The sequence below is a fragment of the Pseudomonas sp. ASL9 genome, from assembly GCF_056680335.1.
In genome coordinates, this window is the sequence record NZ_CM155277.1 from 230021 (window position 1) to 343611 (window position 113591).

At 58.3% G+C, this 113591-nt stretch carries 111 protein-coding genes and 3 pseudogenes (2 of these 114 running past the window's edge); 66 read left to right on the forward strand and 48 right to left on the reverse strand.

Annotation, left to right across the window (positions count from 1 at the left end; translation table 11 throughout):
- The 3 genes from AC1ME2_RS01025 to AC1ME2_RS01035 form a co-directional block, all read left to right on the forward strand.
- Positions 1-839, forward strand: the 3' portion of a protein-coding gene (locus AC1ME2_RS01025; RefSeq protein ID WP_480438775.1) for an AraC family transcriptional regulator. It extends 181 nt beyond the left edge of the window; only the last 839 of its 1020 coding nucleotides appear in the window; the start codon falls outside the window, past its left edge; it ends in the stop codon at positions 837-839.
- A 490-nt stretch (positions 840-1329) separates the two neighbouring features.
- A complete protein-coding gene (locus AC1ME2_RS01030) occupies positions 1330-2706 on the forward strand; it encodes a pyridoxal-phosphate dependent enzyme (RefSeq protein WP_480438777.1) in 1377 nt (458 codons plus the stop codon).
- The gene (locus AC1ME2_RS01035) at positions 2703-3881 is read left to right on the forward strand and encodes a cystathionine gamma-synthase (RefSeq protein WP_480438778.1); all 1179 of its coding nucleotides are present in this window, start codon (positions 2703-2705) and stop codon (positions 3879-3881) included. The genes AC1ME2_RS01030 and AC1ME2_RS01035 overlap by 4 nt, the downstream gene beginning before the upstream one ends.
- Positions 3882-4206: 325 nt before the next feature.
- On the opposite strand, the gene AC1ME2_RS01040 is transcribed toward AC1ME2_RS01035, so the two are convergent.
- A complete protein-coding gene (locus AC1ME2_RS01040) occupies positions 4207-5082 on the reverse strand; it encodes a DNA/RNA non-specific endonuclease (RefSeq protein ID WP_480438779.1) in 876 nt (291 codons plus the stop codon).
- Between the two features lie 286 nt (positions 5083-5368).
- Between AC1ME2_RS01040 and AC1ME2_RS01045 the strand changes: the two genes are divergently transcribed.
- The gene (locus AC1ME2_RS01045) at positions 5369-5731 is read left to right on the forward strand and encodes a DUF167 domain-containing protein (RefSeq protein ID WP_480438781.1); all 363 of its coding nucleotides are present in this window, start codon (positions 5369-5371) and stop codon (positions 5729-5731) included.
- 78 nt (positions 5732-5809) lie between these two features.
- Here AC1ME2_RS01045 and AC1ME2_RS01050 read toward each other — a convergent pair whose 3' ends face one another.
- Complete coding sequence (locus tag AC1ME2_RS01050; protein WP_480438782.1) at positions 5810-6244, reverse strand: GNAT family N-acetyltransferase; 435 nt, start codon at positions 6242-6244, stop codon at positions 5810-5812.
- A gap of 61 nt (positions 6245-6305) precedes the next feature.
- Here AC1ME2_RS01050 and AC1ME2_RS01055 point away from each other — a divergent pair.
- A pseudogene (locus tag AC1ME2_RS01055) lies at positions 6306-6492 on the forward strand (response regulator transcription factor); the annotation flags it as partial.
- A gap of 225 nt (positions 6493-6717) precedes the next feature.
- On the opposite strand, the gene AC1ME2_RS01060 reads toward AC1ME2_RS01055, so the two are convergent.
- From AC1ME2_RS01060 to AC1ME2_RS01075, 4 genes and pseudogenes are all read right to left on the reverse strand, one after another.
- Complete coding sequence (locus tag AC1ME2_RS01060) at positions 6718-7374, reverse strand: VOC family protein (RefSeq protein WP_480438783.1); 657 nt, start codon at positions 7372-7374, stop codon at positions 6718-6720.
- Between the two features lie 12 nt (positions 7375-7386).
- A pseudogene (locus AC1ME2_RS01065) lies at positions 7387-7503 on the reverse strand (transposase domain-containing protein); the annotation flags it as partial.
- Positions 7504-7518: 15 nt separating this feature from the next.
- Positions 7519-7650: a hypothetical protein gene (locus tag AC1ME2_RS01070; protein ID WP_480438785.1), complete on the reverse strand. Its 132-nt coding sequence runs from the start codon at positions 7648-7650 to the stop codon at positions 7519-7521.
- An 89-nt stretch (positions 7651-7739) separates the two neighbouring features.
- Complete coding sequence (locus AC1ME2_RS01075) at positions 7740-8060, reverse strand: hypothetical protein (RefSeq protein WP_480441939.1); 321 nt, start codon at positions 8058-8060, stop codon at positions 7740-7742.
- Positions 8061-8607: 547 nt separating this feature from the next.
- On the opposite strand from AC1ME2_RS01075, the gene AC1ME2_RS01080 reads away from it, so the two are divergent.
- Positions 8608-10038, forward strand: a complete 1431-nt coding sequence (locus AC1ME2_RS01080) for a GGDEF domain-containing protein (protein ID WP_480438786.1) — start codon at positions 8608-8610, stop codon at positions 10036-10038.
- Positions 10039-10148: 110 nt separating this feature from the next.
- On the opposite strand, the gene AC1ME2_RS01085 is transcribed toward AC1ME2_RS01080, so the two are convergent.
- The 3 genes from AC1ME2_RS01085 to AC1ME2_RS01095 all read right to left on the reverse strand — a co-directional run bounded on the left by AC1ME2_RS01085 (position 10149) and on the right by AC1ME2_RS01095 (position 13356).
- On the reverse strand, positions 10149-10727 hold the full coding sequence (locus tag AC1ME2_RS01085; RefSeq protein WP_480438787.1) for a nucleotidyltransferase family protein: 579 nt from the start codon (positions 10725-10727) through the stop codon (positions 10149-10151).
- 777 nt (positions 10728-11504) lie between these two features.
- Entirely contained in the window at positions 11505-12200 is a 696-nt protein-coding gene (locus tag AC1ME2_RS01090; protein WP_480438788.1) for a tRNA (adenine(22)-N(1))-methyltransferase, read from the reverse strand.
- Between the two features lie 271 nt (positions 12201-12471).
- Positions 12472-13356, reverse strand: a complete 885-nt coding sequence (locus AC1ME2_RS01095) for a LysR family transcriptional regulator (RefSeq protein ID WP_480438789.1) — start codon at positions 13354-13356, stop codon at positions 12472-12474.
- A gap of 114 nt (positions 13357-13470) precedes the next feature.
- Between AC1ME2_RS01095 and argC the strand changes: the two genes are divergently transcribed.
- Positions 13471-14394, forward strand: a complete 924-nt coding sequence (gene argC / locus AC1ME2_RS01100) for an N-acetyl-gamma-glutamyl-phosphate reductase (RefSeq protein ID WP_480441940.1) — start codon at positions 13471-13473, stop codon at positions 14392-14394.
- Positions 14395-14559: 165 nt separating this feature from the next.
- On the opposite strand, the pseudogene AC1ME2_RS01105 reads toward argC, so the two are convergent.
- Together AC1ME2_RS01105 and AC1ME2_RS01110 are read right to left on the reverse strand one after the other, a co-directional pair.
- Positions 14560-14847, reverse strand: a pseudogene (locus AC1ME2_RS01105) (diaminopimelate epimerase); the annotation flags it as partial.
- A gap of 27 nt (positions 14848-14874) precedes the next feature.
- Positions 14875-16326 (reverse strand): aminotransferase-like domain-containing protein, encoded by a 1452-nt coding sequence (locus tag AC1ME2_RS01110; protein ID WP_480438790.1) that lies wholly within the window; start codon positions 16324-16326, stop codon positions 14875-14877.
- A 420-nt stretch (positions 16327-16746) separates the two neighbouring features.
- Between AC1ME2_RS01110 and AC1ME2_RS01115 the strand changes: the two genes are divergently transcribed.
- The 7 genes from AC1ME2_RS01115 (at position 16747) to AC1ME2_RS01145 (ending at position 23842) form a co-directional block, all read left to right on the forward strand.
- Positions 16747-17793: an ornithine cyclodeaminase gene (locus AC1ME2_RS01115; RefSeq protein WP_480438791.1), complete on the forward strand. Its 1047-nt coding sequence runs from the start codon at positions 16747-16749 to the stop codon at positions 17791-17793.
- Positions 17794-17885: 92 nt separating this feature from the next.
- Complete coding sequence (locus tag AC1ME2_RS01120) at positions 17886-19016, forward strand: succinylglutamate desuccinylase/aspartoacylase family protein (protein WP_480438792.1); 1131 nt, start codon at positions 17886-17888, stop codon at positions 19014-19016.
- Between the two features lie 140 nt (positions 19017-19156).
- Positions 19157-19939, forward strand: a complete 783-nt coding sequence (locus AC1ME2_RS01125; protein WP_480438794.1) for a transporter substrate-binding domain-containing protein — start codon at positions 19157-19159, stop codon at positions 19937-19939.
- 57 nt (positions 19940-19996) lie between these two features.
- Positions 19997-20725, forward strand: a complete 729-nt coding sequence (locus AC1ME2_RS01130) for an ABC transporter permease (protein WP_480438795.1) — start codon at positions 19997-19999, stop codon at positions 20723-20725.
- A complete protein-coding gene (locus AC1ME2_RS01135; RefSeq protein WP_480438796.1) occupies positions 20722-21432 on the forward strand; it encodes an ABC transporter permease in 711 nt (236 codons plus the stop codon). The genes AC1ME2_RS01130 and AC1ME2_RS01135 overlap by 4 nt, the downstream gene beginning before the upstream one ends.
- Before the next feature lie 16 nt (positions 21433-21448).
- On the forward strand, positions 21449-22213 hold the full coding sequence (locus AC1ME2_RS01140; protein WP_480438798.1) for an ABC transporter ATP-binding protein: 765 nt from the start codon (positions 21449-21451) through the stop codon (positions 22211-22213).
- A gap of 732 nt (positions 22214-22945) precedes the next feature.
- Complete coding sequence (locus tag AC1ME2_RS01145; protein WP_480438799.1) at positions 22946-23842, forward strand: TauD/TfdA dioxygenase family protein; 897 nt, start codon at positions 22946-22948, stop codon at positions 23840-23842.
- 137 nt (positions 23843-23979) lie between these two features.
- Here AC1ME2_RS01145 and AC1ME2_RS01150 read toward each other — a convergent pair whose 3' ends face one another.
- The 8 genes from AC1ME2_RS01150 to AC1ME2_RS01185 form a co-directional block, all read right to left on the reverse strand.
- Complete coding sequence (locus AC1ME2_RS01150; RefSeq protein WP_480438800.1) at positions 23980-24531, reverse strand: dihydrofolate reductase family protein; 552 nt, start codon at positions 24529-24531, stop codon at positions 23980-23982.
- A 263-nt stretch (positions 24532-24794) separates the two neighbouring features.
- Entirely contained in the window at positions 24795-25760 is a 966-nt protein-coding gene (locus AC1ME2_RS01155) for a DMT family transporter (RefSeq protein WP_480441942.1), read from the reverse strand.
- A 79-nt stretch (positions 25761-25839) separates the two neighbouring features.
- Positions 25840-26568, reverse strand: coding sequence for a helix-turn-helix domain-containing protein (locus AC1ME2_RS01160; protein ID WP_480438801.1), 729 nt, complete (start codon positions 26566-26568; stop codon positions 25840-25842).
- 207 nt (positions 26569-26775) lie between these two features.
- Positions 26776-27201: an ester cyclase gene (locus AC1ME2_RS01165; protein WP_480438802.1), complete on the reverse strand. Its 426-nt coding sequence runs from the start codon at positions 27199-27201 to the stop codon at positions 26776-26778.
- A 112-nt stretch (positions 27202-27313) separates the two neighbouring features.
- A complete protein-coding gene (locus AC1ME2_RS01170) occupies positions 27314-27730 on the reverse strand; it encodes a nuclear transport factor 2 family protein (RefSeq protein WP_480438803.1) in 417 nt (138 codons plus the stop codon).
- 90 nt (positions 27731-27820) lie between these two features.
- Positions 27821-28441 (reverse strand): NADPH-dependent F420 reductase, encoded by a 621-nt coding sequence (locus tag AC1ME2_RS01175; protein WP_480438804.1) that lies wholly within the window; start codon positions 28439-28441, stop codon positions 27821-27823.
- Between the two features lie 184 nt (positions 28442-28625).
- Positions 28626-29591, reverse strand: a complete 966-nt coding sequence (locus AC1ME2_RS01180) for an SDR family oxidoreductase (RefSeq protein WP_480438805.1) — start codon at positions 29589-29591, stop codon at positions 28626-28628.
- A gap of 49 nt (positions 29592-29640) precedes the next feature.
- Entirely contained in the window at positions 29641-30276 is a 636-nt protein-coding gene (locus AC1ME2_RS01185; protein WP_480438807.1) for an NADPH-dependent F420 reductase, read from the reverse strand.
- 160 nt (positions 30277-30436) lie between these two features.
- Here AC1ME2_RS01185 and AC1ME2_RS01190 point away from each other — a divergent pair, with 160 nt between their 5' ends.
- From AC1ME2_RS01190 to AC1ME2_RS01205, 4 genes are all read left to right on the forward strand, one after another.
- Complete coding sequence (locus tag AC1ME2_RS01190) at positions 30437-30889, forward strand: winged helix-turn-helix transcriptional regulator (protein ID WP_480438808.1); 453 nt, start codon at positions 30437-30439, stop codon at positions 30887-30889.
- An 84-nt stretch (positions 30890-30973) separates the two neighbouring features.
- Entirely contained in the window at positions 30974-31570 is a 597-nt protein-coding gene (locus tag AC1ME2_RS01195; protein WP_480438809.1) for a YiiX/YebB-like N1pC/P60 family cysteine hydrolase, read from the forward strand.
- Positions 31571-31779: 209 nt separating this feature from the next.
- Positions 31780-32517, forward strand: coding sequence for a hypothetical protein (locus AC1ME2_RS01200; RefSeq protein WP_480438810.1), 738 nt, complete (start codon positions 31780-31782; stop codon positions 32515-32517).
- Positions 32518-32721: 204 nt separating this feature from the next.
- On the forward strand, positions 32722-33345 hold the full coding sequence (locus tag AC1ME2_RS01205; RefSeq protein WP_480438812.1) for a glutathione S-transferase family protein: 624 nt from the start codon (positions 32722-32724) through the stop codon (positions 33343-33345).
- A 197-nt stretch (positions 33346-33542) separates the two neighbouring features.
- Here AC1ME2_RS01205 and AC1ME2_RS01210 read toward each other — a convergent pair whose 3' ends face one another.
- From AC1ME2_RS01210 to AC1ME2_RS01220, 3 genes are all read right to left on the reverse strand, one after another.
- Entirely contained in the window at positions 33543-33872 is a 330-nt protein-coding gene (locus AC1ME2_RS01210; RefSeq protein WP_480438813.1) for a DHCW motif cupin fold protein, read from the reverse strand.
- A 109-nt stretch (positions 33873-33981) separates the two neighbouring features.
- Positions 33982-34356 carry a tautomerase family protein gene (locus AC1ME2_RS01215; RefSeq protein ID WP_480438814.1) on the reverse strand — a complete coding sequence of 125 codons (375 nt, stop codon included), beginning with the start codon at positions 34354-34356 and terminating at the stop codon, positions 33982-33984.
- Between the two features lie 6 nt (positions 34357-34362).
- On the reverse strand, positions 34363-34698 hold the full coding sequence (locus tag AC1ME2_RS01220) for a carboxymuconolactone decarboxylase family protein (protein WP_480438815.1): 336 nt from the start codon (positions 34696-34698) through the stop codon (positions 34363-34365).
- A 110-nt stretch (positions 34699-34808) separates the two neighbouring features.
- Between AC1ME2_RS01220 and AC1ME2_RS01225 the strand changes: the two genes are divergently transcribed.
- Entirely contained in the window at positions 34809-35696 is an 888-nt protein-coding gene (locus AC1ME2_RS01225; protein WP_480438816.1) for a LysR substrate-binding domain-containing protein, read from the forward strand.
- 132 nt (positions 35697-35828) lie between these two features.
- Here the strand turns inward: AC1ME2_RS01225 and AC1ME2_RS01230 are convergent, their stop codons facing one another.
- Positions 35829-36176, reverse strand: a complete 348-nt coding sequence (locus tag AC1ME2_RS01230) for a winged helix-turn-helix transcriptional regulator (RefSeq protein WP_480438817.1) — start codon at positions 36174-36176, stop codon at positions 35829-35831.
- 146 nt (positions 36177-36322) lie between these two features.
- Between AC1ME2_RS01230 and gstA the strand changes: the two genes are divergently transcribed.
- A complete protein-coding gene (gene gstA, locus AC1ME2_RS01235) occupies positions 36323-36952 on the forward strand; it encodes a glutathione transferase GstA (RefSeq protein ID WP_480438818.1) in 630 nt (209 codons plus the stop codon).
- A 234-nt stretch (positions 36953-37186) separates the two neighbouring features.
- Here gstA and AC1ME2_RS01240 read toward each other — a convergent pair whose 3' ends face one another.
- A complete protein-coding gene (locus AC1ME2_RS01240; protein ID WP_480438820.1) occupies positions 37187-37348 on the reverse strand; it encodes a CBS domain-containing protein in 162 nt (53 codons plus the stop codon).
- A 257-nt stretch (positions 37349-37605) separates the two neighbouring features.
- Between AC1ME2_RS01240 and AC1ME2_RS01245 the strand changes: the two genes are divergently transcribed.
- The 4 genes from AC1ME2_RS01245 to AC1ME2_RS01260 all read left to right on the forward strand — a co-directional run bounded on the left by AC1ME2_RS01245 (position 37606) and on the right by AC1ME2_RS01260 (position 42475).
- A complete protein-coding gene (locus AC1ME2_RS01245; RefSeq protein WP_480438821.1) occupies positions 37606-38424 on the forward strand; it encodes a polysaccharide deacetylase family protein in 819 nt (272 codons plus the stop codon).
- Positions 38421-39692, forward strand: coding sequence for a putative glycoside hydrolase (locus AC1ME2_RS01250; RefSeq protein ID WP_480438822.1), 1272 nt, complete (start codon positions 38421-38423; stop codon positions 39690-39692). The genes AC1ME2_RS01245 and AC1ME2_RS01250 overlap by 4 nt, the downstream gene beginning before the upstream one ends.
- Positions 39644-42031, forward strand: coding sequence for an exo-beta-N-acetylmuramidase NamZ domain-containing protein (locus tag AC1ME2_RS01255; protein ID WP_480438823.1), 2388 nt, complete (start codon positions 39644-39646; stop codon positions 42029-42031). The genes AC1ME2_RS01250 and AC1ME2_RS01255 overlap by 49 nt, the downstream gene beginning before the upstream one ends.
- Before the next feature lie 231 nt (positions 42032-42262).
- On the forward strand, positions 42263-42475 hold the full coding sequence (locus AC1ME2_RS01260; RefSeq protein ID WP_480438825.1) for a DUF1059 domain-containing protein: 213 nt from the start codon (positions 42263-42265) through the stop codon (positions 42473-42475).
- A gap of 62 nt (positions 42476-42537) precedes the next feature.
- Here AC1ME2_RS01260 and AC1ME2_RS01265 read toward each other — a convergent pair whose 3' ends face one another.
- From AC1ME2_RS01265 to glnT, 5 genes are all read right to left on the reverse strand, one after another.
- A complete protein-coding gene (locus AC1ME2_RS01265) occupies positions 42538-43872 on the reverse strand; it encodes an ammonium transporter (RefSeq protein ID WP_480438826.1) in 1335 nt (444 codons plus the stop codon).
- Between the two features lie 152 nt (positions 43873-44024).
- The gene (locus tag AC1ME2_RS01270) at positions 44025-45347 is read right to left on the reverse strand and encodes an FMN-binding glutamate synthase family protein (RefSeq protein ID WP_480438827.1); all 1323 of its coding nucleotides are present in this window, start codon (positions 45345-45347) and stop codon (positions 44025-44027) included.
- A 22-nt stretch (positions 45348-45369) separates the two neighbouring features.
- Positions 45370-46053 (reverse strand): protein glxC, encoded by a 684-nt coding sequence (locus AC1ME2_RS01275; protein WP_480438828.1) that lies wholly within the window; start codon positions 46051-46053, stop codon positions 45370-45372.
- A gap of 10 nt (positions 46054-46063) precedes the next feature.
- Entirely contained in the window at positions 46064-46969 is a 906-nt protein-coding gene (locus AC1ME2_RS01280; RefSeq protein ID WP_480438829.1) for a class II glutamine amidotransferase, read from the reverse strand.
- Between the two features lie 93 nt (positions 46970-47062).
- Positions 47063-48397 carry a type III glutamate--ammonia ligase gene (glnT, locus tag AC1ME2_RS01285; RefSeq protein WP_480438830.1) on the reverse strand — a complete coding sequence of 445 codons (1335 nt, stop codon included), beginning with the start codon at positions 48395-48397 and terminating at the stop codon, positions 47063-47065.
- A gap of 379 nt (positions 48398-48776) precedes the next feature.
- On the opposite strand from glnT, the gene AC1ME2_RS01290 reads away from it, so the two are divergent.
- The 18 genes from AC1ME2_RS01290 (at position 48777) to AC1ME2_RS01375 (ending at position 68549) form a co-directional block, all read left to right on the forward strand.
- Complete coding sequence (locus tag AC1ME2_RS01290) at positions 48777-49370, forward strand: helix-turn-helix domain-containing protein (RefSeq protein ID WP_480441944.1); 594 nt, start codon at positions 48777-48779, stop codon at positions 49368-49370.
- 106 nt (positions 49371-49476) lie between these two features.
- Complete coding sequence (locus tag AC1ME2_RS01295) at positions 49477-49800, forward strand: helix-turn-helix domain-containing protein (protein ID WP_480438831.1); 324 nt, start codon at positions 49477-49479, stop codon at positions 49798-49800.
- Positions 49800-51014: a type II toxin-antitoxin system HipA family toxin gene (locus AC1ME2_RS01300; protein WP_480438832.1), complete on the forward strand. Its 1215-nt coding sequence runs from the start codon at positions 49800-49802 to the stop codon at positions 51012-51014. The genes AC1ME2_RS01295 and AC1ME2_RS01300 overlap by 1 nt, the downstream gene beginning before the upstream one ends.
- Positions 51015-51298: 284 nt before the next feature.
- Positions 51299-52165: a formyltetrahydrofolate deformylase gene (gene purU, locus AC1ME2_RS01305; protein WP_480438833.1), complete on the forward strand. Its 867-nt coding sequence runs from the start codon at positions 51299-51301 to the stop codon at positions 52163-52165.
- Positions 52162-53082, forward strand: coding sequence for a bifunctional methylenetetrahydrofolate dehydrogenase/methenyltetrahydrofolate cyclohydrolase FolD (gene folD / locus AC1ME2_RS01310; RefSeq protein ID WP_480438834.1), 921 nt, complete (start codon positions 52162-52164; stop codon positions 53080-53082). Before purU ends, folD begins: the two co-directional genes overlap by 4 nt.
- A complete protein-coding gene (locus AC1ME2_RS01315; RefSeq protein WP_480438835.1) occupies positions 53082-54323 on the forward strand; it encodes an FAD-dependent oxidoreductase in 1242 nt (413 codons plus the stop codon). Before folD ends, AC1ME2_RS01315 begins: the two co-directional genes overlap by 1 nt.
- A 12-nt stretch (positions 54324-54335) precedes the next feature.
- A complete protein-coding gene (locus AC1ME2_RS01320) occupies positions 54336-54641 on the forward strand; it encodes a sarcosine oxidase subunit delta (protein WP_322179004.1) in 306 nt (101 codons plus the stop codon).
- Positions 54628-57567, forward strand: a complete 2940-nt coding sequence (locus AC1ME2_RS01325) for a 2Fe-2S iron-sulfur cluster-binding protein (protein WP_480438837.1) — start codon at positions 54628-54630, stop codon at positions 57565-57567. Before AC1ME2_RS01320 ends, AC1ME2_RS01325 begins: the two co-directional genes overlap by 14 nt.
- Before the next feature lie 2 nt (positions 57568-57569).
- Complete coding sequence (locus AC1ME2_RS01330) at positions 57570-58253, forward strand: sarcosine oxidase subunit gamma (protein ID WP_480438838.1); 684 nt, start codon at positions 57570-57572, stop codon at positions 58251-58253.
- A 265-nt stretch (positions 58254-58518) separates the two neighbouring features.
- Positions 58519-59301 carry an IclR family transcriptional regulator gene (locus AC1ME2_RS01335; protein ID WP_480438839.1) on the forward strand — a complete coding sequence of 261 codons (783 nt, stop codon included), beginning with the start codon at positions 58519-58521 and terminating at the stop codon, positions 59299-59301.
- Positions 59302-60199: 898 nt separating this feature from the next.
- A protein-coding gene (locus AC1ME2_RS01340) for an IS3 family transposase (RefSeq protein WP_480434858.1) occupies positions 60200-61752 on the forward strand; the annotation gives its coding sequence in 2 pieces (ribosomal slippage) (positions 60200-60653 and positions 60653-61752; 1554 coding nt in all).
- A gap of 409 nt (positions 61753-62161) precedes the next feature.
- Positions 62162-62752: an amino acid synthesis family protein gene (locus tag AC1ME2_RS01345; protein WP_480438841.1), complete on the forward strand. Its 591-nt coding sequence runs from the start codon at positions 62162-62164 to the stop codon at positions 62750-62752.
- Between the two features lie 25 nt (positions 62753-62777).
- Positions 62778-63611 (forward strand): alpha/beta fold hydrolase, encoded by an 834-nt coding sequence (locus tag AC1ME2_RS01350; RefSeq protein WP_480438843.1) that lies wholly within the window; start codon positions 62778-62780, stop codon positions 63609-63611.
- Complete coding sequence (locus AC1ME2_RS01355; protein ID WP_480438845.1) at positions 63608-65089, forward strand: aldehyde dehydrogenase; 1482 nt, start codon at positions 63608-63610, stop codon at positions 65087-65089. The genes AC1ME2_RS01350 and AC1ME2_RS01355 overlap by 4 nt, the downstream gene beginning before the upstream one ends.
- Before the next feature lie 11 nt (positions 65090-65100).
- On the forward strand, positions 65101-65586 hold the full coding sequence (locus AC1ME2_RS01360; RefSeq protein ID WP_480438847.1) for a flavin reductase family protein: 486 nt from the start codon (positions 65101-65103) through the stop codon (positions 65584-65586).
- A 66-nt stretch (positions 65587-65652) separates the two neighbouring features.
- Positions 65653-67104: an NAD-dependent succinate-semialdehyde dehydrogenase gene (locus tag AC1ME2_RS01365; protein WP_480438849.1), complete on the forward strand. Its 1452-nt coding sequence runs from the start codon at positions 65653-65655 to the stop codon at positions 67102-67104.
- Positions 67105-67230: 126 nt separating this feature from the next.
- The gene (locus AC1ME2_RS01370) at positions 67231-67983 is read left to right on the forward strand and encodes a GntR family transcriptional regulator (protein ID WP_480438851.1); all 753 of its coding nucleotides are present in this window, start codon (positions 67231-67233) and stop codon (positions 67981-67983) included.
- A gap of 2 nt (positions 67984-67985) precedes the next feature.
- The gene (locus AC1ME2_RS01375; RefSeq protein ID WP_480438852.1) at positions 67986-68549 is read left to right on the forward strand and encodes an NUDIX hydrolase; all 564 of its coding nucleotides are present in this window, start codon (positions 67986-67988) and stop codon (positions 68547-68549) included.
- Between the two features lie 16 nt (positions 68550-68565).
- Here the strand turns inward: AC1ME2_RS01375 and AC1ME2_RS01380 are convergent, their stop codons facing one another.
- Positions 68566-68859, reverse strand: coding sequence for a DUF1330 domain-containing protein (locus AC1ME2_RS01380; protein WP_480438853.1), 294 nt, complete (start codon positions 68857-68859; stop codon positions 68566-68568).
- Positions 68860-68946: 87 nt separating this feature from the next.
- On the opposite strand from AC1ME2_RS01380, the gene ribBA reads away from it, so the two are divergent.
- The 7 genes from ribBA (at position 68947) to AC1ME2_RS01415 (ending at position 76614) form a co-directional block, all read left to right on the forward strand.
- On the forward strand, positions 68947-70059 hold the full coding sequence (ribBA, locus tag AC1ME2_RS01385; protein WP_480438854.1) for a bifunctional 3,4-dihydroxy-2-butanone-4-phosphate synthase/GTP cyclohydrolase II: 1113 nt from the start codon (positions 68947-68949) through the stop codon (positions 70057-70059).
- A 256-nt stretch (positions 70060-70315) separates the two neighbouring features.
- Positions 70316-71341 (forward strand): ABC transporter substrate-binding protein, encoded by a 1026-nt coding sequence (locus AC1ME2_RS01390; protein WP_480438856.1) that lies wholly within the window; start codon positions 70316-70318, stop codon positions 71339-71341.
- The gene (locus AC1ME2_RS01395; protein ID WP_480441945.1) at positions 71338-72282 is read left to right on the forward strand and encodes an ABC transporter permease; all 945 of its coding nucleotides are present in this window, start codon (positions 71338-71340) and stop codon (positions 72280-72282) included. Before AC1ME2_RS01390 ends, AC1ME2_RS01395 begins: the two co-directional genes overlap by 4 nt.
- 6 nt (positions 72283-72288) lie before the next feature.
- Complete coding sequence (locus AC1ME2_RS01400; protein WP_480438857.1) at positions 72289-73098, forward strand: ABC transporter permease; 810 nt, start codon at positions 72289-72291, stop codon at positions 73096-73098.
- Positions 73099-73115: 17 nt separating this feature from the next.
- Positions 73116-74270, forward strand: coding sequence for an ABC transporter ATP-binding protein (locus AC1ME2_RS01405; RefSeq protein ID WP_480438859.1), 1155 nt, complete (start codon positions 73116-73118; stop codon positions 74268-74270).
- A gap of 754 nt (positions 74271-75024) precedes the next feature.
- On the forward strand, positions 75025-75510 hold the full coding sequence (locus tag AC1ME2_RS01410) for a flavin reductase family protein (protein WP_480438861.1): 486 nt from the start codon (positions 75025-75027) through the stop codon (positions 75508-75510).
- Between the two features lie 60 nt (positions 75511-75570).
- Positions 75571-76614: an LLM class flavin-dependent oxidoreductase gene (locus AC1ME2_RS01415; RefSeq protein WP_480438863.1), complete on the forward strand. Its 1044-nt coding sequence runs from the start codon at positions 75571-75573 to the stop codon at positions 76612-76614.
- 73 nt (positions 76615-76687) lie between these two features.
- On the opposite strand, the gene AC1ME2_RS01420 is transcribed toward AC1ME2_RS01415, so the two are convergent.
- The 12 genes from AC1ME2_RS01420 to pedF form a co-directional block, all read right to left on the reverse strand.
- A complete protein-coding gene (locus AC1ME2_RS01420; protein WP_480438865.1) occupies positions 76688-77641 on the reverse strand; it encodes a sensor domain-containing diguanylate cyclase in 954 nt (317 codons plus the stop codon).
- A 3-nt stretch (positions 77642-77644) separates the two neighbouring features.
- Positions 77645-78643 carry a response regulator gene (locus AC1ME2_RS01425; protein ID WP_480438866.1) on the reverse strand — a complete coding sequence of 333 codons (999 nt, stop codon included), beginning with the start codon at positions 78641-78643 and terminating at the stop codon, positions 77645-77647.
- A 197-nt stretch (positions 78644-78840) separates the two neighbouring features.
- Positions 78841-80571: a hybrid sensor histidine kinase/response regulator gene (locus tag AC1ME2_RS01430; RefSeq protein ID WP_480438867.1), complete on the reverse strand. Its 1731-nt coding sequence runs from the start codon at positions 80569-80571 to the stop codon at positions 78841-78843.
- Positions 80555-81718: an alcohol dehydrogenase-like regulatory protein ErcA gene (ercA, locus tag AC1ME2_RS01435; RefSeq protein ID WP_480438868.1), complete on the reverse strand. Its 1164-nt coding sequence runs from the start codon at positions 81716-81718 to the stop codon at positions 80555-80557. Before ercA ends, AC1ME2_RS01430 begins: the two co-directional genes overlap by 17 nt.
- Positions 81719-81870: 152 nt before the next feature.
- Positions 81871-82149 carry a pyrroloquinoline quinone biosynthesis peptide chaperone PqqD gene (gene pqqD, locus AC1ME2_RS01440; RefSeq protein ID WP_480438869.1) on the reverse strand — a complete coding sequence of 93 codons (279 nt, stop codon included), beginning with the start codon at positions 82147-82149 and terminating at the stop codon, positions 81871-81873.
- Positions 82150-82307: 158 nt separating this feature from the next.
- Entirely contained in the window at positions 82308-82379 is a 72-nt protein-coding gene (gene pqqA / locus AC1ME2_RS01445; protein WP_003253598.1) for a pyrroloquinoline quinone precursor peptide PqqA, read from the reverse strand.
- Between the two features lie 226 nt (positions 82380-82605).
- Positions 82606-84126 (reverse strand): acetaldehyde dehydrogenase ExaC, encoded by a 1521-nt coding sequence (gene exaC, locus AC1ME2_RS01450; RefSeq protein WP_480438870.1) that lies wholly within the window; start codon positions 84124-84126, stop codon positions 82606-82608.
- A 271-nt stretch (positions 84127-84397) separates the two neighbouring features.
- Positions 84398-86173, reverse strand: a complete 1776-nt coding sequence (locus AC1ME2_RS01455) for a PQQ-dependent methanol/ethanol family dehydrogenase (RefSeq protein WP_480438871.1) — start codon at positions 86171-86173, stop codon at positions 84398-84400.
- A 132-nt stretch (positions 86174-86305) separates the two neighbouring features.
- Positions 86306-87238, reverse strand: a complete 933-nt coding sequence (locus tag AC1ME2_RS01460; RefSeq protein WP_480438872.1) for a quinoprotein relay system zinc metallohydrolase 1 — start codon at positions 87236-87238, stop codon at positions 86306-86308.
- A 29-nt stretch (positions 87239-87267) separates the two neighbouring features.
- Positions 87268-88053 (reverse strand): quinoprotein dehydrogenase-associated SoxYZ-like carrier, encoded by a 786-nt coding sequence (locus tag AC1ME2_RS01465; protein WP_480438873.1) that lies wholly within the window; start codon positions 88051-88053, stop codon positions 87268-87270.
- A gap of 40 nt (positions 88054-88093) precedes the next feature.
- A complete protein-coding gene (locus tag AC1ME2_RS01470) occupies positions 88094-88969 on the reverse strand; it encodes a substrate-binding periplasmic protein (protein WP_480438874.1) in 876 nt (291 codons plus the stop codon).
- Positions 88970-88974: 5 nt separating this feature from the next.
- Positions 88975-89412: a cytochrome c-550 PedF gene (gene pedF, locus AC1ME2_RS01475; RefSeq protein ID WP_480438875.1), complete on the reverse strand. Its 438-nt coding sequence runs from the start codon at positions 89410-89412 to the stop codon at positions 88975-88977.
- 316 nt (positions 89413-89728) lie between these two features.
- Here pedF and AC1ME2_RS01480 point away from each other — a divergent pair, with 316 nt between their 5' ends.
- From AC1ME2_RS01480 to AC1ME2_RS01505, 6 genes are all read left to right on the forward strand, one after another.
- Positions 89729-90913, forward strand: a complete 1185-nt coding sequence (locus AC1ME2_RS01480) for an ABC transporter substrate-binding protein (RefSeq protein WP_480438877.1) — start codon at positions 89729-89731, stop codon at positions 90911-90913.
- 31 nt (positions 90914-90944) lie between these two features.
- The gene (locus tag AC1ME2_RS01485) at positions 90945-91904 is read left to right on the forward strand and encodes a YVTN family beta-propeller repeat protein (protein ID WP_480438879.1); all 960 of its coding nucleotides are present in this window, start codon (positions 90945-90947) and stop codon (positions 91902-91904) included.
- The gene (locus AC1ME2_RS01490) at positions 91901-92650 is read left to right on the forward strand and encodes an ABC transporter ATP-binding protein (RefSeq protein WP_480438880.1); all 750 of its coding nucleotides are present in this window, start codon (positions 91901-91903) and stop codon (positions 92648-92650) included. Before AC1ME2_RS01485 ends, AC1ME2_RS01490 begins: the two co-directional genes overlap by 4 nt.
- On the forward strand, positions 92647-93438 hold the full coding sequence (locus AC1ME2_RS01495) for an ABC transporter permease (protein ID WP_480438881.1): 792 nt from the start codon (positions 92647-92649) through the stop codon (positions 93436-93438). Before AC1ME2_RS01490 ends, AC1ME2_RS01495 begins: the two co-directional genes overlap by 4 nt.
- Before the next feature lie 123 nt (positions 93439-93561).
- Positions 93562-94125 carry a PQQ-dependent catabolism-associated CXXCW motif protein gene (locus AC1ME2_RS01500; protein WP_480438882.1) on the forward strand — a complete coding sequence of 188 codons (564 nt, stop codon included), beginning with the start codon at positions 93562-93564 and terminating at the stop codon, positions 94123-94125.
- Between the two features lie 54 nt (positions 94126-94179).
- Positions 94180-94845: a response regulator gene (locus AC1ME2_RS01505; RefSeq protein ID WP_480438884.1), complete on the forward strand. Its 666-nt coding sequence runs from the start codon at positions 94180-94182 to the stop codon at positions 94843-94845.
- Between the two features lie 17 nt (positions 94846-94862).
- Here the strand turns inward: AC1ME2_RS01505 and nahK are convergent, their stop codons facing one another.
- The 3 genes from nahK to AC1ME2_RS01520 all read right to left on the reverse strand — a co-directional run bounded on the left by nahK (position 94863) and on the right by AC1ME2_RS01520 (position 99983).
- Positions 94863-97493, reverse strand: coding sequence for a hybrid sensor histidine kinase/response regulator NahK/ErcS' (gene nahK / locus AC1ME2_RS01510; RefSeq protein ID WP_480438885.1), 2631 nt, complete (start codon positions 97491-97493; stop codon positions 94863-94865).
- Entirely contained in the window at positions 97423-98586 is a 1164-nt protein-coding gene (gene nosP, locus AC1ME2_RS01515) for a nitric oxide-sensing protein NosP (protein ID WP_480438886.1), read from the reverse strand. Before nosP ends, nahK begins: the two co-directional genes overlap by 71 nt.
- Positions 98587-98798: 212 nt before the next feature.
- On the reverse strand, positions 98799-99983 hold the full coding sequence (locus AC1ME2_RS01520) for a porin (RefSeq protein WP_480438888.1): 1185 nt from the start codon (positions 99981-99983) through the stop codon (positions 98799-98801).
- Between the two features lie 321 nt (positions 99984-100304).
- Here AC1ME2_RS01520 and AC1ME2_RS01525 point away from each other — a divergent pair, with 321 nt between their 5' ends.
- The gene (locus AC1ME2_RS01525; protein ID WP_480438889.1) at positions 100305-101564 is read left to right on the forward strand and encodes an MFS transporter; all 1260 of its coding nucleotides are present in this window, start codon (positions 100305-100307) and stop codon (positions 101562-101564) included.
- Positions 101565-101613: 49 nt separating this feature from the next.
- The gene (locus AC1ME2_RS01530; RefSeq protein WP_480438890.1) at positions 101614-102876 is read left to right on the forward strand and encodes an arsenic transporter; all 1263 of its coding nucleotides are present in this window, start codon (positions 101614-101616) and stop codon (positions 102874-102876) included.
- 113 nt (positions 102877-102989) lie between these two features.
- Here AC1ME2_RS01530 and AC1ME2_RS01535 read toward each other — a convergent pair whose 3' ends face one another.
- Positions 102990-103916 carry a LysR substrate-binding domain-containing protein gene (locus tag AC1ME2_RS01535; RefSeq protein WP_480438891.1) on the reverse strand — a complete coding sequence of 309 codons (927 nt, stop codon included), beginning with the start codon at positions 103914-103916 and terminating at the stop codon, positions 102990-102992.
- A 349-nt stretch (positions 103917-104265) separates the two neighbouring features.
- Here AC1ME2_RS01535 and AC1ME2_RS01540 point away from each other — a divergent pair, with 349 nt between their 5' ends.
- Genes AC1ME2_RS01540 through AC1ME2_RS01555 form a run of 4 tightly spaced genes read left to right on the forward strand, consistent with a single transcriptional unit; the run spans position 104266 to position 107843 of the window.
- The gene (locus AC1ME2_RS01540; RefSeq protein ID WP_480438892.1) at positions 104266-105477 is read left to right on the forward strand and encodes a hypothetical protein; all 1212 of its coding nucleotides are present in this window, start codon (positions 104266-104268) and stop codon (positions 105475-105477) included.
- Positions 105478-105487: 10 nt separating this feature from the next.
- The gene (locus tag AC1ME2_RS01545; protein ID WP_480438893.1) at positions 105488-106114 is read left to right on the forward strand and encodes a GNAT family N-acetyltransferase; all 627 of its coding nucleotides are present in this window, start codon (positions 105488-105490) and stop codon (positions 106112-106114) included.
- Positions 106111-107310 carry a M20 family metallopeptidase gene (locus AC1ME2_RS01550; protein ID WP_480438895.1) on the forward strand — a complete coding sequence of 400 codons (1200 nt, stop codon included), beginning with the start codon at positions 106111-106113 and terminating at the stop codon, positions 107308-107310. The genes AC1ME2_RS01545 and AC1ME2_RS01550 overlap by 4 nt, the downstream gene beginning before the upstream one ends.
- Complete coding sequence (locus tag AC1ME2_RS01555; RefSeq protein WP_480438896.1) at positions 107307-107843, forward strand: cysteine hydrolase family protein; 537 nt, start codon at positions 107307-107309, stop codon at positions 107841-107843. Before AC1ME2_RS01550 ends, AC1ME2_RS01555 begins: the two co-directional genes overlap by 4 nt.
- 193 nt (positions 107844-108036) lie before the next feature.
- On the opposite strand, the gene AC1ME2_RS01560 is transcribed toward AC1ME2_RS01555, so the two are convergent.
- Positions 108037-108588 (reverse strand): cytochrome b, encoded by a 552-nt coding sequence (locus tag AC1ME2_RS01560; RefSeq protein WP_480438897.1) that lies wholly within the window; start codon positions 108586-108588, stop codon positions 108037-108039.
- Positions 108589-108767: 179 nt separating this feature from the next.
- On the opposite strand from AC1ME2_RS01560, the gene AC1ME2_RS01565 reads away from it, so the two are divergent.
- From AC1ME2_RS01565 to AC1ME2_RS01580, 4 genes are read left to right on the forward strand one after another with little or no spacing between them, the layout of a single operon-like run.
- The gene (locus tag AC1ME2_RS01565; protein WP_480438898.1) at positions 108768-109445 is read left to right on the forward strand and encodes a thermostable hemolysin; all 678 of its coding nucleotides are present in this window, start codon (positions 108768-108770) and stop codon (positions 109443-109445) included.
- Positions 109435-110916 (forward strand): AMP-binding protein, encoded by a 1482-nt coding sequence (locus AC1ME2_RS01570; protein ID WP_480438900.1) that lies wholly within the window; start codon positions 109435-109437, stop codon positions 110914-110916. Before AC1ME2_RS01565 ends, AC1ME2_RS01570 begins: the two co-directional genes overlap by 11 nt.
- Positions 110913-111593: an iron-containing redox enzyme family protein gene (locus AC1ME2_RS01575; protein WP_480438901.1), complete on the forward strand. Its 681-nt coding sequence runs from the start codon at positions 110913-110915 to the stop codon at positions 111591-111593. Before AC1ME2_RS01570 ends, AC1ME2_RS01575 begins: the two co-directional genes overlap by 4 nt.
- A complete protein-coding gene (locus tag AC1ME2_RS01580) occupies positions 111580-112380 on the forward strand; it encodes an SDR family oxidoreductase (protein WP_480438902.1) in 801 nt (266 codons plus the stop codon). The genes AC1ME2_RS01575 and AC1ME2_RS01580 overlap by 14 nt, the downstream gene beginning before the upstream one ends.
- Before the next feature lie 88 nt (positions 112381-112468).
- Here AC1ME2_RS01580 and AC1ME2_RS01585 read toward each other — a convergent pair whose 3' ends face one another.
- Positions 112469-113104 (reverse strand): LysE family translocator, encoded by a 636-nt coding sequence (locus AC1ME2_RS01585; RefSeq protein ID WP_480438904.1) that lies wholly within the window; start codon positions 113102-113104, stop codon positions 112469-112471.
- Between the two features lie 476 nt (positions 113105-113580).
- Between AC1ME2_RS01585 and AC1ME2_RS01590 the strand changes: the two genes are divergently transcribed.
- Positions 113581-113591, forward strand: partial view of a response regulator gene (locus AC1ME2_RS01590; protein WP_480438905.1) — the start only. It continues 652 nt past the right edge of the window; only the first 11 of its 663 coding nucleotides appear in the window; its start codon is at positions 113581-113583; its stop codon lies off the right edge, out of view.

Here is a 113591-nt window from a genome sequence, read left to right on the forward strand (position 1 = left end):
GGCGCCTGGCCGACGACGAATTTCTTGGCATGGGCTCGCAACGCTGTCCGCAGGGTGTCTTCGCCATCATGGCCAAGCAGGTCGTTCATTCGCACAACCTGCATTCGGTGTATTACAAGCTCAGTCACTTCTACAACGTGGTCAATGACTCCCTGCATCTGTCGCTCGACATCGTCGGCGATGAGGCGATTTTTTCGATGATGCTCAAGGACCCGGCTCAAGACCCGGGTTACTTGTTGAGAGGTTTCCTGTTGCTGCTGTGGCATCGGTTTCCCAGTTGGTTGATTGGTAAGCGGATCCCTCTGAAATATGTCGCGTTTGACCATCCGGCGCCCAAACACCTGGCCGAATACCCCTTGATGTTTCCTTGTCCGGCAACGTTCGACCAGGCCGTGACCTGCCTGGTGTTCGATGCCGCGATACTCACGGCACCGTTGGTGCAAACGCCCGAGACCCTCGGCCATCACTTGAAGCGGGCACCGGTCGACTGGTTTACTCGCCCGGCTTACTTCCCGGTCTATACACGGCGGGTGTTGGATCATCTGGAGCGTTCTGAGGACCTGGCTGAGGCAACCACTCAGAGTGCCGCCCTTGAGCTGCACCTCACAGAGAGAACGCTCAGGCGAAAACTCGCAGCCGAAGGCAGCCAATTTCAACGGCTCAAGGACGGAGTGCGTCGCGACATGGCGATCCACTATCTGAGCCAGACATCAATGTCGATCAGCCTCATCTCCCAAGTGCTGGGCTTTTCTGAACCGTCCGCGTTCACCCGAGCGTTTCGGCAATGGACCGGAGAGTTGCCCAAAACTTACAGGGACGTGGCGCGCCAAAAGAAATAGCCCGCTGTGTCTTTTCGGGCGGTTCAGGGCTCAGCGTTCTGTTGATCTGAATCGATCGCGCGGATGACCAAGGTAAGCCTCCAGCCCAGCCTCCTTTACTCGGTGGCTGTTCTCAACGGGGAGGTTGTGATTCGCGTATCTATCAGCTGACAGACAGAGGCTCCCTCCTCTCCTTCCTTTAAGCCGATCTTTTCCTTCGTCATGATAATTGCCGCCCTCTTCATAGTGGTTGTCGCTCACCCGCCACTTGAGTATCGCTGACTGACGGCTTTCCTCCAGGCAATCAGTCACAGCCTCTGGACAATGAACGTTCGGGCGTCCGTTTTACCTGAAGTAATGCAGGCGGCGACGCAACCGATTGGCTGTGCACGGTTGCGGGGGGCGCAATCCCGGCCTATGTTTCAAGCGAGGCAATGCCTGCGACTGGCGCGCGATGACTCGCCGCAGATTGCTGTCCATCCAGTGCAAATTTCCGCAGCGAGATGACGACATGCCGAACGACTCCCGCCCCGCCGTGCTCGAACTGATCGGCAATACGCCCTTGGTGCGCGTCAGCCGCTTCGATACCGGCCCGTGCACGCTGTTCCTCAAGCTTGAATCGCAGAACCCCGGTGGTTCGATCAAGGATCGCATCGGCCTGGCGATGATCGATGCCGCCGAGCGCGATGGCCGCCTGCGACCCGGCGGCACCATCGTCGAGGCCACTGCCGGCAACACCGGCCTCGGCTTGGCCCTGGTCGGCCGTGCCAAGGGTTACCGGGTGGTGTTGGTGGTGCCGGACAAGATGTCCACTGAGAAGGTCCTGCACCTCAAGGCGATGGGCGCCGAGGTGCACATCACCCGCTCCGACGTCGGCAAGGGCCATCCCGACTACTACCAGGACGTTGCGGCGCGGCTGGCGCAGGAGATTCCTGACGCTTTTTTCGCCGACCAGTTCAACAACCCGGCCAACCCACTGGCCCATGAGTGCAGCACCGCGCCGGAGATCTGGGCGCAGACTCAGCATGATCTGGATGCCATCGTCGTCGGCGTCGGTTCGGCCGGTACGTTGACCGGGCTGACCCGCTTCTTTCGCCGCGTGCAGCCGAACCTGGCCATGGTGCTGGCCGATCCGGTCGGCTCGGTGGTCGCCGAATACAGCCGCAGCGGCACCCTCGGTACGCCCGGCTCCTGGGCGGTGGAGGGCATTGGCGAAGACTTCATTCCGTCTATTGCCGACCTCTCCAGCGTGCGCCAGGCCTATTCGATCAGCGACGAAGAAAGCTTCGATCACGCCCGCCAACTGCTGCGCGCCGAAGGCATTCTCGGCGGCTCTTCGACCGGTACATTGCTGGCGGCGGCACTGCGCTACTGCCGCGAGCAAACCGAGCCGAAACGGGTGGTCAGCTTCGTCTGCGACACCGGCACTCGCTACCTGTCGAAGGTCTACAACGACCAGTGGATGAACGATCAGGGCCTGCTGCAGTACAAGCGCTACGGCGATCTGCGCGACTTGATCGCGCGGCGCTTCGAGGATGGCCGGGTGATCAGCGTGGGCCCGGACGACACGCTGCTCACCGCCTTCCAGCGCATGCGCTTGGCTGATGTGTCGCAACTGCCGGTGCTGGTGGACGGACAGCGACTGGTCGGCGTGATCGACGAGTCCGATATTCTGCTTGGCGTGCACGAAGACGCTTCGCACTTCCGTATGACCGTGGCCAGCGCGATGACCGACAAGCTGGAAACCCTGCCTCCCGGCGCCAGTCTGGCTAGACTGCAAGCGGAACTCGACCGTGGGCTGGTGGCGATCATCGCCGACGCCTCGGGCTTCCATGGCCTGATTACCCGCGTCGACATGCTCAATCATTTGCGGAGATCCCTCCCATGAGTCAGTCCGATAAAACCGCCCCGCCACGCGCCTTCGCCACCCGGGTGATCCATGCAGGACAGGTGCCGGACCCTTCCACCGGGGCGCTGATGCCGCCGATTTACGCCAACTCTACCTATTTGCAGCAGAGCCCCGGCGTGCACAAGGGCCTCGAATACGGGCGCTCGCACAACCCCACGCGCTGGGCCCTGGAGCGTTGCGTGGCGGACCTTGAAGGTGGTACCCAGGCCTTCGCCTTCGCCTCCGGGCTGGCGGCGATCTCCACCGTGCTCGAATTGCTCGACACTGGCGCGCACATCGTCTCCGGCAATGACCTGTATGGCGGTACTTTCCGACTGTTCGAACGGGTGCGCCGGCGCAGCGCCGGGCATCGCTTCAGCTTCGTCGACCTGACTGACCTGGCGGCATTCGAAGCGGCGCTGCAGGAAGACACGCGAATGGTCTGGGTCGAGACGCCGAGCAATCCCTTGCTGCGCCTCACTGACCTCGCCGCCATCGCGCGCGTCTGTCGCGATCGAGGAATTATCTGTGTGGCCGACAACACCTTCGCCAGCCCGTGGATACAGCGCCCTCTGGAGCTGGGCTTCGATATCGTGCTGCACTCAACGACCAAGTACCTGAACGGCCATTCCGACGTGATCGGCGGTATCGCTGTGGTCGGGCAGAACGCGGAACTGGGCGAGCGCCTGGGCTTCCTGCAGAACGCCGTGGGTGCTATTTCCGGGCCGTTCGACGCGTTCCTCACCCTGCGCGGAGTGAAGACCCTGGCGCTGCGCATGGAACGCCACTGCAGCAACGCGTTGGAGCTGGCGCAATGGCTGGAGCATCAGCCACAGGTGGCGCGCGTCTATTATCCGGGCCTGCCATCGCACCCGCAGCACGAACTGGCGCAGCGGCAGATGCGCGGATTCGGCGGGATGATTTCCCTCGACCTGAACAGCGACCTGGCCGGCGCCAAGCGTTTCCTTGAGAGTGTGCGGATATTCGCCCTGGCCGAGAGCCTGGGTGGGGTGGAAAGCTTGATCGAGCACCCGGCGATCATGACCCACGCCAGCATCCCCGCAGAAACCCGCGCACAGCTCGGCATCGGCGATGCGCTGGTGCGTTTGTCAGTGGGTGTCGAGGATGTCGAAGACCTGCGCGCCGACCTGGCCCAGGCGCTGGCGCGGATTTGAATGGATATTCGGCCTCATAAAGCCTGTAACTTATTGAAAAATAAAGAATAAAATTTATTAAATTTTCAGAAAAACGCTGATTCCCTGTAGGAGCTGACTTGTCTGCGAATCGGCCCAGGGTCGCGTCCGACCGAAGCAGTCGCAAAATGGCTGAATTCGCCACCGCAGGAAGGTCGTACCGACCTTATCGCAGCCTTCGGCAGCTCCTACGCCCTTCCGGGCAGAATCGAGACCCCGTTTGCTGCACGACAGTACCGGATAGAGCCGTTGCAGCCGCAACGGCCACTCCTGCAAAAATTCCGTCAGGGACGCGGACGCTCGAAGATCAAGAGCGAACCACCGAACCAGAGACCGGTAGATTTTCCAGCAGGTTGAGTCCCGTGGTCTTCACGAACGTCTCATAGTCCATCGGCTTCTCAATGCGGGTTTCCGCGTTGGGTAGCACGTAGGCCCAGGCCCGCTTGGACGATGCGTCGTAGACCAGTTTGAACAGGCGGTTGGGCACCCAGACTTTGTTGTCGCCAACGGTTGTATGGTCAGCGTCAAAGAGCGGGCCGGTAAAGACAAAGACATTGCCATCGGCTCGCTTCGCGAACTTTCTGACGTCAGACTCGACCTTGCTCCAGATCTTGCGGTTATTGGTGGGGTCTTGCGGCACCATGTTCGAAAGCGCAAAGGACTGCGCCATCGCATTCGGACTCGGTGCATCTGCTGCAGGGGATTGATGGCCACGATCCACTGCCGGATGTTGGCCACGGTAGTCGCTTAACTCTGCCCGCCCGGTCTTGGGAATGCGTGGGTCCGGATAGAACTGATTGGTTCGTTCCTCACCCTTGGCATCCTGCAGCTGGGCGGAATTAAGACGCTCCACCACCACCAACGGCGTCTTGCTGGTTTGCGAGTACAGCACCGCAAAGTTGTCGGAACACAGGGCCAAGGGCTTCATCGTTGCAGGCACAATAGCCATGTTGACCGGCCTGGCTGCCGGGAACAGGTCCGCACACCCATCAAACGATGCCTGTTTCTCTTTGCTTGAATAGAGGTCAATCGCCGCGTTCTGGCTGATTGAGCCAGAACGGTGCCCTTGCGCTTCATGCTGGCTGGGTGGGTTGATGAAGTCCAGCAGGCTGCGAGCTTCTGCCGCCCCCGTCGAGAACAACACAAGGGCCGATAGCCCCACTGCAATTTTGCGTAGGTTCATGCTTAAAATCTTCGAATTGGATTAAGGGAATACTGACGACAAAGCCCCGAATAACGGGGCTTGAGGGAAGCGGTTCTGATTATGCTGCGGCGAGCCTGTTTTCAATATCCTTGATACATCATTGATGCGGGTTCGGTCAGCCCTGCCCTCTTCGCTTACACTGCACGCCAGAGCGGCAGCGCACAGTCGCCAAAGAATGTTATCCACCAAACCCGACCAGGGTGTTATGCACCCGTTGGTGTCTATTTATCGTCAGGCATTTTTATGCGGCCTACGCAGGATCCATGTGAAGAAAGCACGAGCAATTACCAACAGTAAATCCTCCGGCCGTGGCCTGGAAATGTCCTCGTTTTGTGGATGGGACGGAGAAACGCTAGTTCTGAACATCCTTGGAACGCCGGGCGCCAGAAAGGATGCCATCGGCAAGGCGAAAGGAAAGCAACTCAAAATTAGCGTCACCGCCGCGCCCGTAGCAGGTAAGGCTACTGACCACATGGTTAAGTTCCTCGCCGGTGAGTTTGACGTCTCAATTTCTGATATCACGGTTGTATTCGGTCGTTTTAACTTGAACAAACAGATGCGTATAAAGTCGCCCGGAAGCTTACCTGCCGTAGTGGCCAAGGCCCTGTCAGACGCAGAAAATACCTGACCATTCGCTATAGGCGCGACGCGCCCTAATGAATCGTTGCATCGGAACACTCTCACGGGTTAGGTGCTGGTCACTCGGTCATACGTTCTCATTATCCGATCGGGTAAACGAATACCGATCGATATCCGATCTAAGCTGCCAACCTTGGCTGTGCCAATAGTTAGCAGCTGTTGTGTTTGTCTTGAAAACGTCGAGATGACATTTAAGTATTCCGTGTTTTTCAAGAGTCGAAAGACAGCGCTCTACCAACGCATTGGCTATGCCTTGGCGCCGATACTGAGGAAGGACAACCAAATGCTGCAAATATCCTCTGCGGCCATCATGTCCGGACATGATGCAAGCGCAGAGGACGGTTCCGATTTCAGCAACGAAGCTCAACCCGGGATTTCGTTCTAAATAATTCGAGGTCGATTCACGAGAGTCAGCATCACGCAAGGAGACGCCTGGAGTGCACCTCATGAGGTCGATGACCGCATCGTAATCATCCATCGTCATGACACGGATATTGATCATTGGATTGAGCCTGGCTTTGTTAATTTCCTGGCGCAGCAGACTAGCAGAAACAGCTCAGGCGCCGCTCTCCGCACGCGAACTGGAAGTCAGCCAGCTAATGCTCAGCGGCGGCTCGAACAAGGAGATCGCGCACAAGCTGTGTAATTTCCGCCGATACCGTGAAGGTCCACCGCAAGCACATGTACAGCAAACTCGGCATCAAATCCCAGTCCGAGTTGCTCTCACTGTTTCTAAAGGTACAGAGCTGAAATCGCAGCTCCCGAGGACCCGTTTAGACTCGCGACATGGACTATATCGACGGCTTTAGCGAGTTGCGATCCTTCAATGCACTTCGGCTACGGCGATACAAACTGGGGCCCACCGCAAGCGCCCGTCCAACACACCCTCCTGAATCCAAACCTCAATGAAATACACGCCAGTGCCCCAGCGTTGCGATCAGAACGAGATGCTGACTGAATGGTTAGACCAATGCGTCACCAGTTCATAATTATCGGCAACCCAGGACGGAAATCGTGTGTCTGGCCGCTCGCGCCATGATCGATTTCCAATACGACCAGATGCTCATGACCATGAACAATTTCAAATCCTTTCAGCTGGTTTGCGCAGTTGGCAGGGGTAGAAAAAGCTTGGCTGGTGGGAGTGGTAACGCGCACAGATGTAATGTCGCGAAAGCCATTGGGATGTTCAAACGGCTGCGCTCGCTCAATCGGAGCCTCATCTGGTCTGTTGGCAAACGAAAGAAAAAACCACATTGGTTCGGATATAGGCGCATGTCCCACGTCGACTTTCAGGGCCGCTGGTAAGTAAACAGGTCGATACTCCCAGACCGGAAATATTGGCTTCTCGCCTACGGTGGATGGTCTGAAGCAAACTCCAAAGGGCGCAACGACGCCATCTGCGCACTTGAGGCGGTCAAAGAGTTGGGTTGGTGCGGTTAACTGACTTTGAGCGTCTAACTCATCGGTGAGATGTAAAAGCTCAATGAAAAAATTTCGGAAAAAAAACCTTCTATTGGCAGTGCCTTGGCCTGGATGTACGTTTGGCGTCCCTTCAGTAAGCCCGAGGGCTCTCAGAGCATCAGCGCCTCGATCGTCATCATTTACACAAATAAAAATGTGATCTATTTCCATCGTTAATTCCCTTTAATCCTGTGATTTGATTGCCCAATTATTCGACAACAGGTCAGCAACTTCACTCGCCCGCTGCGTAGGCAGACGTGTGAGTACGTCCTTCAGATAAGCATAGGGTTCATGCCCGTTGCGAGCCGTGCAGGGCTAAGCCAGACGAAGCGACCCTGGTTGAGCCGCCGCGTCGAACACCGCCACGACCCGCGCCAAAGCCGTTTCCGTACCAAAGCGTATGTCCAGGGGCTCAGTGGCGAGCCAGATCGAATCGATGCGGATCATCGCAACAGGTTCCGAAGAAAGGTTGGCGAGCAAAATACACACGTCCGTTGCAGGGTCGAAAGCAATGGGATGGACTCCTCCTCACCTCGTCATTTACGCGCCAACTTGTACCTGACGCACTCTTCATAGAAGCTCCGCCGGACTGCTGGGGGGTTGATCCGCGATTTACTGTCGTAGGTTTGCTCGGTAATGCCCAAGGCCATCATTCGCATCCACGTCTTACTAAACGTGTAGGCCTGTATCTTCTGGCGAGCGGCATACCGTGAGACCCCCGACAGCTTGAGTTCCTGGGATTTTGCCGCAGTACCCGCCCCCCAACTGCACATAAACCGATCATTGGCCATCAACTCTTTGGCCTGGACAGAGACTGCAACGCTCGCCAAGGCAAACGAGATCAATACATTCCGCATTTTCATTCAACCTAACCACCTGAAAATAAAGTGATTTTGGCGATAAACTTCTGGCTTCGGGGCCAGCATAATGCCTTATCCGGCCTATCGGGTTTACTCAGTGACTCTCGGCAGCTATCGGTCAAGGCTGCAGGGCCGGCGTCAAATGGCTGCTTTCGGCCGCGATGCGTCTAGCGCAACAGGGTTCAAAATCATTCATACTGGTTAAAATTGGCTCAATCCGAATCAACCTACGATCCTAATGAATAAAGCCTGCTCCCTTGATCATTCATATGAATTGAATGGCTACCGATTACGAAGCGAAAGGGAACGTTTACGGCTTCGCAACGTATGCGGCCGGCAAATTCATCTGGCTAATATTCGTTATTAGTTGATTGTGTTAGCGTGAACTTTTTTACCTACTTCTGCAGCAGAAATGGCCGCCGAGTCTAAAATTGAAACGCCGTATATTGGTCCAGTAATGATGCGAGGGACCGTTGGCATGTTTGTGGCTTTGGAGCCCACACCAGACCGGTGTTGGCAAAATAGATTTGAATTGGAGGGAACCATGAGCAACATCACTGCCACCGGCGAGCCACCTGAAGCCGTCCGTCTCATAATCAAGGTTTATGCCTGCTTGCTGCTCGCAGGATTTGCGTTTGTTCCGGCCTACCTGATTGGCTACGTGTTCATCTTTCAGGACCCCACCCTTTTATTCGAGAACCACGCGTTCCATATAATTGCGATCACGGCAGCCACCTTAGAAGGCTTGTTTGTTACTTACGTAACGTGGTGCTGCTATCAGTCATCTGGAGAACCGCTGCTGCGATGGATGACGCTTGGCTTTCTCGGTTTTGTGCTGATCTACGCGTTGCATGGTGCGTTCACTGGGCTCGCACACCACAATATCTGGCTCTTCCTACTTTATGGACCGGCCTCTCGACTGGTCATGTCGGCTCTGCTGTTAGTCGGAATGCTGTCGTACCACCGCCCACCTGATGCCCCGGACCAACGAATCAAGCTCCGCCCGTGGCTGACATGGATAGGACTGTTCCTGCTGGTTGACCTGGCAGTGGCGTACGTCGCGAATTCACCGATCGCAGGCGATCTCCCGGTGCGCCTCTCGATGGAAGGTGGTGCCCTCGTTTTATCTACATTGACCGTGGCATTGCTCCTGCTGCGCCGTGTCCGTTCGCCGCTGATGGTGATTTTTATCATCTCGGTCACCGCGTTCGCGCTGTCATCTCTCGCATTCATCCTTGCACGCCCGTGGAATCATATGTGGTGGCTCGCTCATGTGATCTTCGCTGCTGGATTCTTCCTATTGAGCTATGGGGTAGTGCAAGCGTTCCTTTCCACGCGATCGTTCTCGAAGATTTACAGCCAAGAGGAGCTGATGGTGCGTCTTGCCGAGTCGATGGCGTACACCGAGAGCGCCCTGCAGGAACTCCAGCGCACCAATCAAGAACTCGGGCACCTTGCGGCAACCGATCCACTGACAGGCGCTGATAATCGACGTCGGTTCATGGAGCGGGTCGAAGCCGAAATTGGCCGGACCACGCGCGGCGGTGCGCAGTTCTCCGTGTTGGCACTCGATCTGGATAATTTCAAGTCCATTAACGATCGCTTCGGGCATCAGGTTGGCGATGACATTCTGAAGAGCTTCGTGCAGAAATGCCTCGATTCTATCCGGCCGTATGACGGCGTAGCCCGAGTGGGCGGGGAAGAATTCATGATACTGCTGCCTCAGACGTCACTCGAAGGCGCGCGCGTAATCGCTGAGCGCCTCCGAACCACCGTTGCAAATACTTCGTTTAATAGCGGCCTACAGCGGTTAACCGTGGTTACAGTGAGCATCGGCATATCGCAATCTGGCCACGACGGCGACACCATTGAGGCAATTCTGCACGTAGCCGATCAACGCCTGTATCACGCTAAACACCAAGGCCGTAACCGTGTGGTCACTGCCATCAAAACCAGCCTACAACCGCTGCTCTGACCATCATTTCGAAGTCGCTGAAAGTGCCGGTACCGATACCCCTGGATTGGTGCCGGTCCGCCCAGGCGCGGGCCGGATTGGTCTCCGTGACCTAGTCGTCGTCGAGGCTTTCAGGTAGCAAGATCGTTGTCGACTTCTATGATCCTGAGCCAAGGCCAGCGAGCTTGATAACTTTTCGCCTTCTGATCGAACAAGTCTGGCTGGTGATTTTTTGGATTGATACGAAGAACCCCTTGCTCGACGTCGGCCAGGCCGTATGGCGCATAGACCTCACCCGTTTCAGCATCCAGCCCAATACACGTACCCGCAATCAAGTAACGATCAATACCGTCTTTAACCGACTGAAGCTGAGGATAAGACCTGCCAAACCGCTGACTGTACCAAAGGTGGACGCGAGCCTGATTCTTGATGTCAACGTTAACGTCGAGGTCTTGGAAGAGACGCTGAGCTGAGTTGATAACCTCATTCTCGGCCTCCCAAGACAGATCATTATCGAAGTAAAAAACGTCGTAATCCTTAACCCCCCACGCTGACGGCAGGTGCGACTGATGGTTCCAGACGGCTTGGAACAGACAGCCCGCAGTGAGCATGCATTGACTCAAACCGAGTGAAGGCAAGCGTAAGGTAATTTGGGCGTTTATTGGATTGGCCATTGCTATCCTGACCAACCTGTCGACAGTCAATGTCATTTCCATCCCTTTGAAGTCGATCAAGTCATACCGAACGGCTGGTTTGATTCCCTGACATCGACCGGCATTGATAGCCGTCGCGGCTACCTCTACCCCGCCGTTCTGTAGGCTTCCACGGCTCTGTCGCAGGCTGAGATATCGCGGCAGCCTCGGGATAGTATTTTTCCATCTTGCGGCTCTTCCCCTTGAATAAAATCGGTCTAAAAAGCCCGGCCAGCGCTCCGGACTTTTTGCTATTCTGAAGGTGTAGGTGAAGACGCAGACTGATGCGCAAGAGGATGGCAAGGAAACGTGGGGCGCGTTCCGAAGGGTACACGGTTAGAAAGATCTCCGCGCTGAGATCCAGCCCTTATGCCGTGTGAAGCAGGAAGGCAAAAAATACAAAACTTTCTGTGAGAGTCCTGATAAACCTTGTAAGCCGGAGACCAGCACCGGCCACCTACTTGATTTTCAAAGCCCGCCATGTGCGGGCTTTTTCGTATTCGCAGACGCAAGACTAGCACCATACCCTCTTATTTCCGTGGCGCGTTGCGGATAGCGTGGGGGCACCGCCCACGGCGCGGATAACGTAATCGGTTACGGGTATCCGCTCGCATCAATGTCCGTTTTGGACCGATTGTTGCCCGGGACCACTGGCCGAAATCGGCCATGAGCTGTCATTCAGCTACGAATTTGAGGGCGATTCAAATTGGCCCTCGCTTCGTCTTAGGCTTTGTACGAAAAGTCGCCTTGCCCGAGCGCCGCTCGGCGACTTTTCGTACAAACCCTAGACCGGGCTCAAGCCAGCAGCTCGATGATCCACCGGGCCTGCCGGGCGACGTCCTGCACCTTCTCCACGGGCACGGCCTGCCGCGCCTGGGCGAAGTTGGTCAGGGTCTGCTGCTTCTGGCGCAGCATGCGCTGCCACTTGACCAAGAACGCCGGGCTGCGTGCCTGCATCTGCAGCGGGCCGAAGTACAGCTCCTCGGCGGTGTACATCACCGGCCCGGCCCGCTCGGCGACGATGATTTCGTAATCGAAGCGGTTTTCCCGCAGCACTTCCTCGCGGAGGATGCGGTAACCATTGTCCATCAGCCATTGGCGCAGTGGCTGCTCGCCGCCGTTGGGCTGCAGGATCAGGCGCTCCTGGCCGCCCAGGCGCGCCTTGCCACTGTCGAGGATGTCGCGGATCGTCTCGCCGCCCATACCGCAGATGCTGATCGCCGTGATCCCGTCTCCAGGCTCGATCGCCGCCAGGCCATTGGCCAGGCGTACGGTGATCCGCTGGTCCAGGCCGTTCTCGCGCACGGTGCGTTCGGCCGAGCGGAACGGCGTCAATGCCACCTCGCCGGCCACCGCCGCCGCGATGGCGCCACGACGCATCAACGCCACCGGCAGGTAGCCGTGATCCGAGCCGATATCGGCCAGGCGCGCACCTGCTGGCACATGCGCCGCCACGCGCTCCAGGCGCATGGATAATGTCTGTTCGTTCAACTACAGCCCCTTTTCACCACGAACGTCCAGCACCTTTGGCCGGATCGGGACGCGATTCTGTCGAGTAACGCCGTGCATTTCAAACTCCTGCGACCAGGGCCACGGCTCGCCCCGTCCTACCGCTCGCGTATCGGCCCAAAGCGAACCCTGGTCATGAGCCGCTTTTGGCCGAGGCTGTGTGAAAACAGGGCAGCAACGCTAGGCGGTGCTGTCCAGATAGGTTTTCCTGATGGGGCGGATCTAGCGCGCCTCTGGCCCCGACAAGAGACCCTTAGTCCGCACTCAACCCCCACAACACATCCAGCACATGTTGTGTAGGCCGTTCGACGTCCCCACCACGATAGGCAATACCCAGCTGACGCCACAATAAAGGCTGCAACGGCCGCATGGCGATCCTGGTATCGGGCAAAGGTGTGGACGCTTCATGCGGTAACAGCGTCGCGCCATAACCGGCCGCCACCAGGCTTTTGATCGCGTCGTTGTAATTGAGCTGAATACGCGGCGTGGGATGCTGCCCGTCGCTGGCGAACCACTCCGAGGTCAAGCGCGAAAGCCGAGTAGTGCTATCGTTCAGAATCAATGGCTGAGCCGCCAGCCAGCCGGGGGTAACGAGGTCCGGGCAATCCCAGCGGGCTGGCAGGAAGGCCATGACAGGGTCCCGCCGCCACGGTTCGATCCGCAAACCCTTTACGGAGATCTGCGGCAGCGCGACAAGACCGATGTCCAACGCGCCGTCGGCAAGCTTCTTCAACGTATCCTGTGACGTGAGTACCACGACCTGCACATCGATAGAGGGATGGTGTTGGCTCAACGTCTCCAAGGCCTGCGGCATCAACTGCGCGATGGCCCCCGTGGAAGCCCCCAATCGCACGCGCCCGGCCAGGCCCTGGACTTGACGCTGCACGTCCTCCAGCGCCTGCTCCGCATCCGCCAACAGGCGCCGCGCACGCTCCACCAGTGTTTCACCAATCGCCGAAGGCTGAACTCGCCCACGCGTGCGCGACAACAGCGAGCCCCCAACGCGCGACTCCAGATCGGCGATATGCAAGCTGACCGTGGGCGGCGCCAGATTCAGCACACGGGCCGCCTCGGCAAACGAACCCAGGTCCGCAATGGCTACCAACGTGCGCAGACGGTCCAGGCTGATTTCGCGCATGAATCGCTCCCAATTCAGAAAAACTGAATTAAATCGTTTGGATATTCAACTTTCCTTATCTTACTCCCGCGCTGAAGATTGGAGCTGCTGATTTTTGCTTCCGAGAGCATTCCCATGACGACTCCCCTTATATTCATCGACGGCGACCAAGGCACCACCGGTTTGCAAATCCACCAACGCCTGCGCGACCGGCCCGATCTGCGGCTTATCACGCTCGCCCCTGAACACCGCAAGGATCCTAAACATCGCGCCGAAGCCATCAACGCCTGCGACATCGCCCTCCTCTGCTTGCCTGACGACGCCGCACGCGATGCGGTGGCGAGCATCGAAAATCCTGCTGTTCGGGTGATCGATGCAAGTTCGGCGCACCGTACCCATAAAGACTGGACCTACGGTTTCGCGCAAATGAGTCCGCAGCAGGCACAACGCATCGCCACAGCGCAGCGGGTCAGCAATCCCGGTTGTTATCCCACGGGGGCGATAGGCCTGCTGCGTCCATTGCTGGAGGCAGGGTTGCTGCCCAGGGATTATCCGACCAGCATTCATGCCGTGTCGGGCTACTCCGGAAGAGGACGCGTCGCAGTCGAAGAGCACGAGGGGGAAGACGCATCACGTGCGCCTGCATTTCAGATTTATGGGCTGGGGCTGACACACAAACATGTTCCGGAGATCCAGCAGCAGAGTGGCCTGGCCGAGCGGCCCTTGTTTGTGCCTGCCTATGGGGCTTTTCGGCAGGGAATCGTGCTGAGCATACCCGTGCAACTTCGCTTGCTGGCCCCGGGCATTGATGCGGCGAGGTTGCATACTTGTCTGGAGCGGCACTACGCCGATACCGATCATGTACAGGTCATGTCGATGCAGAAGGCGCAAGGGCTGGCTTACCTTGATCCGCAGATGCTTAACGGGACTGATGACATGCAATTGATGGTGTTTGAGCATGATGGGCAGGTTTTGTTGGCTGCGGTGCTTGACAATTTAGGCAAGGGGGCGGCTGGAGCGGCTGTGCAGAATCTGGATTTGATGCTTGCAGGCGCATAACTCTTCGGCAGCGGCTACAGGGTGTTCGGTGAATGGCGGCTTAGGGTCGAGCGGCCTCCCTGACCCGCTGCTTCTGGACGATTTCGGCCTGTTGCGACCACCTGAAATCGACCCATAGCGACCGTAGCGAACCAGATGCCGGGTACAAACGAGCAAAGCAAACAGTCATGGCGTAAAAGTAAGTTTGTCCAACATGCAGGCCGTCCCAAACAGTAATATCTGCACGAGATTTCCTTCGTTCTCTATCAGCCTTACGGGCGCGATTCCTCCTGGCATCACTACTTCGACCATACCGCCGGACACCGAGCCCGCTAGCCAGGCTGCTGCTGCAACTGCACAAGCACTTGTCCCTGAGGAGGCTGTTGGGCCTTCACCACGCTCAAAAACTCTAGCAGTGATGGTGTTTCCGGAACTCACGGCTGCCCATTGCAGATTCACCCCTGATGCACACGGGGCTCGGGATTGCAGATCGACTTGGTATCAACCCTTACGTGTACGGTAAATAGCTGCGTCGGGCTGTTCGTTTGGTCGATGAGGTTGATGTCCCCGTAGCTTGTGCTCCTGACTTTCGGCGAGAAAGCGCCAGACTGCTGGGTCCTCGCCAAAGGCCGCGTTGAAGCGAAGCCAGGGGGTGACCTCCAGGTCGGGGCGGAAGATGCAGCCGGGGGACAGCAGGATATTCTGCTTGAGTCCAGCGCGTGTCAGAGCCACCGGATCGAAACCTTCCTGGCCACTACCGATCCACAGATACGGCGCTGGTGCAATGGGGGCCCAACATTGCCAGCCGAGCTGTTGCAGTTGCTGGCGAGCAAACACCTGAGCCTGCAACAGACGATCGCGCAGCCTCTGGCAACGTTTGCGCTGGGTACCGTCATTGAGCATCTGCAACGCAAGCTGTTCGCAAAGCTGTGAGCTGTAGAGGCCGGTGGTCATCTTGTAGTGCAGCAAAGCTTCGGCCACTGCCGGTTCGGCAGTGACGAAACCAACCCGCAGCGAGGGGGCCATGCTTTTAGAAATGCTGCCGATGTAAATCACCCGCTGCAGGTTGTCGAGGGCGGCCAGTGGTGGCTGGTTGTTCTGTACCAACTGACCATGGACGTCATCCTCAACGATCCAACAATCATGAGTATCGGCCAGTTGCAGCACGCGATGGGCCACCGCCGGGCTATAACTGGCGCCGGTTGGGTTCTGCAGCCAAGGGTTGGTGAAGAAGGCCTTGGGCCTATAACGGGCCAGCAGCTCGCCAAGTTTCTCCACATCCGGACCCTGAGGGGTCCAGGGTACTCCGACTATCTTGACTTTATGGTCACGCAGATTAGACAGCAGGTTGATATAGCCTGGGTCGTCCACCAGCACATAATCACCCGGTTGTAGTAGGGCGTTGATCACCATGTTGAGCGCCTGGCTGGCTCCATGTGTAAGCATGATGTGTTCGCTTTGCGCGGGCACCCCCCGCTCGCCCAGGTGACGCTGCAGCCATTGCCGTAGGGCCAGGTTGCCACGAGACTCCCCATACTCGGCAATTAGTCCAGAGCCACGAGCAAGGCTGCGCATGGCCAGGCGAAGGCCCGCCTCATCCAGCCAGGTATCTGGCAGACCGCCGCTACCCGGTTGCAAGGCATCAGCATCCGGATGAAACGCATCATCCAGCAGCCAATAGACATCCCCCAGCGGGGCTGCGCTGCGTTGCTGCTCGATACTCGGCGAGGCCTGGGCGACAAAGAAGCCAGCCCCTTTGCGCACCTCGACATAACTCAAAGCGACTAGGCGATCATAAGCCTGTACCACGGTGAAGGTACTGACCTCGAATTCCTTGGCGGCGGCACGAATGGATGGCAAACGGGCGCCCTGGGCCAGCTTGGCCTGATCGATCAATTGCGAAAAGTGCTGCACCAGCCGACCGATACGGGATGTCTTTTGAGGCGAACTCATGAGGGGTGTGTAGCCTTTTCGACCAATACAGGTACGTTCATCTTAGGGGCTGCTGTGTATGGAATGAAAGCGAATACCGTGTAGTTTGGCTTCGAAGTAATCGCACTCTTAACCGGCGTCATGCAGATGCACAGAATAAAAAATACTTCTTGGCGTGATGATCTTGGGCAGCCATGTCGCCGTGCAGGCGCCCCACCCGACCGACCGACTCGCCAATCATGACCGCAATCCGGGCGGCAAGATGCTCGCAGCGATGTGTTCGATCAGATACCAATGTTCTACAACCCAAAGCGTCGTCATGGTTTCAACAAACAGCTCTGCTGCTGGCGGTTTAAACGCGTTACGCACTGAGCTTGGAAGAGTGGCTGGTAAACCGGGGCGATTCAAACGCTCTGAAAACCCCAATTAAAGGAGATGTGCATGACCCGCTATATCGACGTCAACGACCTGAGCCAGCTCGTTGCGCAAAAAGGCCTGGCCCAGTGCCTGACTGAAATGGCCGAATACATTCGTGAGGACTACCTGCGCTGGCAAGCTTTCGAAAAGTGCGCCCGTCTTGCCAACCACTCACCCGAAGGGGTGATCGAGTTGATGCCGATCTCGGACGACTTACTATATGCCTTCAAGCACGTCAGCGGTCACCCGAAGAACCCTGAGACCGGCAGGCTGACGGTGATGGCCTTTGGCGCGCTGACTGATGTCGACACCGGAAACCCGCTCCTGCTCAGCGAGATGACCCTGACCACAGCGATCCGCACCGCTGCTACTTCTGCCCTGGCCGCTCGCTACCTGGCGCGTGCCAACAGCCGCAGCATGGCGCTGATCGGCAATGGTTCACAGAGTGAGTTCCAGGCACTGGCCTTCCACACGTTGCTGGGCATCGAGGAGATCCGTCTGTACGACGTTGATCCGAAGGCTACCGCCAAGCTGGCGGCCAACCTGAGCGGCTTCCCGGCGATCAAGGTGATCCTTGCAAGTAGCGTAGCCGAGGCCGTGCGTGGTGCCGATATCGTCACCACCGTAACCGCCGACAAGACCTACGCCACCATACTCACCCCAGACATGATCGAGCCCGGCATGCACCTCAATGCCGTGGGCGGCGACTGTCCCGGCAAGACCGAGTTGCACCGCGATATCGTCGAACGCGCCCGGGTGATCGTCGAATACGAACCACAAAGTCGTATCGAAGGCGAGATCCAGCAGATGCCGCAGGACTCGCCAATCATCGAGTTCTGGCGCGTGGTGAACGGCGAAGTGGTCGGTCGCGACAGCGAACAAAGCGTCACCTTGTTCGACTCGGTAGGCTTCGCACTGGAGGACTACTCGGCACTGCGCTACGTCCTCGACACCGCCAAGGCTCTGGATATCGGCAGGGAGATCGAGCTGGTACCTGACTTGAAAGATCCCAAAGACCTGTTCGCCCGTCTACAGCCCAAAGCTTCTGTGCCGCAGAAGAAACGCGCCTAAGACGTCTATCTGTCGCGCCAAGGCGTGGCAGGTAAAAAAACCACTATCCCGGTGCCGCCGCACTCGTCTGAACCACCCATTTGGATATTCCCATGCAAGAGCATCGACATGCGCTTAAAGCGCAGACCCTTGGCGCACAACGTGAAGTCATCAGCCTGCATTTCGGGCCACAGGGGCAGGGCAAAAAGGTTTACCTGCAGGCCGGTCTGCATGCCGATGAGCATCCCGGCATGCTGGCTCTGCATCATCTCAAAAATGCCCTGCTGGCGCTGGAGGCCGCAGGCCGCCTGACTGGCGAGGTGGTACTGGTGCCGATCGCCAACCCCATCGGCCTCGGTAACTATGTATTCGGGCGTCAGCTGGGCCGCTTTGAGCTATCCAGCCGAGAGAACTTCAACCGCAACTACCTCGATCTCGCGGAACTGGTGTGCGAGCAGGTTGCCAGTGCGCTTGGCAGCGACCCCGCCGCCAACGTAGCGCTGATCCGTCGCTGCCTCCACGAACGCCTCGAAGCCCTGCAGCCGCGCACCGAGCTGGAATCCTTGCGGCTGACTCTGCTGCGCCTTGCCAGTACTGCCGACTACGTGCTCGATGTGCACTGCGACAGTGAGGCCATGGTGCACCTTTACGTACACAGCGAACAGCAGGAGCAGGCGCGAGTGCTGGCCGGCTTCACAGGTGCACATGCCATCCTACATGCCACCGAACAGGGTGGCCCCGACGCCAAAACGTATTGTTTCGACGAATCCCTCACTACCCTCTGGGACAGGCTGCAACAGCGCTTCCCAAATCTGCCGGTTCCGCTGGCAACCTTCTCGGCCACCTTGGAGCTGCGCGGCCGGTACGATGTCAGCCATGAGCTGGCGACGCGCGATGCCGAGGCGCTGTTGGCTTACCTGGGGCACCTGGGTTTAATCGCGGATGCAGAGGTCCAGGTGCCAACCCCCTTGTGTGAACCGACGCCTATGGCCGGGGTGGAGATACTCAATGCTCCACACTCCGGAGTGGTTGCATACCGCGCGCCAATTGGCAGCAGGGTCGACCCAGGCACCGCGCTTGCCGATGTTATCGATCCGATCAGCGGCCAGGTCAGCACGCTCTACAGCAGCATTACTGGCGTTTTCTATGCGCGGGTGGTTGAGCGTTTCACCGAAGCGAATACCGAGCTGACTTTTGTCGCGGGGCACGAGCCACTGCGCTCAGGCTCACTACTCTGCGCCTGACGTTTTTTCCGGCAGCGCCGAACAGTGCGATAGCAATAACAACAAGATGATCATCCCGTTTCGTTTCTTTGCGTCATGCAAGTTCCCGTAGCAGTACTCATGCGCCACAAGCGTTTATTTTGGATATTAGGAATAAAACAATGAAAAAAACATTTCTGACCCTTTCTGCGTTGGCTCTCTGCATGGCTGCCGGCTCCGCGCTGGCCAAGGAGTACAAGGAGTTGCGCTTTGGCGTCGATCCGTCCTACGCGCCATTTGAATCCAAGGCACCCGATGGCAGCCTGGTGGGCTTCGATATCGATTTGGGCAACGCGATCTGTGCCGAACTGAAGGTCAAGTGTATATGGGTCGAAAGCGACTTCGATGGCATGATTCCGGGCCTCAAGGCCAACAAGTTCGATGGCGTGATGTCGTCCATGACGGACACTCCAGCCCGTGAGAAGGTCATCGATTTTTCCAGTGAGCTGTTCTCGAGTCCAACTGCACTGGTCTTCAAGAAAGGCGCTGACATCGACACCGATCCGGCATTGCTCAAAGGCAAAAAAGTCGGCTACGAGCAAGGCACTATCCAGGAAGCCTACGCCAAAGCCGTACTGGACAAGGCCGGGGTAGAAACCCAAGCCTATGCGAACCAGGACCAGGTCTACGCCGACCTGGTCTCCGGCCGCCTCGATGCCTCGATCCAGGACATGCTGCAAGCCCAGCTGGGCTTCCTGAAGTCGCCACAAGGTGCTGATTTCAAGGTCAGCTGGCCGATCGACAGTGAGCTGATGCCAGCGAAAACGGCGGTGGGTATCACCAAAGGCAACCAGGAGCTCAAAGCCTTGTTGGACAAAGGCATCAAGGCGCTGCACGACAACGGCACCTATGCAGCCGTCAAGCAAAAGCACTTTGGCGATCTAAATCTCTACAGCGGCAAATAACGCCCCGGCGCCCATCCTCAAGATGGGCGCTTTTTTTGATTGCCAAGGGCCTTTCCAATGTTCGAAAACCTGTTACAGACTCTGGGGCTTTCTGTCTTCAGCCTTCAGGGCTTTGGCCCGCTGCTGATGCAAGGCAGCTGGATGACCGTCAAATTGTCGATACTGTCGCTGTTGTTGAGCGTTGTGCTCGGCCTGATCGGCGCCAGTGCCAAGCTGTCCAGCTCGTCTCTGTTGCGCATTCCAGCGCAGCTCTACACCACCCTGATTCGCGGGGTGCCGGATCTGGTGCTGATGCTGCTGATTTTCTACAGCCTGCAAACCTGGCTGACCAATCTCACCGTGGCGCTGGACTGGGACTATATCGAGATCGACCCGTTCAGCGCTGGCATCATTACCCTGGGGTTCATCTACGGCGCGTATTTCACCGAGACCTTTCGCGGCGCGATCCTCGCTGTGCCTCGCGGGCAAATGGAAGCCGCAACAGCCTACGGCTTGAGCCGCAGCCAGCGCTTTCGCTTCGTGGTGTTCCCGCAAATGATGCGCTTCGCCCTGCCAGGCATCGGCAATAACTGGATGGTGATCCTCAAGGCCACCGCACTGGTCTCGATCATCGGCCTGGCCGATCTGGTCAAGGCGGCCCAGGATGCCGGTAAAAGCACCTATCAACTGTTCTACTTTCTGGTACTCGCCGCCTTGATCTATCTGCTGATTACCAGCGCTTCGAACTACATCCTGCGCAGGCTGGAATGCCGTTATGCCGCAGGCTCCAGGGAGGCCGTACGATGATCGAACTTCTGCAGGAATACTGGAAACCTTTCCTTTACAACGACGGTTATCACATCACCGGGCTGGCCATGACCCTCTGGCTGCTCAGCGCCTCGATCTTCATCGGCTTTGTGATGTCGATCCCGCTGTCGATTGCCCGGGTGTCACCCAATGCATGGGTACGCTGGCCGGTTCAGTTCTACACCTATCTGTTTCGCGGTACGCCGTTGTATATCCAACTGCTGATTTGCTATACGGGCATCTATGGCATCGCCGCCGTTCGCGCTCAACCGGTGCTCGACGCGTTCTTTCGCGATGCGATGAACTGCACCATTCTCGCCTTTGCCCTGAACACCTGCGCCTACACCACGGAGATTTTCGCCGGGGCAATCCGCAGCATGTCCCACGGTGAAGTCGAGGCGGCCAAGGCCTATGGTCTGACCGGCTGGAAGCTCTATGCCTACGTGATCATGCCGTCAGCACTGCGCCGTTCGTTGCCGTACTACAGCAACGAAGTGATTCTGATGCTGCACTCGACCACTGTGGCCTTCACCGCCACCGTGCCGGACATACTCAAGGTCGCACGCGATGCCAACTCGGCAACCTTTATGACCTTCCAGTCGTTCGGCATTGCCGCGCTTATCTACCTGACCGTCACCTTTACACTGGTCGGTTTGTTCCGTCTGGCCGAACGCCGTTGGTTGTCTTTCCTTGGCCCGGCTCACTAATTCAGGATTTGCGCACATGTACAAATTGACCGTTGATAACCTGCATAAAAGCTATGGCAACCACGAAGTCCTCAAGGGCGTCTCGCTGAAAGCCAAAACCGGCGATGTGATCAGCCTGATTGGCGCCAGCGGTTCAGGCAAGAGCACCTTTCTGCGCTGCATCAATTTCCTCGAAACACCCAACAACGGCACCATGAGCCTGGACGACAAGCAGATTCGCATGATCAGTGATCGGCACGGCATGCGCGTGGCCGACGACGCTGAACTGCAACGAATCCGCACCCGCTTGGCGATGGTGTTCCAACACTTCAACCTGTGGAGCCACATGACGGTGCTGGAAAACATCACCATGGCCCCGCGCCGGGTGCTGGGTGTCAGCAAGAAAGATGCAGAGGATCGGGCTCGACGCTATCTGGACAAGGTCGGCCTGCCGGCCCGCGTCGCTGATCAATATCCGGCGTTCCTCTCTGGCGGTCAGCAACAGCGCGTGGCGATTGCTCGGGCCTTGTCCATGGAACCGGAAGTCATGCTGTTCGACGAACCGACCTCGGCACTCGACCCAGAACTAGTGGGCGAGGTGCTCAAGGTCATTCAGGGGCTGGCCGAAGAAGGCCGTACCATGATCATGGTCACCCACGAAATGAGCTTCGCTCGCAAAGTGTCAAACCAGGTGCTGTTCCTGCATCAGGGACTGGTCGAAGAACAAGGCGCACCCGAGGACGTACTGGGCAACCCCCAGAGCGGACGGCTGCAGCAGTTCCTCAGTGGCAACCTGAAGTAAATACCCTAGTCCGAGCAACACCTTTGAGCGACTGGTCAATTGCTCAAAGTGCTAGAGATCCAGGGTGCTGTTCGAGCGCAGGCACTTTTCGTACAGAACCTAATAAACGCCCAGCATGCCTTCGATGCTACGCACCATAGAAACAAGCCGCGGACCAATGTCGTTTTTCAGCTGCCCATTGTTCAGCATAAACGCCGACCCGCGTTTCAAGCAGATGATCCTTGATGCGCAATCAACCGATGTGATTTACACAAACAAGGTGACTGGCATTATTACGGGCAAGTCTGGTTCGATCCGAACTGGACTAGCGTGAAGGCGCCCCGTCCCTGAGATTTCGGTTGAACACGAAAAGAGAACCCGAGGCGACAGGCAGCTATGGGTCGTTTCCTGCCTGTCGACCAGGCCGGTTGGACGCAGTACCCCGATTGAAGAGCGTCGAGTGTCTGTCGCTAGCCCGCTTTCAGTTCGGGGATGCAGCCCGTCCAATTCAAACGGCGTGAACTTGGCCTGGCGCGCTGACTGCATAACTGTCGGGTTAAGTGAACGGTGCGATGTCGAAATACCATAAGGTTATAATGAAACGATATTAACCACACATTTTTTGTGCCTATAAGATTGATCCATGTGTACCTGTCGGCCAACCGGCGCTCCACATCAATGAAAACCTGGCGACTGTTTCGCCTGTTATTGAAGGAGGCGCTCCTCGGGCGCCGAACGTGTGGAGTGACCGTAATGCCAGCTGTATCCCTGAGTTCTACTACCAGCCGCAACCCGTCGCAAAATTTCGATGTCCGCCCCTTGGCCGCCGCACTGGGCGCTGAAGTCTTGGGTCTCGACCTTAGCCGCCCGCTGAACGATGCCGATGTCGCCCGTATCTATCGTGCCTACCTTGATCATGGCCTGCTGATCTTCCGCGACCAACGTATAACACCCGAGCAACATATCGACTTCAGTCGTCGCTTTGGCCCGCTGCAGGTTCATGTACTCAAGCAGTTCCTGCTGGCCGACCACCCGGAAGTCTTCATCATTTCCAATATCATCGAGAACGGCCAGCCGATCGGCCTGGGCGATGCCGGAAAGTTTTGGCATTCGGATCTGTCCTACGTGGAATTCCCCAGTCTGGGCGCCATGCTACTGGCGCAGGAACTGCCGGAAGAAGGTGGAGATACCCTGTTCGCCAGCCAGCAATTGGCCTACGAAACCCTCCCTACCGAGTTGCGCCAGATCATTGATGGCAAACGCGCGGCGCATTCCTACACGACCCGTTACGCCGATGAGGTGTTCAAGGGCGTCCGCCGGCCAACGCTGACTGAAGCGCAATTGGCCGAGGTCAAGCCAGTGGTGCACCCGGTAGTGCGCACCCACCCGGAAACCGGGCGCAAGGGGCTGTTCGTCAATGAGAACTTCACCACTCATATCCTCGACCTCCCTGAGAATGAGAGCAAACAGGTTCTCGCCGAGCTCTACGCTCACAGCATCAAGCCTGAATTCATCTACCGCCATCAGTGGCAACCCAATGACCTGCTGTTCTGGGATAACCGCGCACTGATCCACCTGGCTACCGGCTGCCCCAGCCACCTGCGTCGGCGTATGCACCGCACGACGATTCAAGGCGACGTGCCGCGCTGATCACTCTCCCATTAGCCCCTCATGGCAGGGGCTATCAACAACTGCGCGCAGGGCAAGCAGTATGGTTGGGGCAGGTGTGAATTGGTTCGTTTCTGCGCCATTCAAATGACACGTCCACCCGGCCGATGGGGGGCAAGCTACAGACAAGCGAGCACTTGATAACGACTCTGGACAAATCCGTTATCAGACATCGATGAGCCAATAAGGCGTAAACCCCGCTCGTCCCCTAGCTGGCTGAACAATGGAATCCCCTTGCCCAGCAACACAGGAATACGCGTGATAACGATCTCGTTGATCAGCCCGGCAGCGAGGAAAGCTTGAATGGTCTGACCTCCATCTATGTAGAGATGCTTCATGCCTCGAGCCGCCAATTGCGCCACGATAAATACCGGGTCGCCGGCCTGCACATCGACCTTGCCGTGTAATGTTTGAGGGAGCGTCACTCCTTGACGAGAGAGCACAATGACCGGCTTGTTCTCATAGGGCCATTCAGGAAAGGACAACACCTTATCCAGCGTTTTTCGCCCCATAACCAACGCATCGACCGTCGCCATAAAGTCATCATAACTTAGCCCCTTCAAAGCAGAGCACTCGTACTCAGGCCGGTGAAGCCACTCAATATCGCCATCGGTCCTGGCGATGAAACCGTCAATGCTTGCAGCGATAAAGACCGAGCATTTGATATCCATTGCCTGTAGACCTCCTGTTTTTTGGGCGCTTTATATAGCATGAACTGACACCTGATCAGTGCCAGTGAAACATTTTGATAACTAGCGACCGGTACGGGTACAGGAGTCGACTAAGGGTCTACTTTCAGCCTGTTCAAGACAGTTGAAGGGTGGCGATTTCCGGCTGTCGAATTGCTACCGCACATTTGGGTGCCAAATTCGTGACATAGAAGCATTGCGAGACATACTTTTCTAGAGGGCGTCTCGCCTGCTACGGCGTGAGATCAAGCTTCACCTGACTGGGGAGATGGCTTATGACCAGGAGTGGCGCGATGACAATTCAGACACCACACGACACCCGTGACCAATAGTGCTATAGCCGCCAGCTCAGATGCATCAGGCCACCGATGCTCCCAGAGAAATCCGAACAAAAGCGCCGCTAGCGTTTCTACCACCAGCACTTGCCCACTGAGTGCCAACGGTAGAAGCCGGCTTGCCTGATTCCAGCATGCCCCTCCAACAACCGACGATAGCAGTGCCACACCGCCACCCACGAGAAGAAAATCAAGCCATACGGAAGTGCTGTGCGTTTCCACCTCAAAACCAAATACCGGTATTGCCAAAAGCAGCGACTGCGCGCCAGTCATAATACCCGTCAGTAGAGACCAGTCATGCGAGGACACTCTGGCTATTACGCCTAACCTGCGCGAGTTGCTAACCGCGTACCAACTCCAGCTAATCAACGCGCCTAACGCACACGTGATTCCGACAACAGTGCTCGCCGATGAGTTGGGTTGCTCACCACCGTTCAGCGCATGCAAACTGATGAGTACGACGCCTGCGACAGCGCAGCACAGCGATGGGAAAAGCCGTCGCAGAGAAACCGCATCTGCGTCGTTACGACCAGCCAGCGTAACGAGCACCGGTATAAGCCCAACAATCAATGACGTCGTCGCTATCCCGATAAGTTGGACACTGCTGCCCACGAGGGAGTAGTAAACGAGATTACCAATCAGACTAAGCCAAAAAAGCGACTTCCAGTCGGCGATAGTGAGATTCGAGCATACACGCCGCCAAAGCGGCATCAGCAGGGCCAGTGAGAATAGCCCGAAGCAGAGGAACCGTAGGACCGCAAACTGCACGCCGCTCAATCCCGGGGTTAGCTGGGGGCCAAGGAAGATCACCCCCCAGCACAGGCCTGCACAGACGCCGTAACCAAGGCCTTTCAGTAATGATCGATCAGCAAACATTTCATTAACGCTCAAAACCTCAAAGCGTTCAGTTTGAAGAGCAGACCTAGGGGCGTATTGTCGATAACTGTGTGTTTTTTTACCGAGACTGTTGCTGGAGCTTACGATAGGCGCCCGGCGTTGTGCCGCAAAGGCGCTGCATGGCCCGGGTGAGCGCCGCCTGATCGGAGAAACCGGTGCGCAGCGCGATGTCAGCTATTGGTAATGCGCTGCTGCGTAGCCATCGTTGTGCTTCGTCAATTCGCAAGTCGGCCAACCACGCTTGAGGGGTCTTTCCGAAAAGCTGCCGAAAACGTTGATGGAGTTGGCTCATGCTCATATCGGCCGTTCGAGCCATCACCTCGTTGCTCCAGCTCACTCCAGGATGTGCTCGCAGGCGGGCTATCAGTTGCTTCATGCCGGGCGATGACTGAACAGTATCGGAGCTGAGCGATGAAAGAAGCAGAGGTGCCAGTTGCGATGCACCAACCGAGAGCTGGTCATTACCCACTAGCTCTGCGAACTCGATAAGTCGGCGAGTGGCTTGAGAGATCGGGACGTAAATGCGTTGAGCCAGGCGCTCAAAATGGAGGGTTTCAAGCGTGGCAGGCGCACAGTCCAGAACCAAAAAACGGCTGTTTGAATGAGTGAACTGCGAATGCACAGAGCCAGGAGTCACGAGGGCAGCAAGTGATTGATCTATGCAGCCGCCCTTGCCGTCCACGTCGATTTCCATACGGCCGCAGATCGGCAACACCAACTGAGCAAAATCGTGGCAGTGGCGTGGGTTTTCGGTCTTGTAACTACGAATTTCGAGATTCAGAAACAATTTAGCGCTCCAAGCTACCCATTTGGCACTTCTATAGAAATCGACCAATCATATGGCCATATGAAGCCGCCGATTGCCGTCCTTCACCCTAGTACCATCGTGTGCAGATGACCGCTGCTTGCGCTTCCTTGTCGAAGCCCTTCAACGTGTTGATGACGGTGGTGACATTGGTGAGGCAAAGCTTGATGCGGCTCCCAGCGCCGCTCCTCAGTTGCTGGCAAGGCCAAGTTGTTGCTGCAATACGGAAGCCGCATTGTAGCAATTAAAGGATATGACCTTTCCACGCTCCAGGTGAAAAACGTCGCAGCACGGAACATCTATTGCCTTGCCCGTTGGAGCGACAGTCCCTGAGGCAAGTGTGAGTTCACCTTTATGCGTCCCCCGAATTGCGAGCTCGACGACGACGTTCTCCGCGACATAGATGTTGAATAGCTCACGGTGAACATCAGGAAATGCACTTGCGAAGGCGTCGATAGCGTCGCCAATAGCCTGCCCGTGCAACTTCAATCCGGAAGGAATGTCGCACATATATCCTTCATCGGAGAAGAAGGAGACAACCTTCGCGATGTCTTTCCCGCTTCCCTCCCCGGCGGCGTACAGTTCTCTGACGATTTCTTTATTGTTAAGCATCATCAATCCTCTGCGTAGTGGGTTCCGACTATTTGGCGCTTCGGCAAGGCGTTGCCGATGTTCAACGTATTCGCTGACTTTGCGAATTGTTTCGTGTGGTATCGGTCTCGATGGGTCAGGGCCTGGGGCTCGCGTCCATCTCGGAGGCCCGCGCCAGTGCTTGCGTATCGATATACTCCCGGATGTTCGTCAGTTTTCCATTTCGCACGGTAATGGCGAAAATCCAATCGTCCTCCCACGTTTTATTCGTGGCTTTGATTCTCCCCCTGGCGAAGCCGAGGACCAGAACCCGGTCACCCTGCGCCACGTATTCGTGGAACTCCATGACGGATGTTTCCATCTTTTCGGAAGCCTTCTGAAGCAGATTTGCCAATCCCGCGTGCCCGCGATACGTGCCAGCCAGCGGCCAGTCCTCGCCCGGAATGATCCATTCAATATCTTCGGAAGTCAGCGCCATTAGACCTTGCCTATCGCTGCGGCCCATTGCTGCAAAGAAGTCCTTAACAACCTGAACATTCTTTTGTGTGTTCATCGAAATCTCTCCGTTTCTCTCACATCTGATCGCGTCCGCTCTAATCAGATACGTTATGGACCTGCCGGTGAGGGACGTGGTGTCGGTGATTCAGCCGATATCGACGTTCAAGGCGATGTCCCAAGTGCCCGCGCCGTTTTTGGCCAGGCCGATCATCATCAGGCCGAGCGCCTCGAGCGTCTGGGCCATGTGCAGGCCGCCGACATCTAACGGACGCAGCCCGAGACTTTCGATGTACGTCGAGACGCGCGCCTTGGCCTCCGGATCGTCGGCGGCGATGAACGCGTCGAGGCGCCCACCCTTAGCAAGGACGTGGCCGAAGAGGGTGTTGAACGCCTTCACGACATGCGCGCCGGCGGGGGCGATCTTGGCGATCTCCTGCGCACCAGAACTGCCGGCGGGAGAGACAAGGCCCGTGAGGTCCGGGGAGGCCGTGTTGGTGATGTCGATGATCACCTTGCCGTCGAGCGCGTCCCCGTACTCGGCCACCACCGATGCCGCACCGGTGTACGGCACGGCGAGGATGACGATGTCGCCGGCCGGAGTGGCCCCGTACGTCCCTGTGATCGCTCCGGCTGCGAGCTTGTCGGCCAGCGCCTGCGCCTTGGCGGGGTCGCGGCTGATCACCTCAACGGTGTGTCCAGCTTTGGCGGTACGACCAGCGATCGCCGCGGCCATGCCTCCTGAGCCAATGATGCTGATAGTGCTCATGTGTAATCTCCAAATGAGTTGGGGTATTGCCCGCAGTCTCTGAAAGGGCTTCCCCCGGTTAGTATCCCGTGTGTGCCGGGCCGCATCCGCCTCCCTTATGCCATGCTCGGGTCGAACGGATCACGGCATCGCGACGTTGCTGTTCGCCGGGCTCGTTGCGACCCGGCGAACAGCCTCAGCTCACTCAGGCGGCAGGGAAGTAGTGGCCATTGTCCATATCGGCAAACAGGCCGGGCTGCATTGGTGTCCAGCCGAGCGTCTGGCGCGTGATATCGTTCGACGCCGGGGTATCCAGCGTCACCAAGTTCGCGAGGAAGCCGAAGAAACCCGGCCCCATCATTACGTCCGCGGGAATGGGCACGGCGGGAAGGTTCAGACGGCTGCCAATGGCCTCCGCGATCTCGCGGTACGGGATAGACCCTTCGGCAACCGCATGCCAGGATCTGCCAGCGGGACCCTTCTCCAGCGCCAGGCGGAACAGGGTAGCGAGGTCGCGGGCATGCACTGCCGCCCACCGGTTGGAGCCGTCGCCGGGGAAGCCAACGACGCCCTTTTCCTTTGCTTGCCCGATTAGGACCTGAAGGAAACCGGCCTTGTCGGTTGAGCTGTGCATGATTTCAGAAATGCGCACGACCGAAGACCGCACGCCCCGCTCTGCGAGACCGATTACGGTAAGCTCCACGATGTTACGAACCCGCAGGGAGCCCTTATATTGATCGCCAGCCGGAGAAAGAGCCGGATCCTCCTCGGTCGCCGGTCGGCTCTGGAGCGGCCCAGGAACCGGCCAACCCTTGTTAGTCGGCGAACCGATGCTTCCCGACACGACCAGCGGCTTTCCCGTTCCAGCCAGTGCATCACCGTATGCGAGCATGATCTGGACCTCCGCTGCGGCAACAGCGTCGATCCCGCCGACCGGAAGCAGGTCTTGTCTGTGCGCGACGTGGATCACGCCGTCGGCGGCTGCAGCCGCCTCCTTGAGCCCGTCGAGATCATCGAGAACACCGCGACGCACCTTTGCGCCGAGCGCAGTAACCGCCTCCGCCGCACTGTCCGACCGGGCCAAAGCGGTGACCTTGTGGCCGGCGGCGATGAGGTCGGAGATGATGTACGGACCGGAATGGCCGGTCCCGCCAGTGACGAATACGTGCATGTTGGTGCTCCTTGTAAGTGATGTGATGCGAGAAGTTCTGCGAGTGCACTCAGCCGAGAAGGCTGACGCCGATTGAGAACTTGGTGTGCTTGACCGAGTGGGCGATGAGGCCCAGCGACAGCAGGCAGGCATGCTCCAGTGTTCGCGCCATGAGCAGCGGCCCGGTGTCCATCGGGCGCAGTCCGAGGCTCTCGATGAACGCCGAAACGCGTGCCTTCGCCTGCGCGTCGTCCCCGGCGATGAACACGTCCACTGGGTGACCCTCAACAGAACCGGCAGCCAGGACGTGGGAGAACTGGGTGTTGAACGCCTTGACGACTTCGGCGTCGGCAGGGACGGCGTTGGCGATCTCCTGTGCGCCGAAACTGTCCTCAGGGGTCACAAAGCTTGTGAAGTCGGGGGCGACGGGGTTAGAGATGTCGACAAGTACCTTGCCTGCCAGTTCCTCGCCGTACTGCTTCACCACGTCGAGAACGGCTGCGTAGGGAACCGCCAGGATGACGATGTCCCCGGTCGGGGCGGCGCCGAATATTCCTGTCGTCGCGCCGGCTCCGACCTGTTCGGCCAGCGCCCGCGCCTTGGCGGTGTCACGACTCATCACCTCGATGGTGTGTCCGGCCTTGGCGGCAAGGCCGCCGATCACTGCGGCCATGCCACCTGAGCCGATGATGCTGATAGTGCTCATGTGCAGTTTCCTTACAGATATGGGGTTGATCATTCAAGGACTGCCGACGCGATCCGGCGACCGCGCTCAACGTACGAGCCATGCTGGTCGCCTCACTTGCAAAACGCAAGTGAATAACAGGAATTTACTTGCACCATGCAAGCAATGTTAAGATCCAGCCATGAAAACACCATCTAAAGAAGACGTTCGGTCCCATTGCGCAGTGAACTATGGCGTGGAGATCTTCGGCGACCGCTGGTCGCTCTTGATCATTCGAGACATCGTGTTTGTTGGTAAGAAGACGTATGGCCAGTTTCTGAAATCGGAAGAGGGAATCGCGACCAATGTCCTTGCTTCCCGCCTTGCCTTTCTTGAGGAGCAAGGCATTCTCTCGAAGGCACCCAGCCCCGACGACAGGCGCAAGGATTTCTACACGCTGACAGAGAAGGGCCTGGACCTCATTCCCATCGTGCTCAACATCGTCCTATGGAGCGCGAAGCACGATTTGAAGTCATACGTGCGAGGCCTCAAGGAGTTCGTTGCTCGATTAAGTCAAAGCCCCATGCAGGTGAGCGAAGAGGTGAAGGCGCTGGTCCGCAATGGCGGATGTATGTTTCCTGAGAGCAAGGAATGAGCAAGACAGCAAGCGCGCCCTGTCACGTCGCACGAACTATATGCACACACCACCGGCTACAAGGTGCAGCGAATAGCGGGGCCGATGTCCGAAACGGCCCTGGAAGCCGCCATTAATGTTTCACCAACCCCAGCGGCTGCTCAGGGTCGAAAGCAACCCTTGGTGACCGGCCGCAATCGGCTGTGGATTCAACCGGTCCTTCGCCATCACCGCCGGATTGCGGAAAGCACGTTTCCTTTTGCACGAACAACACTGATGACGCGCTTCCTGGAACGTTCCGAGTACGGACGCTACGCAGTCGCGAGGCTCATCGCGTCGCTCAACGACCAGCATCGAAGCGTGCTAGTTACTGCAGCTGTTCGCCGGATGGGCACGTTCTACGACACCGGTTTCAACATGAGTTCGCGACGCCAGTTCTGTTCTCGCTTCGTTCGTGAAGTCATCCATGAAGCGACCGACATTCAGATCGGTGAAGTGGAGACGTTCGAGACGTTACTGCGACACAATCCCAATCCGAGGCTCGCATTCTGGCGTTTCTGGTACCTCGGCCGGATTCCGTGGCAACGGTTTACCGTTACTCCGGCGAGCTTGCTTCGAAGTCCGCATTTGCGCGTCATTTTCGATGCACAAGGGGATGCCTTGGGAACAGGGCAACCTCAGGCGAAGCGGTGGGCACAGTGACGTTCACACGGCGCAGGTTGGCATGGCCGGTATCGCAGTCAATGCGCGACGCCTGTTCGCACTCAAGGCGCAATTCGACCCGGGCAAACGATTCCGCAACAAGCTATGGGACAAGTACTGCATGGGTTAGCGCGAGGCCCGTAGCAACCAGAAATATTCGGTATTCCAGCAAAGCCATGAATGTTTTTACCCTAAAAAAAGGATTTAAAATGCAGTTGCAGAAACAGGAGTTCACCCAGGTGATTGGGGCCAGATTTACACGCACCACAACGTTGTCTTTGTTTCTTTCGGCTCTGTTTTTATCCTCCAATACGATGGCTTCGCCTGCGTCGCCTGCCGGAAACCAAGTGCACATTCAAGTGCGCCCACAAGGCGAATATGCGGCCATTGATACGAGGCTGGCCGCAGAAACGATTCGTAGGCTGCAAGGCACGGCAGGAAACGAGAACGACACGTTAATATCGGAAGTCGAGCACCATTCAGGAAACTACGCTCCGCCTGTGCTGTTCGCGCTCACCCTCCAGCTCTACAAGCAGGGCAAGTCGGACGAGGCAATCTATTGGTTCAATGCAGCACGCCTTCGGGCGAATTTTGACGCGGCCCGATGCACCGACGAAAGTACAAGATCAGCAGTCCCAGCGCTCGTCGCGCAGATTCCTATTCAGCTTCGTCGCTCACAATTTGATGATCCCGTGAAGCTCAAGGACATCATCCACCGAGTCGTGCAATGGGATGAACGCACACCTTACAACTACGACTATCGCTGGATAAACCTTCATGGAATGGCTGCTATCTCTAGCGGGCTAGGTAATGCGGATGCGAAAAGCAAGCCTATGAGCCTGCCGCGCGAAGAATGGGCCGCTCTTGCGACAAAGACGAGAGCGGAGTACCTCGGCAGTCTTGATACCGCGATCGAAGCTTATAAAAAGCAGAAAACATCGAATTGAGCGCCCGATGGAAAGTATTTGGCTTTCAGGTACGTTCTAACGTATCGGTTGAATCCACAGTTGATTTCGGTCAGTCGTGAGAGGCAGGAATCGGCCAAACGTAGCACTTGAACCAGGGAGCCTGATTCGTTTAATTTCCCCGCTGGAATGGCAAAAAAAGCAGAACTCATTCAGGTCAACAGCCCCGAACTATAAGGACATGGAATGCTGCGCATATTGGGTAAAGCATCGTCGATCAATGTACGGAAGGTACTCTGGGCATGCGCCGAGATCGAAATACCCTTCGAGCGGGAAGATTGGGGTTCTGGCTTCAAATCTACGCACACGCCTGAATTCATTTCGCTGAATCCCAACGCAATGGTGCCGGTGATTCAGGACGACGACTTCGTACTATGGGAGTCAAATTCGATCATTCGGTACCTTGCGTCCCGTTACAACGGAGTTCATCTCTATCCTGTTCAACCGAGAGCAAGGGCACGGGTGGACCAATGGATAGATTGGCAAGCGTCGGACCTCAACAAATCGTGGACTTATGCCTTCATGTCGTTGGTCAGGCAGTCACCTGAGCATCAAGACGGCAAATCGTTGGCCGCCGCTTGCAGTCAATGGTCGAGGCACATGGAGATCCTCAATCGACAGCTCGAATCAACAGGGGCTTACGTCAGCAGCGACGAGTTTTCTTTGGCTGACATACCCATTGGCCTTTCGGTAAATCGGTGGTTTGAAACACCTCTCGATCATCCGGACTTGCCTGCCGTGAGCGCCTATTACGAGCGGCTAAGTCATCGACCAGGCTACCTCCTGCACGGAAGAAACGGGACTCCGTGACAGTATGGTTTCGCGGAGCATGCAAGGCCATTTCGACTCATGACGGATGTCTGCTTCGGGTCGTGAGCTGCCAGTTGTGACAGGCAGCACTCGGCCAGAAGCGGTCATTCACACACGTATATTTCAGACCCCATGATTGCGGCTGCATTGGCCGCAAACGGATTGTATGGGCGCGTTATGCAGGTCCGCCCCCACGACTAATCCACAATGAACAACTTCGCCCCGGTGGTGGTGAATGACCGATGTCCCTCAGCATTATTACCCACCTGATAACTCATTCCCGACGTCAGTGTGAACTGACGACCATCTTCCAGTTCAGTATGCAAATGACCCTCCAGGCACAAAAGGATGTGCCCCCTCCAACACCAATGATCGGCCAAATATCCAGGGCTGTACTCGACCATCCGCACACGCGCTGAACCAAACTGGCAGGTACGCCAATAGGCTGTGCCTGTCTGACCGGCATGCGCCACCGGCTCTATCGTTGACCAATCGGTGGTACCAAATGGGATTGCAGTAAGATCCATGGTTGCCTCATCGAAATACAATAAATGCAGACCGTATCAATCTGGCGATGGTGCCGATAGACACAGACGGCCCGCATTTATGGGATACAGGCGCTGCACAACCCGAAGGCTAGTTGCCCCGCCCTCCTCCAAACGACCACTCATCGCCGGCCGTAGTGGTGATCACCACCATGACATCCTCCGCGTTCAGTCCCGTCGCCCGCCCCAATTTCTCGACCAGATCGCGGTAAAAACGCTGTTTGGTCTCAACGCTTCGAGGACGGCCTGCGGTAATCGCGATTAGCACAAAGTCATGGCTACGCGGCCCGCCCAGATAGTGGGGATCAAATATCAGCTCGCCGATCTCATGTTGGTGAATGGCCTGGAAGCGATCAGTCTTCGGCACTTCGAAGCTCTCGACGAAGGCGTCGTGCAAACCTTCAGACAATGCCTGTAAATACTCGGCCGACTTCCCGCGGTGCAATGAAATTCGTGCAAACGGCATCAACGATTACTCCTGACGTTTTGGAAGGCAAGCCTGTAGCTCACTGAGCAAATTCAGCGCCGATGCGGCTGTCGGCCAACCTGAATAAAACGCCAGATGGGTTATGACTTCGGCCAGTTCGTCGACACACAAGCCGTTATCCAGTGCACGTTTCAAATGAAATGGCAGTTGCTCCAGACGGTACATCGCCACCAGCGCGGCCACCGTCGCCAGACTGCGTTCACGGGGCTTCAATTGCGTACGCGTCCACATGTCGCCAAACAATACTTTGTCGGTCAGCTCGGCAAACTTCTGCGGGTAGTTGCTTTGGTGTTCTCGCCCCGTGACCATCGATGCATTCATGATGTTTTTCCCTCTGATGTCCCAATTTGATGGAGGAAAACTATCAAGTCGCAACAATTCCGAATATCAGATTTAATTGCATCAATCATCCCGAATTAGTGGACTATTGAATGCGCCGCCCAACCTTCGATCTTGACGTATTGCGCACCTTCGTCACCGGAGTGGAGTTCAACAGCTTTGCCAAAGCGGCGGATCGTCTCGGTCGGTCGACATCTGCCGTAAGCGCTCAATTGAAGAAACTCGAGGAGCAGATCGGTACGCCGGTACTGGCTAAATCCGGTCGCGGACTGGTCTTGACCCCAACAGGAGAAACACTGCTCAGCCATGCCCGCCGGTTGCTGGAGCTGAACGATGGCATTTTCCAGACCCTGCATGAAAGCCAGACCGCCGGGTCCATACGCCTCGGGCTTCAAGAGGACTTTGGGGAACATTTCCTGAGCGATATCCTGCGACGCTTCGTCCAGACTTACCCGAGGGTGAATCTCGAAGTCAGGATCGCCCGTAATGCCGAACTGCTTGCTCTGGTCGAAAGCGCAGATTTGGACCTGGCCCTGACCTGGGACACCGGGCACATGTCGCCCTATGCCACGCGCCTGGGCGCAACACAGATGCACTGGATCGGGGCCCGCGATACGCCACTGCTGACTGCCCTTGATGACTCACCGTTGCCATTGATCATGTTCGACGCGCCTTGCGTATTGCGCAGCGCTGCCACCCAGGCGCTGGATGCCGCGCAAATACCTTGGCGGATCGCCCTGACCAGTCCCAGCGTCGGTGGTATCTGGGCGGCCGTCGCAGCCGGATTGGGTCTGACGCTGCGAACCCGCATCGGGCTGCCAAGCCATCTCACCGTTGTTTCTGGCTTACCCCCCGTGCCAAGCCTTGGCTATGTGCTTCACAGCGGTGGCGACGACCCAACACCAGCCACCCAACAATTGGCCGCATTGATCAAAACGAGCCTGCAAGAACAGGCGTTTCGTTTCACGATTACGAAGTAATCGAAGGCACCCAAGGGTTCAATTCGAGCAATACGGATGGAGAATAACGAAGCACGGAGGTGGTGGGCCAATGACGGCTATGGGTCGTTAGCTGCCTGTCACGACTGGCCGGTTTCGCCCCATTGATTGGGCCTAACTCTCTTGGTCTGACGGTATAAGGGTTTTCCCGCTTTGCTTCAGCCACAAACCAAAGTCCTGCATTACGCTGACGATGGGCTTCAACCGATTGCCTTCCTCGGTTAGCTCGTATTCCACTTTGACAGGGACTGTCGGGAACACCGTGCGCTTCACCAAGCCGACTTCCTCAAGTGCCCGTAGGTCGAGGGTCAGCATCCGCTGCGAGATTCCCGGGACATCACGCCGCAGCTCATTGAAGCGCTTAGGTCCGTCAAGAAGATACGACACCAGCAGGAGGCGCCAGCGACCACCTAACAGGCGCATGGCTTCCTCCACTGAGCAGCCAGTCACATTCTTTTTCATAGTCTTCCTCGTGCTTCATTAAGGTATATTTTTTGTACCTAGATGATAAAAAAGTGCCTTCTTCCTTTTATATACTGGATCCCTAAAATAATCATCCGTCACTTTCTCGGTGGAAGTGACGTATTCGACCTATTAGGAGATCGCTCGTGAAGCTTTACTACATCGCTGGCAGTTGCTCCCTTTCCCCTCATATCGTGATCAATGAACTGGGACTTGATGTCACGCTGCTCAAGGTCGATCACCGCAAGCACACGGTGCATGGTGACGTTGACTATTACGAGGTAAATCCTCTCGGCTATGTGCCGATCCTTGAATTGAAGGACGGCACCAGATTTCGGGAGGGCCCGGTGATCGTGCAGTACCTGGCTGATCAGAAGCCAGAAGCCGGGCTGGCCCCACCCAATGGCACAATCGAACGCTATCGGCTGCAAGAATGGCTGAGTTTTTTGACGTCCGAGATCCACAAGGGCTTCATTCCACTTCTCTATGCCGGGCTGGCTGGTAAGTATGTGGATACAGTCAAACCCAAGCTGGAGGCGCGCTACGCGTGGATAGATAAACAACTCGAGGATCGTCAGTTTCTACTCGGCGAGAAGTTCACTGTCGCCGATGCCTATCTGTTCGCCCTGACTGGCTGGGGGCAGGCGGACTGGTTGACGTCATACTTCAAGGCCGATATTTATTTCGACGATCTAAAAAATCTCCAGGCCTGGTACGGCCGGATGCGTCAGCGCCCAGCGGTTCAAAAGGCGCTCCAGGAAGAAGGACTAGAATGATGTTGAGCTGCCAGAAGGCGCTGCTGAACACCTAGATGACAGATAGCCTGCGATATTAGCCACTGCGGTTTGTTTAATGGCAGTTCAGCAGGCGCATCCAAGTGTCCACTTTGAGCCGACTTCAACCGGTCGCGACTACCTATATTGGGTCCATTCTGTTGAAAAAGCAGTTCCCTCTCCGGCCTGCAGAAAATCTCTTCATTGGCCGGAGGGGGATCACACAGTAATGACCGGCTAAGACATGATGTCGGCCACGAACAGTTTCGACGGTTCAATCTCCCTGGCCACGACGAGATCGCTGACATGATGATTACGCAGGGGCCCGGTCGCACCGAAGGTGCTCGTGTCTGGCTGGCAGGTGATAAAAATGCGCGAGCAGATGCTTCCAACGTTCATGGCGCCTCTCCTCTCCTTTCGGTTGGCAACTCTTTCCACGCTGAGCGAAATTGATCTGTGTCATAAGGACGATGCCGTGCTCAACGCACGATGGATATGCCTCGCTTTCGCGAGACGGGGAACGCGGGTGAAGCTGACTCGCGGAGGATCACTGATATGTACGGAAAAAACAGGGTGTGTATCGACAACAGCGCCGCGCCCCGTCCGATCCTGGGGGGGCCGACCACAGGCGGCCGGACGGACGGCAGGTTGCTTATATGAGCGGCTCGATTCGGCTTCTGGTGTACGCCGTGCTGGTGTGCATCTGCGGGCTTGCCTGGGGAGCGGACGGAGCCGCGCAGAGCGCCGGACCGCGCGTCACGATTCTCGTTTACCACCGCTTTTCGGAGACGGCGGACGACTCGATGACCGTGCGCATGAGCACCTTCGAAACCCAGTTACGCTTCCTGCACGAGCGTGGCTACCACATTGTGTCGCTGCGTGAGGTTGTCGACTGGCTGCGGGATCCGAATGCGACGTTACCGGAGAAGCCAGTGGCGATCACCGTCGACGACGGGCATCGTTCGGTATTCGAAAAGCTGCTGCCCATCGTGCTGCGCGAGCGTTTTCCGGTCACGCTGTTCATCTATCCATCGGCGATCTCGAACGCGTCCTATGCGCTAACCTGGGACCAATTGCGTACCCTGAGACAGACCGGGCTCATTGACATCCAGTCGCATACGTACTGGCATCCCAACTTCAACGTCGAGCGCAGACGCCGTACGCCGCCGGATTTCCAGCAATTCGTCCGCACACAACTCCACAAATCGCGTCAACGCCTCGAGTCGCAAACCGGTGTGCATGTCGACATGCTCGCGTGGCCGTTCGGCATCTACGACGACGAATTGATCGCGCTCGCCTCCGACGAGGGCTACGTGGCAGCCTTCACACTGGACGCGCGCAAGGCGGACCGGCACGCTCGGTTACTCGCACTGCCGCGCTTTCTGATGATCGATGCCTACGGAGCAAGCGCGTTTGCGCGCCTGCTCGGCGAACCGAACACGCTGCCGATGCCCCCAGCGGGGAACACACGATGACCTTCACCCGCGCATTGAGGCGCTATGCGATCCCGGCGCTGCTCGCCGTCACTGCCCTGCTGACTGATCGAGGCGCCTTGGCCGTCACCGGCGTCGTGCTCGACTCAAGCACGCAGAATCCGGTCGCCGACGCAATCATCACGACATCGGCCGGCGTGATGCATACCGACGAAAACGGGCGGTTCGAGACGGCTCACGCGGCCGAGAGCGTCGCGGCCCGCGCACCGGGGTATCTGCGCACCGAGGCCAAAGTGTCCGGCGAAACGCCCGTGACACTCGCGTTGACCCCATTTCGCCCGAAAGCGCTCTATCTGTCAGTGTTCGGCGTGACCAGCAAGACGCTGCGCAACAAGGCCGTCAGCCTTGCCGAAAGTACCGTGATCAATGCATTCGTGATCGACGTCAAGGGCGACCGCGGCCTGACGCCGTATCGCAGTGCGGCGCGCGAGGCGATCGGCGCAGCGGCCCGCGTGACCACGCGCGCACCGCAGGAACAGGATTTTCCGGCGCTGCTTGCCAGCTTGCATGCGCAGCACCTGTACCTGATCGCGCGCATCGTCGTGTTCAAGGACGACCCACTCGCCGACGCGCATCCGGAGTGGAGCGTGCACACCGCAGAAGGCGAGCCGTGGCGGGATCGCGAGAACCTGCAATGGATGGATCCGTTTTCGCACGACGTATGGCAGCACAATCTCGATGTCGCCGAGGAGGCGGCGCAGATGGGCTTCGACGAGGTTCAGTTCGACTATGTGCGCTTTCCCGACAAGAGCGGGCTACGCTTTGCCCTGCCGAACACCCAGGGCAACCGGACTGCGGCAATCGTCGGCTTCCTGCAGGCCGCGCGCACACGGCTCGCGCCCTACAACGTATTCGTCTCCGCAGATATCTTCGGCTACGTCTGCTGGAATCTCGACGATACCGCGATCGGCCAGCAAATCGAATTGCTGGGCGCGTCGCTCGACTATATTTCGCCGATGCTGTACCCCTCCGGTTTCACCTGGGGGCTGCCGGGCTTAACCAACCCGATCACCGATCCCGGTCAGATCGTCAGGCGTTCCCTGGCGGAGGCGGTGCATCGCACCCATCTGCCGGGCGTGCGTTTTCGCCCGTGGCTGCAGGCTTTTCGCGACTATGCGTTCGATCATCACCCGTTTGACGCGGCGGCGATCAGTGCGCAGGTAAACGCCGCCGACGCAGCCAACACCGATGGATGGATGTTATGGAACCCGCGAAATTACTACGACGCCGCCGATTTTCCGCACCGTTGATCGGTGCGCTGAAGCGCTGGGCAATGCTGGTTGGAATGGCGACGGCGGCGCAGATCGCGGGCGCCGCAGATCTCGATGCGGCGGCGCGCCTGCAAGCCGCACAGATCGTCGAGAGGCAGATCGCCGCCGGACGTGTTCCGGGTGCCGTCGTCCTGATCGGGGATGCCACGCACGTGCTCTATCGCCAAGCCTTTGGACAACGCGCGATGACGCCCGACCCCGAGCCGATGACACTGAGCACCGAGTTCGATCTCGCGTCGCTGACCAAGGTCATCGCGACCACCACGGCAATTATGCAACTGGCCGAAGCGCGCCGCATCGACCTGGACGCACCCGTTGCGCAGTATTGGCCCGCCTTTGCGGCGCACGGCAAAGACGCGGTGACGGTGCGTGACCTGCTTGCGCACACCTCTGGGCTGATGCCAGACCTGCCTGCGCGGCCACTGCATCCGGACCGGGAAGGCGTATTGAGCGCGATCGCGGCGCAGCGTCTGCGCAGCGCACCAGGTGAACACGTCATCTACAGTGACCTGAATTTCGTGGTGCTCGGCGAGTTGGTCGAGCGCATCACGCACCTTCCGCTCGACGCGTACTGCCGGGTTCACATCTTCGGGCCGCTCGGCATGCGCGACACGGTCTTTCTACCGGACGCAGGGCGAGTGGCACGCAGTGCGCCGACAATCGCGAACAAGGCCGGCATACGCCGCGGCCACGTGCACGATCCGACGGCCGAATGGATGGGCGGCGTCTCCGGCAACGCGGGGCTATTTTCCACGGCAGACGACCTCGCCCGCTTCGCGCAGATGATGCTGAACGAGGGACGCGCGGGCACCCTGCAGATTCTGCGGCCAGCGAGCATCGCCGCGCTCGCGGCTGCCGCCTCGCCGCTCGCGGCCGTGCCGTGGCGCGGCCTCGGCTGGGAACTGGCCGCACCGTTCGCGTCGAATCATGACCGTCTGCCGCCGATTAGCGTCATCGGCCACACCGGGTACACCGGCACGGGCCTGTGGATCGATCTGGTGACGCGTCAATTCATCGTCATCCTGACCAACCGCGTGTACCCGGACGACAGCGGTGACGCCCGCCCGCTTCGTGCGCAGTTGCTCGCGTTGCTGGCAAGCCGGGCTGCGCCTGCGAGCGTCGCGCAAATCGGCCGGTTGCTGCCGTCGGCGTTGCCGGCGCTGCGTGCCGCCGATCGCCTGCCGACCTCGATGGGCCCGGTGCAGACCGGCATCGACGTGCTCGAGGCTCAGCAGTTTGCGCCGCTCGCTGGCATGCGCGTGGGCTTGATTACAAATCGCAGCGGCTTCGACGCCGAGGGCAGGCGCACCATCGACGTACTCGCGCACGCGCCGGGCGTCACGCTGGCAGCGCTGTTTTCGCCGGAACATGGGCTGAACATCGACGTGGATGAGCGGGTCGGCGATACACTCGACACGGCGACGGGCCTCACCGTACACAGTCTCTACGGCGCGGCGCGGCGCTTCCCGGCCGGTTCGCTCTATGGACTGGATGCGCTGATCTTCGACATTCAGGATGCCGGCGTGCGCTTCTTCACCTATGAGACAACGCTCGGCTACGCACTCGAGGCCGCAGCGGCGCGTGGCATTCCGCTGTTCGTGCTGGACCGGCCCGATCCGCTCGGTGCGCAGCGATTCGGCGGACCGGTGCTGGACAGCCGCCACGAATCGTTCACTGGCTATTTCCCTGCGCCGCTGCAGCCCGGCATGACGATCGGCGAGCTGGCGAGTCTTTTCAACCGCAACAAGCACATTGGTGCGGACCTGCGCGTTGTGCCGATGCAGGGGTACCGGCGCACGATGGCCTTCGCCGACACTGGTCTCGGTTGGGTGCCGCTGTCGCCGAACCTGCGCACGCTGCCCCAGCTCGACCTATACCCGGATGTCGGTTTGCTCGAAGGCGCGAATCTGAGTGTGGGCCGCGGCACACCGCACCCGTTCGAGTGGATCGGCGCGCCGTGGATCGACGCGACTCGGCTCGCAAACGCACTGAATGCGCTTGACGCTGGCGCGCATTTCGAGCCGGTCGACTTCGTTCCCACCGAGTCAACCTGGCACGGTCAGCTCTGTCATGGCGTGAGCATCGCTCGCGACGCGGCGTCCCGACATCCCGCAGCACACCTGGGATTGACGCTGCTCGCCACACTGCACGCGCTCTATCCCGACACGTTAAATCTTGCTGCGACCCGCGATTCGATCGGTTCGCAAACAGTGTGGCAAGCGATTCGCGACGGCGCGGCGCCTGATGCGGCGCAATCACTCGACGCCGCGCCGCTTGAGCACTTCGCGCGACTACGGCAGGAGAACTTGCGCTATTGACCTTGACACGACGCGCAAACCGTCGCGGCCTGTGGTGACCGTCGCAAATATCGGCGAGCCGTCGGTGAGCGCCTCCCGTCTCGTCAAGAAACCCAAACTTGGCACCCGCTCTATACTTTAAGGATCATTGCACTCGATGCCACGCGCAGTTGTACTGCATGCCGTGCGCGCAATGTGTCGAGCGGTCGTTCACGCAGGCTTGTTAGCTTGCCTTGTTATGAGGAGAACATCATGACCCGCAAATACATCGATTGCCGCGAATTCCCGAGCGACACCAGCTGCTCGGTCGCGCTGTCCGCCGACTCCGAAAAAGAATTGCTTGAGGCGGCAGCGCAGCATGCGGTCAGCGTTCACAAACACACCGATTCACCCGAGCTACGCGCACAACTGAAAGGGCTGTTTCACGACGGCACACCGCCCGTCGAATCACCACGTCACGCGTAGCCTTTGGCTACCTTGTCTAAAAAACGCCCCACTCCGTGAGGCGTTTCGGCAACCCCTTCAGATCAAAGGGCGTAAGCCCGCTCATCATGCTCAGCAAGGTCCAGGCCCATCGATTCATTCTCCTCAGTGGTCCGCAGGCCGATGGTCCATTCCAGTACTTTGAGGATGATCATGCTCACCACGAAGCAGTAGACGAAGGTGAAGCTGACGCCCTTCAATTGGGTCAGCACTTGAGCGCCGATGTCCAGGTTCTCGACATAGCCGCCCAGCGAAGGCGACGCGAAAACCCCGGTCAGGAGTGCGCCGACGATCCCGCCGATGCCGTGCAGACTGAATACATCCAGCGAGTCGTCGTAGCCCAGTTTCTGCTTGAGCTGGCTGACGGCGAAGAAACACACCGCGCCAGTGATCAAGCCTATTGCGATGGCGCCCGCCGGACCGACGTAGGCACAGGCCGGGGTGATGCCAACGAGACCGGCCAAGGCACCGGATGCTGCGCCCAGAGCACTGGGACGGCCATGAATCAGGGTTTCGGTGAGCATCCAGCCGACGACACCTGCGCACGCTGCGACTTGAGTGGTGAGCATGATGATGCCCGCGCCGGTATTCACCGCAGCGCCCGAGCCGATGTTGAAGCCGAACCAACCGACCCACAGTAAACCGGCCCCCATCAGGGTGAAGCCCAGGTTATGCGGGGGCATGGCGAGGTTCGGGTAGCCCTTGCGCTTGCCCAATACCAGGCACGCCGCCAGTGCCGCAACGCCCGCATTAATATGCACCGCAGTGCCACCCGCGAAATCCAGCACCCCCCAGTTGACCAACAGCCCCCCTGGCCCGCCCCAGATCATGTGTGCAATAGGCGCATAGACGAAGGTGAACCACAGCGCCATAAACGCCACTGCCGCGCTGAACTTCATGCGCTCGGCGAAACCACCGGCAATCAGTGCCGGTGTGATGATCGCGAACGACATCTGGAACACGCTGTAGACGCCCTCGGGAATATTGCCCACCAGGCTGTCATGGGTCATGTCGAGCATGAACAGCTTACTCAGCCCGCCGATGAAACTGTGCAGATTGACTTCGCCAGCGACCATGCCCGTGGCATCAACCACGATGCTGTAGCCGTACACCACCCACAGCACACCGATGACGCCAGCGACCGCGAACAGCTGGGTAAACACCGAAAGAAAGTTTTTGGCCCGGACCATGCCGCCATAAAACAGCGCCAGCCCCGGAATGCACATTAGCAACACGAACATGGCCGCGGTCATCATCCAGGCGGTGGTACCCGTGTCCAGAGTGACGACTTCAGCCGCCGAGGCCAGTGGCGCAAGGCTCAATGCAAGCAGCGCCAGGGTCGTCCTTGAAAGAGATCGTATAAACGAATCAGAAATCATAGTCAGCAAGCTCCATACACAGGAAGTCGACATAAGGGGGCTGGCAGAGGCAAGACGCTTGAGGCCATGTAGCCTCGCTGTGGATACGGATCTGAGTCCGTTAGCCGGTGAAACTAAAAAAGACGCCGCCCATCAAGGCGGCGTCGAGGGACTCAGTATTGTTGACCGGGTATCCACGAGGTCCCGGCCAACGGTACGCGGGCCATGGCGGCGGCCTCGACGGTCAAGGCCACCAAATCCTCGGGGTCGAGGTTGTGCAGGTGTGACTTGCCGCAGGCACGGGCCATGGTCTGGGCTTCGAGGACCAACACCCGTAGGTAGTTAGCCAAGTGACGCCCCCCTTCCACCGGATCAAGACGCTTGGACAGTTCCGGATCCTGAGTGGTGATGCCCGCAGGGTCACGACCGTTCTGCCAGTCATCGTAGAAACCCGCCGCCGAGCCAAGCTTGCGCAACTCTTCGTCGAGTCGCGGATGGTTGTCGCCCAGTGCTATCAACGCCGCCGTACCGATGGCCACTGCATCGGCGCCGAGGGCCATGGCTTTTGCTACGTCAGCACCGTTACGGATACCGCCGGAGACGATCAGCTGCACCTTGCGATGCATACCCATTTCCTGCAACGCCTGAACGGCTTGAGGGATCGCGGGCAGAATCGGGATGCCGACGTGTTCAATGAACACTTCCTGAGTCGCGGCGGTACCGCCTTGCATGCCGTCGAGCACGATCACGTCGGCACCGGCTTTAACGGCCAGTTTGACGTCGTAGTACGGACGGCTGGCGCCGATTTTGACGTAGATCGGTTTTTCCCAATCGGTTATTTCACGGAGTTCGGCGATCTTGATTGCCAGGTCGTCCGGACCGGTCCAGTCCGGGTGACGGCAGGCGCTGCGCTGGTCGACCCCGATGGGCAATGTGCGCATACCCGCGACACGTTCGGTGACTTTCATCCCCAGCAACATACCGCCGCCGCCTGGCTTGGCGCCCTGCCCCAGGACGATTTCGATGGCGTCGGCCTTGCGCAGGTCATCGGGGTTCATGCCATAGCGCGATGGCAAGTACTGATAGACCAGGTGTTCGGACTGACCGCGCTCTTCCGGGGTCATGCCGCCATCGCCAGTGGTGGTGCTGGTCCCGGCGATGGTCGCGCCACGGCCCAATGCTTCTTTGGCATTGGCCGACAGTGCACCGAAACTCATGCCCGCGATGGTAATCGGGATTTTCAAGTGCAGCGGTTTCTTGGCAAAGCGGTTGCCGAGGATCACGTCAGTGCCGCACTTCTCACGATAGCCTTCCAGCGGATAACGGGAAACACTGGCACCCAGCAGCAGCAAGTCATCGAAATGCGGCAGCTTGCGCTTGGTGCCGCCGCCACGAATATCGTAGATGCCGGTTTCGGCGGCGCGCTGGATTTCCTGAATGGTCAGACGGTCGAAAGTCGCGGATTCGCGCAAGACCGGAGTGGGTTTGTCGCTCATGGTGTACTCCTTGATACGCGAATTAATACGCGGATGCGTTATCGACTTTGAAGTTGTAAAGCTGACGGGCCGAGCCGTAGCGCTTGAACGAGGCTGCCTTGTGGTCGAAACCGGCACGATTGAGCAGTTCCTGCAGTTCGTCCAGGTGCTCAGCGCGCATCTCTTTCTCGATGCAGTCCGAGCCCAAGGATTCCACTTTTCCCTTCACGTAGATGTGGGTTTCGTACAGCGAATCCCCCAAGGCATCGCCAGCATCGCCGCACACCACCAGGCGCCCGGCCTGGCCCATGAAGCAGCTCATGTGGCCAATGCTGCCGCCGACCACAATGTCGATGCCTTTCATGGAGATGCCGCAACGGGCACCGGCGTCGCCTTCGATCACCAGCAAGCCGCCATGAGCGGTGGCGCCAGCAGCCTGGGAAGCGCTGCCCTTGACCCGTACCGAACCGGACATCATGTTTTCCGCCACGCCGGTGCCGACGTTGCCGTGCACGGTGATGTGAGCTTTCTTGTTCATGCCTGCGCAGTAGTAACCGGCGTGGCCCTGAATATCGATGAACAGCTCTTGATCCACGCCGACCGCAAGGTTGTGCTTGCCGTTGGAATGGGTCACGACCCACTCCGCGTCGGTCAATTGTTTGGCCTGATCATGCAGCCCCTGATTGAGCTCGCGTACTTCACTGACAGATAGATCGATAGCTTTCATACGGTGCTCCTCAGGCGCTTTGGCGTTCCCAGATGTACAGGGTTGAAGGTGCTGGTTCCCAGATCTTGGCATTCTCGATGCCCGGCAGGCTGGACAGCGCCTGGTATTCCGAGGCCATGGCGACGTAGTCATCGGTCTCAGCCAAAATCGCGGGCTTGCACGCGATCGGATCACGAATCACCGCGAAACCATTGCGGGTGCCGATGGCAAAGGTGAAGAAGCCATCAAGATTTTCCAGGGAGTTGTCCAAGGCTTGCTTGAGCGAGTCGCCCTGTTGAAGGCGCCAAGCCAGGTAACCGGCCGCGACTTCAGTGTCGTTTTCGGTCTGGAATACGATTCCTTCACGCTTGAGTTCTTGGCGCAGACGGAAGTGGTTGGACAATGAACCGTTGTGCACCAGGCACAGGTCGGCCCCGGTGGAAAACGGGTGGCTGCCTTCCATAGTCACAGCACTTTCAGTGGCCATGCGGGTGTGGCCAATGATGTGGCTGCCCTTCATGCCTTTAAGGTTGAAGCGCTCGGAGATCTCTTTCGGCAAGCCCATCCCCTTGAGGATCTCGATGCTCTGCCCGGCGCTCATGATGCGCACGTCCGGCGCCAGTTCAGCCAATGCGTTGCGGACCGATGCTTCGTCGGTCTTGATTTTCAGCACCACGGCGGTGGCGTTCTGAAACCACTCCAGAGAACACCCTAGGCGCCCTTCCAGTTCGCCCATCAACGTCTTCCAGTCCTGGTTCTCCGTGGTCGCCTGCAATGTCAGTTTGATCCAGCCATCCGCGACTTCATCGCCATAAATGGCAAAGCCGGCGCTGTCCGGGCCACGGTCGGTCATCGACAGCAGCATGGGTTCGAAGAGCTTGCCTAGCTGGGACTCCAGCGCCGGGTTCTTCAAGTACAGACCTACGATTCCGCACATACACGTTCTCCTGCTTGGCAGCCGGTTCCTGATTCAAAGGACCCGGGTTGATTCAAATCGGGTGGGTGGAAACATGTCTTTAAAGAAAGCCGTTTAGAAAAATTCGGTATAGCGCTTGATCTCCCAATCGGAGACGTGACGGCTGTACTCGACCCACTCCATGCGTTTGAGCTCGATGAACTCATTGACGATTTCCGAGCCCATCGTTTCGCGGAACAGCGGATCAGCCTCCAGCGCGTCACAGGCTTCCTTGAGGCTCTGCGGCAAGGTGGCGATGCCCCGACCGGCAATTTCTTCCAGGCTCAGCGTGTACAGGTTTTCATTGCACGGCTCGCCCGCGTCCAGCTTGCGGTCGATGCCGTCCAGACCGGCGGCGATGATCGCGGCGCTGACCAGATAGGGGTTGCAGCCCGCGTCCGGCAGGCGGAATTCGAGGCGGCCGTAAGGCACCCGAACCATGGCCGAGCGGTTGTTGGAGCCGTAGGCGACGAACGCCGGAGCCCAGGTCGAGCCTGACAGCGAGCGGCCGACCACCAGGCGTTTGTATGAATTGACCGTGGGTGCGGCGAAGGCACACAACGCCGGGCCGTGAGCCAGAAGGCCTGCCGCAAAGTGGTAGGCCATTTTCGACAGCCCCATGCCGCGCGAGTCGCTGGCGTCATGGAACAGGTTCTTGTTCACCGCGTCGGCGATGGACAGGTGGAAGTGCATGCCGTTACCCGCACGTTTCGGGTCGGGCTTGGGCATGAACGAGCAAATCATTCCCAGGTCGTTGGCGACTTCGCCGGCAGCCATGCGGAAGAAGGTAAAACGATCCGCCGAGGTCAGCGCGTCGCTGTAGGTGTAATTGATTTCAAACTGGCCGTTGGCGTCTTCGTGATCGATTTGATAGATGTCGAAATCGACTTTTTGCAGCGCTTCAGTCAGGTTTTCCAGAAACTGCCGCGAACGCGACAGGCCCTTGTAGTCGTAGCAGGGTTTGTCCAGATTATCGCTGGCATCAACGCTGCATAACGTGCCCTCGGCATCGCGACGGAACAGGCTGAACTCAGGTTCCAGGCCGGTATTGAGGGTCCAGCCGCGTGCATTCAGGCGTTCCACTTGGCGCATTAGCACGTAACGCGAATCGTACGGATGGGGCTCGTTATTGACGTGGCCGACGCAGACGATGCGCCCGTAACCTGGCTGCCACGGCACAGCAGTCAAGGTGCTCGGGTCGCCCTTGGCCATGAAGTCAGGGCCATGGGGTTCCATGCCCATGCCACAAATGGCGAAGCCTGCAAAGCCGGCGCCACTGTCGATGACGGTCTGCAGCCCGGAGACTGGTACCGATTTGGTCTTGGCCGCGCCGTGGATATCCACGAACTGAGCCAGCACATATTTGATTTTGTGCTCATCGATGATTCGTTGTGTTTCTGGTGGCAACATCACTTGGACTCCTCGAGCAAGGCAAAATAGCGGGATCTGCGTTCAGGGTCGGCACCCGTCGTAAACAATTGCCCAGTGCTAGAATCCGCCTGGGCGTGACTATAAGCCAACCTATTTATTCTCAGTAAGAAATTTACTTTCCTAATGAGAATGCAATAGCCTTGCCAGAATGGCTGCCAAAGAGCCGATCTATCGTGCCTCCAGTCCTGCAACACAGGCTTTTCAAGGGTTTGCCAGGGAAATGAGTGTCGTCTGGGTAAAACTTCAGACATGCTGCAGGCGCTCACGCTATAAATCGGGCGGACAGCAACAAAGGTGTATCGCACATTCATGGTGCGAAATTTATATTCATGAGCGGAAATGAAGCATGAGCAAAGTGATTTCCACCGAGGCCGAGCCACGCTTGAGGCTTGAGCAGTACCTGGGCATGCAAATCAAACGACAGCGTCAATTGCAGGAGCTGAAGATCGCTGATGTCGCGCAACTGGCAGGCATCAGCCAAGGGATGCTCAGCAAGATCGAAAATGCCCAGGTCTCCACCAGCCTCGATACCTTGAGCCGCTTGTGCGATGCACTCGGCATGCCGATGTCGAAACTGTTCAGTCAGTACGATCAACAAGGCAGTGGCGCCCTGCTGGTGCGCAAAGGCGAAGGGATGCAGGTGGTGCGCCGGGGCACCGAGAAAGGCCACACCTATCACCTGCTCAACCACACCCGTGGCCCGAAGAAGACCTTCGAGGCCTACATGGTCACCATGGACGATGCCAGCGAAGAGTTCCCGACCTTCTCCCATCCCGGTACTGAGTTTCTGCATCTATTGAAAGGCGAGATCGTCTACCGTCACGGCAACCAGCTCTATCACATGAAACCCGGCGACAGCCTGACCTTCGATGGTGAAGTGCCGCATGGCCCCGAGCAGTTGGTGAAAGTGCCGATTCATCTGCTGTCAATCATGAACTACGGCGACGACTGACAGCCTGATTTCCGGGTATCCAGCACGCTTACCAGCCCTCTTTCGCAATGCTTTAGGCATGCTATAGTGCCGCTTATCTATATTTAGCACTGTTAAAAGGCGGCTTATGAAAAGCTTTTTTCCACTGGAATGCACCGACAACCTTTACAGAATCGGGCTTCTGGTAAAAAGCAGGCGTCTACAGTCCAGACTTCGACAGAAAGACCTGGCCCTGGCCCTTTCAATTTCCGAGCAGACGGTACGTAAAATCGAGGGCGGAGACCCCGTCGTGGAAGTGCGCTCGTTCATGATGGTACTTTGGCATTTGGGACTCACGCAGGAAGTGTTTCGCAGCCTCGACGGCATCGAGTCCTCCTCTCAGCTGCAAGCCAATGACCCCCGTGCACCGCATCGGGTTCGCCTGGCCAAACCACAGAGTGAGGACTTCTGATGTCCAGGGCCTACGTCTACATGGAGCATCCTGAAACCAGCGAGGTGGTCTCTCTGGGTCGACTGGTGATCGTCAACGGGTTCGGTGAGTTCACTTACGATCCAGAGTACGTTGCCACCCGTGGCTGGGTGCCCGACCCGGTTCGCTATCCGCTGCGCAGCGAAACCTTCGGCCCAATAACCAAAAACAAGGGAATACCCGGCTTCATCAACGATTCAATGCCCGATGGCTGGGGTGAGCGGGTATTGAAAGACATCCATCGACACGCCCTGGGGCCGATCGATTACCTGCTGAAATCCCCGAACAATGATCGCGCGGGCAACCTTATGGCAGGCCTGACGCGCCATCCGCCAGCCGGTATCGGGCACGACCCGTTACCGTCGCTCAAGGGCCTGGCGCCCTTCATCCAGGCCACCGAAGCCATATTCGATAATCAACTGGATGAAGAAGCGATCCAGACCCTCAAGCTGCGCAGGCAACGGTCTTCTTTGGGTGGCGCCCGCCCCAAGCGCACCCTGCAAGACCATGGCGTACTGATTCTGGTCAAATCCCGTGACCGCTATGATCAGTGCGATATTCCGGCGCTGGAACATGCGTGCATGACGTTCGCAGCCGGAAAAGGTTTGAATGTCGCCCGTACCGCACTGTATGCCGAAGAGCCCTCGACCTTGCTGGTAGAGCGCTTCGACCGCCTGCAGCCCGCTGATATGCGCGGTCGGATACCGATGCTCAGCGCACTCACCTTGCTCGACGCCGAATGGCACACCAACGACCGCAGCGCCTGGGTCTATGCCGCTGTTGCCAATGAGATGAGTCGACGTGGCGTACCGGCGCAAGACCTCCAGGCGTTGTTTAAGCGAATGTGCTTCAACGCTCTGGTGGGCAACGGCGACGATCACCCCAAGAACCACGCCATCCTCTGGCTAAAGGGAGGCTGGCGACTGGCGCCCATGTACGACGTGGTGCCCTGCCTCGAAGGATCTTCTCCGCCCAACCTCGCGATGGCCGTGGGCCGCGAGGGTCGGGTGATCAGTCGCGCCAACCTGTTGAGCCATTGCGCACACTTTGCGCTGACGCCGGACCAGGCAGCTGTGACATTGGATGAAGTGATCGGCTGGGAACCCGACCTGCGGGCGCACTATGAACGCACCCTCAATGGGACCGAGTTGAAGCTTGCCCTCGCAGCAATCGGCTCGGCGCGCATGAAAGCGTAGACCGTTGCCTTACCTCCTCGCAGGTGAGCAACCAGACGTCGCCCCTGCGTATCCCTTGATGCGGCGTACCTGACACGCTGCATTCGCAAACAAGACTGTGCGTCCCCGCGAATCTCCACCCTCCCCCGCAAAAAAAAACAAAACAACGCTGGACGCCGATTTTTATTTCACCTATAAAAAGCGCCACAGGAATATTTTATTCACATGGGGAATTTTTCTTCATCCCTGAATTTAATCCCCACTGATGAACATTCAGCGTGCATGTCTCCCTGCGAGGACCCGTAATGAGCACCGACCCGGACCACTTCATTTTCAAGATCAGCTGTCCCGCAACGTCGGGCATCGTTGCCGCCGTGACGTCTTTCCTGGCCGACAACCGCTGCTACATCAGCGAGCTGGCCCAGTTCGACGATGAAGAAACCAGCCAGTTTTTCATGCGTGCGGTGTTTCGCTTCAACAGCGGCGTCAAGGGCGACATCGATGCGCTGCGTCTGGACTTCAATGAAGTGGCCAGGACGCTGGATATGGACTGGCAGCTGCACTCGGTCGCCAACCCGATGCGCGTACTGATCATGGTCAGCAAATTCGACCACTGCCTCACCGACCTGCTGTACCGCCACCACAAAGGCGAGATGGACATGCAGATCACCGCCATCGTCTCCAACCACCTGGAGCTACGGCCGATGGCCGAGCGCGAGGGCATCCGTTTTATCTACTTGCCCGTGACCAAGGACACCAAATCCCAGCAGGAAGCTGCGCTGCTGAAAATCGTTGAGGAGACGCAGACCGATCTGGTGGTGCTGGCTCGTTACATGCAAATCCTCTCCGATGACCTGTGCAAGCAATTGTCGGGCCGGGCGATCAACATCCATCACTCCTTCCTCCCGGGCTTCAAGGGCGCCAAGCCGTACCACCAGGCCCACCAGCGCGGGGTCAAACTGATCGGTGCCACGGCCCACTATGTCACCTCGGACCTGGACGAAGGCCCGATCATCGAGCAGGAGGTGCAGCGTGTCGATCATGCACACAAAGCCGATGATCTGGTGAGTATCGGACGCGATACGGAAACCGTCGCGCTGTCCAAGGCAGTCAAATATCACCTGCAACATCGGGTGTTCATCAATCGCGATAAAACGGTGATCTTCCGATGAACAGCCCCATTCAATTCGCCCGCGACATCGACGGCAAAGCCATTGCCGCCCAGGTGCTCAGCGAAGTCGCAGCCGACGTCCGTGAACTCGCACTGCAACAGGTCACGCCGACGCTGGTCGTCGTGTTGGTGGGTGAAGACCCGGCCAGTCAGGTCTACGTGCGCAACAAGATCCTGCGCGCCAAAGAGGCCGGTATTCGCTCGCTGGAGCAGCGCCTGCCCGCGACCACCAGCCAGGCGCAGTTGCTGGCACTCCTCGCCGAATTGAATGCCGACCCGGAGGTCAACGGCATTCTGGTACAGCTGCCGGTTCCTGCGCATATCGACGAAGCTGCGGTGATTCAAGCCATAGACCCGGCCAAGGATGTCGACGGTTTCCATCGGCACAACGTCGGCGGGCTGGTCCAGGGTCAGGACGTGCTGACGCCCTGCACCCCCAGCGGCTGCATGCGCCTGTTGCACGACACGTGCGGCGACTTGAGTGGCAAGCATGCGGTGGTTATCGGCCGCTCGAACATCGTCGGCAAACCCATGGCCACCCTGCTCCTGCAAGCCCATTGCTCGGTCACCGTCGTCCACTCGCGCAGTGTCGACGCCGCTGCGTTGTGCCGTCTGGCAGACATCGTTGTAGCGGCCGTCGGCCGCCCGCAGATGATCGACGCCAGTTGGCTCAAGCCCGGCGCAGTGGTGATCGATGTCGGGATCAATCGCATTGACACCGAACAGGGCAGCCGACTGGTGGGTGACGTGGATTACGCCAGCGCCCGCACGGTGGCCAGCGCCATTACCCCGGTTCCTGGTGGTGTCGGGCCGATGACCATCGCCTATCTGCTGAAAAACACCGTGATCGCCACACGCAGACAGTTGCTGCGCGCCGCAGAACTCGCCGCCACTCGCACTTCACCTAAGGAGGCGTGATGCCATTCAATCTCTTGAAATATGGCCTCTCTGCCGAGTACACGGCAGAAATGGACCTGCCGCCACCCAAGGAACTCAAGTCTTCCTATGATGTAGTGATCATCGGCGGTGGCGGTCATGGCGTGGCGATTGCCTACTACCTGGCCAAGTACCACGGCATCACTAACGTGGCGGTGTTGGAAAAGTCCTATTTGGGCGGCGGCAATACCGCACGTAACACGGCAGTGATCCGTTCCAACTACCTGACCAGTGAGGGTGTGAAGTTCTACAGCGAGTCGGTGAAGTTGTTCAAGGACCTGTCCAACGAGTTCGACTTCAACGTCATGTATTCCGAGCGTGGCCAACTGACCCTGGCCCACACCGACGCCACCGTGCGCGCCTTCCGCCAACGCGCTGAAGTGAACAAGCATTTCGGCGGCCGTACGGAAATGGTCGACCGCCAGCAGATTCGTGAACTGGTGCCGAGCCTCAATCTCGACCCCGGCCATTTGCCGGTACTGGCCGGGCTGTGGCACATCGACGGCGGCACCGCCAGACATGACGCCGTGGCCTGGGGGTACGCCAAGGGCGCAGCGAAACGTGGGGTGGAAATCCATCAGTTGACCGAAGTTCAGGACCTGATCATCGAAAACGGCCGGATCACCGCCGTAAAAACCAACCGAGGCACGATCCAGTGCGGTTGCGCAGTGCAGGCCGTGGCCGGGCATAGCTCGTTGATGGCCAAGAAAGCCAAGATCGAAATGCCCATCGTCTGCTATCCCCTGCAAGCGATGGTCACCCAACCGTTCAAACCGTTTCTCGATCCCTTGGTGAGTTCCTCGGCCCTGCACTGCTATGTGCAGCAGACCGGCCGTGGCGAAGTGGTATTCGGCGGCGGTTCCGACCCCTACCCGCTGTACAACACCCGCTCGACCCTGGACCTGAAGGAAAACCTGATTTCCGCTGCGGTCGAGATGTTCCCTTTCCTGGCCAATGCCAAGCTGATGCGCCAGTGGGCCGGGATCACTGACATGACCCCCGATTACAGCCCGATCATGGGCCTGTCACCTGTCGACAACTATTACCTCGACGCGGGCTGGGGCACTTGGGGATTCAAGGCCACGCCGATCTGCGGCAAGACCATGGCCGAACTGGTCGCCTCTGGCGGCAAAGTCCCGGACCTGATCAAACCCTTCGGTCTGGAGCGGTTTTCGACCTTCCAGCAAGTCAACGAGATGGGCGCTACGGCGGCCAGCCACTAAGGGGCAAACCGTATGAAAGTCATGAATTGCCCGCTGAACGGGCCGCGCAACATCACCGAATTCACCTACGGCGGCGAATTCAAGGACATGCCTGATCCGACCACCTGCAGCGATGCGCAATGGGCACATTACGTGTTCAACAGCGAAAACGCCGCTGGCGTGGTCCGTGAGTGGTGGATGCACAACGCATCCAGCTACTGGTTCCTGGCCGAACGTCATACCGTCACCGATGAAATCCTGCGTACCTTCGATGCCCGGGAAGTCTACAACCAGCGCGTCGAGTTCAGCCCTGCGGAGCACAGCAATGAGCCAGCCTGATACCCCATTTGAAAGCCGCTTGCCGTTGCCCATGGGCTTGCTGATTGATCGTCAACGTCCGCTGGCGTTCAACTTCGACGGCAAGGCCTATTCCGGTTTTGCCGGCGACAGCATCGCCAGCGCCCTGCTTGGCAATGGTCGTTATTTGCTCTCACGCTCGTTCAAATATCACCGCCCACGCGGGCCGTTGACCATGGCCGGGCAAGACGCCAACACCCTGGTGCAACTACCAGACGAGCCCAACGTGCTGGCCGATACCCATTGGCTGCAAGCCGGTATCGAGGTTAGCGGGCAAAACTACAGCGGTACGTTGGACAACGACCGCGATGCGCTGCTGGGCAAGTTCTCACGGTTCATGCCGGTGGGGTTTTATTACCGTTCGTTCTACAAGCCGAAGGGCATGTGGAAAATCTGGGAGCCACTGATTCGCAAGAAAGCCGGGCTGGGCATCCTTAACCTGGACTTCAAACCCGAGTACTACGACAAGGCTTATCTGTTCATCGATCTGGCCGTGGTCGGTGCCGGTCCCGCCGGTTTGCAGGCAGCACTGACCGCCGCCAATGCCGGGGCCAAGGTCTTGTTGATCGAACAACAGCGTCTGCTGGGCGGCGCGCTGACCTATGCGCGCTTCGACGTCCAGGGCGCGCAGGCCGATGAAGTGCGCCAAGCACTGGTGGATGCGGTCAGCCAGCATGCCAACATCCAGATTCTCACCGAAGCCACATGTAATGGCTGGTTCACTGACAACTACCTGCCGGTGATCAAGGGCAAGCGCATGTACAAAGTGCGCGCCAGCCAATGCATCATTGCCTCTGGCGCCTTTGACCAGCCGGTGATTTTCCGCAACAACGACCTGCCCGGTGTGATGCTGTGCAGCGCGGCCCAGCGCCTGATGAAGCTTTACGCGGTCAAGCCCGGCAAGCGTGCAGTGGTCCTGACCGGCAATGACGACGGTTATCGCACCGCCCTGGACCTGGTGGAACAAGGTGTCGACGTCGCCGCCGTGGTCGACATGCGCAACGGCGCCGACGATGCGCGCCTGGCTGCGGAGCTCAAACGCCTGGGCATCACCGTGCACCTGCAACACACGGTGTATGAAGCCTTGCACAGCAAGGGCATGCGCCACATCAACGGCGTCGACATTCGCCGCATCACAGCCCGTGGCGAAGTCGCCCAGGACAGCCTGCAAGTCGATTGCGACCTGCTGTGCATGACCGCCGGTTACATGCCGGTCTATCAACTGGCGTGTCAGGCAGGCGGTAAATTGGCGTACGCCGACCCTTCGGCCGAGTTCGCCATCACTGGCCTGCCGAAAAACCTGGCCATTGCAGGCTCGGTGAACGGCTGTCACCTGCTGGAAAACGTACTCAAGGACGGCGCGAAAGTCGGTGCACAAGCGGCCGCCGCACTGGGGCTGTCAACGGACTATCAGGAGCAGACCCTAAGCCCGGAACAACGGGTCAACTTCGACTGGCCGATCTTTCCCCACCCGAGTGGCAAGGAGTTCGTCGACTTCGATGAAGACCTGCAAATCCGCGACATCATCAACGCCACGCGTCACGGCTACCGCGACGTGCAGTTGGTCAAACGTTTCTCCACGGTGGGCATGGGGCCGTCCCAAGGCCGTCATTCCGCCTTGCCAACGGCACGACTGGTTGCCGCCAGTACCCAGCGCACTGTCAGCGAAACCGGGGTCACCACGGCGCGTCCGCCCTTCGAAGCGGAAAAACTGGCGCACATCGCCGGGCGCAACTTTGACCCGATTCGCCGCACAGCGATTCATAACCGCCACCTGCAAGCGGGCGCGAAAATGATGCCGGCAGGCAACTGGCAGCGTCCGGCCTATTACGGCTTCAAGGATGAAAAAGGTCAGCCAGCGACACGTGAACGTTGCATGCAGGAAGAAGCCCTGCACGTGCGCCAAAGCGTCGGACTGATCGACGTCTCTACCCTTGGCGGCCTGGATATTCGTGGCCCGGATGCCGCCGAACTGCTGGAACGGATGTACACCTTCGCCTTCGCCAAACAACCCATCGGCCGTACTCGTTACGCGTTGATGACCAATGAACACGGGGTAGTGATCGACGACGGCGTCTGCGCTCGGCTGGCCGATCAGCATTTTTATGTCACGGCCACCACCAGCGGTGTCGACCGGATCTATCAGTCGATGCTCAAGTGGAACGTGCAATGGCGTCTGAACGTCGATATCGCCAACGTCACTGCCGCCATCGCGGCGGTCAACCTGGCCGGGCCCGATTCGCGCAAAGTGCTGGAGAAGCTGTGCGTCGATATCGACCTGTCGCCTGACGCCTTCCCCTATTTGGGCGTACGTCAGGGCACCGTGGCCGGGATCGCGGCGCGGGTCATGCGTGTCGGTTTCGTCGGTGAGTTGGGTTATGAAATCCATGTGCAGGCACGTTATGCAGAATACCTGTGGGACACGCTGATGGAAGCGGGTCAGGCACACGGCATTCGCCCGTTCGGCGTCGAAGCCCAACGTTTGCTGCGTCTGGAAAAGGGCCACGTGATCATCAGTCAGGACACCGATGGCATGACCCATCCGGCAGAGATCGACATGGGCTGGGCGATCTCCCGGAAGAAACCGTTTTTCGTCGGGCGCCGCTCGGTGGACATCCTCGAAGCGCAACCGCTCAAACGCAAACTGGTCGGCTTCAGCCTGCCGAAAGGCAGCAGCCAGCCACTGGAAGGTCATCTGGTGCTCAAGGGACCGGACATCAGCGGCAACGTCACCTCCTGCGAGTACTCGCCGACGCTGGGCATGATCATCGGTCTGGCGTATGCCGCCGTCGATCAAAGCATTCCCGGCCAGCAGATTCCGATTCGGGTGGAAGGCGGTGAAATGGTCCAGGCCACGGTGGTCAAACTGCCGTTCTTCGATGTCGACAGCAAACGCCAGGAGTTGTAAGCATGGTCACTCTTAATGCCACGGACTTTCGCGAGCGCAGCCCGCTGTACCCTCTGCAGGCCAACGCCCGACTCGCACGCCTGGGTGACAGCCTGATCGTCAGCCACTATGCCGACCAGGACGAAACCGCACAGCTGGGCCGCTGTGCCCTGCTCGATCTGAGCAACCTGGCGCGGGTCGGTTTTCGTGGGGTCGACGCTGCTGCGCATCTGCATGCAGAACAATTCGATCTGCCGACCACACCCAATCGCTGTGTGTTGCAGGATGATGGCAGCAATGTCGCCCGCCTTTCGCAGACCGAGTATTTCCTGCTGGGCAGCTTTCAGGATGCCGGGGCTCGGCTGCAAAAGCTCGAAGGCCAGTGGCAGCTCTCCGAAAAAGGCTGCTATTTGCTGCCGCGCCAGGACAGCCACGCGTGGCTGGTGTTGACCGGCGAACACATCAGCTCAGTGATGGCCAAGGTCTGCGGCGTCGATCTGCGCCAACAGGCGTTCGCGCCGGGTGCAGTGGCGCAAACCTCGGTGGCGCGGATGAGCGCGATCGTCATCAATGGCTCGCAACCGGACTTGCCGCTGTTTCACATCCTGTGTGATAGAGCCTCGGCGTACTACTTGTGGGGCGCGTTACTGGATGCCATGCAGGAGTTTGGGGGCAAGCCAGTTGGGGTGGATGCGTTGTTGGCGTAGGCCATGAGCGCAAAATAATTCTCCTACAGAGGATCGCATCCTCTGTAGGAGATATCGCCCCGTCTGCGACGCCGCGCTGTCGCGCAGCAAACTGGGTCCCTGTAGGAGCTGCCGAAGGCTGCGATAGGCCGGGGTCGCGGGCGACCGGCACGACCTTCAGCGGTCTCAAGAAAGCGACCGGTTCCGTCGGACGCGACCCCGGGGTGATCGCAGCCTTCGGCAGCTCCTATGGATTTATAATCGCCGCTGACACCCAGGAGACGCTGTGAACAGCATCGAAGAACCCACGCAAGACAGCGATTATCGTGTTCCGGCGTTACAGCGCGGGCTGTGGATTTTGCAACTGTTCAGCAGCGCCGAACGGGTGCTGAGCATGAACGACATCGCCGAACGCCTGGCGGTCAGCGTGTCGTCGATCTACCGCATCGTGCAGACGCTCAATGGCATGGGTTACCTGAAGAAGGTCGCAAAGAACACCTATGAACTCGGCCCGCAGGTGATCGCCAACGGCTTCACCTACCTGGCCAGCCGTGACCTGGTGGACGTTGCGATCCCCTACCTCAACACCCTGCGCGATCGCAGCTCGCTGTCGTGTCACCTGGCTGTGCGCGAGCAGACCGACAGCGTCTATATCTACCGCGCATTCGCGTCCCAACGGTTGTCGGTCAACGTGCCCATCGGGACGCGGATTGCCTGTCACTGCACGGCAATGGGCCGGGTGCTGCTCAGCGACTTGAGCGAAGCCACGCTGATCAGCCTGTATCAGCACGTGCGACTGGACGATTACCCGGCACCCGCACCCAAAACCTTGCCCGAATTGCAACAAATCGCCGAGCAGGATCGGCAACTGGGCTGGGTGCTGCACCGCTCCGACTACTCCACGGCCATCGCCACCAGCATTCGTGATCACCGGGGCGCCGTGGTCGCGGCCATCAACCTCTCCGGGCCAGACGCGATCATGGACAACCCGGAAAATCGCGAACGTTTCAAGAACATGCTGCTCGATTGTGCCCGCCTGATCTCCACCGAGATGGGTTTCACCGCCTGACGTTCAGAGCAGGCTCTTTGCAACCTGCTCGATGTAGTCAAACACCTCAGGTTGAACCGAGTGCTGATACTGCTTGCGGCGGTTTTTGGAAACGACCCTGCCAGTTAAAAACTGTTACCTATGTGCTTGAACTGAATTGTTACCTATGTGGGTGAGTCATACCGGCAAGCGTTTTGGGGTACCTTTTTGTGGTCCGGCACTCCGGCGCTTGTAAAAGGTTCCTCGCTGTAAGAGCGAAACCGTAATTCCAGCACACCCAAATGCCGGATATACACATCAAGACCAGCGCCAACACATTGTTTTTAAAAGATTAAAAATCAGTTTGATAGGAGGCCCCGCCCGGTCTTCGACGCTGCGCTATCGCGCAGCAAACTGGGTTGCGATTTGTGGGTTGTAATCGGTGGTGGTGTGTCAGATAAGACGCCTTCGCGAATAAATTCGCTCCCACACGGATCTTGATTTGTTTCTAAAGTGTTGTGTGAATTGAGTATCAAATTACGGCAAGGCCCCTTTTCCAGGAGGCCGAGCGCAGGCGTTGCGCAGGGGGCCAGGGATGGCCCCTTGCGGCGACCCCCGGAGCAACGCCGGAGTGAGGGAAATCCGAGCCTAGGCGAGGATCCGTATGGAGGGGCAAGCCTTTTGGCGGGACCTTTTTGGTGTTTGAAAAAGGTTCCTCGCTGTAAGAGCGAAACCATAATTCCAGCAACCACACATGCCGGATATACACCCATATCCAAGCGCCAACACATTGTTTTTAAAAGATTAAAAGTCTGTTTGATAGGAGCGGACGCTTCACAGGGAAGACTTTCAAGCTCAGGACCTGCCCCCGGTGTCAGGATAGTTGTCGCCTTTGCGGATTGTCCTGAAAAGTCATATCGGGGGCGGAAAGAGATCGACCGTGGCGTATTATTCAAACGAACGCAGAGCCGCATTACTCAAGATGTTGCTACCTCCGCTTAACCTGTCGATGGCCGAGGTTTCCCGGCGCGAAGGTGTGAGCGAAATGTCTTTGTACAACTGGCGCAAGCAGGTCAGTTCAAAAGGAAGCGCAGTGCCCGAAAACAAGCAATTGGCCCAGAACTGGTCAGCCGAAAAGAAGTTTGCTGTTGTCCTTGAGGCCGCCGGTTTGTCCGAGATCGACCTGGGAGAGTATTGCCGACGCAAAGGCCTTTACCCAGAGCAAATCCTCGCCTGGCGACAAGCCTTCATCAGCGGTCAGAAGACGGACAAAATCCAGCAGGCAGGTGAGCGTGAAGAGGCTCGCAAAGACAAGAAACGGATCAAGGAGCTTGAGCGAGAGCTGCTGCGTAAAGACAGGGCATTGGCCGAAACAGCGGCGTTGTTAGTACTGCGAAAAAAGCTCAATGCCTACTGGGGGCTCGACAACGAGGACAACTAACATCCTTGCCAGACCGGCACTTGCTTGTGGCTTGGCTGGGTGATGCCGTTGCCGAGGGAGCCAGAAAAGTCAGGGCCTGCAACGAAATAGGTCTGTCGCTGCGCACGCTGCAACGATGGACGTTTGGGGAGCACGTTCAAGCCGATGCTCGAACAACCAGCTTACGGCCTGTACCGCGTAACGCCCTGAGCGACCTTGAGCGGCGAGCCATTTTGGCGCTGTGCAGCAGCCCTGAATACGCTCATCTGCCACCTAGCCAGATCGTTCCGCGCTTGGCTGATCAGGATCGTTATCTGGCGTCGGAGGCGACCTTTTACCGGGTGCTGCGCGCGGCCGGTCAACAGCAACACCGGGGGCGCAGCCAACGGCCCAAGCGACATGCCGCGCCCACGACCCATGCTGCCAAGGCCGCGAATCAGGTCTGGTCATGGGACATCACGTACTTGCCGTCGCCGATCCGAGGCAAGTATTACTACCTTTACCTGATCGAGGATATTTACAGCCGCAAGGCCGTGGGCTGGGAAGTTTACGAGGAAGAAAGTGGTGAGAAAGCGGCTGCTCTGCTGCAACGCAGCGTCATCGGCGAGCGGTGTTTGGACGAGCCGCTGGTGTTGCACTCGGACAACGGCGCCCCGATGAAGTCGGTGACGCTGTTGAGCAAGATGTATGACTTGGGCATCACGCCTTCGCGCGGTCGTCCACGGGTGAGCAACGACAACCCTTACTCGGAGTCGCTGTTTCGAACGTTGAAATACTGTCCGCAATGGCCGCAGAACGGCTTTGCCAGTTTGGACGCCGCACGGGTGTGGGTGAGAGACTTTATACGGTGGTACAACAACGAACACCGCCACAGCCGAATCCGCTTCGTCACGCCGGCGCAACGGCATCAAGGACAGGATCACCAGATCCTGGCCAGGCGACATGAGCTGTACGAGCGAGCCAAGAATAAAACACCGGAGCGCTGGTCGGGTCAGACACGCAACTGGGAGCCGATAGGTACTGTGATGTTGAACCCGGATCGAGAGGAAGCGTTAGAGAAACAAGCGGCATAGTTAGACGCTGGCGCGACAACTACCTTGAAAAACGCCGCCTGGGCCAGGTAGGCGTAACCCACGCACGTCATACTCATCGAAATGTCCTGTTTGAGCCTGGATTTTCTTAACAGAGCCCAGATTATTTTAAAAACCGGCCTGCCCGCCCAAAAAATCTTAACGACATACAAGAATTTCCACCAACCCTTTATCGTCCCGTCACCGATTTCAGTAATCACACTTTGCGTGACTCGCTGACCTCTGCATACCGAGCGCCTGCATTACCCATCCTTACCCGGCGCAACGCCTCGCGCCCTACCTTCCGTCGCCTGCCCTTTTCATGAACATGCAGCAGGGGCTTGCATAGCCAATATTATGGTATACCATCATACAGCAATGCATTCCTCCTCCCTCTTTTCTGGAGCCGCTCATGAGTTTTGAAATTCGCAAGATCGTCAGCTACATCGAAGAAACCTTCATCGAGGGCGGTAAAGCCACCGACACCCCAGTGACAATGGTGGGTCTGGCTGTTGTCATGAAGAACCCATGGTCGGGCCGTGGCTTTGTCGAGGATTTGAAACCGGAAATTCGCGCCAATTGTTCCGATCTCGGCGCACTGATGGTCGAGCGTCTGATTGCCACCATCGGCGGTGCAGACAAGATCGAAGCCTACGGCAAAGCGGCGGTGGTCGGCGCCGATGGCGAAATCGAGCACGCCTCTGCGGTGATCCACACCCTGCGTTTTGGCAACCATTACCGCGAAGCAGTCAACGCCAAGAGCTACTTGAGCTTCACCAACAAGCGCGGTGGCCCAGGTACTTCGATCCAGGTTCCGATGATGCATAAAGACGACGAAGGTCTGCGTTCGCACTACATCACCCTGGAAATGAAAATCGAAGACGCCCCACGTGCCGATGAGATCGTGGTTGTCCTCGGTTGCGCCAACGGGGGTCGTCTGCACCCACGCATCGGCAATCGTTACATCGATCTGGAAGAGCTGGCTGCAGAAAAAGCCCAGTAACCCATAAGATTTGCAGGAGCGATCCATGATTCGGATCACCGCTGAACATACCCCGGCCGGCACCAGTTATCTGGCGACCGGCCAAGGCCAACCCGTGGTACTGATCCATGGCGTGGGCCTGAATAAAGAGATGTGGGGCGGCCAGATCGTTGGTCTCGCTCCGCACTACCGCGTCATTGCCTATGACATGCTCGGGCACGGCGCCAGCCCGCGCCCGGAACCGGGCACCGGGTTGCTGGGCTATGCCGATCAGCTACTGGAATTGCTCGACCATTTGCAGCTGCCGCAGGCCACTGTGATCGGCTTCTCCATGGGTGGACTGGTGGCTCGCGCCTTCGCCTTGCACCACCCGGAGCACCTGCTGGGGCTGGTGGTGCTCAACAGCGTATTCAACCGCAGCGCCGAACAGCGTGCTGGGGTCAACGAGCGAACGAGTCAAGCCGCCGAGCATGGCCCGGATGCGAACGCCGAGGCTGCGCTGTCACGCTGGTTCAGCCGTGAATACCAGGCCGCCAATCCGGCACAGATCGCCGCGATCCGCCAGACGTTGGCCAATAATGACCCGCAGGGTTATCTGACTACGTATGAATTGTTCGCCACCCAGGACATGTACCGCGCCGAGGACCTGGGCAGCATTCAGGTGCCGACCCTGATCGCAACCGGCGCGCTGGACCCCGGTTCGACACCGGAAATGGCCCGACAACTGGCCGAACGGATCCCCGGCGCGCAAGTGGCGGTCCTCGACGAGCAACGGCATATGATGCTGGTAGAGTCGCCGCGACTGGTCAACCAGATGCTGCTGGACTTTCTCGCCACCGCACAAACCCGACAACACCCAACACAGGGGATCGTTGCATGACGCTCGCACGTTTCCAGATGTGCATCGACGGCCAATGGGTCGATGCGCTCTCCGGCAAGACCTTCGAAAGCTTCAACCCGGCGCTGGCCCATGCATGGGCCGAGCTTCCCGATGCTGACGAAGCGGATGTCGATCGCGCCGTCCAGGCCGCGCAAAAAGCGTTTGAGAGCCCGGCCTGGCGCGGCCTGACCGCCACCGCTCGCGGCAAACTGTTGCGCCGTCTTGGCGATCTGATCGCCGAAAACAAAGAGCAACTGGCGCAATTGGAAAGTCGCGACAACGGCAAGCTGATCCGCGAGACCCGGGGTCAGGTCAATTATTTGCCCGAGTTTTTCCACTACACCGCAGGCCTGGCTGACAAGCTCGAAGGCGGCACCCTGCCGTTGGACAAGCCCGACCTGTTTGCCTACACCGTGCACGAACCGATGGGCGTGGTGGCCGGGATCATCCCCTGGAACAGCCCGCTGTACCTGACCGCAATCAAGCTGGCGCCGGCGCTGGCGGCGGGCAACACCATCGTGCTCAAGCCCTCCGAGCACGCGTCCGCAACGGTTCTCGAACTGGCGCGCCTGGCCCTTGAAGCGGGTATTCCGCCCGGTGTGGTCAACGTCGTTACCGGCTATGGCCCCAGCACCGGAGCGGCCCTGACCCGCCACCCCCTGGTGCGCAAGATCGCCTTTACCGGCGGCGCCGCCACGGCCCGTCATGTGGTGCGCAGCAGTGCCGAGAACTTTGCCAGGTTGTCGCTGGAACTGGGCGGCAAATCACCGAACATAATCTTCGCCGACGCCGACCTGGACAGCGCGATCAACGGTGCCATCGCCGGTATCTATGCCGCTTCCGGGCAGAGCTGCGTGTCTGGTTCGCGCCTGTTGGTGCAGGACGAAATCTACGACGAATTCGTCGAGCGCCTGGTTGAACGGGCCAAGCGCATCCGTATCGGCAATCCGCAGGACGACGCCAGCGAGATGGGCCCGATGGCCACCGCTCAGCAATTGGCCGTCGTCGAAGGCCTGGTGGCCGACGCCATCGCCGAGGGCGCTCATCTGCGTCTAGGTGGCAAGCGTCCACAGATGGACAGCGACGGCTGGTATTACGAGCCGACCCTGTTCGAATGTGACCGCAATTCGATGAAGATCATGCAGGAAGAAGTCTTCGGCCCGGTTGCGTCAGTGATCCGTTTCAAGGACGAGGCCGAGGCGCTGGCCATTGCCAACGATTCGCAGTTTGGTCTCGCCGCAGGCATCTGGACCCGCGATCTGGGCCGCGCTCACCGCATGGCGCGGGATGTGCGCTCCGGGATCATCTGGGTCAACACCTACCGCGCTGTTTCGGCCATGGCGCCCATCGGCGGATTCAAGAACAGCGGTTACGGTCGCGAGAGCGGCATCGATTCGGTGCTGGCCTATACCGAACTGAAAACCGTGTGGATCAACCTATCGTCGGCACCGATGCCCGACCCCTTTGTCATGCGTTGAGGTGACCTGAAATGATCGAACCTGGCATTTACAAGGAGGTCATGGCCTCCTTCCCTTCCGGGGTCACCGTGGTCACCACGCTGGACCCAGAAGGCGGCATCGTCGGCATCACGGCCAGCGCCTTCAGTGCGCTGTCGATTGACCCGGCCCTGGTGCTGTTTTGCCCCAACTACGCCTCAGATACGTACCCGATCCTGCGCGACAGCAAACGCTTCGCCATTCATTTGCTGTCGGCCGACCAACAGGCGGTGGCCTATGCCTTCGCCGGTAAAGGCAAGGACAAAGCCAAAGGCATCGAGTGGCACCTGAGCGAACTCGGCAACCCGCTGTTGGCCAACGCCACTGCGATCATCGAGTGTGAACTGTGGCGCGAATACGATGGCGGCGACCACGCGATCATCGTCGGGGCCGTGAAGAACCTGATCCTGCCTGATCAGCCGGTGACACCGATGATCTATCACCGAGGCAAGCTGGGCCCCCTGCCCACCCTCGCCTGATCGAATGTTTCAGGGCCGCACGCTACCCTTTTCGGTCGCGGCCCCTTTTTATTTCCGGGAGCCGGCATGACCCCAGCAGCCTTGCAACTTTTTCGCCAGCAGGCCTTTATCAATGGCCAATGGTGTGACGCACAAGACGGTACTCGCCACGCCATCTACAACCCGGCCACGGGTGACGTCATCGGTCACGTACCGAACCTCGGCGCCGTGCAGGCGCGCGAGGCCATCGCCGCCGCCAATGCCGCGTGGCCAGCCTGGCGCGCACGCACGGCCAAGGACCGCAGCACGGTGCTCAAGCGCTGGCATGCGTTGATGCTGGAAAACGCCGACGCCCTGGCCGAGATTCTCACTCTGGAACAAGGCAAGCCACTGGCCGAAGCCAAGGGTGAGATCCTCTATGCCGCCAGTTTCATCGAATGGTTCGCTGAAGAAGCCAAACGCATCTATGGCGACACCATTCCCAGCCACAAGGGTGATGCGCGGATCGTCGTCAGTAAGGAGCCAATTGGCGTCGTCGCGGCGATCACTCCGTGGAACTTCCCGGCGGCGATGATCACCCGTAAAGCCGGTCCAGCACTGGCTGCCGGTTGCCCATGCATTGTCAAACCAGCCCCGGAAACACCGTTCTCGGCATTGGCCATGGCCGTGCTGGCGGAACAGGCCGGGATTCCCGCCGGGATTTTCAACGTCATTACGGGCGATGCTATTGCCATCGGCGCCGAGCTGACCAGCAGTCCCGAGGTACGCAAACTGTCCTTCACCGGCTCCACGGCCATTGGCAAGTTGCTGATGGCCCAGTGTGCCTCGACGCTGAAAAAAGTCTCGTTGGAACTGGGCGGTAATGCGCCCTTCATTGTGTTCGACGATGCCGACCTGGAACGCGCGGTCGAAGGCGCCTTGATCGCCAAATTTCGTAACGCCGGACAAACCTGCGTCTGCGTCAACCGCTTCCTGGTGCAGAACGGCATCCACGATGCGTTCGTCGCCCGTCTCGACGAGCGTGTCCGTGAGCTGAACGTCGGCAACGGTTTCGACGCCGGTGTCAGCCAGGGTCCGTTGATCAACGAGCGCGCAGTGGCCAAGGTCGAGGACCATGTGCAGGATGCCCTGGCTAAAGGCGCTCGCCTGGTCTGCGGCGGCGAACGGCACGCACTGGGCCACGGTTTCTTCCAGCCAACGGTGCTCGCGGAGGTAACGAACGAGATGAAAGTCGCCCGTGAGGAAACCTTCGGTCCACTGGCCGCCGTGTTCCGCTTCGACAGCGAAAGCGAGGCCTTGCGCATGGCCAACGATACTGAGTTTGGTCTCGCGGCCTATTGCTACACCCGCGACCTGGGCCGTGCATGGCGCATGAGCGAAGGCCTGGAGTACGGCATGGTCGGGATCAACGAGGGGCTGATTTCCACTGAAGTCGCGCCCTTTGGCGGGATCAAGTCCTCGGGCCTGGGCCGCGAAGGTTCGAAATACGGCATCGACGATTACCTGGAGCTCAAATACACCTTGATGGGGGGGCTTTGAGGGCTTGTCGCTTAAAGAACCCGACATGATAAACTCGGCCATTGTTTTGAATAATGACTGGAGCACTGCAGATCCTGCGATCAAGGTGCTCCTTTTGCATGGACAGCCCCACTCAGAGCGGCCCCAATGAAACGCCTGCCACTTGACGACAGCTTCAAAGTCAATCGCAACCCCATTACCCTGCGCGAAATCGTGCTGGATAAACTGCGAAGCGCCATCATGAACTTCCAGCTTTTGCCGGGAGACCGTCTGGTCGAGCGCGATCTTTGCGAGCGTCTGGGCGTCAGCCGTACGTCGGTTCGTGAAGCCCTGCGCCACCTGGAATCCGAAGGGTTGGTGGAATTCGCCGACGCCAAAGGTCCGAGTGTCGCCATCATCACCCTGGAAGACGCCTGCGATATCTACGAGCTGCGCTGCGTGCTCGAAGGCCTGATCGTCCAGTTGTTCACCCTCAGGGCCAAAGCCAAGGACATTCGTGCCCTGGAAAAAGCCCTCGAGGAGAACCGCAAGTCCCTCAAGGACGGCGAATTGCAGCAAGTCATCGACTCGGTGCAAGGCTTCTACGACGTCCTGCTCGAAGGCTCGGGCAACCACGTTGCGGCGACCCAATTGCGCCAGTTGCAGGCACGCATCAGCTACCTGCGGGCCACCTCCGTGTCCCAGGAAAACCGCCGCGGGGTCAGCAATCTGGAGATGGAACGCATCGTCGAGGCGATCAAGAGCGGCGATCCATTGGCGGCGCATCAGGCTTCGGTCGATCACGTGCGGGCCGCTGCCAAAGTGGCGTTGGACTACCTTAAGTTAAAGCAGAACGAAACCGGCAAAGTGCGTGAAATCGTCTCGCCCATCGCCCTCAAAGAACCGCGCATAGGTCGCTGAACATGCCCAGCCCGCGCTTTTGCCCGCAATGCGGTAGCAGTGATCTCGATCACCGGCAACCGCCTGGCGACACCCATGAGCGCTTGATGTGCAGCGGCTGCGGTTACATTCATTACATCAACCCGAAAATCATTGCCGGCTGCATCATCGAGCAAGACGGCAAGTACCTGCTGTGCCAGCGCGCCATCCCGCCGCGCCCCGGCACCTGGACCCTGCCCGCAGGCTTCATGGAGAGTGGCGAAACCACTGAGCAGGGAGCCCTGCGCGAGGTCTGGGAAGAAACGGGCGTGCACGCGGAAATCGTCTCGCCCTACTCGATCTTCAGCGTGCCGCAGATCAGCGAGGTCTACATCATTTTCCGCGCCATTGCCGTAGAGAGCACTGGGCAATATGGCCCGGAAACCCTCGACTGCCGCTTTTTCGCGCCCGAAGACATCCCTTGGGACAGCATCTACTACCCGGCTATCCGACAAATCCTCGAACGCTATATCGAAGAGCGCCAGGCCGGGGTCTATGGCATCTACATGGGCAACGACGACAGCGGCAAAATTCACTTCATCCGCTGAACCCTCCGGCTAACGCTCAAGGCTCATACCCCTCGACAATGATCACCTCAGCCTTGGCCGCACCCTGGCGGTACTCGCACGCCTGCTGATACTGCTCCGAGCGGTAGCACGCCAACGCCTGCTCATAGGATTCGAACTCGATCACCACGCTGCGTTGCGGCGTCGCCCGGCCCTCCATCGCTTCCGAACGCCCGCCACGGGCCAGCAGTTTGCCGCCAAACAGCGCGAACGCAGCTGGCGCGCGCTGGGTGTATTGCGCGTATTGATCCGTGTTGGTGACATCGACGTGAGCGATCCAGTAAGCCTTCATGGCGACCTCGTTATTTCGGTTTAATTTGTATTATGGTATACCAGAAAAACAAACCCACTACCATTCGCTATACAGAGAGCCCCACACATGGCCTTCAACAGCATCGAAGAGATCATCGAAGATTACCGCCAAGGCAAAATGGTGCTGTTGGTCGACGATGAGGATAGAGAAAACGAAGGTGACCTGCTGCTCGCCGCCGACCGCTGCACGGCTCAGGCAATCAGCTTCATGGCCCGGGAAGCACGCGGCCTGATCTGCCTTACGCTGACCGACGAACATTGCCAGCGCCTGGGTCTGGAGCAGATGGTGCCGAGCAATGGCAGTGTGTTCAGCACCGCGTTCACGGTATCCATCGAAGCCGCCAGCGGTGTCACCACCGGGATCTCCGCTGCTGACCGCGCACGCACCGTCGAGGCCGCTGTCGCCGCCAACGCCCGAGCAGAAGACCTGGTGCAGCCGGGGCATATCTTCCCGTTACGGGCCAAGGAAGGCGGTGTGCTGACCCGCGCCGGGCATACCGAGGCCGGCTGTGACCTTGCGCGCCTGGCAGGCTTTACCCCGGCATCCGTGATCGTCGAAGTGATGAACGATGACGGCACCATGGCCCGCCGTCCCGACCTTGAGGTGTTCGCCGCCAGACACGGCATCAAGATCGGCACCATCGCCGACTTGATCCATCACCGCCTCAGCACCGAACGCACGATCACCCGCATTGGCGAGCGCGAACTGCCGACCGTTCACGGTACTTTCCGGCTGATCACCTATGAGGACCGGATTGAAGGCGGCGTCCACATGGCCATGGTCATGGGCGATATTCGTCGCGAAAACCCGACCCTGGTCCGCGTGCATGTGATCGATCCACTGCGCGATCTGGTGGGTGCCGAATACACCGGACCGTCGAACTGGACGCTGTGGGCTGCGCTGCAAAAAGTGGCCGAAGAAGGCTGCGGCGTGGTGGTGGTGTTGGCCAACCACGAATCTTCGCAGGCGCTGCTTGAGCGGATTCCGCAACTGACCCAGCCACCCCGGCAATATACCCGCTCACAATCGCGGATCTATTCAGAAGTCGGAACCGGGGCACAGATTCTGCAAGACATCGGCGTCGGCAAACTGCGTCACCTCGGGCCGCCGCTGAAGTACGCAGGATTGACCGGGTACAACCTGGAAGTGGTGGAAAGCATTCCGTTTGTGGGGGTGTAACACGCCCCAAAAAAAGCACACACAGCAAAAAAACAGCACAGCTACAGACAATCGGTACGGTGCAGCCCTTGCAGAAAGTTTGGAATACCATAATATGATATTCCATCGACCGGATAGTTTTCCAGGTGCACCTGAAAGGGACAGCACACAACAACAGCCCCTGGCACGGTCAATGTTCAAGGCTCCGATGGACCTACTGCTCCCGATAGGCGGGCGTCAACAGCCCGCTCAAAACACAACAAATGAGGGCGTGAAAATGGTGTTGAATAAACGTGCAGCTGCGGTACTTGCGGCAAGCTTACTGGCAGTGACGTGCAACGCGGCCATCGCCGCCGACAGCATGAGTTTCGTCAGCTGGGGCGGCTCTACTCAGGACGCGCAAAAGCAGGCCTGGGCCGATCCCTTCAGCAAAACCAGCGGGATCAAGGTGGTTCAGGACGGCCCGACCGACTACGGCAAACTCAAGGCGATGGTCGAAAGTGGCAACGTGCAATGGGACGTGGTCGATGTAGAGGCTGATTTCGCCCTGCGCGCAGCGGCTGAAGGCCTGCTTGAACCGCTGGACTTCAAGGTTATCCAGCGCGACAAGATCGACCCGCGCTTCGTCTCCGATTATGGCGTTGGTTCGTTCTTCTTCTCCTTCGTCCTCGGTTACAACGAGGGCAAGCTGGGCGGCAAGGCGCCACAGGACTGGACAGCGTTATTTGACACCAAGACCTTCCCAGGCAAACGCGCCCTGTACAAATGGCCGAGCCCAGGCGTGCTTGAACTGGCGCTGCTGGCCGACGGCGTGCCTGCTGACAAGCTCTATCCGCTGGACCTGGATCGCGCGTTCAAGAAACTCGACACCATCAAGAAAGACATCGTCTGGTGGGGCGGCGGCGCGCAATCCCAACAACTGCTGGCCTCCGGCGAAGTCAGCCTCGGTCAGTTCTGGAACGGCCGGATCCATGCATTGCAAGAAGATGGCGCACCGATTGGTGTGAGCTGGAAACAGAACCTGGTCATGGCTGACTTCCTGGTCATTCCTAAAGGCTCGAAAAACAAGGATGCGGCCATGCGTTTCCTGGCCAGCGCCAGCTCCGCCAAAGGCCAGGCCGATTTCTCTAACCTGACCGCCTATGCTCCGGTCAACACCGACAGCGTGCAACGTCTGGACTCAGTACTGGCACCTAACCTGCCGACTGCCTACGCTAAGGATCAGATCACTCTCGACTTCGCGTACTGGGCCAAGAATGGTCAGGCCATCGCGACACGGTGGAACGAATGGCTGCTCAAATGAAAATGACGGCCATAGCGTCCCGTCAATCCACTCCGGTCGGGGGCGTCTCTGACGCCGCCGGCTCGGCTTCAGGCAAGGCTGCGGCAATGAAGGATTCAACTCCATTGGCACACCGTTGGCGCGGTGCCAGTAACCTGATTCCGGCGCTGCTGTTCCTCGGCCTGTTTTTCTTCGCACCGCTGATCAGCCTGTTGCTGCGCGGGGTACTTGAACCCACGCCAGGGCTGGGTAACTACGCTGAGTTGTTCGCCAATTCCGCTTACGCTCGCGTGATGTTCAACACCTTCTCCGTGGCGGGGCTGGTAACGGTATTCAGTCTGCTGCTGGGTTTTCCGCTGGCATGGGCAATCACCCTGGTCCCTCGTGGCTGGGGGCGCTGGGTACTCAATATCGTCTTGCTGTCGATGTGGACCAGCCTGTTGGCGCGAACCTATTCCTGGCTGGTACTGCTCCAGGCTTCAGGGGTCATCAACAAAGCCTTGATGGCCATGGGCATCATCGATCAACCCCTGGAAATGGTGCACAACCTGACCGGGGTGGTGATCGGCATGAGCTACATCATGATCCCGTTCATCGTCCTGCCGCTGCAGGCCACCATGCAAGCGATTGACCCGATGGTCCTGCAGGCCGGTTCCATTTGTGGCGCCAGTCCGTGGAGCAACTTTTTCCGGGTGTTCCTGCCGCTGTGTCGCCCGGGGCTGTTCTCTGGTGGGTTGATGGTATTCGTCATGTCTCTGGGTTACTACGTCACGCCAGCGCTGCTCGGCGGTGCGCAGAACATGATGCTGCCGGAATTCATCATCCTGCAGGTGCAGTCCTTCCTCAACTGGGGCCTGGCCAGTGCAGGCGCAGCGTTGCTGATCCTGATCACCCTGGTGTTGTTCTACTTCTACCTGAAGCTGCAACCGGAATCCCCGGTCGGCTCCAGCAACTCGAGGTAAGCCATCATGTTATTGACCGCCAATGCGATGAGCCGGCGCATGCGTTTAGGCCTTTACCTCACGACCGGGGCTATTGCGCTATTTCTGCTGCTGCCCATTGTGTTCATCGTGCTGCTGTCGTTCGGTTCGTCTCAGTGGCTGGTGTTCCCGCCGCCGGGCTGGACGCTGAAGTGGTACAGCCAGTTTTTCTCCAATCCTGACTGGATGGACGCAGCCTTCGTCAGCCTCAAGGTCGCCGTCCTGACCACGATTTTTGCCGTGGCGCTGGGCTTACCGACCGCCTTTGCCCTGGTGCGCGGACGCTTCCGGGGCCGGGAAATGCTCTATGGCCTGTTCACCCTGCCGATGATCGTACCGTTGGTGATCATCGCCGTGGCGGTGTACGCGCTGTTCCTCAAGCTGGGTTACACCGGGACGATGTTTGCGTTCGTGGTCAGCCACGTGATCGTCGCGTTGCCGTTCACCATCATCTCGATCATCAACTCGCTGAAATTGTTCGATCAGTCGATCGAGGACGCTGCCGTGATCTGCGGGGCTTCACGCCTGCAAGCGGTGTTCCGGGTGACGTTCCCGGCGATTCGCCCGGGCATGGTGGCTGGCGCCCTGTTCGCCTTCCTCGTGTCGTGGGACGAGGTGGTACTGAGCGTGATGATGGCCAGCCCGACCCTGCAAACCTTACCCGTAAAAATGTGGACCACCTTGCGTCAGGACCTGACACCTGTGATCGCCGTCGCCTCGACGCTGCTGATCGCGCTGTCGGTGCTGGTCATGGTGATCGCCGCCGCTGTGCGCCGGCGCAACGAAGTCAGCGCCTGAGCGCCTAGGAGTACGACATGAGTGCTGTGATCAAAGACCCTGCGCAACAGGACAACAAGACCCTGGTCAGCTTGCGCAACCTGAACAAGCATTACGGCGACTTCGCCGCCGTGGACAACATCTCGCTGGATATCCAGAACGGAGAGTTCTTGACCTTCCTTGGCTCAAGCGGCTCCGGCAAAAGCACCACCCTGTCGATGCTGGCGGGGTTCGAGACGCCCAGCTCCGGGGAGATCCTGGTCAATGGCCAGTCGCTGGTCAACGTACCGCCGCACAAGCGCGATATTGGCATGGTGTTCCAGCGCTACTCGTTGTTTCCGCACCTGTCGGTACGTGACAACATCGGTTTCCCGCTGGTCATCCGCAAACTCGCCAGCGCCGAGCGCGAACGCCGGGTCGACGCCATGCTCAAGCTGGTTCAACTCGAGCAGTTTGCCCATCGCCGCCCTTCGCAACTGTCAGGCGGCCAGCAGCAACGCGTGGCGATTGCCCGAGCGCTGGTCTACGAGCCGCGCATCCTGCTGATGGACGAACCCCTCGGTGCGCTGGATAAAAAGCTGCGGGAGGATTTGCAGGATGAACTGCGTCAGCTGCATCGTCGGTTGGGCATCACCATCGTTTACGTGACCCACGACCAAGAGGAAGCCATGCGCTTGTCTCAGCGCATCGCAATCTTCAGCCATGGCAAGATCGTCGGCCTGGGCAGCGGTTATGACCTGTATCAGAACCCACCGAATGCGTTCGTTGCATCGTTCCTTGGTAACTCGAACTTCCTCAAGCTCAAGGCCCAGGGCAATGCTGTGGGGGTCTTTGAAGGCCAACCCCTGTCGATCCGCCTGACCTCCGGGCTCCAGACCGGTCAGGACGTGCTGCTGATGGTACGCCCGGAAAAGGCCCTGGCCCTGAGCGTCGAACAGGCCAGTCGCGAGCCCCTCGCGGCAGGCTGGAACGAAGTGGCGGCCAAGGTGGGTGAAGTGCTGTTCCTCGGCGAGAGCCAGACCTGCAGCGTCGTTACCGCAGGCGGCACAGCGATGACCGTCAAGGCGTTGTCTGCCGCTGGGATGCCACTCAAAGAGGGTGACCCAGTGCGTGTGCGCTGGGCTGCAGCCGATGCCTGTATCTATACCCAATGGACCGAAAGCGACCTGAACAAGGCGGCTGGCGCACACTAACCCCCTCCCCGTCTAGCCGACGCCTCTACCCAGGCGTCGGCTTTTTTTTGCCTAATACATTGCTTCGCGAATGAATTTCCACAGGGATCCAGGTCGGTCATAAATCCTGTGTAGGAGCTGCCGAAGGCTGCGATAGGTCGGAATCGCGCTCGACCAGAACGACCTTATCAAGATCAACAGCCGCGACCGTTCCCCAGTCGACCGCAGCCTTCTTCAGCACCTATCAAAAAGACTTTTAATCTTTCAAAAACAATGTGTTGGCGCTGGTCTTGATGTGCATATCCGGCATTTTTGTGTGCTGGAATCACGGTTTCGCTCTTACAGCGAGGAACCTTTTTCAAACGCCAAAAAGGTACCCCAAAACGCTTGCCCCGCCATACGGGTCTTCGCTTAGGCTCAGACTACCCTCGCTCCGGCGTTGCTCCGGGGGCCGCCGCAAGGGGCCGTCCCTGGCCCCGTGCGGCTTACTCGGCATCCTTGCCTCGTTACCCCCTGCGCAACGCCTGCGCTCGGCCTCCTAGAAACGGGGCCTTGCCGTAATTCGATACTCAATTCACTCCAAATCCCAAAGGCAGATAAAAATCCTGTGGGAGCAGGCTTGCCTGCGAACAGGTCGATACGCTCATTACAGCCAACACAGACGTTCATCACCTCACCCAAAAATCACTTGCAAACACAGTATTACGGTATACCATCAGACATACAAAACATCCAATAAAGCGCTGTGCGCCGCTGTCTTACCGAGGAAAATCCAATGATCGATGCGAATGTCTACAAATTAGTCATGGGTTCCTTCCCCTCCGGCGTGACGGTGATTACCACGCTGGATGACAACGGCGACATCGTCGGCTTGACGGCCAGCGCTTTCAGTTCGCTGTCGATGGAACCGGCCTTGGTGCTGTTCTGCCCCAACTACAGTTCCGACTCTTACCCGGTACTGATCAAGAACAAGCGCTTCGCCATCCATTTTCTTTCCGGCGAGCAGCAGACTGAAGCCTATGCCTTCGCCCGCAAAGGCAAGGACAAGGCGCAAGGCATCGAATGGACGCTCAGCGAGCTGGGTAATCCGCTGCTGAACAACGCCACAGCCATCATTGAGTGTGAGCTGTGGCGTGAGTACGAAGGCGGCGATCACGCCATCATGGTCGGTGCCGTGCAGAACTTGATCGTGCCGGCGCAGCAGACGCGCCCGCTGGTGTACTGCCGCGGCAAGATGGGCGCACTGCCAGCCTTTGCTTGACCCGAAACCGTCGCATGCCTGCACCTGACAGGCCCACTAAAAAGACTTGAGGAATGCGTCATGAAATTTTCTTTGTTCGTGCATATGGAGCGCTGGGATGAGGAAGTCAGCCATCGCCAATTGTTCGAAGACCTGACCGAATTGACCCTGATGGCTGAGGCCGGTGGCTTCCGTACGGTCTGGATCGGCGAACACCACGCCATGGAATACACCATCTCTCCGAGCCCTATGCCGCTGCTGGCCTACCTCGCGGCCCGCACCACCACAATCCACCTGGGCGCCGGCACGATCATCGCGCCGTTCTGGCATCCTTTGCGCGTCGCTGGCGAATGTGCCCTGCTTGACGTGATCAGCAATGGACGAATGGAAGTCGGGCTGGCGCGTGGTGCTTACCAGATCGAATTCGACCGCATGGCCGATGGCATGCTCGCCGCTACGGGGGGTAATCACCTGCGTGAGATGGTCCCGGCGGTGCGCAAGCTGTGGCAGGGCGACTATGCCCACGACGGTGATATCTGGAAATTCCCCACCTCCACCAGCGTGCCAAAGCCGATCCAGAAACCGAATCCACCCATGTGGATTGCCGCACGCGATCCGGACTCGCATAACTTCGCGGTGAAGAACGGCTGCAACGTCATGGTCACGCCGCTGATGAAAGGCGACGAAGAAGTGCTCGACTTGAAAAACAAGTTTGACGCCGCCCTGGCCAACAACCCGGACGTGCCGCGCCCACAACTGATGGTGCTGCGCCACACCTATATCCACAGTGCGGACGACCCTGAAGGCTGGAAAGTCGGGGCCAAGGCTATCTCGCGGTTCTACCGTACCTTCGACGCCTGGTTCGGCAACAAGCAAGTGCCCGTCAATGGTTTCCTGGCGCCGAGCCCGGAAGAGAAATTCGCAGGTCGCCCGGAGTTCGAGCTGGAAAATATCCACAAGAACACCATGATCGGCACTCCGGAAGAGGTCATCACACGGATCAAGTATTACCAGGAGCTAGGGGTCGATGAGTTCAGCTTCTGGTGTGACAACAGCCTGCCCCATGCCGAGAAGAAAAAGTCGCTGGAACTGTTCATCAAGCAGGTAATGCCTGCATTCGAATAAGCTGGCAGCTCTGTGCACCGTCGGACCTGCAGGGGGTCCGACTGTGCGCTATCAGCAACTCACTCCTCCCCCCTTACTCATGCACCGACACCTGATTGCGACCACCGGCCTTGGAAACATACAGCGCCTGGTCAGCCCATTCGATAAGGTGCTTGTAGTCGGACGTCGGCTGACTCATGTCTGCGACACCCAGGCTGATGGTGCAGCGGATTGATTGGCCGTCGTGTATGACCTCCAGTGCTTCGACTGCCTTGCGCAAGCGTTCGGCAAAGATCGCGCCGCCTTCCTTGTTGGTATCGGGCAACAATACCGCAAACTCTTCTCCGCCATAACGACCTGCAACGTCGACATCGCGGATATGCTCGCGCACGGTTTCGGCAACGAGCTGAATCACCTTGTCACCCACCTGATGACCATAGGTGTCATTGACGCGCTTGAAGTGATCGATATCGAACATGACCAGCGTGGTGGCCGTGTCGTAACGAAGGTAACGTGCATATTCAAGTTTGAGCGCCTCCTCCCAATGACCACGGTTGTACAAACCGGTCAGGCGGTCGGTGCTGGACAACGTCTGGAGCTGCCTATTGGCCGCCTGCAACTGGTGTGCGTGGGTCGCCACGTCGGTGACGTCGTAGATCACCAGGCAAATGTGACCAATCTCGTTGTTGATCGAGCGCAGCGGAAACAGGGTGGTGTTCTGGTACATGAAGTCTTCCCGGCCAGTGATCGGCTGGTAGTTCTTGAAATGCACCAGATAAGGCCGCTGCTCCCAGATGGTGAACGCAGGCGTACCAAGGGTCACCACATTGTCGACCTTCTTGCGAAACCATGCCTCATTGATCTCGGGGAACAACGTAAAAAACGACTGGTCGCTCGCCTCGTTCGGCACCACGCCGGAACGGTTCTCCATAAAGGTATTCCAGACTTGCACCCGGTAATCCCGGTCGAACACCACAACACCTACGTCAATGCTCTGCACAACGGTCAGCAGCCAATGAAGCTCTTTAATATCGATATGGTTGCTCATGGTTCAGCTCATCACGTAGGCGAGTTTTTTTGTAAGCCGCTCTACCGAGTCTTCGGTGAACAACATCAACAGATCGAAATGAATATTGTGACCCTCCAGGCTGTAGCTGATTTCCACCGCCAACGTTTTCTTCCAACGTTGTTGATTGATGCGGATCAACTCTTCGATGCCTCCTTGTTCGCCGAGTACTTGTGGGTGTCCCTGCGAAAACACCACGTCAATCTGTTCGGCGATCCCGCTCAAACACGCACCAATCAGGATCGTCGACAAGTCCAGGAGCATTTCCATGTCCGAATATTCGGCCGAGTCCCGCTGCATCAATTTCGCCATGTCCGCGATTTCGGAACCGTGAAAAATCAGCAGTGCTTCACCAGAGATGCCACAGCCGATGTACCCCTGACAGACTGCTGTCAGTTGCTCGCCGCTCTGCGCATCCGCCAGTGCCATGTGCAACTCGCCCACTTCCAGCATGTTCACATTCGGCACCGGCAACTGGACGAATACACCCAGCACGCGGGCCAGCAACGCCCCGGCACGGCCCATGGCGACGTTGATGGTTTCACGAAACGCATCCTGAAAACTGGTCGCCGAGTCAGAGATTTCGTGCGCGATGGCAACAGCCGTTTGAGGCACACCGAGCAGGCCAAGGCTTTCCAGGGTTTTTTTGAGTTCGTCCGGATCGGCAGGTTTTTTCAGGAACGCCAACGCACCCAATTCGAGCACGCGCCGTATCGCTTGCGTCTGCACGTCGCCGGATACAACGATAATTTTTGCCTGCAGATTTTCTTCACGCACCGCGGCCAGCACCTGATAGCCGTCCATTTCCGGCATCGTCAAGTCCAGCAACACCACCTGCCCCAGCCCTGCACGAATAGCCTCAAGAGCCTCCAGGCCATTGGTCGCCAGCGTGACTGACACACCCCAATCAGAGGGTAAAGCCCTCAATAACTGCTTGCGCGCCATATTGGAGTCGTCGCATATCAGCAGGGGAATCATGGACATAGAGTTCTTTCTCACTGCAAAAAAGTTTCAGGGCTGAGCCCCACGTACGGGTGCTATTTTTTACGCAAGAAAAAATGGCCAGACCTATGCACCCAATACTTGGGGGACAGTCCGTGACGCCCTATAGATATAACCCCACCTTATTAACCCGAGCGCCAGGCATATGCAATCTTTGTACTCAAGAACCACCAAGATGCTCAGCCAAGCAACTGACTCAACACCGCACGCAGCTTCCCGGGTTTTACCGGTTTGTTCAGCAACGGCGCGCCCAGTTTTTGCAGTGAGCGACGACATTGATCACTGCGGTCAGCGGTGATCATCACCGCCGGGATGGGGAGTGCGAAGTGTTCGCGAAGGTGTGTTACCACGTCGCAGCCAATAACACCGTGATCCAGGTGGAAGTCCACCAGAATCAATTCTGGCGCGTGCCCTTGCAGTACCGCCAGCGCACCGTCCTGATCGGTAGCCGTCAAGACCTCACAGCCCCACTGCTCCAGCAGTGCAGCCATGCTTTCGAGGATGCTGATCTCATTGTCCACCACCAGCAGACGGCAACCCGGCAGAGGGTTGCCCGCAACAGGACTCTGTTGCGCCACGACGTTGGCCGGCAGTGGAACCTCACGCGACAAAGGTACTTCAATGCTGAACATCGAGCCTCGCCCTGGTTGCGAACGCACCAGGACCCGGTAGCCGAGGATCTTAGCGATGCGTTCGACAATCGCCAGCCCCAGGCCCACACCTTTGCGGTCAGCCGCACGGCCGACATCCAGTTGATTGAACTCCAGAAAAATCGAATCGAGGCGGTCTTCGGCAATGCCACGCCCGGTATCCCAGACTTCGAGGCGCAAGTACTCACCCCGTCGCCGGGCGCCTAGCAGGATGTTGCCCTCTGCGGTATAGCGGCAAGCGTTGCTGAGGAAATTACGCATAATCCGCGTCAACAAGCGCAAATCAGTGCGCATCGCAAAATTACCCATCCGTACCCGCAGGTTCAGCCCTGCAGCTTCGGCCACCGATTGAAACTCCGAGGCCAGCGGTGCCAGCAACTCATCGAGTCGATACAGCTCAATGTCGGGTTTGATCGCGGCCTGATCCAGTTTGGAAATATCCAACAGATCCGTCAGCAGGTCTTCGGCGCCTTCCAGCGCCTGATGTGTCCGCTCCACCAATAGTTGCTCTGCCGCGGGTAACTGCCGCTCACGCAAGGTTGAGACCAGCAACCGCGCAGCATTGAGCGGCTGCAACAGATCGTGGCTGGCGGCCGCGAGGTATTTATCTTTACTGCGATTGGCGGCTTGAGCGGCGTCACGGGCATCACGCAATGCTCGCTCGATCTGCTCTCGCTGGGCGATCTGCTGCTGCAGATTGCGATTGGCTTCCAGCAACTCATCAGTGCGGGCGATGACCCGGTGCTCCAGCTCATCGTTGAGCTGCTGCAGGCGCTGCTGGGCCAACTTGCGCTCGGTGATGTCGGCGACGAAGCCTTCGACCAGGCCATCCTGATCAGGTTTGAGCAACAGGTTCATCAGCACATCGATATGGCTGCCGTCTTTGCGCCGCAACTGGGTTTCATAGCTCAGCAGGCTGCGCTCGCGCTGCAGCACTTCGCCGATGCTCTCCAACTCCGCTACACCGCCAGCAAACAGGTTGCTGGCAAGGGCAGACAGGGAAAACAGCACTTCTTGCGGATCGTCGTAGCCCAGCATTCGCGCAAATGCCGGGTTGGCTGCGCGCAGACCTTCTTTCAGGTTTGCCTGAAAAATTCCGTGAACCGCATGCTCGAACAGCCACTTGTAGCGGTTGCGCTCGTTTTCCAGTTCATCAAGGCGCGCAGCCAGCTCCGGATAGTGGCTCTTGCGCGTTGAATGATTACCCAGGCCCAGTAAACCCGCGAGGGCTCGTTGCTGGGCCTCAGAGGGCTTCGCCATACACCACCTCAACGTCACGCTGACTGGATGCACGCGGGTTGGTGAGAATGCACGGATCATCCATCGCATGCTGCGAAAGGAACGGAATGTCCGTCATGCTCACGCCATGCAGGCCGAGGGTTTCGTTAAAGCCTATGGAGCGTTTGAGGGCGATCAGATGCTCCACCAGACGTTGGCGGATCTGCCGGTGATTGAGACCACGGCAGTCGATGCCGAAGGTCTCAGCAATCACCTTGAAACGGTCCGGCGACGAATTGTAGTTAAACGCCACCACGTGCTCGACCAGCACGGCGTTGCACAGCCCATGGGGCAGGTCAAGAAAACCGCCCAGGCTGTGCGACATGGCATGCACTGCACCAAGGATTGCGTTGGAGAACGCCAGCCCGGCCTGCATGCTGCCGAGCATGATTTTTTCGCGCAACGCGATGTCGGCAGGATTGGCGATCATTTGCACCAGATTGCCATTGATCAGACGCATGGCCTCCAGCGCGTGGGGATCGGTCAGCGGCCCGTGGCCCGTGGAGACGAAGGCTTCAATCGCGTGCACCAGCGCATCGATGCCGGTACAGGCCGAGAGGAACGGGTCCATGCTCAGCGTGGTTTCCGGGTCGATGAGCGACACGTCCGGCACCACCGCCTTGCTGACGATGGAGAACTTCATCCGTTCCTGCTGGTTGGAGATGATCACAAACTGCGAGACGTCAGCGGATGTGCCTGCCGTGGTCGGGATCAGAATCAACGGCGGGCTAGGCACTCGAATCGTGTCCACGCCTTCGAACTCGAGAATGTTGCGCCCATGAGCGACAACGATGCCGATGGCTTTGCCGCAATCCATCGGGCTGCCGCCGCCCACGGCGACAATCACGTCGCAGTGATTTTCACGATAGATATCGGCACCGCGCATCACCTCCTCGACCCGTGGGTTGGGAGAAACGTCGCTGTACACACAGTATTCGATGTCCAGCGCCTGCAGGCTGGCCTCGATATCAGCGACCCACCCTGCGGCAATCACACCGGGGTCGGTCACCACCAGAACTTTACGAGCACCGAAGGTTTTGGCGTAGTTGCCCACATTGTGGCGACTGCCGGCGCCGAAAATAATCTCTGGAGAGACGAATTTACGCAGTTGGCTAATGCTAGGGCCCATACAAAGCCTGTTTTTGTTGTTATCGGAGATGAGCGCCAGCCTAAACCATCTCGGGACGAATGCAATCAGACCATTTGTTCTCTCGTGGAATATCAGTCGAGAAGCCTTTTCACCGGGAGGCCGATAAGAGCATGGTCTGCGAGCCAGTCGGACTAGTGGAACTCAATCCAGTGCTGGGCATGAGCGACCTCCAGAAAGACCAGAATGTCGTCGTCGACCCCAGGGGTGTTGGGAAACCCTTCGCACAGTTGCTCGATAATGACATTCGCGCTTCGCAACCCATCGACCTTGCGAAGAATGACCCCGGCACTGTCACTGAGCTTGATCATGCCATCAGGGTACAGCAGGACTCGACAGCCCTGGCGCGGCTCCCACTGCAGACGAAATCCGCATCTGAGCGCCGGGATGCGTTCGCGCTCGACCGCCCTCATTGCGCTGTCAACAGGACGACTGCGCAGATGGGCCACATGCGGCTCGATGGATGAATACCGCCATCGGCGGCAGACCAGAGAATCTGAGTGAGCATATAAGTGCTCCAACGATCAGGAAATGTCCCGGCCAACACAACGATTGGTCGGGACTTGAGTGATCAACGGTTGGCGAAATACATTGTTACTTCAAAGCCAATACGCAGATCAGTAAACGCGGGTTTGGTCCACATAGGTCAATCCTCTTCTTGGGCCGGTCAATTCCGGTGAGTCAATTAATACACGATGGGGTGAATGTTCGAATGCTACTTTGGAGGGGGTTTTCGGGGTGCGTTGGTAGGGGGTCACAGGGGTGGCGCAAACACCGTACTCATTATTCGCAGGCACGCCTGCGCCCACAGATCCGGGGAGGCTCTGTAGGCGCAGGCATGTAACTATGTGTCCCGCTTAAGCGTTAGATCAGAAAAAGCCCATTGGATTGATGTCGTAGCTGACCAGCAGGTTCTTCGTCTGCTGGTAGTGGTCGAGCATCATTTTGTGGTTTTCACGGCCGACACCGGATTTTTTGTAGCCACCGAAAGCGGCATGCGCCGGGTACAGGTGATAGCAGTTGGTCCACACGCGACCGGCTTTGATCGCCCGACCCACGCGGTATGCACGGTTGATGTCGCGGGTCCAGAGACCAGCGCCCAGGCCAAACTCGCTGTCGTTGGCAATCGCCAGGGCTTCAGCTTCGTCTTTGAAGGTGGTCACGCCCACGACTGGGCCGAAGATCTCCTCCTGGAACACGCGCATTTTGTTGTTGCCTTTGAGCAGCGTCGGCTGAATGTAGTAGCCGGTGGACAGATCGCCTTCCAGACGTTCCGCCGCGCCGCCAGTCAACAGCACCGCCCCCTCCTCCTGAGCAATCTTCAGGTACGAAAGAATCTTGTCGTATTGCTGCTCCGACGCCTGAGCGCCGACCATGGTCTCGGTGTCCAGAGGATCGCCGCGTTTGATCTTGACGATCTTTTTCATCACTACGGCCATGAACTCGTCGTAGATCGATTCCTGGATCAAAGCACGCGATGGGCAGGTGCAGACTTCGCCCTGGTTGAAAAACGCCAACACCAGACCTTCAGCGGCCTTTTCAATAAACTGTGGTTCGGCCTGCATGATGTCTTCGAAGAAGATATTCGGCGACTTGCCACCCAGTTCCACGGTGCTTGGAATGATGTTCTCGGCCGCACACTGCATGATGTGCGAGCCCACCGGAGTAGAGCCGGTGAAAGCGATCTTGGCGATACGCTTGCTGGTGGCCAGGGCTTCACCGGCTTCACGGCCAAAGCCCTGAACGATGTTCAAAACACCCGGCGGCAGCAGGTCGTTGATCAGTTCAGCGAAAATCATGATCGACAGCGGCGTTTGTTCAGCCGGTTTTAGCACTACGCAGTTACCTGCAGCCAGCGCAGGCGCCAGTTTCCAGGCAGCCATCAGCAGCGGGAAGTTCCACGGAATGATTTGCCCAACCACGCCCAGCGGTTCATGAAAATGGTAAGCTGCGGTCAGTTCATTGATCTCTGCGGCGCCGCCTTCCTGAGCACGAATGCAACCGGCGAAATAACGGAAGTGGTCGGCAGCCAGCGGAACGTCGGCGTTCAGGGTTTCGCGTACGGCCTTACCGTTGTCCCATGTTTCGGCAACGGCCAGCACTTCAAGATTCTGTTCAATACGGTCAGCAATTTTCAGCAAAACCAGCGAACGATCCTGTGCCGAGGTCTTGCCCCAGGCATCAGCAGCAGCATGAGCGGCGTCCAGCGCAAGTTCGATATCCGCTGCGGTGGAACGAGGGAATTCGGCGATCACTTCACCGTTGACAGGCGAAGTATTGGTGAAGTATTCGCCATTGACCGGTGCCACGAACTCACCGCCAATGTAGTTGCCATAGCGCGGCTTGAATGTAACAACAGCGCCTGGGGTTCCGGGTTGTGCGTAGATCATGATTGAGGCCTCTATACGGGTCGTTGCCTGTCGGTCGAACAAGCTATGAACCGATGGTAATAAGTCGCAGACGTCAAACGAATGCGCCGTTGGCAGGGGGAGTACGGTTCTTTAGTCGTAAATTCGGGCTGTTGGGAATCTGCGAAGGCAATTGATCAGGGGCACCGCGCCAAGCCCGTCGCAGGCAGGCCAGCGTTGACCCTGTGGCAGCAGGCGGCATGCCAGGCACACTAAACGTGCCTGACACCCCGCCTGCACCCACACATCAAGGTCAGTGTTTAGCCACTAACTCCTTCGGCAACTTGAAGGTCCAGAGCATGCCGCCCTGGTTGAAATCCTTGATTCGCTTGGCCACTTCGCCGCCCCACAACGGAACTGCACCGCCCCAACCGGACAACACGGAGATATACTGCTCGCCATCCATTTCCCATGTGATTGGAGAGCCCAATACGCCCGAGCCGGTCTGGAATTCCCAGACTTTTTCACCCGTCTTGGCATTGAACGCCTGAAGGAAGCCTTCAGGGTTGCCGGTGAACACCAGGTTACCCTTGGTGGCCATTACGCCACCCCACAGCGGCGCGTAGTTCTTATGGCGCCAGACCTCCTTACCGGTGACCGGATCGATCGCACGCAGTACGCCGATGTAGTCCTCGTTAAGCGGTTTGATGGTAAAGCCTGCACCGATGTACGCCGCGCCTTTCTTGTAGGTGATGTCTTCGTTCCAGATTTCCATGCCCCACTCGTTGGACGGCACATAGAACAGTTTGGTGTCCTGGCTGTAGGCCATAGGCATCCAGTTTTTAGCACCGAGGAAAGCTGGCGCTACGAATACTGAAGTACCTTTGGTTGCGCCACCTGGCGCGCCGGGACGGCTGGCTTCGTTGTAGATCGGACGGCCGTTTGCGTCCAGACCGGATGCCCAGGTGATTTTGTCGGCAAAAGGGAAACCACGGATGAACTTGCCGTTGGTGCGGTTAAGCACGTAGAAAAAGCCGTTACGGTCAGCGGTGGCCGCGGCTTGAACGGTTTTGCCATTCTCCTGATAGTTGAACGAGACCAGCTCGTTAACACCGTCATAGTCCCAACCATCATGGGGCGTGCTCTGGAAATGCCATTTGATGGTGCCATCGTCTGGATTGAGCGACAGACGCGAGGAAGAGAACAGGTTGTCGCCAGGGCGCAGGTGCGAGTTCCAAGGCGACGGGTTGCCGGTACCGAAGAACAACTGATTGGTTTCCGGGTCGTAGTAGCCGCCCAGCCAAGGCGCCGCGCCACCGGTTTTCCACAGATCGCCGGGCCAGGTCTTGCCTGCCTCGCCGCCGGAAATGCCGGTTTCAATGGCCTTGCCGTCTTTGTAGATATAACCCATATGACCTTCCACGGTAGGTCGGGTCCAGAGCAGGTCACCGTTCTTTGGATCGTAAGCCTCGATTTTGCCGACCACGCCGAACTCGCCGCCGGCGACCCCGGTAATCAATTTGCCATTGACCACCAGCGGTGCGGCACTGATCGAATAACCGGCCTTGTGATCGGCGACTTCCTTGCTCCAGACCACCTTGCCGGTGGTCTTGTTCAAGGCCACCAGCTTGGCGTCGAGTGTGCCGAAAAACACCAGGTCGCCATACAGCGCGACACCACGGTTGATCACGTCGCAGCAAGGACGAATATCATCGGGCAGGCGCGCATCGTATTGCCAGAGCTTCTTGCCGGTGCGCGCATCGACTGCGAACACTCGCGAGTAGGATCCGGTCATGTACATCACGCCGTCTTTGATCAGCGGCTGCGCTTCCTGGCCGCGTTGTTTTTCACCACCGAAGGAGAAGGCCCAAACCGGGCGCAAATCCTTGACGTTGTCGGTGTTGATAAGGTCCAGCGGGCTGTAGCGCTGGCCCTGAACGCCAAGACCGTTGGTAACGACCTGCTCCGGGTTCTTGGGATCGTTGAGAATGTCCTGATCGGTCACGCCTGCCAAGGCGGTACCTGACAACAGCATGGCGCTCAAGAGCAGGCTCAGAGCGAAGGGTTGGCGACGTGCGGGTTGGGTCATGACGGCTACCTTTGCGGTTTTTTTGTTTGTTCGGGAGAGTCTCCCGGTCTGTTGCAGATTCTTCGCGGCGGGCGCCTCGACAACAATTGCCCGCAATATGGAATTTTCTAATCCCTTAGTAGGTAGAGCGGTTTATTGACGAACGTCGAGCCGCTCCATGTTTTGTTTTTCATAGCGCGGATACAGGTGGCTGACGCTGCGAATCAATTCGTAGCGGCTCAGGTTGATACTGGCAAAGCGCTCAGGTATCGGACTGCGGATCAGCTCGGACATGTCGGCGCCGGTGGCTGCGCCTTCCGTCATCAGTGTGTCCAGCCAAACAAGGTAGTCACGCATCTGGGCGAAGGGTCGGTGGTCTTCGGTCAGTGGGCCATGACCGGGCACGATGACTGTCCACGGCAAGGCTTCCAATTGGTCGATATCCGCCAGCCATACGCCAAGGCCCGGCGTATTGGGCGTGGTCAGGGCCCGCTGATAAAAAATCAGATCCCCGGCGAACAGTACGCCGGTTTTCTCATCGAGAATCGCCAGGTCCGAACCGGTATGCCCGCTCAGCGCCAGCAGCCGCAAGGGATGCCCGCCAATCGTCAGGGTGCCGCTCTCCAGGGTCTGGGTCGGCAGCTGCAGTTCGGTGCCGCGCATCCAGTCACCGACCATGCGGTACATGTTTTCGGCCAAGCCATCGCCCTGCTGGCGCATCAACTCGATGGTCCCTGCCAGCGCGCCGATGGGCACATCGGCAAACGCCTGATTGCCCAGCATATGATCGGGGTGATGATGGGTCAGCAGCACCTGAATCACCGGTTTATCGGTGGTGGCGGCAATCGCCTTGCGCAGGGCTTCGCCGTAGCGTCGCGAGGGCCCCGTGTCGATCACCACCACCCCGCTGTCGGTGACGATGAAGCCCGTATTGACGATATTGCCGCCGTTGGCCTTACTGAAATTATCGGTGCTGCCTTCCAGCAACCAGGTGCCTTCGGCGATTTGCCGAGGTTGCAGCGCATACTCCAGATCGGCCAGCACCGGCTGGCTCAGGCACAGGCATAGCAGGATCAACAAACGCATGGCGCTCTCCGCGTGACAGCCTGCAGCCATTAGTTGACGACCGCATTGAATTCGTTGCCGCTGTTGTCGCGTAACAGCAGACGGGTTTGTCCAGCACCTTGCACATCGAACCCTAGCGTCGGGTTTTCACTGACCGCCGGAAACAACTCAAGCGTCGCCAGGTTTTTGCCAATGGCGTCACTTAATTCAGCGTGATTGAGATAAAACTCGGGAATGCCACTGACCATGCCGTTATCCATCGGATGGGCAATCTGCAGCCTCAAGCGACTGAAATCACTGCGGGGATAACGCCCCCCAATTACCTCGCCGATGTGCTCTTCCCAGCCGGCCTGGGTACGCACCACGCTGAGCGCCGTGCAACCACCCCCTGCGGCGGAGATCTCGGTGGAACCGATGTGCCATAAACCATCGCGGGTCAGCGCTGCCGCCCGCAAGGGCGTGGACTGCTCGATGCGGATACGAATCGCCAGCCATGGCAAGACCTGGTCCCCTGGCTGGAAGTCGACGATTTTCGGCAGCGGATTGAGTTCGGCCCAGGCCATGATGCGCACCACTTGGCCTTTGAAAGCCCTGGCATCGATTTCGATAGGCACCTGACGTGCATCCTCAGCAAACGGCGGCGCCCGCAGAATGACCTTATCGTCGAACACGTAGGGCGCGCCCTTGAGGAACTTTTGGTGATAAAAATCCCACATCACCGAGGTGACCGGATCAGTACCTGGCGACCTCTCCACCGACGTATTCGGATCGGTACCGGCCGCCAGCACCCACATCGGCAGGCAGGCCACCAGCAAACAGGTCACTCGCCAGTTCATCGCGCATCACTCCTGATGACTTATTTTTGTAGAGTCACGCTTATTGATACATCTCCGGAATGTCATAACGCAGACCGTAACTGGCGTAGATTTTTTGCACGCTGCCGTCATGAATCAGGGCTTCCAGCGCTTCCTCTATGGCATAAGCCATCTGGTGATTGCTCTCATGCACCGCCATGCCGATTTCCCAGCGTTGCCGGCCCATATTCGGGTAAGCGTTTTCCGCCAGGGCCAGGTTCTTGTCATTGGCCTGGTGCACTTGCCAGTCGATTTCCCCACGCATGCCCATCACCGCATCGACCTCGGCGCCCTTCATGGCGACAAAAGCCTGCTGTACGCTTGGATAGTGATGCGTCTTGGCGCTGAGCATGCCGTTGAACACGGACGTCAGGTAGAACGACGGGATGCTGTCCACTTCAACACCGATAGGGTGTTCCTGAAACACAGCAACACTGGGCACGGCGTCCATTCGCCGACGGTCGTAAGCGACCTGCCAACATTCAGACTGGTATGGTCCAAACATCACCACATGACCGTTTGCCAGCTCACCCTGATCGTCGCGCTTGAGCGAGTAGTCCCGGTCATAGGGCACTCGCATCATCACATCGGCCAGCTGTTGATGACGCAATTCGCTACCGCGCCAAATGGAGTCACGCAAATCGTCGTCAAGCTTTTCCCCCGGTGGCGCCCAGAGTAATTCCAGACGTACACCCATGGCCTTGGCCAATGCCGCGGCGAGGTCCACATCGACCCCGCGTGGCTTGTTATGGTCCTGGAAACTGTAAGGCGCGAAGTCTTCGTAGACCGCGACCTTGAGTACCCCGGATTCGATCATTGTGTCGTAGCTACGAACTTGCGCCTGTACCGTCTGGCAACACAGCAGCAAGCCACTCAACAACAGCGCGAAAAAACGCATAGCCGTCACTCCTCGACGTGCATACTGTCCAGATAGGTACGGATGGCCCAGAGCGCTTCCTGGCTCAAGTAATCGGCCATCTTCGGCATGTAGACCCGACCATCGCGCACTGCGCCGTTTCTTACCCTCTCAACGAACCATTCGTCGCCAGTTGCCCCAGGCTCCAGCATACGAAGATCAGGGGCGATACCGCCGGAGATAACTTCCAGACCGTGGCAGGCCGCGCAGTTCTGGTTATAGGCAGACGAGCCGATTTCCAGCGCCCGGTCATGATCCTTGGAAGTGCGATAGGGGTTTTCGGTGCGCCATTCAGGACCTAGCGGGGTCAAACCATCGGTAGCCACTGGTTGCGGCACGACGTCGCCATGCGCCGAAACAAGGCCGCTGCCGAGCAAGCCAGCCACCAAACCCACGATCAGTAAGGCGTTGCGTTTTGTTGTCATTGTTATGCCCTCGAGATTGCACGCAAAAAAGCTATGCCGACATCTTATGAACCAAACGCATGCAGCCGAATGCTGCTTTGGTGGCCGCCATCTCCTCCCTTGGTAGTAGGGCATGTGGCGAAGGCCTGAATCACAAGCTAAATACGCGCCCTTCCCGGCAAGCCCGGGAGATTTTCCGTATAAAAAGCGTTATGGCCACGCCAGGCCGAGGCAACCCCGCAAACCTACTACCTTGGTACTGGCAGACTGGTACTTTCTGCATATTTCCCTACCTGTGATCGGTTCCTATGCTGGCGCTACCTGTGTGGAGTGCCCTATGCGCCAGCTTGTCAGTTACGGATTGTTCTATCTGCTTGCCATTGCCACGGCGAGCCTGATCGCGACTCAAAGTCAGGCCGCCGATGAAGAGCTCAAGGTTCAAATCGGCTACTTGGCCTATATCCCAGACCCTGGCCCGGTGCTGTCGAACATCATTCCCGAACCCCGTGACGCTGGACTGCGCGGCGCTGAGTTGGCGATCATCGACAGCAATAGCACCGGGCGCTTTCTCAAGCACAGCTACACACTGCAAACCGCCAACGCCGACAGTCCGCAAGCATTGCTCGATGCCGCTCAGGCGCTTCACCAGCAAGGCTTGCGACTGTTTGTCGTAAACGCCCCCGTCGACACCCTGCGCCAACTCAGTGCCGCCCTGCCCGACAGCCTGCTGTTCAATGCCGGCAGCGCCGATGACAGCCTGCGCAGCACCGCGTGCCTGAGCAACGTGCTGCACAGCCTGCCAAGCCGGGCAATGCTGGCCGATGCCTTAGCCCAGTTTCTTACCGTGAGGCGCTGGAACCGCTGGCTGTTGATTGTCGGCCAGACCCCGGACGATCAAGCGTACGCGGCCGCCTTGCGTCGTGCCGCCAAACGTTTTGGCCATACGATCGTCGCCGAGAAAGCCTGGAGCTTTGACAACGACCAGCGCCGCAGCGCGCAGGCCGACATGCCGCTGTTCACCCAGACCGCCGAATACGATGTGGTTCTGGTCGCGGATGAGCGTGGCGACTTTGGTGAGTACGTGCCTTATCAAACCTGGTATCCACGCCCGGTGGCAGGCACCCAAGGGTTGACGCCCGTGGGCTGGCACAAGACCGTGGAAACCTACGGTGCCGCGCAGTTGCAAAAGCGTTTCGAAGCCCTGGCCGGTCGCTGGATGAATGATCGGGATTTCGCGGCATGGATGGCTGTTCGCAGTATCTCCAGCGCGGTGACCAAGCTGCGCCAGACCGACCCCATGATCATTCGCCAGGCGGAGCTGAGCGACCAGCTGCCACTGGACGGTTTCAAGGGCCGCAAGCTCAGCTATCGCGCCTGGAACGGCCAATTGCGTCAACCGATCCCTATTGTTCAGCCTCGGGCGCTGGTCAGCACTTCACCCCAGGACGGCTTTCTGCACCCTGTCACCGAACTCGACACCCTGGGCTATGACAAGCCCGAAGTAACCTGCCACTTCCAATGACACACCCCTAACTCTAAGAAAGGACCACGCCATGCGTCGTACCCTGATTGCTACTGCCCTGCTACTTGTCATGGGACAAAGCCTGGCGGCCACAGCCTATATCTCCAACGAAAAGGACAACACCCTTAGCCTGATCGATATGGAGACCCTGCAGGTCACCCAAACCCTGAAAGTTGGGCTGCGGCCCAGGGGGCTGCTGCTGTCTCATGACAATAAGCTGCTGTACATCTGCGCCAGCGACTCGGACCGCGTGCAAGTCATGGACATCGCCACGCACAAGATCATCAAAGAGTTGCCCTCCGGCAAAGACCCTGAGCAATTCGCCCTGCACCCCAATGATCGCTGGCTGTATGTCTCCAACGAAGACGATGCTTTGGTCACTGTCATCGACACCGAAACCTCCAAGGTCCTGGCGCAAGTCGATGTCGGCGTAGAACCCGAAGGCATGGCCGTCAGCCCTGACGGCAAGTGGGCAGTCAACACCAGTGAAACCACGAACATGCTGCATTGGATCGACACCAGCACCCAAACCCTGAAGGACAGCACGCTGGTGGATCAGCGCCCACGGTTCGTCGAGTTCAACAAGGACGGTTCCCGGCTATGGGCCTCGGCTGAAGTCGGCGGCACGGTCAGTGTGATTGATGTGTCCACCCGCAAGATCCTCAAGACGCTGACCTTCCAGATCAAAGGCGTGCACCCGGACAAAGTCCAACCGGTGGGCATCAAGCTCAGTGCCGATGGCCGCTATGCCTTCGTCGCGCTGGGCCCGGCTAACCATATAGCCGTGGTCGATGCCAAGACGCTTGAGGTCCTCGATTACTTGCTGGTGGGCCGCAGGGTCTGGCAGTTGGCCTTTACTCCTGACCAGAGTCAGTTACTCGCCACCAATGGCGTGAGCGGCGATGTATCCGTCATTGATGTGAACAGCCTCAAGGTGACCAAGTCGATCAAGGTCGGCCGTTATCCGTGGGGCGTGGTTGTCGCCCCATGAATGCCCTCGACGTAGACGATGTCAGTTTCGCCTATGGCGCCCGTGAGGCCCTGCGGCATGTGGGGTTCAGCCTCGCACCCGGGCGTTTCGCGGCGCTGCTTGGCCCCAACGGGGCTGGCAAGTCGACCTTGATCGCGCTACTGACCCGGCTCTATGACCTGCAACGCGGCGAAATCCGCGTTGGCGGCTGCTCGCTTCGTCAGACCCCGCGCCCGGCGTTGCGCCAGTTGGGTGTGGTGTTCCAGCAAAGCACGCTGGACCTGGACCTGAGTGTCGAACAGAACCTGCGCTACCACGCAGCGCTGCATGGGATGTCCAGGCGTCAGGCTAACGGTCGGGTCGAAGAGGAATTGGCCCGCCAACAGCTGACTGAACGGCGACGTGAGCGGGTTCGCGAACTCAACGGCGGTCATCGCCGCCGAATAGAAATTGCCCGCGCACTGCTGCATGAGCCGCGCCTGCTATTGCTTGATGAAGCCAGCGTCGGCCTCGATCCGGCCAGCCGCCTGGCACTCAGCCGCCATGTACGCAGCTTGTGCCGCGAGCACGGTATCAGCGTGCTCTGGACCACGCATTTGCTCGATGAAGTGCAGGAGGAAGATGACTTGCTGATTCTGCACCAAGGGCGGCTGGTAGCGTCGGGACATGCCGCAGCGATCAGCGCTGAGCATGGCGGCGACCTCGGCGACGCATTTCACCGACTGACGACGTTACAAGCCGCCCCCGATACAGGAGCGAATCGATGAACGCTTACTGGCACTGCTTCAGCGGCATCGTCTTGCGCGAATGGCTCAGGTTCATTCTGCAACGTACGCGTTTCCTCAGCGCGCTGGTGCGCCCCCTGCTCTGGCTGCTGGTGTTCGCTGCCGGGTTTCGCGCCGCGCTGGGCATCGCGATTATTGAGCCCTACGACACCTATATCCCATATGAGGTGTACATCATCCCGGGGCTGGCCTGCATGATCCTGCTGTTCAATGGCATGCAAGGCTCGCTGTCGATGGTCTATGACCGGGAAATGGGCAGCATGCGCGTACTGTTGACCAGTCCACTGCCGCGCGCCTTCCTGCTGGCCAGCAAGCTGCTTGCCACGTCGTTGATTTCCTTGCTCCAGGTCTATGCCTTTCTGGCCATCGCCTGGGTCTATGGCGTGCAACCGCCCGTTTGGGGCTTGCTGGCGGCCTTGCCGGCCATGTTGCTGGTGGCGTTGATGCTCAGTGCGCTTGGGCTGCTTCTGTCCAACGCCATCCGTCAATTGGAGAACTTCGCCGGGGTCATGAATTTCGTGATCTTCCCGCTGTTTTTCCTGTCCTCGGCGCTCTACCCACTGTGGAAAATGCGCGAAGCCAGCGAGTGGCTGTATTGGTTGTGCGCCCTTAACCCGTTCACCCATGCCGTAGAGCTGGTGCGCTTCGCCTTGTATGAGCGTTTCAATCCACTGGCGTTTGCGGTATGCCTGGGCTTGTGCCTGCTGTTTTCGGTGCTGGCGGTGCTGACCTTCAATCCTCAGCACGCCGCGTTACGCCGGGCGACCTGAGCACCCAACGCTCAAACATAGCTAAACCAGTACTTTAGTACTGGTTTAGCTGTCTATCGTCCAATTCACAAAGCACCGGTAGTGGCATGTAATGCAGCAATAAGAAGAAAGGAACCACTCGCCATGCTGCGTGCTCTGCGCCCCGTACTTCGCCCTTCCTTCGTTGCACTCACGCTGGCGTTAAGCCTTGGTCTAAGTGTCGCCCATGCTCAGACCCCACTGTTTTCGCCCGATGGTTACAGACTCACCTTATATCGCAGTCCGACCCCCGATCATGTAGACGGGGCTCGGATCATCGACACCGAGCACCTGCAGGCGCTACTGGCGCAAGCCTCCAGGCCGGTGCTGATCGACGTCTATCGCCGGCAATGGCTGGAGGGGCGGTTTATTGAAGACGAACCCCACGCCAATCTCCCCGGCAGCCATTGGCTGGCCAACAGTGGCGATGGGGAACTCAGCCCGCAGTGGCAGAACTATTTTTCCAGGAACTTGCAAAAAGCCACGGCTGGGCGTCAGGATCAACCCTTAGTGTTCTACTGCCGCGCCGATTGCTGGTTGAGCTGGAATGCTGTGAAACGCGCGGCGGCGTTGGGCTATAGCGATCTGTATTGGTACCGTGATGGACTTGATGCCTGGCAGGCAGCCAATCTGCCGGTACAACCCGCCCAACCTGAACCCTTTCCTTAAATAAGAAATACGCGTCGCGGCTACACCATAATCAAAATAATGAGGTGAACGGTCATGTACAAAATTCTAATTGCCGATGACCACCCGCTGTTTCGTGAAGCCATCGCCAATGTGATCAGCGACGGTTTTCCGGGCAGCGAAGTGATGGAAACTGCCGACCTGGAGAGCGCGCTGGCACTGACCCAGAGCCATGACGACCTCGACCTGATTCTGCTCGATCTGAATATGCCTGGCATGCATGGCCTCAATGGCCTGATCAATCTGCGCAACGAGGCGCCCACTATTCCGGTGGTGATTGTGTCCGCCGAACAAGACAAACAGATTGTGCTGCAAGCTATTACGTATGGTGCGGTGGGCTTTATCACCAAGTCTTCGCCACGGGCGCAGATGACTGAAGCTATCGAGCAAATCCTTAACGGCAACGTCTACCTGCCCCCGGACATCATTCGGGCACAGAAAAGCTGCACCCGACGCAGCATGAACAGCGCACCGGGCTTTCCGCCTGAGTTACTGCAAGCGCTGACCCGCAAGCAATTGCTGGTCCTGGAACGGATGACCAAGGGCGAGTCGAACAAGCAGATCGCCTACACCCTGGAAATCGCTGAAACCACCGTCAAGGCTCACGTCTCGGCAATCCTGCGCAAACTCAACGTGCATAACCGGGTCCAGGCGATTCTCAGCGCCGGGGATATCGATTTCACCTCCTACCTGCGGCGCTGATTTGATCAGCCTGTCGACTATTTGCCCAGCAGATGGCTGATCGCAGTTTTGAGTTTCATCGGCCGCACCGGTTTGTGCATCAGGGTGTGGCCCAGCTCACGCATTTGCAGCTTCAGTTCATTGCTGTAGTTGGCCGTGATCATCAGCGCTGGCAAAGGTGAGCCGCGTCGGGCGTTGATCGTTGCCACGGCATCGACACCGTTCTTGTCATTGTCCAGGTGATAATCGGCAATCAACAGGTCGGCGTCGGAATGATAGTTCTCCACCTGCCGCGCCAGGTCCTGCTCAGACAGCGCGGTGACAACCTGACAGCCCCAGCTTTCCAGCAGCGTGCGCATCCCCGCGCAAATCGCTGCGTCATTGTCCAGCACCCAGATCCGTGCCCCGCGCAACCTTTCGAGCATGGGCTCAGTCATGGGTAACTGGATCTGTGGCTTGGGCGCGCTGAGGGTCAGCGGCACTTCGACAGCGAACATCGAGCCCTTGCCGGGGGTCGAGCGGACGCTGATCTTATGCCCGAGTATTCCGGCGATTTTTTCGACAATGGCCAACCCGAGACCCAACCCGCGATCCTGATGGGGCCGTTGCACGTCGCCACGCTTGAACTCCTGAAAAATCTCCTCCAGTTTGTTCTCGGCAATCCCGATACCGGTATCCCAGACCTCGATGGACAGGCGCTGGCGATGCCGACGACAACCCAGTACCACGCGACCAGTGGTGGTGTATCGGATGGCATTGCTCAGCAGGTTGCGCAGAATCCGCGCCAGCAACTGAATATCGCTACGTACAAGCGCCGAGCACGGCACGAACTCCAGGCGCAGGCCCTCGCTGATGGCAACTTGCGCGAACTCGACCGCCAGGTTTTCCAGCAATTCGCTCAGGGCAAACGGCGCGATATCGGCCTTGATCACCCCGGCATCAAGCTTGGAGATGTCTACCAGTGTCCCGAGCAAATTTTCCACGTCTTCCAGCGAATTGCTGACATTACGCACCAGGATTGCGTTAGCCACCGGCTCACGTCGCTCCAGCAAGGCACTGGTAAACAGGCGTGCAGCGTTGAGCGGCTGAAGCAGGTCATGGCTGACGGCGGCCAGAAACTTGGTTTTCGACAGGTTGGCCTGCTCGGCTTCGAGCTTGGCTTCACGCAGACGCGACTCTACCCGACTGCGCTCGTCGATCTCGCGCAGCAGTTGGCTGTTCAGGGTGGTCAGCTCGGTCGTGCGTTCGCGGACTCGCTGTTCAAGGTTCTGATAAGCCTGGTGCAGCGCTTCGGCGGTACGGCGACGTTCGGTTATATCGCGGATCAAGACAAAAATGCCGACCACTTCACCACTGGCTAACCGATTGGGCACATAGGAGCGCAGCATGTAGCGCTCCTGATTGTTGATGTTGATTTCGGGGCATTCGAAGGTCACGCTTTCCCCCGCAAGGGCGCGTTCGACATAGGTTTCCAGACGTTGGTAGTGCTCTTCGCTGTGGACCTCGCGCAGGCTCTGTCCGAGCATCACGCCACGCGGCCAGCAGTACCACTCTTCATAGACCTTGTTGGTGAACTCATAGACCAGATCGGCGTTCAGGTAAGCAATGAGCGCAGGTACATGGTCGGTGATCAGGCGAATCCAGCGCTCGCTCTCGCTGAGGGCTTCAGCATGCTGGTAGCGTTCGGTAATGTCAGTGAAGGTGTTGACGAAACCGCCGGTGGGCAATGGATGCGTGCGAATTTCCAGCACCCGGCCATCGTATAGGCGCTGTTCCCGCTCATGGATTACTCGGCCGTTGGCGTCGCGGCTCGCCGGTGTCAACAGACCTAGCTCGCTGTCAGCGATCACCTCTGAAAAAGGCCGATGCGCGGCAACCGGGGCCAGCCCGCTCAGCTCCAGAAAACGACGATTCCACAGTTCCAGGATCCCCTCAGCGTTGACCATCGCCACACCCTGGGACAGGTTGTCGACCGCCCGCTGCAGCAGGTGCGACTTCTGCGCAACGGCTTGTTCGCGGCGCATGGTTTCGCTGAGTTTGACTTCGGTGATGTCGGTAAACAGGATCACCCGGCCACCCTCGCGGGTCGGCCGCTCGCTGACCTGCAACCAGCGGCCATCATTCAGACGATACAGCAGGTGTTCGTCGGCGCTGTGCCGTGGTTCTTCGATAAACAGCCCGGTACTGGCCATCAACCGCTTGACCTCGGCCAAGCGCATGCCACCGATGATCCGCACCCGGCTGTTGGCCCAAAACGCTTTGAAGCGGCTGTTGAACAGCACGATCCGCTGGTCCTCATCGAACAGCACGAACGCGTCGGAAATACTTTCGATGGCATCGACCAAATGTTGATGGGCCGTTTCCGCCCGTAGGCGTGCATCACTGAGAAGATTATTGCTGGCCTTGAGCTCAGCCATGGCGTGGTTCAACGCATCGGTGCGCTCCCTGACCTGCTCGGCCAGTACCACCGAGTGCTGAAAGGCCGCATAGGAATCATTGCCACGCGCGGTACCGGACTCGACCCGTTCGATCAGCGCCGTGTTGATCCGCCGCAGCTTTTGATTATCCCGCTGCAGTTGTGCGATTTGCTCAAGCAACTCAGTTGGAGATGGCTGCACGGTTCCGTCCAATGGCGACGCCGGTGAAGGTCTGGTTGATGTGCATGCCATTGAACTGTTCTCCGTAGGTGTTGAAACCTATCACCCGATGCTCGCGCAGGAAGGCGCCGATCTGCTGGACACTGCCATCGTCTTCCAGCTCCAGGCGCCGCAGGAAACAGTCGCAGCCAATGGTCAGTAACAACGAACCCAGGCGCTCCTGCAAGCCGTCGAACAGCGTCTGCAGGTTGGGCAGCAAAGGGCCTGGCGTCATGGCCGTGAGTACGATGCCGTTCTCCACCGCACAGTAAAAGCTCAAGCTCAAGTCATGATTGACCTGTTGAATAGCCCTCACGTAGTACTGATCGTTGATACGAACAGCTAACGGGTGAGCGGCAAAAATCTGGTGAGTGAGCTCCGCCACTGGCACCCCGATGATCTGCGCGTATTCCTCGGCCGCGGGCTCGGCATTGAGTTCGTACACCCGACGCATGCCGCTGTCGGCGCGAGTGACCACCAGCTTTTCCGCACGCGGCAAAATGTGGTGCGTCGTGAAAACTTCGAAGTCCAGCCAGGTATTGACCAACAGCACCACGGCCGCGCCGCTGTGGAATTCGCCGCCGAAGTACACATGGGTATGGGTCAGGTAGTTATCGTCTCCGGCTGAACCGCCAAAGTGAGGGATATCGCCCAAGGCTGCGCTCAGCGCGGCAAGGACCATTTCCTCGCGGCTGGACAGGCCGTCGAGCAGCGTCAGGGCGAAACTGTTGCCCTTGATCGGTGCCAAGGTGTTGCTGCGACAATCTCCAACCAGTCTCTCGACCATTTGCTGGGCGTCGATCAGGCTAAAACGTTCCATTTCGTCGATCAGCTCAGCGGCAATAGAGAAATGCCGATGATCAAAACCCACTGCGGTCACGCAGCCTCGGCCATAGCCCTCAGGGGTGATTTCCCCAGCACTGGTACAGCCCACCACGCGAATTCCGCCAAAGCTCTGCTGCAATGCGGTGCCCAAGGCCCGCAAATCGTATTCGGCTGAGCAGAAGAACAGCACAAAACCCAAGTGCGGGTGCAATAGCTGCCGCGCCAGTTCCTGTGCCACCTCTTGCGCCTCAGTTGCCATCGACATCGCGCTGACTACGCCGTCGGTTTGTGCTTGTTGCATAGTCGCCTCCCGCAAGTGCGCTGTCTGATTCTTCAGTCTACGAAGACTGGACCCGGGTCCGTATCCTACTTGGGTAGGGGGTAGCCACTCCGATAGGATGAAACCGCGACGTTCAGGCGTTCAAGGGGGATGATGAGGTGCCTGAGCCGGTGCTTTTGCAGGCCGGCCCGCGCTCTGCTCCCACATCTATGGGAGCAGGCACACCGTAACCATTACCAGGTCAGGACGGCACCCACGGCAAAGGTATCGGTGGTTTCGTTCAGGGCGGTGGTTTCATGCCCCCTGATTTCAAACTGGTTGTACTCGACGACCAGTTGGAGGCTGCTATTGACGTCGTGAAACAGCGCAATACCACGCGTGTCGTAGTTGGCGCCGGTGCCCACCACGCCATTGCCATCGTCATTGGTCTTGCCGTACGACAGCGCCAGGCGGTTTTTGCCCAGTTTGTAAGAGCCCTGCACCAAGTAGCCAACGCTGTCTACTTCACGCAAAGTCGCCTCGCCGGCGTTATTGGTGAAGAACGGATTGATACCCTTGGCCCTGAACCCCGAACCGGTGAGGGTCGCGCCACCCATCTTCGCCTGAACCCCATAACCCAACCCTTTTGACGTCACCGAAGCAACAGTCGAATCGGTGTTGTCAGAGGTTTGGTAACTGCCGTTGACCCAGCTATAAATTTTCGCCCCGGCCACATCGAACTGGTAAGTGACCTCGCTCTCGGTCCGCGGGTTATTCTGGTAAGCCTTGCCCAGCGCGCTGCTGTTATTGGTATCCACCGGGTCCATGATGCCCACGGCTACGCGCACCCCGTCCATGATCGGCGAGCGGTAGGTGATCTGCGAAGTGGGAAACGGATAGGGGTAGCCGGTGCCAATGTTGCCGAAAGACACCCCGCCACCGTCTACCAGGCCCAAGGTATCGCTGACCTGACCATAGCCGGAAAGCATTTCGTCGAGGAGGATGTTGGAACGCGCAAACAGACCAAAATCCTTACCAATCAGCACCTCACCCCACTCGGGTTTGGCGACGGTGCCGTAGAACTGGCGGACATCGATAGCCGTAGCCGTGCCATTGGTCTGGCTGTCGTTAATGGTGACCCAAAGTGACGCCCGTGCGCCCAACTTCAGATCGTCCACTTGCTTGCCCATGTTGAAACCAATGTAGTTGGGCAGGAAGCCCATCTTCACCCGGGCCTGACTACGATCGAATTGATCGCCAGCCCGGTCAACTTTGCTGTTCACGTAAAAGGTGTTGACATAACCGTCTGTGGAGAAAGTCGTCTGGTCCTTGTCGTAAAGCATGATCTCGGCGTGGGCCAACTGGCTCAAACTGAGGGTGGACAGGCCGGCAATAAGCACCGGAAGAAATACACGTTGAGAATTTTTATTGTTGTGCATGGTGCGCTCCGCAACAGGGACAAGATGTCGGAGGCGATTATCAAAAGGTCTGGCGTGTAGCCATACGCTGCCTTGGCCGCAATGTTTCAGTGCTTTAGACCCGCGTGTATAACCCATCAAGTGCGGTGTAAGACCCTATCCAAACGAGGAGCACACCTTAAGTACTGCATCTCGCGCCTAAAATACTGCACGCATCAACACGCCTGGCCGCTACGCCCCCGGTTATAGGTGGGGGCGATGAAACTTAATCGTGGTGCGACAGGTCATTGGCAGTGCCATCATTCACGCCATTGTGCATTTCCCTCCACAAAGAGAACGTCTTTGGTCACTCAAACAGATCGCCGAAACACGCTCTCTCTGGACGGGCTCAACTTCTTCCTCGCGGATGTACGCGACGGACTGGGGCCTTATCTGGCGATTTACCTGCTGGCCGTACACCATTGGGACCCCGCCAGCATCGGCGTAGTGATGACCCTCGCCGGAATTGCAGCGCTGGTGACTCAGACACCGGCCGGGGCGCTGATCGATAAAACCCATAGCAAGCGTGCGGTTATCGTCATTGCCGCCTTGCTGGTCACGGCCAGCTGTATGGTGCTGCCCTTCCTGACCTCGTTCAGCCTGGTGGCGCTGACCCAAACCGTCAGCGCAATAGCCGCATCCGTGTTCGCCCCTGCGATTGCCGCGATTTCGCTGGGCATTACCGGACCCAGGGCCTTCACTCGCCGGACGGGGCGCAACGAGACCTTCAATCATGCCGGTAACGCCTGTGCGGCACTGCTGGCGGGTGGCTTTTCTTATCTGTTTGGTCCCGTTGCCGTGTTCTACCTCATGGCGGCCATGGCACTTGGCAGTGTGATTGCTGTCAGTTTCGTCTCGACGCGGGCTATCGATCACGACGTTGCCAGGGGCTTTGACCCAGGTAACACTGCACAAGCGGACCACCCTTCGGGTCTGGCCGTATTGCTGACCAACAAGCCCCTGCTGCTGTTCGCCATTTGCTGTGCGCTGTTCCACTTGGCGAATGCCGCGATGTTGCCGCTGGTGAGCCAGAAACTGTCGCTGGTCAATTTGCAGATGGCCACCCCACTGACCTCCGCGTGCATTGTCGCCGCGCAATTGGTCATGGTCCCCGCCGCGATGCTGGTCGGCGCCAAGGCCGATCTATGGGGACGCAAGCCGCTGTTGCTTGCCGGTTTCCTGATCCTGCCGTTGCGCGGCGTGCTCTATACCCTGTCCGATGATCCTTATTGGCTGGTCGCGGTGCAGTTGCTCGACGGCGTTGGCGCAGGCATCTTTGGCGCGCTTTTTCCCGTGGTCGTGAAGGACCTCACGCATGGCACCGGGCGCTTCAATGTCAGCTTGGGCGCGCTCTCGACCGTGTTTGGTCTGGGCGCTGCACTGAGTACTAGCGTGGCTGGGTTCGTGGTGCAGCAAGCCGGTTACAGTGCCGCCTTCCTGACACTCGCCGCTATTGCCGCAGTGGCATTTCTTCTACTGTGGCTGGCCATGCCCGAGACACTGAACTGGACCTGGAACACTGCACGCAAACCTACCGATGAAATCACCCCGATCGTCCCGTGATGATCGCGTCGCCTTGTCTCGTCTTTAGCCTTATACCTGAGTAAAAATAATGCCTGTATTCGATCCAACCACGGTCATCTGGACAGTGGCCGCCCTGGCAACCTGCGGGATTATCCTGCGCCCTTGGCGAATACCTGAGTATGTCTGGGCGGTTTGTGCCGCCGTGCTACTGACCGGTCTCGGGTTTATCCCGTTTCACTCGGCCCTGGCAGCAGTCGCCAAGGGCAGCGATGTTTATCTGTTTCTGATTGGCATGATGGTGCTGGCGGAACTGGCGCGTCAGGAAGGCCTCTTCGACTGGCTGGCCATGTATGCCGCGCAACATGCCCAGGGTTCGGGACAACGACTGTTTGACCTGGTATTCCTGGTTGGCACGCTGGTGACGATATTTCTCTCCAACGACGCCACGGCCGTGGTGCTCACTCCCGCCGTTTACGCTGCCGCCAAAGCGGCCAAGGCAGAACCTCTGCCCTACTTGTTCGTGTGCGCGTTCATCGCTAACGCAGCGAGCTTTGTGTTACCCATCTCCAACCCCGCCAACCTGGTGGTTTTCGGCAGCCATATGCCGCCTTTGCTCAGTTGGCTATGGCAGTTCACCCTGCCCTCCCTCGCAGCGATCGGCCTGACCTATGCGGTGCTGCGTTTCACTCAGCGCGCTCATCTGCGCAAGCCGTTGGAAACCGTCATCACCCTTCAACCGCTGTCAAATGGCGCACGACTGACCGCATTTGGCATCGTGCTGACTGCCGTGCTGTTACTACTGGCGTCAGCGCTTGACCTGCAACTCGGCCTGCCAACCTTCTGTGCCGGCCTCGCGACGGCGACGCTTATTCATCTACGTCAGCGTCTGAACCCCATGCACGTGCTCAAGGGCGTGTCCTGGGGCGTACTGCCGCTGGTGGCGGGTCTGTTTGTATTGGTCGAGGGGCTGGCGCAAACCGGCGTGATTGATACCTTGGCGCACGCACTGGCGGCGCTTGCCGAACGCTCCAGCCTCCAGGCGACCTGGGGTGCCGGGATTATCGTGGCCATCGCCAGCAACCTGGTCAACAATCTCCCGGCAGGCCTGATTGCCGGGTCGGTGGGCCATATCGCCCCCCTGCCCACCCCAACCACTAGCGCGCTGTTGATTGGCGTCGACCTGGGGCCAAATCTGTCGATTACCGGCTCACTCGCGACGCTGCTTTGGCTTATCGCCGTGCGCCGCGAAGGCGAGCACGTGAGTGCTATCGACTTCCTGCGCCTGGGTATTCTGGTGATGCCACCGGCGTTGATCGGAGCGCTGGCGGCATTGTCACTCAACGGTAACTGAGGCCCGGCACGACCTATGGAGGTCTCTGTGCAACACTGGAAATCCCCGCCCACTCAGTCAGCAGCAAACATCATTAACCTTAAAGCCTGGCAGCCCGCGTAACCCCCTTGAACCTAAAGCGGGTCTGCCCCCACGTATTGCGTCCCGACCGCAGTCATGAGCCAGTCCACCAGGGACGAAACCGCCCTATCACTACGCGGGCCCTGGCAGATATAGAACGACCGAGGGCTCACCAGGCGCGGAGACAGTGGCTCCACCAGCGCCCCTTCCTCCAGCAGGTAGTTCACCAACGGCGAAGTACCCAATGCAATACCGTGCCCCATCGTCGCAGCGTGAATCATCTGGTCAAGATGGCTGAACCGAAGTCCGATATCAGGAACCGGCCCAGGCGCCCCCGCACCTGCCAGCCATTGAGGCCACTGCAACCACGGCCAGGCATTTTGAGTATCGCTCAGGTGCAGCAAAGTATGATGCCGGAGGTCTTCGATACGGTTAATAGTACGTCCGCTTCGGCGCAGCAAACTGGGGCTGCATACCGGAAAGACCTCTTCGGTAGAAAGGCAAATATCGATATCAGGGTTTATCTGATCAGCCGCGCAATACCGAATCGCGAGATCAACCACGCCTTGCTTGAGGTCCACTATCCGATTATCGGCCTCAATGTAGATGGCGATGTCCGGATGCTGCTCTCGAAAGCGTGCCAGGCGGGGCACCAGCCACAACGAAGCAAACGAGGTGGTGGTGGAAATCTTGATGCTTCGGTTCGAAGGCTCGTCGCGCAAACTTTCCACGGCTTGCGAAAGTCGCGCGAGCGTTTCGCTCGCGACCTGGAAGAGCATGCGCCCCTCCTCGGTCAATTCCAGTGAGCGGTGCCGACGCTCGAATAGCGCAACCCCGACAAACTCTTCCAGCTTCTTTACCTGACGGCTGATGGCTGACTGAGTCACGAAGACCTCATCGGCGGCCTTGGAAAAGCTGAGTTGCCGCGCAGCGGCTTCAAAACCAATCAACAAATCCAGTGGTGGAAGCGACCTGGCCATATCTCGTCATCCCTTAATTATGCTGACTGTGCATGCCTATAAAGCATGCAACAGATGCCCATCCCTCTACGTATTCCCAGGCGGCATGCGAAGCGTACCAAAAGATTGTTTGAGCGCCAAACATATAGCCAACACTATCGCCACACCCGCAACGTTATAGACACCGGAGTGAGAAAGTGGACTTCCAACACAACGTCAGATTTCCAATAAGTCAAGGCGAAGTAATTACACTCAGTCGCCCCTTGGGATGCACTATTAAAACAATAGCCGGACGTCTTCAGACTATTAAAATGCACGTTTCGGCAAACGTCATGTTAGTCCCCGGACACACTTTTTTCGGGAATAAGGCATGAAGATCCCCAGCCACCTATCAAGTCCTTCTGTTCAACTTGGCATGAGCATCGGCCTGCTCATGTATGGCAGTTACGGTGTGGCACACGCTGCACTTGGCAATCTTGTGCTGATTGCCCTCTGCGTATTCGTTGGTTTTTTCATTCCCTATTACTCCAAACTGAGTAACACGTTCGAAGAAATTATCAACCTGCGAACGGCCGTGGTCAGTCTGGGTCGTTTGGGGCGCTTTATTCCGCAGTTCGCCTTTAACGTGGGGATTTTTCTGGTATTGACCGCCGGCCAAGTCTTTCCGGCGACCAACCTGGACAATCTGGGTGGTGTAGTGGGAATCGCCCTCCTTACCACCTGTGCCTCGCAAGGCATGCAATACATTGCCCTGGCCTTTGCAAACCGGGAAATAGGTGACAGAAACCGTAATGTACTGATTGCCCTTTCAACCAACATTGTCGTGACTTCGTTCGCCACACTCGGGCTGCCGTGGGCCAAAACTGCTTTTCTGGGCTGTGGGCTGACCTTCGGCGCATTTATGTTTGCCATAGGCCTGCTGTCGGACTGGCGTGCGGTGGCCTTCAAGCGAGGCGGCGTCGGCGTGTTCTTCGGGACATTCAATCCCATTCACCGAACCCATCTAGCGCTCATTCGTGACGCGATCCAATCCAGGGGCCTGGAAAAGGTCTACCTGCACAGCACAACGATTCCAAAACTTCACGTCGAGGCCCTGCAGCGCGGCGAAATTCAAATTGCCCAGTATGAGCATGGCATGAGGGTGTACGAGAAAACCCGTCGCGCGGATGTACATCTCAATTACTTCCCCACCGGTTCGCGCTTCTACGAATATGAAACACGACTGGCGATGATGCGCGCGGCCATCGACGAGGCTGGCCTCAGCGCAAAGGTAGAGGTGCTGTCCCTGCCGGAAGCCTATGACAGTGGAGGGTTTTACTCGGTGCTCAAGCATGTCAAGGCGCTGGCGCAGGGCCGCCCGATCCATGGCATTCATGGCAGCGACTTGGGCGGGATGTGGGTCCGCGGCATTTACGATGAGTCGGGCTGGATCTACCCCTATCCCGTTGTACGACGCGACAAGGTGTCCGCCACGGCTATCCGTAACGGCGCCACCGGGCTGACCACGCAAACGGTGCAGATCATGATCGAAGTGCTTCGCGACACCCCCCGACCGATCGCCCCCACCACTCAAAGCCACTGAGACGCTCATCATGTCAGCATCGATTCATCGCCCCTGTTCCGACCCGACACCCGCCGTCCAGTTGCCATTGATCATCAAAATTGTCGAAAGCGAGGAGGAGCGGCTCAAGGCCATGCTAGTGCGGGCCATCGTGTACATGCACGAACAGCAATGCCCCTTTAACGAAGAGTTTGACCTCAACGACCATACGGCCACCCAGGTGGTGGGGCTGCTTGCCGACGAACCGGTACTGACCGCCAGAATCCGCTATTTCAACGGGTTTGCCAAAATCGAACGCCTCGCCATCCGTACCGAGTACCGCCGACGCGGGCACGCCCATCAATTGCTGTCGTTCTTGCTGGGTATCTGCCGTCAAAAGGGCTTCTCGCGCTTCTACCTGCACGCCCAACTGCACCTCGAGTCATTTTATTCCGCCTATGGATTCCGGCCCGCAGGCAGCCAGTTCTCGTTTTCAGATCACGGCTATGTGGAGATGGTATTGGAAGAAGAGGCCCACTTTCCTCAACCCTCTGTGCACATCGGCTATCAACCCATGGCACTCAACAGGCCCGAAAACAGTCTGCACGCCGCAGGCCCCCTGGAACAGCGCGCCTGCGCGACGCTCCAACAATTGATCCCACAAGGGGCGGTGGCATGAAGCATTGGTTATCTGCATGCCTATTCCTGCTAATCGCTCAGAGCGCCCATGCGGCCGAAGAAATAGCGCCGGCTTACCTGCAATTGCTGCAAACAATCGTCGATATCAACACCGACTCCCATAATGTGGACGGACTGGCGCAAGTCAGAAATACACTGATCCCCTATTTCGAAGCGCTCGGTTTGCAGATAACCCATCACCCCCTCGCTGATGGGCATGAAGTGCTGAGCTTCGAGACTGACAACGCCACGCCGACGGTTCTGCTCATCGGCCACCTGGATACCGTTTTCTCGCCAACCAGTCCCTTCCAGACGATCAGCCGAGAAGGCGACCGATTGATGGGCCCGGGCGTGATCGACATGAAAGGCGGAGTGGTCCTGATGCTCAATGCATTGGAGCAGCTCAAGAGTGCCGGGCAGTTGGCCAACGTCCGCGTCGTATTGAACGACGACGAAGAAATTGGCTCGACCCACTCCAAGCCGGTGTTACAACAGCTCGCACAGGGCATTCCCTATGGTCTGGTTTTTGAGCCTGGCCTTGAGGACGGTGCAGTTGTCAGCAGCCAGTCTGGCGTTCGCTGGATCAAGTTGACCACGTTTGGAAAGGCCGCGCATGCCGGGCTTGAACCAGAGAACGGGATTGATGCCTGCCTGGACCTTGCGACCAAAATCACCAAATTGGCGGCACTCGCCCAACCCGAGATGGGGCTGCTGATCAATCCGGGCGTGATTGAAGGCGGCAGCAAGCCGAACGTCGTCTGCGATAAAGCGAGCGTTACAGTAGATGTTCGTTTCCAGGATTTTTCGGACTGGGAGCGGGTGGCCGATGCCATAGAAAAAATTCGCAGCCACAGCGATGTCTACAACCAGAAGCTGCAACAAGGCACACGCACCGAACTGGTTCAGCTTGCCGAAATGCCCCTGTTACCTGACAGCAATACTCACACCTTGGTCGTCCAGGCCGAGAACGCCGCCCAATCGCTAGGACAATCGTTCAAAGCGCGAGGAGTCGGTTATGGCAGCGACGGCAACAATCTCGCCAGCCAGAACATATCAATACTGGTGGGTCTCGGCCCCTATGGAGGCGGCATGCATTCCGACAAGGAGTTCATGCAATTGTCGTCCTATGGTGACCGTCTCGCCTTGGTAACCGCACTGATTGAAAAACTAAACCCACCCGAAAGGAAGCTTCCATGAAAGCACTTATCGTGATTGACATCCAACGCGAGTACATCTCTGCAGGCCGCAGTTTTCATATTGGTTCAATCGGCCCCTCTCTCCAGAATGCCTACCTGATGCTGCAACATGCCCGCAACGAAAGCTGGCCGATTGTCCATGTTCAGCATCTGCAGGACGGTGTGCTGTTCAATGCCGCGTCGGATACCTCAGACTTCATCGATGGTTTCGTCCCCGAAGCGGGTGAAGTGCATGCGGTCAAAGGCAACTACTCCTCATTTTCGTCGCCCGCCTTTGTTGAGTTCGTGAAGCAACATGCCGACCACGAGTTTGTGGTGATTGGCTATGGCACCACGATGTGCTGCCTGTCGACTATCGTGGACGGTTATCACCGTGGCTATCGCTTCGCGCTGATCGAAGACGCCTCGGCTGCACTGGCGGCGGATGGGCATTCCGAGGCATCAATGCATCAACATGCAACGGCAATACTCAAAACATTCGCCCGCGTAACAAGCACAGAACACGAAACAGAACGCTCTGCCGCCTTTAGCTGAGGGTGGGCGCGGGTAAATCCTCGCTCAAACGACTGCTTTGGCTTATCGCCGGCGCCGCGAAGGCGAGCACGTGAGTGCTATCGACTTCCTGCGCTTGGGTATTCTAGTGATGCCGCCAGCGTTGATCGGCGCGCTGGCGGCGTTGTCACTCGACGGTAACTGGGGCCCGTAAGCTCTATCCCGGACGCGGCAATTATTCAGGCCGCTGTCCTGGCAAAATCCGCCTCAGGGTGTTGTCGCCTACCCAGTAATGGTGAAAAAGCCCTGCCGCCGCATGCAACCCGATCAGCCAGTAGCCGGCGCTGCCGATCAACTCATGCCAATCCTTCAATTCCCTCGCCAATGCTGGATCGACGCTGACCGGCGCAGGCAGCACCCAACCGAAATACGGAATCGGCTTGTCCCCCGCACCCAGCATCAACCAGGCGAGTATCGGCGTCGCGATCATCAGCCCGTAAAGTGCCAGGTGAATCAGGTGTGACATGCCAATCTGCCAGCCGGGAGGACGCGGCAGAATAGGCGGACTGGGTGCCAACCGGCCCAACAATCGTACCCAGACCAGCGCGAAGATAGTTAGCCCGAACAGCGAATGCAGCCCGACAAACATCGGCCTCAACGCATCCCCTCGCGGTAAGAACCCCCTGATTTCAATACAACCGTAGACCCCGACAAACAGCGCCAGCATTAGCCAGTGCAGGGTGATCGACAGTTTTCCATACCGTTGCGGCACTAGGCTGCGGTTCATAATCGGACCTCGTAAGTGTCGTGGTGTGCTGCCCAAGTTACTCGGGCGGCAAATATTCTGCCTCATCAGCCTTAAGCCAATCTGAAGACCGACCCCTATTTCATTAGGCTGCCTTCAGACTCCGTTAAGAATTACCACTGATACTCCACCCCTGACTACCCACGGTTGGAGTCTTGCCAATGCCCGGTTTCGACTGGAACATCCGTTTACCCCTGAGCTTCGGTAACCCCGATGCGCCTGACATGAGCTTGGTCAGGGCAATGCCAGGTGAAACAAGGCGCTCTGAGTTCGAAGCTTACATTCAACAACGTTTCCGCCAGGTCCACGGGGCCGAAATTCGTAACTTTATGCCCGAGCTATTCGGGTTGAGCCATCCGGCGGGAGGCCTGAGTGCTGTCGCGGGGGTGCGCCTGGCAACGTCAGGGCCGTTGTTTCTCGAGCACTATCTGGATGATCCCATAGAACCCTTGATCTGTGCGGCTGCTGATCGCCCTGTTGACCGGGCAGGCATTGTCGAGGTCGGCAATCTTGCCGCGAGCGATGCTGGAAGTGCACGCCTGAGCATCATCACCATGACCTGGTTGTTGGCCATGGGTGGTCTGGAGTGGGTGGCGTTTACCGGTAACGTCGAACTGGTCAACAGCTTTCATCGCTTGGGATTACGCCCCGTGACCCTCTGCGCTGCTGACCCACAGCGACTGGGTGAAGAGCAACACGCCTGGGGCAGTTATTACCAAGGTAAGCCCTCCGTACACGTTGGCAATATCCGCGCAGGCTTCATTCAGTTGCGCAACATGGGGTTGTTCAACCGCCTCGGGTTGCCATCGACGACCGAGGTGGTCAGCCATGTCGCCTGAAGTAGATGGTTTCAAGCAGATTCTTCGCCAGCATGCCGAAGAAAAGGCCAACGTCCTGGCGTTGTGGGGGGACGAGCTGCAACTGGACTACGCCAGCCTGTACGCAGAGGTTGTCCGTCGGCAACAGCGGTTGCGCGAAGAACGCGTCAACGTGGTTGCCCTGGCCCTGGAAAATGGCCCGAACGCACTGCTATGGGACCTTGCAGCACTGTTCGAAGGGCTGACGTGTCTGATATTGCCGCCTTTTTTCAGTCCAGCCCAACGCAACCACTGCCTGGAGCAAAGCCAGGCCGAACTGGTCATTGCCGACACCGATCTCGCCCTTGAACTGACAACGGCTGGCTATACACAGACTGGAGCGTTCTGGCGCTCATCATTTTCCGGCTCAACACCCCTGCCCCAAGGCACCGCGAAGCTGACGTTCACTTCAGGCACCACCGGAACACCCAAAGGCGTGTGCCTGAGTGCCAGCAGCCTGCTTAGGGTGGCCAAGGAACTGGAGATGGCCAGTCGTCCTACCGAATCTCGCCATCACCTCGCCCTGCTTCCTCTGGCCATTCTCCTGGAAAATCTGGGCTGTTATGCGGCGCTCTATGCGGGCGCCACACTAAGCCTGCCCAGTCAGAAAAAACTGGGCATCCAGGGTGCCAGTGGCGTGGAGATTCCTCGCCTGCTCGGCGCCCTTGCCGAACGTCGCCCCGAGAGCCTGATCCTGGTGCCACAACTGCTTTTGCTGCTGGTCAACGCGACGGAGCTCGGCGCATTCGACGCCTCGACACTGCGCTTCGCCGCCGTGGGCGGTGCCAGGGTGTCCGTTGAGTTGCTGCTGCGTGCACAGCGGGTCGGCCTGCCGGTCTTCGAAGGCTACGGATTGTCAGAATGCGCGTCGGTGGTGTGCCTGAATCATCCCGGCGCCCATCGACTGGGCAGTGTCGGCAAGCCCTTGCCCCATGTGAAGGTCCGCCTGGCCGAGGACGGTGAAGTGCTGATTGGCGGTTCGCCAATGCTCGGCTATCTGGGTGAGCCACCCGAGGCCACGGGTTGGTGGCACAGCGGTGATCTGGGCGAGTTCGATGCGGAGGGTTATCTCTACCTCAACGGTCGCAAGAAACATCAATTCGTCACCAGTTTTGGTCGCAACGTCAACCCCGAATGGGTCGAGGCCGAGCTGACTCAACGCAGCCACATTGCTCAGGCGTTTGTGTATGGCGAAGCAATGCCGCGCAACCACGCGCTGCTGTGGCCGCACACGCCGGACTGCACCGACGAGGAAATCGCCGCCGCCGTCGCCCTGGCCAACGAAGCGCTGCCCGACTACGCCCAGGTCCATCACTGGACGCGCCTGGAGCAGCCCTTCACCCCGGCCAACGGGCTGCTCACTGCCAATGGTCGCCCACGGCGCGAAGCCATTCTCGAACGCTACCGGCATCAACTTATTTCATCGGTTTACCCTGAGGCATCAGCATCATGAGTTTCTTCGACACATTGCAAGAAGCCACCCAGCACGAACGCCAGGCATTGTTTAACGTGCCGATCATTCGCCAAGCCCTCGCCGGTCAGGTCAGCCTGGAGAGCTATCGTGCTTTTCTAACCCAAGCCTATTACCACGTTCGGCACACGGTTCCGTTGCTGATGGCGTGTGGCGCCCGCCTACCCATCCGCCTGGAATGGCTGCGTGGCGCCGTTTGCGAATATATCAAGGAAGAGTACGGCCACGAACAATGGATTCTGAACGATATTTCGGTCTGCGGTGGCGACGCCGAGGCTATCCGCGACGGCCGTCCCGCGCTGCCGATAGAGCTGATGGTCGGTTTCCTCTATGACCTGATCGCGCGGGACAACCCAGTCGGTCTGTTTGGGATGGTTAACGTGCTCGAAGGCACCAGCGTCGCGCTGGCCACCCATGCCGCCGACAGCATTCGAGAACACCTTGAACTCCCCGCCACCGCCTTCAGCTATTTGAGTTCTCACGGGGCGTTGGACGTGGCGCACATGCAGACGTATCGTCGGTTGATGGATCGCCTGGAAGACCCGGCCGACCAAGCCGCCGTCATTCATGCCTCGAAGGTCGTCTACACCCTGTACGCTGACATGTTCCGTGCCCTGCCAAGCGCAGCAGCCGAGGAGAACTCCAATGCAGCTCTCTAAGGCCAGGGTCGTCCTGACGGGTGCCAGCGGCGGAATCGGCCTGGCCATTGCCAACGCCCTGTGCGCCAGTGGCGCCCTCGTGCTGGCGGTCTCTCGTCACAAAGACCCACTCCAGCCGCTATTCGCGCTTTACCCACACAACCTTCTCTGGGTTTGCGCTGACCTGACAACTGTCGCTGACCGCAGGAAGGTACTCACCACCGCCGAGGAAATGGGCGGGGTTAACCTGCTGATCAATGCCGCCGGGGTCAACCAGTTCGCCATGCTCGAACAACTGGACGATGCCGAAATCAACGCGATGCTGGCGCTGAACATCAGCGTCCCTATCTGCCTGACGCGCACCCTTCTACCGCTGTTGAAAGACGCAGAAAGCGCCATGGTGGTCAATGTCGGGTCCACTTATGGCTCTATTGGTTACCCGGGTTACGCCAGCTATTGCGCCAGCAAATTTGCCTTGCGCGGCTTCTCCGAAGCCCTGCGTCGAGAACTGGCCGATACCCGCGTCGGTGTTCTGTACGTGGCACCCCGCGCCACACGTACGGCCATGAATAGCCCTGCGGCACAAGCCTTGAACGACGCCTTGAAATCAAACGTCGACGACCCGCACACCGTCGCGCAAGCGGTTATCCATGCGATTGCCGGTGATCATCGCGACCTCTACCTGGGTTGGCCTGAACGCTTCTTCGTCCGCTTGAACAGCTTGCTGCCCAACCTGGTAGACCGCAGTTTGCGCAAACAACTGCCCTTGATTCGACGACTCAGTCATCGCCAGGCACCAGAGGAATAAACATAATGAAGAATGAAGAATGAAGAATGAAGCATGAAGCATCTACTTGCCCCTGAAGAGGCTTGGGCAGTGCGATCTTAGGGGGAAACTACACGGGTTGCTTTCGCAGGAGGATATCGATAGCGAAAGCACCCAGAATTGTCCCTGAGATCAGGCGCTGAATGCGCATGGCGGACGGCCGCTCTGCGAGAAATGCGGCGACTGACGAGGCAGCGAGGACAATTATACAATTGATCGTTACGGCGATAACAATCTGAACAAGTCCAAGTTGTATGAACTGCTCCAGCGTTGTTCCTGCCGAGGGATCGATGAATTGCGGAATGAGTGCAGAATACATCAGCACGATTTTTGGGTTCAAAAGATTCGTCACCAAGCCCATTGTAAAAAGGCGCCGCGGAGAGTGTGGCGCAAGCTCCCGCGCCTCGAATGGCGAGAGTCCTCCAGGTCGCAGCATATTCCACGCCAAGTACGCCAGGTAGAGTGCGCCCCCGATTCTCACCATATTGTAAGTTACCGGCACTGCCTTGAATAAGGCCGAGAGTCCGAGCGCAGAAGCCACCAAATAACATACAAAGCCGAGCGCAACGCCTCCCAACGAAATCACGCCAGCCATGCGTCCCTGCGATATCGTTCGAGACGTCAAATACACCATATTAGGTCCAGGAGTCAGGACCATACCCAGAGCGATGACGGCCACGCCGAGAAGGTTTTCAGATGCGACCATTAGCGAGACCCTTGAGTGGAAGGAAGTGGGCATGGGGAGCGTTGACAATACATTCAAATCAGAGGTTATTCCAGGTCTGACACCGCCCTGTCTTTAACTGCTCAGTTACAAAGAGATGAATCCTTTTCCCGTCGGCGCGCTGCTCAATGGGGTAATCCGCGTCGCAGTAATTTTTTCAGGTGCAAGGTACAGACAGCAGACAGTAATAGTCGGCTATAGGCCTGAGTCAACTCAGCCTGAACAACCTTTTCCCGTTAGTTGTGATGAAGACACTAAGGGTTTCCGCTGGCCCCACCAGACTATGAACTAAGCCCCCGTCGACATCGACCCCAATGTATTGCAAAGCTCGCAACCCCATCGACCGGCATAGACAGTCTGTACTTCTGGGGTGATCATCTCTATCGTCAAAGCCGCCCGCAAAAAATCCAGACCCTGCTGTCGACGCAGGCAAGAAATTTAACTGACAGGAGTCATCTGTGCGTTTACT

Excerpts from the sequence above, each read along its gene's own strand:
- AC1ME2_RS01495 (WP_480438881.1), top strand. The coding sequence starts at position 92,647 with ATGAACGCTTACTGGCACTGCTTCAGCGGCATCGTCTTGCGCGAATGG.
- AC1ME2_RS01540 (WP_480438892.1), top strand. The coding sequence starts at position 104,266 with ATGAAGATCCCCAGCCACCTATCAAGTCCTTCTGTTCAACTTGGCATG.
- AC1ME2_RS01425 (WP_480438866.1), bottom strand. The coding sequence starts at position 78,643 with ATGTCCATGATTCCCCTGCTGATATGCGACGACTCCAATATGGCGCGC.
- AC1ME2_RS01145 (WP_480438799.1), top strand. The coding sequence starts at position 22,946 with ATGCCAGCTGTATCCCTGAGTTCTACTACCAGCCGCAACCCGTCGCAA.
- AC1ME2_RS01455 (WP_480438871.1), bottom strand. The coding sequence starts at position 86,173 with ATGACCCAACCCGCACGTCGCCAACCCTTCGCTCTGAGCCTGCTCTTG.
- AC1ME2_RS01555 (WP_480438896.1), top strand. The coding sequence starts at position 107,307 with ATGAAAGCACTTATCGTGATTGACATCCAACGCGAGTACATCTCTGCA.
- AC1ME2_RS01330 (WP_480438838.1), top strand. The coding sequence starts at position 57,570 with ATGGTCACTCTTAATGCCACGGACTTTCGCGAGCGCAGCCCGCTGTAC.
- AC1ME2_RS01255 (WP_480438823.1), top strand. The coding sequence starts at position 39,644 with ATGGAACCCGCGAAATTACTACGACGCCGCCGATTTTCCGCACCGTTG.
- AC1ME2_RS01185 (WP_480438807.1), bottom strand. The coding sequence starts at position 30,276 with ATGAGCACTATCAGCATCATCGGCTCAGGTGGCATGGCCGCAGTGATC.
- AC1ME2_RS01325 (WP_480438837.1), top strand. The coding sequence starts at position 54,628 with ATGAGCCAGCCTGATACCCCATTTGAAAGCCGCTTGCCGTTGCCCATG.
- AC1ME2_RS01195 (WP_480438809.1), top strand. The coding sequence starts at position 30,974 with ATGTCCGAAACGGCCCTGGAAGCCGCCATTAATGTTTCACCAACCCCA.
- AC1ME2_RS01260 (WP_480438825.1), top strand. The coding sequence starts at position 42,263 with ATGACCCGCAAATACATCGATTGCCGCGAATTCCCGAGCGACACCAGC.
- ercA (WP_480438868.1), bottom strand. The coding sequence starts at position 81,718 with ATGGGCCCTAGCATTAGCCAACTGCGTAAATTCGTCTCTCCAGAGATT.
- AC1ME2_RS01470 (WP_480438874.1), bottom strand. The coding sequence starts at position 88,969 with ATGCGTTTTTTCGCGCTGTTGTTGAGTGGCTTGCTGCTGTGTTGCCAG.
- AC1ME2_RS01545 (WP_480438893.1), top strand. The coding sequence starts at position 105,488 with ATGTCAGCATCGATTCATCGCCCCTGTTCCGACCCGACACCCGCCGTC.
- AC1ME2_RS01200 (WP_480438810.1), top strand. The coding sequence starts at position 31,780 with ATGCAGTTGCAGAAACAGGAGTTCACCCAGGTGATTGGGGCCAGATTT.
- AC1ME2_RS01430 (WP_480438867.1), bottom strand. The coding sequence starts at position 80,571 with ATGGCGAAGCCCTCTGAGGCCCAGCAACGAGCCCTCGCGGGTTTACTG.
- AC1ME2_RS01115 (WP_480438791.1), top strand. The coding sequence starts at position 16,747 with ATGACCCGCTATATCGACGTCAACGACCTGAGCCAGCTCGTTGCGCAA.
- AC1ME2_RS01465 (WP_480438873.1), bottom strand. The coding sequence starts at position 88,053 with ATGAACTGGCGAGTGACCTGTTTGCTGGTGGCCTGCCTGCCGATGTGG.
- nahK (WP_480438885.1), bottom strand. The coding sequence starts at position 97,493 with ATGGCATGCACATCAACCAGACCTTCACCGGCGTCGCCATTGGACGGA.
- AC1ME2_RS01420 (WP_480438865.1), bottom strand. The coding sequence starts at position 77,641 with ATGAGCAACCATATCGATATTAAAGAGCTTCATTGGCTGCTGACCGTT.
- AC1ME2_RS01035 (WP_480438778.1), top strand. The coding sequence starts at position 2,703 with ATGAGTCAGTCCGATAAAACCGCCCCGCCACGCGCCTTCGCCACCCGG.
- purU (WP_480438833.1), top strand. The coding sequence starts at position 51,299 with ATGAGCACCGACCCGGACCACTTCATTTTCAAGATCAGCTGTCCCGCA.
- AC1ME2_RS01520 (WP_480438888.1), bottom strand. The coding sequence starts at position 99,983 with ATGCACAACAATAAAAATTCTCAACGTGTATTTCTTCCGGTGCTTATT.
- AC1ME2_RS01550 (WP_480438895.1), top strand. The coding sequence starts at position 106,111 with ATGAAGCATTGGTTATCTGCATGCCTATTCCTGCTAATCGCTCAGAGC.
- AC1ME2_RS01275 (WP_480438828.1), bottom strand. The coding sequence starts at position 46,053 with ATGAAAGCTATCGATCTATCTGTCAGTGAAGTACGCGAGCTCAATCAG.
- exaC (WP_480438870.1), bottom strand. The coding sequence starts at position 84,126 with ATGATCTACGCACAACCCGGAACCCCAGGCGCTGTTGTTACATTCAAG.
- AC1ME2_RS01345 (WP_480438841.1), top strand. The coding sequence starts at position 62,162 with ATGAGTTTTGAAATTCGCAAGATCGTCAGCTACATCGAAGAAACCTTC.
- AC1ME2_RS01535 (WP_480438891.1), bottom strand. The coding sequence starts at position 103,916 with ATGGCCAGGTCGCTTCCACCACTGGATTTGTTGATTGGTTTTGAAGCC.
- AC1ME2_RS01215 (WP_480438814.1), bottom strand. The coding sequence starts at position 34,356 with ATGCCGTTTGCACGAATTTCATTGCACCGCGGGAAGTCGGCCGAGTAT.
- AC1ME2_RS01315 (WP_480438835.1), top strand. The coding sequence starts at position 53,082 with ATGCCATTCAATCTCTTGAAATATGGCCTCTCTGCCGAGTACACGGCA.
- AC1ME2_RS01485 (WP_480438879.1), top strand. The coding sequence starts at position 90,945 with ATGCGTCGTACCCTGATTGCTACTGCCCTGCTACTTGTCATGGGACAA.
- AC1ME2_RS01370 (WP_480438851.1), top strand. The coding sequence starts at position 67,231 with ATGAAACGCCTGCCACTTGACGACAGCTTCAAAGTCAATCGCAACCCC.
- AC1ME2_RS01265 (WP_480438826.1), bottom strand. The coding sequence starts at position 43,872 with ATGATTTCTGATTCGTTTATACGATCTCTTTCAAGGACGACCCTGGCG.
- AC1ME2_RS01190 (WP_480438808.1), top strand. The coding sequence starts at position 30,437 with ATGAAAACACCATCTAAAGAAGACGTTCGGTCCCATTGCGCAGTGAAC.
- AC1ME2_RS01585 (WP_480438904.1), bottom strand. The coding sequence starts at position 113,104 with ATGGTCGCATCTGAAAACCTTCTCGGCGTGGCCGTCATCGCTCTGGGT.
- argC (WP_480441940.1), top strand. The coding sequence starts at position 13,471 with ATGACGACTCCCCTTATATTCATCGACGGCGACCAAGGCACCACCGGT.
- AC1ME2_RS01580 (WP_480438902.1), top strand. The coding sequence starts at position 111,580 with ATGCAGCTCTCTAAGGCCAGGGTCGTCCTGACGGGTGCCAGCGGCGGA.
- AC1ME2_RS01170 (WP_480438803.1), bottom strand. The coding sequence starts at position 27,730 with ATGAACACACAAAAGAATGTTCAGGTTGTTAAGGACTTCTTTGCAGCA.
- AC1ME2_RS01050 (WP_480438782.1), bottom strand. The coding sequence starts at position 6,244 with ATGATCAATATCCGTGTCATGACGATGGATGATTACGATGCGGTCATC.
- pedF (WP_480438875.1), bottom strand. The coding sequence starts at position 89,412 with ATGACAACAAAACGCAACGCCTTACTGATCGTGGGTTTGGTGGCTGGC.
- AC1ME2_RS01530 (WP_480438890.1), top strand. The coding sequence starts at position 101,614 with ATGCCTGTATTCGATCCAACCACGGTCATCTGGACAGTGGCCGCCCTG.
- AC1ME2_RS01490 (WP_480438880.1), top strand. The coding sequence starts at position 91,901 with ATGAATGCCCTCGACGTAGACGATGTCAGTTTCGCCTATGGCGCCCGT.
- ribBA (WP_480438854.1), top strand. The coding sequence starts at position 68,947 with ATGGCCTTCAACAGCATCGAAGAGATCATCGAAGATTACCGCCAAGGC.
- AC1ME2_RS01220 (WP_480438815.1), bottom strand. The coding sequence starts at position 34,698 with ATGAATGCATCGATGGTCACGGGGCGAGAACACCAAAGCAACTACCCG.
- AC1ME2_RS01240 (WP_480438820.1), bottom strand. The coding sequence starts at position 37,348 with ATGAACGTTGGAAGCATCTGCTCGCGCATTTTTATCACCTGCCAGCCA.
- AC1ME2_RS01085 (WP_480438787.1), bottom strand. The coding sequence starts at position 10,727 with ATGACATTGACTGTCGACAGGTTGGTCAGGATAGCAATGGCCAATCCA.
- AC1ME2_RS01075 (WP_480441939.1), bottom strand. The coding sequence starts at position 8,060 with ATGCGGAATGTATTGATCTCGTTTGCCTTGGCGAGCGTTGCAGTCTCT.
- pqqD (WP_480438869.1), bottom strand. The coding sequence starts at position 82,149 with ATGAGGGCGGTCGAGCGCGAACGCATCCCGGCGCTCAGATGCGGATTT.
- AC1ME2_RS01250 (WP_480438822.1), top strand. The coding sequence starts at position 38,421 with ATGACCTTCACCCGCGCATTGAGGCGCTATGCGATCCCGGCGCTGCTC.
- AC1ME2_RS01410 (WP_480438861.1), top strand. The coding sequence starts at position 75,025 with ATGATCGATGCGAATGTCTACAAATTAGTCATGGGTTCCTTCCCCTCC.
- AC1ME2_RS01130 (WP_480438795.1), top strand. The coding sequence starts at position 19,997 with ATGTTCGAAAACCTGTTACAGACTCTGGGGCTTTCTGTCTTCAGCCTT.
- AC1ME2_RS01320 (WP_322179004.1), top strand. The coding sequence starts at position 54,336 with ATGAAAGTCATGAATTGCCCGCTGAACGGGCCGCGCAACATCACCGAA.
- AC1ME2_RS01180 (WP_480438805.1), bottom strand. The coding sequence starts at position 29,591 with ATGCACGTATTCGTCACTGGCGGGACCGGCCATTCCGGTCCGTACATC.
- AC1ME2_RS01155 (WP_480441942.1), bottom strand. The coding sequence starts at position 25,760 with ATGTTTGCTGATCGATCATTACTGAAAGGCCTTGGTTACGGCGTCTGT.
- AC1ME2_RS01405 (WP_480438859.1), top strand. The coding sequence starts at position 73,116 with ATGAGTGCTGTGATCAAAGACCCTGCGCAACAGGACAACAAGACCCTG.
- AC1ME2_RS01480 (WP_480438877.1), top strand. The coding sequence starts at position 89,729 with ATGCGCCAGCTTGTCAGTTACGGATTGTTCTATCTGCTTGCCATTGCC.
- AC1ME2_RS01380 (WP_480438853.1), bottom strand. The coding sequence starts at position 68,859 with ATGAAGGCTTACTGGATCGCTCACGTCGATGTCACCAACACGGATCAA.
- AC1ME2_RS01230 (WP_480438817.1), bottom strand. The coding sequence starts at position 36,176 with ATGAAAAAGAATGTGACTGGCTGCTCAGTGGAGGAAGCCATGCGCCTG.
- AC1ME2_RS01125 (WP_480438794.1), top strand. The coding sequence starts at position 19,157 with ATGAAAAAAACATTTCTGACCCTTTCTGCGTTGGCTCTCTGCATGGCT.
- AC1ME2_RS01350 (WP_480438843.1), top strand. The coding sequence starts at position 62,778 with ATGATTCGGATCACCGCTGAACATACCCCGGCCGGCACCAGTTATCTG.
- AC1ME2_RS01400 (WP_480438857.1), top strand. The coding sequence starts at position 72,289 with ATGTTATTGACCGCCAATGCGATGAGCCGGCGCATGCGTTTAGGCCTT.
- AC1ME2_RS01560 (WP_480438897.1), bottom strand. The coding sequence starts at position 108,588 with ATGAACCGCAGCCTAGTGCCGCAACGGTATGGAAAACTGTCGATCACC.
- AC1ME2_RS01070 (WP_480438785.1), bottom strand. The coding sequence starts at position 7,650 with ATGATCCGCATCGATTCGATCTGGCTCGCCACTGAGCCCCTGGACATA.
- AC1ME2_RS01110 (WP_480438790.1), bottom strand. The coding sequence starts at position 16,326 with ATGAGTTCGCCTCAAAAGACATCCCGTATCGGTCGGCTGGTGCAGCAC.
- AC1ME2_RS01295 (WP_480438831.1), top strand. The coding sequence starts at position 49,477 with ATGAAAAGCTTTTTTCCACTGGAATGCACCGACAACCTTTACAGAATC.
- AC1ME2_RS01270 (WP_480438827.1), bottom strand. The coding sequence starts at position 45,347 with ATGAGCGACAAACCCACTCCGGTCTTGCGCGAATCCGCGACTTTCGAC.
- AC1ME2_RS01245 (WP_480438821.1), top strand. The coding sequence starts at position 37,606 with ATGAGCGGCTCGATTCGGCTTCTGGTGTACGCCGTGCTGGTGTGCATC.
- AC1ME2_RS01505 (WP_480438884.1), top strand. The coding sequence starts at position 94,180 with ATGTACAAAATTCTAATTGCCGATGACCACCCGCTGTTTCGTGAAGCC.
- AC1ME2_RS01040 (WP_480438779.1), bottom strand. The coding sequence starts at position 5,082 with ATGAACCTACGCAAAATTGCAGTGGGGCTATCGGCCCTTGTGTTGTTC.
- glnT (WP_480438830.1), bottom strand. The coding sequence starts at position 48,397 with ATGTTGCCACCAGAAACACAACGAATCATCGATGAGCACAAAATCAAA.
- AC1ME2_RS01395 (WP_480441945.1), top strand. The coding sequence starts at position 71,338 with ATGAAAATGACGGCCATAGCGTCCCGTCAATCCACTCCGGTCGGGGGC.
- AC1ME2_RS01415 (WP_480438863.1), top strand. The coding sequence starts at position 75,571 with ATGAAATTTTCTTTGTTCGTGCATATGGAGCGCTGGGATGAGGAAGTC.
- AC1ME2_RS01210 (WP_480438813.1), bottom strand. The coding sequence starts at position 33,872 with ATGGATCTTACTGCAATCCCATTTGGTACCACCGATTGGTCAACGATA.
- AC1ME2_RS01135 (WP_480438796.1), top strand. The coding sequence starts at position 20,722 with ATGATCGAACTTCTGCAGGAATACTGGAAACCTTTCCTTTACAACGAC.
- AC1ME2_RS01030 (WP_480438777.1), top strand. The coding sequence starts at position 1,330 with ATGCCGAACGACTCCCGCCCCGCCGTGCTCGAACTGATCGGCAATACG.
- AC1ME2_RS01390 (WP_480438856.1), top strand. The coding sequence starts at position 70,316 with ATGGTGTTGAATAAACGTGCAGCTGCGGTACTTGCGGCAAGCTTACTG.
- AC1ME2_RS01575 (WP_480438901.1), top strand. The coding sequence starts at position 110,913 with ATGAGTTTCTTCGACACATTGCAAGAAGCCACCCAGCACGAACGCCAG.
- AC1ME2_RS01140 (WP_480438798.1), top strand. The coding sequence starts at position 21,449 with ATGTACAAATTGACCGTTGATAACCTGCATAAAAGCTATGGCAACCAC.
- AC1ME2_RS01565 (WP_480438898.1), top strand. The coding sequence starts at position 108,768 with ATGCCCGGTTTCGACTGGAACATCCGTTTACCCCTGAGCTTCGGTAAC.
- AC1ME2_RS01150 (WP_480438800.1), bottom strand. The coding sequence starts at position 24,531 with ATGGATATCAAATGCTCGGTCTTTATCGCTGCAAGCATTGACGGTTTC.
- AC1ME2_RS01205 (WP_480438812.1), top strand. The coding sequence starts at position 32,722 with ATGCTGCGCATATTGGGTAAAGCATCGTCGATCAATGTACGGAAGGTA.
- AC1ME2_RS01060 (WP_480438783.1), bottom strand. The coding sequence starts at position 7,374 with ATGGAAATAGATCACATTTTTATTTGTGTAAATGATGACGATCGAGGC.
- AC1ME2_RS01460 (WP_480438872.1), bottom strand. The coding sequence starts at position 87,238 with ATGCGTTTGTTGATCCTGCTATGCCTGTGCCTGAGCCAGCCGGTGCTG.
- AC1ME2_RS01500 (WP_480438882.1), top strand. The coding sequence starts at position 93,562 with ATGCTGCGTGCTCTGCGCCCCGTACTTCGCCCTTCCTTCGTTGCACTC.
- AC1ME2_RS01165 (WP_480438802.1), bottom strand. The coding sequence starts at position 27,201 with ATGATGCTTAACAATAAAGAAATCGTCAGAGAACTGTACGCCGCCGGG.
- AC1ME2_RS01570 (WP_480438900.1), top strand. The coding sequence starts at position 109,435 with ATGTCGCCTGAAGTAGATGGTTTCAAGCAGATTCTTCGCCAGCATGCC.
- AC1ME2_RS01300 (WP_480438832.1), top strand. The coding sequence starts at position 49,800 with ATGTCCAGGGCCTACGTCTACATGGAGCATCCTGAAACCAGCGAGGTG.
- AC1ME2_RS01365 (WP_480438849.1), top strand. The coding sequence starts at position 65,653 with ATGACCCCAGCAGCCTTGCAACTTTTTCGCCAGCAGGCCTTTATCAAT.
- AC1ME2_RS01095 (WP_480438789.1), bottom strand. The coding sequence starts at position 13,356 with ATGCGCGAAATCAGCCTGGACCGTCTGCGCACGTTGGTAGCCATTGCG.
- AC1ME2_RS01280 (WP_480438829.1), bottom strand. The coding sequence starts at position 46,969 with ATGTGCGGAATCGTAGGTCTGTACTTGAAGAACCCGGCGCTGGAGTCC.
- AC1ME2_RS01120 (WP_480438792.1), top strand. The coding sequence starts at position 17,886 with ATGCAAGAGCATCGACATGCGCTTAAAGCGCAGACCCTTGGCGCACAA.
- AC1ME2_RS01360 (WP_480438847.1), top strand. The coding sequence starts at position 65,101 with ATGATCGAACCTGGCATTTACAAGGAGGTCATGGCCTCCTTCCCTTCC.
- nosP (WP_480438886.1), bottom strand. The coding sequence starts at position 98,586 with ATGCAACAAGCACAAACCGACGGCGTAGTCAGCGCGATGTCGATGGCA.
- AC1ME2_RS01175 (WP_480438804.1), bottom strand. The coding sequence starts at position 28,441 with ATGAGCACTATCAGCATCATTGGCTCAGGAGGCATGGCCGCGGCGATC.
- folD (WP_480438834.1), top strand. The coding sequence starts at position 52,162 with ATGAACAGCCCCATTCAATTCGCCCGCGACATCGACGGCAAAGCCATT.
- AC1ME2_RS01375 (WP_480438852.1), top strand. The coding sequence starts at position 67,986 with ATGCCCAGCCCGCGCTTTTGCCCGCAATGCGGTAGCAGTGATCTCGAT.
- AC1ME2_RS01080 (WP_480438786.1), top strand. The coding sequence starts at position 8,608 with ATGAGCAACATCACTGCCACCGGCGAGCCACCTGAAGCCGTCCGTCTC.
- AC1ME2_RS01225 (WP_480438816.1), top strand. The coding sequence starts at position 34,809 with ATGCGCCGCCCAACCTTCGATCTTGACGTATTGCGCACCTTCGTCACC.
- AC1ME2_RS01355 (WP_480438845.1), top strand. The coding sequence starts at position 63,608 with ATGACGCTCGCACGTTTCCAGATGTGCATCGACGGCCAATGGGTCGAT.